Source organism: Telluria sp. RB2R28, assembly GCF_059685835.1.
Map to the genome: position 1 here is coordinate 115344 of NZ_JCASIK010000006.1, position 100991 is coordinate 216334.

General features: G+C 63.1%; 92 protein-coding genes, 2 tRNA genes and 1 pseudogene (1 of these 95 only partly in view). 45 read left to right on the forward strand and 50 right to left on the reverse strand.

Annotated features, from left to right (window positions below; all coding sequences use genetic code 11):
- On the forward strand, positions 1-686 hold the final stretch of the coding sequence (typA, locus tag AC56LV_RS20760) for a translational GTPase TypA (protein WP_499452502.1). 1147 nt of this gene lie to the left of the window's left edge; the window shows 686 of its 1833 coding nt (coding positions 1148-1833); the start codon falls outside the window, past its left edge; the stop codon is at positions 684-686.
- An 84-nt stretch (positions 687-770) separates the two neighbouring features.
- Here the strand turns inward: typA and AC56LV_RS20765 are convergent, their stop codons facing one another.
- The 14 genes from AC56LV_RS20765 to flgB are packed head-to-tail and all read right to left on the reverse strand — an operon-like array spanning position 771 to position 11319.
- The gene (locus AC56LV_RS20765) at positions 771-977 is read right to left on the reverse strand and encodes a hypothetical protein (RefSeq protein WP_499560350.1); all 207 of its coding nucleotides are present in this window, start codon (positions 975-977) and stop codon (positions 771-773) included.
- On the reverse strand, positions 947-1489 hold the full coding sequence (locus tag AC56LV_RS20770) for a glycosyltransferase (RefSeq protein WP_499560514.1): 543 nt from the start codon (positions 1487-1489) through the stop codon (positions 947-949). Before AC56LV_RS20770 ends, AC56LV_RS20765 begins: the two co-directional genes overlap by 31 nt.
- A gap of 18 nt (positions 1490-1507) precedes the next feature.
- Complete coding sequence (locus tag AC56LV_RS20775) at positions 1508-2545, reverse strand: hypothetical protein (protein ID WP_499560351.1); 1038 nt, start codon at positions 2543-2545, stop codon at positions 1508-1510.
- Entirely contained in the window at positions 2545-3456 is a 912-nt protein-coding gene (gene flgL / locus AC56LV_RS20780; RefSeq protein ID WP_499560353.1) for a flagellar hook-associated protein FlgL, read from the reverse strand. The genes AC56LV_RS20775 and flgL overlap by 1 nt, the downstream gene beginning before the upstream one ends.
- Positions 3457-3466: 10 nt before the next feature.
- Positions 3467-4867, reverse strand: a complete 1401-nt coding sequence (gene flgK, locus AC56LV_RS20785; RefSeq protein ID WP_499560355.1) for a flagellar hook-associated protein FlgK — start codon at positions 4865-4867, stop codon at positions 3467-3469.
- 58 nt (positions 4868-4925) lie between these two features.
- Positions 4926-5318 carry a rod-binding protein gene (locus tag AC56LV_RS20790; protein WP_499560357.1) on the reverse strand — a complete coding sequence of 131 codons (393 nt, stop codon included), beginning with the start codon at positions 5316-5318 and terminating at the stop codon, positions 4926-4928.
- Complete coding sequence (locus tag AC56LV_RS20795) at positions 5318-6427, reverse strand: flagellar basal body P-ring protein FlgI (protein ID WP_499560358.1); 1110 nt, start codon at positions 6425-6427, stop codon at positions 5318-5320. The genes AC56LV_RS20790 and AC56LV_RS20795 overlap by 1 nt, the downstream gene beginning before the upstream one ends.
- 8 nt (positions 6428-6435) lie before the next feature.
- A complete protein-coding gene (gene flgH, locus AC56LV_RS20800) occupies positions 6436-7095 on the reverse strand; it encodes a flagellar basal body L-ring protein FlgH (protein ID WP_499560360.1) in 660 nt (219 codons plus the stop codon).
- A complete protein-coding gene (gene flgG / locus AC56LV_RS20805; RefSeq protein ID WP_499560362.1) occupies positions 7095-7880 on the reverse strand; it encodes a flagellar basal-body rod protein FlgG in 786 nt (261 codons plus the stop codon). Before flgG ends, flgH begins: the two co-directional genes overlap by 1 nt.
- A gap of 33 nt (positions 7881-7913) precedes the next feature.
- Positions 7914-8639 (reverse strand): flagellar basal body rod protein FlgF, encoded by a 726-nt coding sequence (locus AC56LV_RS20810; RefSeq protein WP_499560364.1) that lies wholly within the window; start codon positions 8637-8639, stop codon positions 7914-7916.
- A gap of 15 nt (positions 8640-8654) precedes the next feature.
- Positions 8655-9836 carry a flagellar hook protein FlgE gene (locus tag AC56LV_RS20815; protein WP_499560366.1) on the reverse strand — a complete coding sequence of 394 codons (1182 nt, stop codon included), beginning with the start codon at positions 9834-9836 and terminating at the stop codon, positions 8655-8657.
- 10 nt (positions 9837-9846) lie between these two features.
- Positions 9847-10542, reverse strand: a complete 696-nt coding sequence (locus AC56LV_RS20820) for a flagellar hook capping FlgD N-terminal domain-containing protein (protein WP_499560368.1) — start codon at positions 10540-10542, stop codon at positions 9847-9849.
- 2 nt (positions 10543-10544) lie between these two features.
- On the reverse strand, positions 10545-10949 hold the full coding sequence (gene flgC / locus AC56LV_RS20825; protein WP_499560369.1) for a flagellar basal body rod protein FlgC: 405 nt from the start codon (positions 10947-10949) through the stop codon (positions 10545-10547).
- A 10-nt stretch (positions 10950-10959) separates the two neighbouring features.
- The gene (flgB, locus tag AC56LV_RS20830; RefSeq protein ID WP_499560371.1) at positions 10960-11319 is read right to left on the reverse strand and encodes a flagellar basal body rod protein FlgB; all 360 of its coding nucleotides are present in this window, start codon (positions 11317-11319) and stop codon (positions 10960-10962) included.
- A gap of 232 nt (positions 11320-11551) precedes the next feature.
- Here flgB and flgA point away from each other — a divergent pair, with 232 nt between their 5' ends.
- A complete protein-coding gene (gene flgA / locus AC56LV_RS20835) occupies positions 11552-12094 on the forward strand; it encodes a flagellar basal body P-ring formation chaperone FlgA (protein ID WP_499560372.1) in 543 nt (180 codons plus the stop codon).
- Between the two features lie 20 nt (positions 12095-12114).
- Here flgA and flgJ read toward each other — a convergent pair whose 3' ends face one another.
- Genes flgJ through fliE form a run of 17 tightly spaced genes read right to left on the reverse strand, consistent with a single transcriptional unit; the run spans position 12115 to position 25693 of the window.
- Positions 12115-12864 (reverse strand): flagellar assembly peptidoglycan hydrolase FlgJ, encoded by a 750-nt coding sequence (flgJ, locus tag AC56LV_RS20840; RefSeq protein ID WP_499560374.1) that lies wholly within the window; start codon positions 12862-12864, stop codon positions 12115-12117.
- Positions 12851-13279, reverse strand: coding sequence for a flagellar export chaperone FlgN (gene flgN / locus AC56LV_RS20845; RefSeq protein WP_499560376.1), 429 nt, complete (start codon positions 13277-13279; stop codon positions 12851-12853). The genes flgJ and flgN overlap by 14 nt, the downstream gene beginning before the upstream one ends.
- Position 13280: 1 nt before the next feature.
- A complete protein-coding gene (gene flgM, locus AC56LV_RS20850) occupies positions 13281-13553 on the reverse strand; it encodes a flagellar biosynthesis anti-sigma factor FlgM (protein ID WP_499560378.1) in 273 nt (90 codons plus the stop codon).
- Positions 13554-13582: 29 nt separating this feature from the next.
- Positions 13583-14533, reverse strand: coding sequence for a flagellar motor protein MotB (locus tag AC56LV_RS20855; RefSeq protein WP_499560380.1), 951 nt, complete (start codon positions 14531-14533; stop codon positions 13583-13585).
- Between the two features lie 3 nt (positions 14534-14536).
- On the reverse strand, positions 14537-15448 hold the full coding sequence (gene motA, locus AC56LV_RS20860) for a flagellar motor stator protein MotA (RefSeq protein WP_499560382.1): 912 nt from the start codon (positions 15446-15448) through the stop codon (positions 14537-14539).
- 40 nt (positions 15449-15488) lie between these two features.
- Positions 15489-16220: a FliA/WhiG family RNA polymerase sigma factor gene (locus AC56LV_RS20865; RefSeq protein ID WP_499560516.1), complete on the reverse strand. Its 732-nt coding sequence runs from the start codon at positions 16218-16220 to the stop codon at positions 15489-15491.
- 37 nt (positions 16221-16257) lie between these two features.
- Positions 16258-16716, reverse strand: coding sequence for a flagellar basal body-associated FliL family protein (locus AC56LV_RS20870; RefSeq protein WP_499560384.1), 459 nt, complete (start codon positions 16714-16716; stop codon positions 16258-16260).
- Positions 16717-16719: 3 nt separating this feature from the next.
- On the reverse strand, positions 16720-18000 hold the full coding sequence (locus AC56LV_RS20875) for a flagellar hook-length control protein FliK (protein ID WP_499560386.1): 1281 nt from the start codon (positions 17998-18000) through the stop codon (positions 16720-16722).
- Positions 17997-18314, reverse strand: coding sequence for a hypothetical protein (locus AC56LV_RS20880; RefSeq protein ID WP_499560388.1), 318 nt, complete (start codon positions 18312-18314; stop codon positions 17997-17999). The genes AC56LV_RS20875 and AC56LV_RS20880 overlap by 4 nt, the downstream gene beginning before the upstream one ends.
- Positions 18307-18696: a flagellar export chaperone FliS gene (gene fliS, locus AC56LV_RS20885; RefSeq protein WP_499560389.1), complete on the reverse strand. Its 390-nt coding sequence runs from the start codon at positions 18694-18696 to the stop codon at positions 18307-18309. Before fliS ends, AC56LV_RS20880 begins: the two co-directional genes overlap by 8 nt.
- A gap of 11 nt (positions 18697-18707) precedes the next feature.
- Positions 18708-20087, reverse strand: coding sequence for a flagellar filament capping protein FliD (gene fliD, locus AC56LV_RS20890; protein WP_499560391.1), 1380 nt, complete (start codon positions 20085-20087; stop codon positions 18708-18710).
- Between the two features lie 32 nt (positions 20088-20119).
- Positions 20120-20602 (reverse strand): flagellar FliJ family protein, encoded by a 483-nt coding sequence (locus AC56LV_RS20895; protein WP_499560393.1) that lies wholly within the window; start codon positions 20600-20602, stop codon positions 20120-20122.
- Between the two features lie 10 nt (positions 20603-20612).
- The gene (fliI, locus tag AC56LV_RS20900; RefSeq protein ID WP_499560395.1) at positions 20613-21929 is read right to left on the reverse strand and encodes a flagellar protein export ATPase FliI; all 1317 of its coding nucleotides are present in this window, start codon (positions 21927-21929) and stop codon (positions 20613-20615) included.
- Entirely contained in the window at positions 21926-22612 is a 687-nt protein-coding gene (gene fliH, locus AC56LV_RS20905) for a flagellar assembly protein FliH (protein ID WP_499560397.1), read from the reverse strand. The genes fliI and fliH overlap by 4 nt, the downstream gene beginning before the upstream one ends.
- A complete protein-coding gene (locus tag AC56LV_RS20910; RefSeq protein ID WP_499560399.1) occupies positions 22609-23631 on the reverse strand; it encodes a flagellar motor switch protein FliG in 1023 nt (340 codons plus the stop codon). The genes fliH and AC56LV_RS20910 overlap by 4 nt, the downstream gene beginning before the upstream one ends.
- Positions 23615-25303: a flagellar basal-body MS-ring/collar protein FliF gene (gene fliF, locus AC56LV_RS20915; RefSeq protein WP_499560401.1), complete on the reverse strand. Its 1689-nt coding sequence runs from the start codon at positions 25301-25303 to the stop codon at positions 23615-23617. The genes AC56LV_RS20910 and fliF overlap by 17 nt, the downstream gene beginning before the upstream one ends.
- Before the next feature lie 36 nt (positions 25304-25339).
- Positions 25340-25693: a flagellar hook-basal body complex protein FliE gene (gene fliE / locus AC56LV_RS20920; RefSeq protein ID WP_499560403.1), complete on the reverse strand. Its 354-nt coding sequence runs from the start codon at positions 25691-25693 to the stop codon at positions 25340-25342.
- A 322-nt stretch (positions 25694-26015) separates the two neighbouring features.
- Here fliE and AC56LV_RS20925 point away from each other — a divergent pair, with 322 nt between their 5' ends.
- From AC56LV_RS20925 to AC56LV_RS20955, 7 genes are read left to right on the forward strand one after another with little or no spacing between them, the layout of a single operon-like run.
- Complete coding sequence (locus tag AC56LV_RS20925; RefSeq protein WP_499560405.1) at positions 26016-26945, forward strand: FliM/FliN family flagellar motor switch protein; 930 nt, start codon at positions 26016-26018, stop codon at positions 26943-26945.
- Between the two features lie 5 nt (positions 26946-26950).
- The gene (locus AC56LV_RS20930) at positions 26951-27301 is read left to right on the forward strand and encodes a FliM/FliN family flagellar motor switch protein (RefSeq protein ID WP_499560407.1); all 351 of its coding nucleotides are present in this window, start codon (positions 26951-26953) and stop codon (positions 27299-27301) included.
- On the forward strand, positions 27298-28095 hold the full coding sequence (gene fliP, locus AC56LV_RS20935; RefSeq protein ID WP_499560409.1) for a flagellar type III secretion system pore protein FliP: 798 nt from the start codon (positions 27298-27300) through the stop codon (positions 28093-28095). Before AC56LV_RS20930 ends, fliP begins: the two co-directional genes overlap by 4 nt.
- A 30-nt stretch (positions 28096-28125) precedes the next feature.
- Positions 28126-28395, forward strand: a complete 270-nt coding sequence (gene fliQ, locus AC56LV_RS20940; protein WP_499560411.1) for a flagellar biosynthesis protein FliQ — start codon at positions 28126-28128, stop codon at positions 28393-28395.
- 16 nt (positions 28396-28411) lie between these two features.
- Positions 28412-29191 (forward strand): flagellar biosynthetic protein FliR, encoded by a 780-nt coding sequence (gene fliR, locus AC56LV_RS20945; protein WP_499560413.1) that lies wholly within the window; start codon positions 28412-28414, stop codon positions 29189-29191.
- Positions 29181-30317: a flagellar type III secretion system protein FlhB gene (gene flhB, locus AC56LV_RS20950; RefSeq protein ID WP_499560414.1), complete on the forward strand. Its 1137-nt coding sequence runs from the start codon at positions 29181-29183 to the stop codon at positions 30315-30317. Before fliR ends, flhB begins: the two co-directional genes overlap by 11 nt.
- A gap of 5 nt (positions 30318-30322) precedes the next feature.
- Positions 30323-32416: a flagellar biosynthesis protein FlhA gene (locus AC56LV_RS20955; RefSeq protein WP_499560416.1), complete on the forward strand. Its 2094-nt coding sequence runs from the start codon at positions 30323-30325 to the stop codon at positions 32414-32416.
- On the opposite strand, the gene AC56LV_RS20960 is transcribed toward AC56LV_RS20955, so the two are convergent.
- Both AC56LV_RS20960 and AC56LV_RS20965 read right to left on the reverse strand, forming a co-directional pair.
- Positions 32413-33276, reverse strand: coding sequence for a hypothetical protein (locus AC56LV_RS20960; RefSeq protein WP_499560418.1), 864 nt, complete (start codon positions 33274-33276; stop codon positions 32413-32415). The two genes, AC56LV_RS20955 and AC56LV_RS20960, sit on opposite strands and share 4 nt — an antisense overlap.
- Positions 33277-33362: 86 nt before the next feature.
- On the reverse strand, positions 33363-34235 hold the full coding sequence (locus AC56LV_RS20965; protein WP_499560420.1) for a flagellin N-terminal helical domain-containing protein: 873 nt from the start codon (positions 34233-34235) through the stop codon (positions 33363-33365).
- Between the two features lie 230 nt (positions 34236-34465).
- Here AC56LV_RS20965 and AC56LV_RS20970 point away from each other — a divergent pair, with 230 nt between their 5' ends.
- Entirely contained in the window at positions 34466-36748 is a 2283-nt protein-coding gene (locus tag AC56LV_RS20970) for a tetratricopeptide repeat protein (protein ID WP_499560421.1), read from the forward strand.
- A gap of 71 nt (positions 36749-36819) precedes the next feature.
- Here the strand turns inward: AC56LV_RS20970 and AC56LV_RS20975 are convergent, their stop codons facing one another.
- Positions 36820-37617 (reverse strand): FkbM family methyltransferase, encoded by a 798-nt coding sequence (locus AC56LV_RS20975; RefSeq protein ID WP_499560423.1) that lies wholly within the window; start codon positions 37615-37617, stop codon positions 36820-36822.
- Positions 37618-37857: 240 nt separating this feature from the next.
- Here AC56LV_RS20975 and AC56LV_RS20980 point away from each other — a divergent pair, with 240 nt between their 5' ends.
- Both AC56LV_RS20980 and AC56LV_RS20985 read left to right on the forward strand, forming a co-directional pair.
- The gene (locus AC56LV_RS20980) at positions 37858-38643 is read left to right on the forward strand and encodes a class I SAM-dependent methyltransferase (RefSeq protein ID WP_499560425.1); all 786 of its coding nucleotides are present in this window, start codon (positions 37858-37860) and stop codon (positions 38641-38643) included.
- 129 nt (positions 38644-38772) lie between these two features.
- Positions 38773-38900 (forward strand): annotated as a pseudogene (locus tag AC56LV_RS20985) (tRNA dihydrouridine(20/20a) synthase DusA); the annotation flags it as partial.
- Positions 38901-39021: 121 nt separating this feature from the next.
- Here the strand turns inward: AC56LV_RS20985 and AC56LV_RS20990 are convergent.
- Positions 39022-40647 (reverse strand): MFS transporter, encoded by a 1626-nt coding sequence (locus tag AC56LV_RS20990; RefSeq protein WP_499560427.1) that lies wholly within the window; start codon positions 40645-40647, stop codon positions 39022-39024.
- Positions 40648-40929: 282 nt separating this feature from the next.
- Between AC56LV_RS20990 and AC56LV_RS20995 the strand changes: the two genes are divergently transcribed.
- From AC56LV_RS20995 to AC56LV_RS21020, 6 genes are all read left to right on the forward strand, one after another.
- The gene (locus tag AC56LV_RS20995) at positions 40930-43134 is read left to right on the forward strand and encodes a TonB-dependent receptor (protein ID WP_499560429.1); all 2205 of its coding nucleotides are present in this window, start codon (positions 40930-40932) and stop codon (positions 43132-43134) included.
- A 190-nt stretch (positions 43135-43324) separates the two neighbouring features.
- Positions 43325-43552 (forward strand): hypothetical protein, encoded by a 228-nt coding sequence (locus AC56LV_RS21000; RefSeq protein ID WP_499560431.1) that lies wholly within the window; start codon positions 43325-43327, stop codon positions 43550-43552.
- Positions 43553-43735: 183 nt separating this feature from the next.
- The gene (gene dusA / locus AC56LV_RS21005; RefSeq protein WP_499560433.1) at positions 43736-44734 is read left to right on the forward strand and encodes a tRNA dihydrouridine(20/20a) synthase DusA; all 999 of its coding nucleotides are present in this window, start codon (positions 43736-43738) and stop codon (positions 44732-44734) included.
- A 356-nt stretch (positions 44735-45090) separates the two neighbouring features.
- Positions 45091-46893, forward strand: a complete 1803-nt coding sequence (locus AC56LV_RS21010) for a methyl-accepting chemotaxis protein (RefSeq protein ID WP_499560434.1) — start codon at positions 45091-45093, stop codon at positions 46891-46893.
- Positions 46894-46982: 89 nt separating this feature from the next.
- The gene (locus tag AC56LV_RS21015; RefSeq protein WP_183549598.1) at positions 46983-47327 is read left to right on the forward strand and encodes an energy transducer TonB; all 345 of its coding nucleotides are present in this window, start codon (positions 46983-46985) and stop codon (positions 47325-47327) included.
- A 234-nt stretch (positions 47328-47561) separates the two neighbouring features.
- The gene (locus tag AC56LV_RS21020) at positions 47562-47987 is read left to right on the forward strand and encodes a YXWGXW repeat-containing protein (protein WP_183549600.1); all 426 of its coding nucleotides are present in this window, start codon (positions 47562-47564) and stop codon (positions 47985-47987) included.
- 31 nt (positions 47988-48018) lie between these two features.
- Here the strand turns inward: AC56LV_RS21020 and AC56LV_RS21025 are convergent, their stop codons facing one another.
- Both AC56LV_RS21025 and AC56LV_RS21030 read right to left on the reverse strand, forming a co-directional pair.
- On the reverse strand, positions 48019-49599 hold the full coding sequence (locus tag AC56LV_RS21025) for a sensor domain-containing diguanylate cyclase (RefSeq protein ID WP_499560436.1): 1581 nt from the start codon (positions 49597-49599) through the stop codon (positions 48019-48021).
- A gap of 141 nt (positions 49600-49740) precedes the next feature.
- Entirely contained in the window at positions 49741-50409 is a 669-nt protein-coding gene (locus tag AC56LV_RS21030; RefSeq protein WP_499560438.1) for a pentapeptide repeat-containing protein, read from the reverse strand.
- On the opposite strand from AC56LV_RS21030, the gene AC56LV_RS21035 reads away from it, so the two are divergent.
- From AC56LV_RS21035 to AC56LV_RS21070, 8 genes are all read left to right on the forward strand, one after another.
- The gene (locus AC56LV_RS21035; protein WP_499560440.1) at positions 50400-50639 is read left to right on the forward strand and encodes a hypothetical protein; all 240 of its coding nucleotides are present in this window, start codon (positions 50400-50402) and stop codon (positions 50637-50639) included. The genes AC56LV_RS21030 and AC56LV_RS21035 overlap by 10 nt on opposite strands.
- 102 nt (positions 50640-50741) lie before the next feature.
- Positions 50742-52214 carry a hypothetical protein gene (locus tag AC56LV_RS21040; protein ID WP_499560442.1) on the forward strand — a complete coding sequence of 491 codons (1473 nt, stop codon included), beginning with the start codon at positions 50742-50744 and terminating at the stop codon, positions 52212-52214.
- Complete coding sequence (locus AC56LV_RS21045) at positions 52211-53689, forward strand: hypothetical protein (RefSeq protein WP_499560444.1); 1479 nt, start codon at positions 52211-52213, stop codon at positions 53687-53689. The genes AC56LV_RS21040 and AC56LV_RS21045 overlap by 4 nt, the downstream gene beginning before the upstream one ends.
- 40 nt (positions 53690-53729) lie before the next feature.
- Entirely contained in the window at positions 53730-54167 is a 438-nt protein-coding gene (locus AC56LV_RS21050) for a hypothetical protein (protein WP_499560446.1), read from the forward strand.
- Positions 54168-54192: 25 nt separating this feature from the next.
- Positions 54193-57921: a tubulin-like doman-containing protein gene (locus tag AC56LV_RS21055; protein WP_499560448.1), complete on the forward strand. Its 3729-nt coding sequence runs from the start codon at positions 54193-54195 to the stop codon at positions 57919-57921.
- A 199-nt stretch (positions 57922-58120) separates the two neighbouring features.
- The gene (locus AC56LV_RS21060; RefSeq protein ID WP_499560450.1) at positions 58121-59161 is read left to right on the forward strand and encodes a hypothetical protein; all 1041 of its coding nucleotides are present in this window, start codon (positions 58121-58123) and stop codon (positions 59159-59161) included.
- 35 nt (positions 59162-59196) lie between these two features.
- Complete coding sequence (locus tag AC56LV_RS21065) at positions 59197-59901, forward strand: hypothetical protein (RefSeq protein WP_499560452.1); 705 nt, start codon at positions 59197-59199, stop codon at positions 59899-59901.
- 725 nt (positions 59902-60626) lie between these two features.
- Entirely contained in the window at positions 60627-61895 is a 1269-nt protein-coding gene (locus tag AC56LV_RS21070) for a hypothetical protein (RefSeq protein WP_499560454.1), read from the forward strand.
- Between the two features lie 636 nt (positions 61896-62531).
- On the opposite strand, the gene AC56LV_RS21075 is transcribed toward AC56LV_RS21070, so the two are convergent.
- The 5 genes from AC56LV_RS21075 to AC56LV_RS21095 all read right to left on the reverse strand — a co-directional run bounded on the left by AC56LV_RS21075 (position 62532) and on the right by AC56LV_RS21095 (position 66563).
- On the reverse strand, positions 62532-62906 hold the full coding sequence (locus tag AC56LV_RS21075; RefSeq protein ID WP_499560456.1) for a hypothetical protein: 375 nt from the start codon (positions 62904-62906) through the stop codon (positions 62532-62534).
- Between the two features lie 433 nt (positions 62907-63339).
- Positions 63340-63415 (reverse strand) — tRNA-His (locus AC56LV_RS21080).
- A gap of 76 nt (positions 63416-63491) precedes the next feature.
- Complete coding sequence (gene murI, locus AC56LV_RS21085) at positions 63492-64367, reverse strand: glutamate racemase (protein ID WP_499560458.1); 876 nt, start codon at positions 64365-64367, stop codon at positions 63492-63494.
- A gap of 17 nt (positions 64368-64384) precedes the next feature.
- Entirely contained in the window at positions 64385-65920 is a 1536-nt protein-coding gene (locus AC56LV_RS21090) for a fumarate hydratase (protein WP_183549636.1), read from the reverse strand.
- Positions 65921-65954: 34 nt separating this feature from the next.
- On the reverse strand, positions 65955-66563 hold the full coding sequence (locus AC56LV_RS21095; protein WP_258836300.1) for a TIGR00645 family protein: 609 nt from the start codon (positions 66561-66563) through the stop codon (positions 65955-65957).
- 220 nt (positions 66564-66783) lie between these two features.
- Between AC56LV_RS21095 and acs the strand changes: the two genes are divergently transcribed.
- Positions 66784-68784 carry an acetate--CoA ligase gene (gene acs, locus AC56LV_RS21100; protein WP_499560460.1) on the forward strand — a complete coding sequence of 667 codons (2001 nt, stop codon included), beginning with the start codon at positions 66784-66786 and terminating at the stop codon, positions 68782-68784.
- Between the two features lie 156 nt (positions 68785-68940).
- Here acs and AC56LV_RS21105 read toward each other — a convergent pair whose 3' ends face one another.
- Positions 68941-71646: a polysaccharide deacetylase family protein gene (locus AC56LV_RS21105; protein ID WP_499560462.1), complete on the reverse strand. Its 2706-nt coding sequence runs from the start codon at positions 71644-71646 to the stop codon at positions 68941-68943.
- 169 nt (positions 71647-71815) lie between these two features.
- Here AC56LV_RS21105 and AC56LV_RS21110 point away from each other — a divergent pair.
- The 4 genes from AC56LV_RS21110 to AC56LV_RS21125 all read left to right on the forward strand — a co-directional run bounded on the left by AC56LV_RS21110 (position 71816) and on the right by AC56LV_RS21125 (position 74643).
- Positions 71816-71906, forward strand: a tRNA-Ser gene (locus tag AC56LV_RS21110).
- Between the two features lie 409 nt (positions 71907-72315).
- Entirely contained in the window at positions 72316-72777 is a 462-nt protein-coding gene (locus AC56LV_RS21115) for a glycoside hydrolase family protein (RefSeq protein ID WP_499560464.1), read from the forward strand.
- Positions 72778-72792: 15 nt separating this feature from the next.
- Positions 72793-73245 (forward strand): hypothetical protein, encoded by a 453-nt coding sequence (locus tag AC56LV_RS21120; RefSeq protein ID WP_499560465.1) that lies wholly within the window; start codon positions 72793-72795, stop codon positions 73243-73245.
- 249 nt (positions 73246-73494) lie between these two features.
- Entirely contained in the window at positions 73495-74643 is a 1149-nt protein-coding gene (locus AC56LV_RS21125) for an acyltransferase family protein (RefSeq protein WP_499560466.1), read from the forward strand.
- Between the two features lie 102 nt (positions 74644-74745).
- Here AC56LV_RS21125 and AC56LV_RS21130 read toward each other — a convergent pair whose 3' ends face one another.
- From AC56LV_RS21130 to AC56LV_RS21140, 3 genes are read right to left on the reverse strand one after another with little or no spacing between them, the layout of a single operon-like run.
- Positions 74746-75432 carry a dihydrofolate reductase family protein gene (locus tag AC56LV_RS21130; RefSeq protein WP_499560467.1) on the reverse strand — a complete coding sequence of 229 codons (687 nt, stop codon included), beginning with the start codon at positions 75430-75432 and terminating at the stop codon, positions 74746-74748.
- A gap of 49 nt (positions 75433-75481) precedes the next feature.
- On the reverse strand, positions 75482-76345 hold the full coding sequence (locus AC56LV_RS21135) for an oxidoreductase (RefSeq protein ID WP_499560469.1): 864 nt from the start codon (positions 76343-76345) through the stop codon (positions 75482-75484).
- A complete protein-coding gene (locus tag AC56LV_RS21140) occupies positions 76345-76521 on the reverse strand; it encodes a DUF3606 domain-containing protein (RefSeq protein WP_499560471.1) in 177 nt (58 codons plus the stop codon). The genes AC56LV_RS21135 and AC56LV_RS21140 overlap by 1 nt, the downstream gene beginning before the upstream one ends.
- Before the next feature lie 446 nt (positions 76522-76967).
- Between AC56LV_RS21140 and AC56LV_RS21145 the strand changes: the two genes are divergently transcribed.
- From AC56LV_RS21145 to AC56LV_RS21165, 5 genes are all read left to right on the forward strand, one after another.
- Complete coding sequence (locus tag AC56LV_RS21145) at positions 76968-77711, forward strand: PEPxxWA-CTERM sorting domain-containing protein (RefSeq protein ID WP_499560473.1); 744 nt, start codon at positions 76968-76970, stop codon at positions 77709-77711.
- A gap of 95 nt (positions 77712-77806) precedes the next feature.
- The gene (locus tag AC56LV_RS21150) at positions 77807-78637 is read left to right on the forward strand and encodes a sterol desaturase family protein (RefSeq protein ID WP_499560475.1); all 831 of its coding nucleotides are present in this window, start codon (positions 77807-77809) and stop codon (positions 78635-78637) included.
- Between the two features lie 94 nt (positions 78638-78731).
- Positions 78732-80291 (forward strand): TerC family protein, encoded by a 1560-nt coding sequence (locus AC56LV_RS21155; protein ID WP_499560477.1) that lies wholly within the window; start codon positions 78732-78734, stop codon positions 80289-80291.
- A gap of 38 nt (positions 80292-80329) precedes the next feature.
- Complete coding sequence (locus AC56LV_RS21160) at positions 80330-81643, forward strand: VWA domain-containing protein (RefSeq protein ID WP_499560479.1); 1314 nt, start codon at positions 80330-80332, stop codon at positions 81641-81643.
- Between the two features lie 150 nt (positions 81644-81793).
- Positions 81794-82588, forward strand: coding sequence for a fatty acid desaturase (locus AC56LV_RS21165; protein WP_499560481.1), 795 nt, complete (start codon positions 81794-81796; stop codon positions 82586-82588).
- Here AC56LV_RS21165 and AC56LV_RS21170 read toward each other — a convergent pair.
- From AC56LV_RS21170 to AC56LV_RS21180, 3 genes are all read right to left on the reverse strand, one after another.
- A complete protein-coding gene (locus AC56LV_RS21170; RefSeq protein WP_499560483.1) occupies positions 82524-84089 on the reverse strand; it encodes a PepSY domain-containing protein in 1566 nt (521 codons plus the stop codon). The two genes, AC56LV_RS21165 and AC56LV_RS21170, sit on opposite strands and share 65 nt — an antisense overlap.
- Positions 84090-84102: 13 nt before the next feature.
- Positions 84103-86250 carry a TonB-dependent receptor gene (locus AC56LV_RS21175; protein ID WP_499560485.1) on the reverse strand — a complete coding sequence of 716 codons (2148 nt, stop codon included), beginning with the start codon at positions 86248-86250 and terminating at the stop codon, positions 84103-84105.
- Positions 86251-86348: 98 nt separating this feature from the next.
- Entirely contained in the window at positions 86349-86750 is a 402-nt protein-coding gene (locus AC56LV_RS21180) for a DUF2946 domain-containing protein (protein WP_499560487.1), read from the reverse strand.
- Positions 86751-86897: 147 nt separating this feature from the next.
- Between AC56LV_RS21180 and waaF the strand changes: the two genes are divergently transcribed.
- Positions 86898-87920, forward strand: a complete 1023-nt coding sequence (waaF, locus tag AC56LV_RS21185) for a lipopolysaccharide heptosyltransferase II (RefSeq protein ID WP_499560489.1) — start codon at positions 86898-86900, stop codon at positions 87918-87920.
- Positions 87921-87954: 34 nt separating this feature from the next.
- Entirely contained in the window at positions 87955-88965 is a 1011-nt protein-coding gene (gene rfaD / locus AC56LV_RS21190; RefSeq protein WP_499560518.1) for an ADP-glyceromanno-heptose 6-epimerase, read from the forward strand.
- Between the two features lie 3 nt (positions 88966-88968).
- Here the strand turns inward: rfaD and AC56LV_RS21195 are convergent, their stop codons facing one another.
- Entirely contained in the window at positions 88969-91347 is a 2379-nt protein-coding gene (locus AC56LV_RS21195) for a DUF4214 domain-containing protein (RefSeq protein ID WP_499560491.1), read from the reverse strand.
- A 239-nt stretch (positions 91348-91586) separates the two neighbouring features.
- Here AC56LV_RS21195 and AC56LV_RS21200 point away from each other — a divergent pair, with 239 nt between their 5' ends.
- The 7 genes from AC56LV_RS21200 (at position 91587) to kdpE (ending at position 100538) form a co-directional block, all read left to right on the forward strand.
- Positions 91587-92375, forward strand: a complete 789-nt coding sequence (locus tag AC56LV_RS21200; RefSeq protein WP_499560493.1) for a TorF family putative porin — start codon at positions 91587-91589, stop codon at positions 92373-92375.
- 131 nt (positions 92376-92506) lie between these two features.
- Entirely contained in the window at positions 92507-92596 is a 90-nt protein-coding gene (locus tag AC56LV_RS21205) for a potassium-transporting ATPase subunit F (protein ID WP_183549701.1), read from the forward strand.
- Positions 92596-94395, forward strand: a complete 1800-nt coding sequence (kdpA, locus tag AC56LV_RS21210) for a potassium-transporting ATPase subunit KdpA (RefSeq protein ID WP_499560495.1) — start codon at positions 92596-92598, stop codon at positions 94393-94395. Before AC56LV_RS21205 ends, kdpA begins: the two co-directional genes overlap by 1 nt.
- A gap of 14 nt (positions 94396-94409) precedes the next feature.
- Entirely contained in the window at positions 94410-96509 is a 2100-nt protein-coding gene (gene kdpB / locus AC56LV_RS21215) for a potassium-transporting ATPase subunit KdpB (protein WP_499560497.1), read from the forward strand.
- A gap of 8 nt (positions 96510-96517) precedes the next feature.
- Positions 96518-97126: a potassium-transporting ATPase subunit KdpC gene (kdpC, locus tag AC56LV_RS21220; RefSeq protein WP_499560499.1), complete on the forward strand. Its 609-nt coding sequence runs from the start codon at positions 96518-96520 to the stop codon at positions 97124-97126.
- 3 nt (positions 97127-97129) lie between these two features.
- Entirely contained in the window at positions 97130-99853 is a 2724-nt protein-coding gene (locus AC56LV_RS21225; protein ID WP_499560501.1) for a DUF4118 domain-containing protein, read from the forward strand.
- Positions 99846-100538: a two-component system response regulator KdpE gene (kdpE, locus tag AC56LV_RS21230; protein WP_499560503.1), complete on the forward strand. Its 693-nt coding sequence runs from the start codon at positions 99846-99848 to the stop codon at positions 100536-100538. The genes AC56LV_RS21225 and kdpE overlap by 8 nt, the downstream gene beginning before the upstream one ends.
- The last annotated feature ends 453 nt before the right edge of the window (positions 100539-100991 follow it).

Genomic DNA, 100991 nt, shown 5'->3' on the forward strand with positions numbered 1-100991 from the left:
AGCTGGCTGTGTCGCGTCCACGCGTCGTCTTCAAGATGGTCGATGGCGTGCGCCATGAGCCGTTCGAGAGCCTGTCGGTCGACGTCGAAGAAGCCAACCAGGGCGGCGTGATGGAAGAACTGGGCCGCCGTCGTGGCGACCTGCAGAACATGGAATCGGATGGCAAGGGCCGCGTGCGTCTCGAGTACCTGATCCCGGCGCGTGGCCTGATCGGCTTCCAGGGTGAATTCATGACCCTGACCCGCGGCACCGGCCTGATGAGCCACGTGTTCCACGAGTACGCACCTGTCGACAACAGCAAGGGCGAAATGGCCGGCCGTCGCAACGGCGTGCTGATCTCGCAGGATGACGGCGCTGCCGTTGCCTACGCTATCTGGAAACTGCAGGACCGCGGCCGCATGTTCGTGTCGCACAACGATCCGGTGTACGAAGGCATGGTCATCGGCATCCACTCGCGCGACAACGACCTGGTCGTGAACCCGATCAAGGGCAAGCAGCTGACCAACGTGCGTTCGTCGGGTACCGACGAAGCAGTGCGCCTGGTGCCGCCAATTCAGATGTCGCTGGAATACGCGGTCGAATTCATCGAGGACGACGAACTGGTCGAGATCACCCCGAAGAGCATTCGTCTGCGCAAGCGCTACCTGAAAGAGCACGAGCGCAAGAAAGCCAACCGCGAAGGTTAAGTCCTTCGAATGTAAAAAACCCGCTGCCTGCAGCGGGTTTTTTTTTACGTCTGGTGCATCGCATCGGGCACGATGATCAGCGATTCAGGCTGTCGCGCAGCGCATCGAACCAGGGTTCGTGCGCGAAGGAATGGCCCACCACAGGCGGCGCAGCTTGGTGAGCAGCCCCAGCCGCTTGACACCCACCAGGTTGGCGCCATGCTGGCGGTACTGGATGGACGGCGTGTCGAGCATGACGACACGGCTCGAGGCGGCCGCCATCAGCGCCAGCCAGCCGTCGTGGTAGAACATTGTTTTGGGGGGGGCAGGGGTTGCACCAGGCCGATCAGGCGGCGCCGGAACGCGGCCGCGGCGCCGGTGACCACGTTGCGGCGACAATACACGCGAAACGCGTTGCCGCTGCGGATATCGCGTCGTTCCATTCTCGATATTTCGAGTTCGCCGAACAGCGTCGACCCGAGCTCGTGTCCGTTCGCGTCGACCAGAATTGCATCGGTGTGGGCCAGTTGCACGCTGTCGTCGGCCTCGAACACGCCGGCCAGCAGCGCGACCTTGTCCGGCATCCAGACGTCGTCCTGATCGGCCGGGAACACGATATCCGCGTCCACCAGGCGCATGGCCTGCTCGAAGTTGGCGCTCACGCCCAGCGGGGGATCGTTGCGTATCAGGGTGACGCGCACGGGCGCCTCGCTGGCCCAGGCTTCCAGATAGGCCCAGGTGCCGTCGGTGGAACAATCGTCGGACACGACGATGTGGGTGACGGCGCGGGTTTGCGCGAGGATGCTGTGCAGTTGCTGTGGCAGGTACCTGAGCCGGGTGTGTCAGCGCAACCCCAGCAGCGCCTGTACCCGTTCACGGCTCACGCCCACCAGGGCCGACGTGATGGCCAGCAGCGAAGCATAGTCATGGCTAGCAGCCGTTGCTGAAAAATCGCTGGCGATCGAGGCCAATTCGGCGCTCGGCATATCGGGCTGGGCAGTGTGCGCCATCGCTGTACTCAGCGCCAGCGATGCCGCATCCTGGGAGCGACGCACACGCGCCAGGGCCTGCACTACTTCACGCAGGCTTTGGCGCAGGGCGTCCGGATTACCGGATTCCCATTCTTGCGGCGCCAGTGAAGCCGGCAATGCCACCGTCTCGACCCGGCCGCGACCGGTCACGGCGATGGCGTCCTTAACGCCATCGAAGAGCGCTTCCGGGGTCGAAAACACCAGCTCGCGATTCTGGTCGAGGCTAACGCGCACCTTGACTGCGGCCAGCGTGCGGTCGAGGCGTCGGGCAATTTCTTCTTCGGTCATGCCCGGTTCGATACGGGTCGCCAGCTGTGGGCCGCCGGCGTTGCCAACCGAAAAGCCCAGGCTCTGATCGCCCCCCGCTTTGAGCGCGGCGATGTCTAGCCCGCGGATACGAAAGCGCTTCTGGGCACCGCGGTCGGCGTCGAAATCGAGCTGCGCATCGAGGCTGGCGCCGCCTTCTGTGCGGCGCGCGTCCAGTGTGTCCGCCAGTTGCATGGCGCGCGCTTCGAGTCCGCGCGAGGCGGCGGCGCGACCCGACAGGCGGGCGCTCAGATCCGACTTGAGCGCTTCGAGCTGGCTCGCCACGTTATTGAGATAGTCGAGCGCCTGCTGGGCGCGTGCAACCTCGCCCTGCAAGTGTTGATTCGGCTGGCTCGTGCTGCGCAGCGCCTTGGCAATGGGCAAGGCGCGCGCCACGCCATCGTTGTTGTCGCCCCCAGCGGCCTGCGTGCGCGTACTGGCCGGGGCGCTTCGCGCAACCGGGTTGGCACCGATCGCGGCGCTGCCGGCCCCGGCGGGCTGGTTAGGCGGACTGGCTGGTTTGAGCAGGGCGTCCATGGTCATCAGATTGCATTGAACAGCGAGAGGGTGCCGATCTTGGCATATGCCTTGTAGGTTGCCTGCAGCGCGCTGGAATAGCCGTTGAGTTCGGTAGCCGCCAGGCCCACGTCGAGCTGCCCGATGTCGGTGATCGCCATGCTGTTCGACAAGCTGATGTTGGCGTGGTTGTCGTCCAGCGTCTTGATGATGTTCTGGCGTCCGCCCAGGTTGGCGACCTTTCCGGAGATCAGCTCCTGGGCTGTGTCGAAGCCCTGCAGGTTGTCGCTGAGAACGGCGCGCACGGCCGGATCGTTGGCCGACACGCCCGGCGTCTTTAGGGTAGCGATGGTCTTGTCGAGCTGGTTGAGCAGGGCTTCGAGGCCGCCCAGGTTTTCGTTGGCGGGCTGGGTCAGCCCGTTGCCGACCACCACATTCTGCGCATTGCTATTGCCGACGTAGCTGTAGCGCGAACCGGCTGGCTTGGTCCCGTCGTAGGCCATCGGCGCGGTCTTGGTCAGCGTGCCTGAAAACAACTGGTTACCTTCCTGGTCGACCGTGTTGGCGGTGAAAAACAGGCTCTCGCGCAGCGACTCGAGCGGCGTGACCATCGCTTTCAGGTCGTCCGGCGCATTGCTGCCATCCGAAGCCCATACGAGCAGGTCGCGTCCCGGCTGCATCTCGGACACCATATTGCTCAGGTAGCCCTCGGACCGGGTCAGGCGCAACTGGAGCGAGCCGATATTGCTGCGGTATTGTTCGACGGTCGACTGCTCGCGGGCCAGGCGCGACAGGCGCACGCTGTCGACCGGGTCATCCGAGGGCAGCAGAATCCGTTTGTTGGTCGCCAACTGCTGCATGATGGAACTGACGCGCTCTTGGTTGACCTGGAGCGACTGGTTCATCGTGGATTGGTATTGGGACGTTGCGATACGCATGGTATGTTCCTTAAGCCATCATCGCCAGCGTGGCGTCGAACAGCGAGTTGGCAATCGAGATGACCTGCATATTGGCCTGGTACATGCGCTGGAATTCGACCAGCTTGACCGCTTCTTCGTCCTCGTTGACGCCGCTGGTCGATTGCCAGTCGTTGATCGACTGGATACGCACCGTTTCAGTGGTCCGCTGAGCAGCCTTGTTGAGCTTGCTGTCCACGGCCAGCTTGCCCAGCAGCTGGGTGTTGGCGTCGCCCAGCAGCACCGTGCCGATGCCCGGCAGCGTCACTGTCTGGCTCTTGAAGCCGGCCAGCAGTTGCAGGTTGCCAGTGTCGCCCGGCAAGCCGTCGCGCGAGAACGCCAGATCCTCGGCCTTGAAGCCGGCCACGGTCTTGAGCATGTCGGCGCCGCTGCCGGCTGTATAGACGAACACAGGCTTGCCCGATTCCCCTGGCTGGGTTGAGTCGGTGGGGTGCGGCTTGCCGGTATAGCCGGCTTGCAGCTGCGTGTTGACCCGCAAGGCGATTTCCTTGGCCAGCGCGTCGACATCGTTCTGCAAAGGCAGCAGGGTCGTGATCTCGAACTGGGTCAGGCCGCCCATCTGGCCCCCCATCTTGCTGGCGTCGAGGACGAAGGTCGAATTGGCGAAGGTGATGGAAAACCCCTGCGGCGAGCCGGTGGTGGCAGCCGCCTTGAGCGTGCCGCTCATGCTGCCGATGACCAGCGCCTGGCCGCTCTTGAGCGAGATATCGCGGCTACCGTCGGGATTGTCCGACACTTCCAGCGCCATTTTGGACGACAAGTCGTCGATGGCCAGGTCGCGCGCATCGATCAGGCTCGACGCCGATACCCCGCTGGCCCGGGTTTCGATGATCTGCTGGTTCAGGCGCGCGATGGTGCTGATATCGGCATTCGCGGAATCGACCAGCGCGCTGCGCTGCTGGCGCACCGAAGTCAGCTGCGAATTGAAGATATTGTTCAGGCCATTGAAGCGCTCGCCCATCAGGTTCGCTGCCGTCAGTACCTGCTGGCGCAACGGGCTCGAGCCGGGGTCGCCCGCCACCGCATTCACGGCGCGGAAGAACTCGTCGATGCCGGCCGACAGGCTTGCCGACGCATCGCCCATCACGCTTTCAAGCTGGGTCAGATAAGCCTGGGATTGCGAGTACATGCCCTGTTCGGACGCAGCGCGCCACATGGCCTGGCTTTTGTAGCCGTCCGAAAAGCGCAGCAGTGAGCTGACCTGCACGCCATTGCCGGCCGAGCGGCCGCTGGCATCGGGGCCCACTGCCGTGAAGAGCGCCGATTGCCGGGTATAACCCTTGGTTTGCAGATTGGCGACGTTCTGGCTGCTTGCCGACAGGGCAATCTGGGCGGCAAGGGCGCCGGAGAGGGCATTATTGATGATCGTCATGGTGCGGTTCGTCCTGGAGACTCGTTAACCAATAAAGGCGACCAATTATTGCCGTTTATTAAGTTTTAATCGAAAGTGGCTTGGCCGGTACGGGATGCAGGTCGTGGCGCTGCGCACTGGCGGTGGTCGGTGCAGGCACCAGTTGACGCAGGATGGCGTCGGCGATGCCGAAGGCGCGCTGGCCCGCCATCTTGCCGGCCACCAGGTCGTCGGCCATGTCCTGCATGTCCTGGTTCACGCGGTTGTTGAACACACTGTCTTCGCTGGCCATTTCCCGGGTCGAAGCGCGCATCGTGCGCAGCATGTGGCTGATGAAGAAACGCTCGAACTCGACAGCGGCCTGGGTCGCTTTCGCCACATAGGCGGGTTCGTTGCGCTCGCCGTCGGCGGCCGGCGCGACCGCGTCGTTGCCAGCGCCGAGGGGAATGGGGGCAAGGTCGCCGATTCGCATCAGATCACCACCAGTTCGCCTTCGATCGCGCCGGCCTGGTCGAGCGCCTGCAGGATCGCCATGATGTCGTCGGGCGACGCGCCCAGGCTGTTGACGGTATCGATGATGGTTTGCAGGCGCGCCCCTGGCGGCCAGCGGAACATCTGGCCCGACCCCTGGTCGACCGACAGTTTCGATTCGGGCGTTACCGCGGTCTGGCCGCGCGACAATGGTCCCGGCTGGCTTACGCGCGAGCTTTCCGAAATGATCACCTTGAGCGAACCGTGGGTGACGGCCGCTGCCTTGACGCGCAGGCCGTCGGCGATGACGACGGTGCCAGTGCGCGAATTGAACACGACGCGTGGCACCGCAATCCCGGCTTCGACCGACAGGGCATTGAGGCGCGCCATGAAAGCGACCCGCGCGGTCGGGTTTTCCGGCGCGATGACTTCGACGCTGGTACCGTCCTGCGTCGTGGCGATCGGCCCGAAGCGCTTGTTGATCGCCTCGACCACATTGGTGGCGGTCTCGAAATGCGGCTGGCGCAGGCGCAGCATGACTTGCGGGCGGGTGGCGAAATCGGTCTCGATCTCGCGCTCGATCTGGGCGCCATTGGGCACCCGACCGGCGGTCGGGGTATTGACCGTGACCGACGAGCCGCTGTTGCCGGTGGCGCTCAGGCCGCCAACCACCACATTGCCCTGGGCCAGGGCGTAGATTTCATTGTCCGCAGCGCGCAATTGCGTCAGCAGCAGGGTGCCGCCGCGCAGGCTCTTGGCATCGCCCAGCGAAGAGACAGTGACGTCGATGCTCTGGCCGCGCCGGTAGCCGGGCGGGAACGTGGCCGACACCATCACGGCCGCCACGTTCTTGTTCTTGGCGTCGGCGCCTTCCGGCAAGCGCACGCCGAATTGCTTGAGCATATTGACCACCGATTGGCTGGCGAACTTGACCTGGGTCGAGTCGCCGCTGCCGTTCAGGCCAACCACCAGGCCATAGCCGACCAGCGGATTGTCGCGTACGCCCTCGACGCTGACCAGGTTGCGCAGCGCTTGCGCCGCGTGGGCGGGCAGGGCGGCGCAGGCCAGCAAGGGGGCGAGCAGCAGGGGAGCAAGATAGCGCAGGTTCATGGCGGTCCTCAGAACGGCATCAGGGGGCTGTTGAAGAAGCGTGTCAGCCAGCCCGGCGAGTTGGCGTCGGCCAGCGCGCCGCGCGCGGAATAGGCAATGCGGGCATTTGCCACACGCAGCGACGACACGCGGTTGTCGGCATCGACGTCGGCGGCGCGCACGAACCCCTTGAGGCGCACGAATTCTTCGCCCTGGTTGAGCATCAGGTTCTTTTCGCCTGCCACGCGCAGCAGGCCGTTGGGCAGCACTTCCTGGACGATCACGGTCAGGGCGCCCGACAGGGCGTTTTGCTGGGTGCTGGTGGCGTCGCCCTGGAAGCCGCGCTCGGCGCTCAGGTCGATCGCGGCCTTGTCGTAGATCTTGCCCAGCGCGGCCAGCGGGGAGATGCCCACCGACGACGCCTTCGAGATGCTGGTCCCGGCGCGCTTGCTGGCCTGGGTCGTCTCTTGCAGGATCACGGTGACGGCGTCACCGACGCGGTAGGCGCGGCTGTCCGAGGTCAGAGAAACCGTATCGGCGGCAAACACGCCGCCCGAGACGCCGCCGCGCGCGATGCGCTGGGGCGGCATGATGTCGTCGTAGCCGGCGCTCGGTGCAGGCAGCGGCGTGGCGCAGCCGCCAAGCAGCACCAGGCCGAGCGCCAGCGCCAGGGCGGCCAGATTCGTCATCAGCGCGCCGCCTGTGCCAAGGTTTGCAGCATATTGTCGGCCGCCGAGAGCACCTTGGTGTTCATCTCGTAGGTGCGCTGGGCGGCGATCATGTCGACCATTTCTTCCACCACCTGCACATTCGAGCCTTCCAGCGCGCCCTGTTTGAGCTTGCCAAAGGCGGCGTCGCCCGGACGGCCCTCGTTCGGCGCGCCGCTGGCCGCGGTTTCCTGGAACAGGTTCTCGCCCAGGGCCAGCAGGCCGGCCGGATTGATGAAGCCGGTCAGGTTGAGCTGGCCGATTTCCTGCGGCGCCGGCTGGTTGGCGAAGGTCACCGAGACCACGCCGTTCTCGCCGATGGTAATGCCGGCCGCGTCTTGCGGAATCGTGATCTGCGGCACCACCGGCATGCCCTGGGCATTGGTCAGGGTACCGTTCGGGTCGACCTGCAACTGGCCGGCGCGGGTATAGGCCGGTTCACCATTCGGACGCAGCACCTGGAGGAAGCCGGCGCCCGAGATGGCCACATCGAGTGGCTGGCTGGTCGTTTGCAGGCTGCCATTGGTAAACGCCTTCTGGGTACCGACTACGCGTACGCCGTTGCCGAGCTGGACGCCATTGCTGACGGTATTGTCCGCGTTCTGGGCACCGGGTTGGGCGTTGACCTGGTAAAACAGGTCCTCGAAGACGACGCGGTCGCGCTTGAAGCCGACGGTGTTGACGTTGGCCAGGTTGTTGGCGATCGCCTGCAGCTTGGCATCCTGTGCCTGTACGCCGGTCTTGCTGATCCACATTGCTGGATTCATGGTTGCTCCCTATTGGTGGTGGCGGGGCGTAAATTACGCGCCGAGCAGCCGGTTACCCGACTCGTTCATGCTGTCGCTGGCCTTGAACATTTTCATCTGCAACTCGAAGCTGCGGTTCAGGCTCATCACGGCAACCATTTCTTCGACCGCAGAGACATTGCTGCCTTCGAGGGCGCGTCCGCGGACGCTGACATTCTGGTCAGCCGCCAGCGGCTGGCCGTCACGGGGCACGATCAGGCCGGCCTCGTTCTTGGTCAGTTGCGCAGCGTCAGCGCTGACCAGCCGCAGGCGGTCGATCGTCTGGCTCAGGGTGCCGCCTTCGGGAATCACCGAAATCGTGCCGTCCTTGGCGATGTCGACCGCGCTGTGTGGCGGCAGCACGATCGGGCCGCCTTCGCCCAGCAGCGGTCGGCCAGCCACCGACAGCGCGCCAGTGGCGTCGATGTCGATTGCGCCGGAGCGGGTATAGGCTTCGGCGCCATCGAACTGGACTGCCAGGTAGCCGTTGCCATTGACGGCCACGTCCAGCGCCCGGCCGGTGTCGCGCACCGCGCCGTCGCGGGTCGAGATGGCGTCGGCCTGGGTCAGCGACAGATGCCGGTCGTCATAGCCGTAGCCGGCCAGCGCCTGGGTCGAGGCCAGTTCGATATTCGCGCGAAAACCGGCGGTATCGGCATTGGCCAGGTTGTTGGCGCGCACCTGCTGCGCGCGCAAGGTGCGCTCGGCGCCGCTGACGGCGGTAAAGATCATCTTATCCATGGATGGCTTTCAGGATCACAGCGCCTGCATCAGTGACTGCATCATCTGGTTCTCGGCGGTGATCACTTTCGAGTTGGCCTGATAATTGCGCTGCGAGGTCATCAGGCCAACCAGTTCCAGGGTGATGTCGACGTTCGAGCCTTCCAGTGTCCCTTTGGCCAGTTTGCCAGCCAGGCCCACGCCCGGAGTGCTGTAGAGGGGCGCGCCCGAGCCGGCATTGGCGACCCAGGTCGTTTCGCTGGCTGGCGCCAGGCTGCCTTCGTCCGGGAAGGTGGCGATCGCCACCGTGCCCACGACCTGCTGCTGTTCATTGCTGTATTTCGCGACGATCGAGCCGTCCTCAGCCAGTTCCACGCCAACGAAGGTGCCTGAAGCATAGCCATCGGCGCGGTTGGTGGTGGTGGTGGCTTCACCGGCGAACTTGGAGGTGCCGGTGTAGTCGAACCGGACTGTCAGCGGCGCTGCGCCCGCCGCCGTGACGGTCAGCGCCGGACCGGTCGTGCTGCCAGCGTTGACCTTGCCACTGGTCTCGAAGTCCATCGCATGCGGTCCGGTCGTTGCAGCGCCATCGACGCTGTAATACACACTGACGGTGTCGGCATCGGTCTTGCGGAAGTATTGCGACACGGTGTGCTGGGAGCCGAGCGAATCATAGACGACCGATTGCTTGACCATATTGTAGGTATTGGCATTGGTCATGTCGAACGCTGCGGTCGGCGTCACCCAGTCGTTCGACATGTTGCCGGTGTAGCTGACCTTGGTGCTCGCCACGGCCGGAATCTGGCCGGTCGGGATGGCGATGTCGCCCATCGTGCCCAGCACCCCGCCCACGGTAGGGCCATAGCCCTGCACCCGATTGCCGGTGGCATCGACCAGGAAGCCGTCGGCGTTGCTTGAAAAGATGCCCACGCGCGAGTACGACACGACGCCCTGGGCGTCGCGGCTGGTGAAGAAGCCGCGACCCTGGATCGCTGCATCGAGGCCGCGCCCGGTGGTTTGCAGGCCGCCGTTCTGGCCAATGTTCTGGGTCAGCGACGACACTTGTACGCCGTTGGCCTGGTCGCCCGCATACACCGACGAGAAGTTGGCGCGGCTGCTCTTGAAGCCATAGGTGCCGGCATTGGCGATGTTGTTCGACAGCGTGGTGAGCTGCTCGTTGATGGCCTGAATGCCCGACAGGGCGATATTGAAGCTCATGGGGAATCCTTTAGTTGGTCAGCGCCGCAGTGGCGAGATTGCTGGTTTGATTCGGCTTGCCGTTGAAACCGGTGATCCAGCCTGGCTCGACGTCGCCGACGCCCGCCACCTGCATCATGATCCCGCCGGTAGCGGACAGGCGGACGCCGTCGAGCCGGCCATTGATCTCGACTGCCGGCTTGGTACCGTCCGAGGCTTCGGACGCGATACTGTATTTGCCTGGCGCCAGGCCAAGCTTGGCCGGGTTGATCGTGAAGGCCTGGCCGCCGGCCGCGTGCGGCGCCAGCTCGATGCGGGTCTGTTTGCCCGTCAGGTCGGTCAGCACCACATGGGTCAGGCTGCTGGCGCCGTCGAGTTGCACACTGCCGGCAATGCTGTTCTGGCCCAGCTGAACGCGGCTGGTCTCGACGGAGACGTCGCTGCCGACCTGGCCGCCCATGGCCAGCGCCTGCAGGCTTTGCAGCATGGTGGCGCTGGCGGCGGTGGTCTGGGTCATGTTTTCCAGCGCCTCAGTCTGCGACAGCTGGGACAGCTGGTTGACGAACGTGGCCGGATCGGACGGCGCGAGCGGATCCTGGTTGCGAATCTGCGCCACCAGCAGCTTGGTAAACATGTCCTTGTTGGCGCTGATCGGCGAGGCGGCCGGACTGACGCCCGTATTGCCCGCGTTGCTGTTGAACCCGAAGGAATTGGAGGTTGTCACCATGCTTAGCTTTCTCCCATGCGGATCAGGGACTGTTGCATCGATTTGATGCGACCCATCACTTCGACGTTGGTTTCAAAGGCGCGTGAGGCCGCCATCATGTCGGCCATCTCGGCCACTTCGTTCACGTTGGCGTAAAAGACCATGCCATCGGCGTCGGCCAGCGGATTGTCCGGCTCGTGCATGCGACGCAGCGGTTCGCTCGATTGCACCACGTCCAGCACCTGGACCTTGGCCACGCCATCGTTCTGGAGCACGGCGGCAAACACGGGCTTCCTGGCGCGATAGCCTTCGGCTTCGGTGGTTGACACGGCGTTGGCGTTGGCCAGGTTGCTGGCGATCGTGTTCATGCGCACGGTCTGCGCCGCCATGGCCGACCCAGCGATTTGGGAAATGTCCTTGAAACTCATCGAGCGCTCCTTATTGGCCGGTAATGGCTTTGTTCAAACCGCGCAACTTCATGTTAATGAAGGTCAGGCTCGTCTGGAAGTCGGAGGCGTTCTGCGAAAAGGCTGCCTGCTCGACGCCGATCTCGACGGTATTGCCGTCGGCGCTCGGGTGGAAGGGCACGCGGTACAGGGGACCATCGTTCGACAGCGTCGGTGCGCCATCCCCTTCATCCATCCGGTCCTGCATCACGGCGTTGAAATCGAGGTCGCGCGCGGTGTAGCCGGGCGTGCTTTCATTGGCGATATTGGCAGCCAGCACGCGTGTGCGCTCGGCGCGCACCATCAGCGCATCGGCGCTCACGCCCAGGGCATCCTTGAAATTAATCGACATGGGATTCTCCGGTGAACTGCAGTGGTATTGGTTAGAATGGGTCTTTTCGCCTGAACGGTATTGTCCAATGATTGCTTTCCAGAGGGCAACCTTAACCATTGTAACCTGTCTTTTGTGCGCCACAGCGTGGTCAGCGCAAACTGTTTCCGTTGAGATACAACAGGCGGCGCGAGAGCAGCTCGAAAGGCGTGCTGCCACGGCCGGATTGAGCGAACCCGAGTTTGAGCTGAGCGTGTCGAGCAGCCGCCCTGCGCCATCCTGCAAGGGGCCGGTGGACGTCGAGACACTGGATATGCGCCAGCCGGCCCGCATGCGCTTCGTGGCGCGCTGCCCGGATGGAGCCGGCTGGCGCCATGAATTCGTGGTGCGGGCGCGCATCTCGGCGCTGGTGGCCGTCAGCGCCACGGCAGTGCAGCCGAACCGTGCCCTGACCGCATCCGACGTCACACTCGAGCGGCGCGACATCAGCCAGATCAGCGATCCGATCGGAATGGTAGAGGATGCCATCGGCCAGTCGAGCCGGCGCAGTCTGCGCGCCGGTGAAGTACTACGCACTAGTCAGTTAAGCGCGCCCGTGGTGGTCAAGCGTGGCGATGCGGTGATGATGGTGGCGCGCCACGACGGCATCGAGGTCAGCATGTCGGGCGAAGCGCTCGACGCTGGCGCGCGTGGCGCCGTGGTGCGGGTCAAGAACCACACCAGCGGCCAGACGGTGCGCATGCGCGTGCTGGGCGCGGGCGCGGTCCAGCCGCTCGACATGCAGATGGGCGAGTAAGAGCCTGTCCCGGTCAGGCTTTACTGGCCATCATTCTGCAGGCTGCCCGCGATGCGCGTCAGCTTGGCGGCATAAGCGGGGTCGGTGGCGTAGCCGCCGCGCGCCAGACCGTCGGCGAAGGCCTGGGCATCGTTGCCCGTGTTCAGGGCGCCCCGGTAGCGCGGGTTTTCCAGCAGAACGCGGGCGTAGTCCTGAAATGCGCTGGCCGCGTCCGGATAGGCGCGAAAACGTTCACGTGTCTTGAGCGGCGCGCCATTGACATATTCGGTGGTGGTGGCATCGCCCGTGGCGCCCTGCCACTGGCTGCTGGCCTTGATTCCGAACAGGTTGTGACTGCTGGCGCCGCTTTCGGTGCGTAGCGGCCGCTGGCCCCAGCCAGATTCGAGAGCGGCGTGGGCCTGGACCAGTTCTGGCGCCACACCCAGGCGGACGGCAGCCTGGCGCGCCCAGGGCGCGATGCTGTCCAGGAATGCCTGCTGTTCGGGCGGCTTCTTGCTGCTGCCTGCCGAGCCCGGTGCGCCTTCCACTGCCTCGCCCTCGTTCATGATCAGACCGCTCGCCCGGGCGCGCAACAGTGCGCCTTCCGGATTGAGGCGGGTGGCGCTGCTGCTGTCCTGATCGCCATGCTGAATGTAGGCATTCACTTCGCCCTGCAGCTGCTTGAACATGCTGCCGAATCCATCGCCACCGCCTGTGGCCGCCGTCGGCGCCGTGGCGTTGGTGGCGGCAGTCGGGCTGGCCGGGCGGGTGCTGAAATCAACGTGGCGCATAGGTCTGTTCCTCTCCGTGCAGCACGCGCTGCATCACACTGTACTGGTCGGCCAGGAACTGGCCGTTGCGCAGGCTGCTTTGCTGGCAGGCGCGCACGGCCGATTCCAGCGCCTGCCAGGTGGCTTCGAACGCGCCGCGCGCGCCAGGGGCCAGGCTGGCAATGTACTGCGCCATTGTCGCCTGGGGGCCGAGCAGGGCGCGTACCAGTTGCAGACGCTGCTGGCGGCGCGCTTCCATTCCTTCGAGTAGCGGCAGCAGCTCGTCGGCCAGTGTACCCAGCACGGCGCTGCGGTGGCGCACGGCGGCGTCGAATTGCTCTTCGAGCAGGCGCCCGATGGTCGCGGCCTGGGCCAGGTCGAGCGCCACGCCGTCACTGAGCAGCGCGTTGGCCTGCTGGCGGGTGAGGGTGGCCATGCTAGCGTCCTCCGTGGAATTTCTGGATCAGGCCAGCCAGGCGGGCGGGATCGAAAGGCAGCTCGCCGCGCGTGAGGGCCGCTCGCAACTCGGCCACACGAGCCGCATCGAAGTCGGGCATGGCGCGCATGGCCTGGGTGGCTGGACTGAGCACCTCGGACTGCAGGGCAGCGGCGGGCGCGGCCGACGCCTCGCCCGGGAGCGGCGCCGCCACGCTCGGGGCGCCGGCAGTCACGCCGGCGCTGGCGCTGGAAGATGACGCGGAGATTTTCATACGCTGTCCTCGGGATTTGGTGTGAATCGTCATGGCGTGTCCGGCAGTTGGCCGCGCAGTTGTTCCAGATCCGCTTCGTCTGGCAGGCTGACCGTGGCGCCGCTGCCCAGTGGGGTCTTGGCCCCGGCGCCGGGCGCGCCGAACATGTTCGAGACAGCGCGCGACTGGGCGCTGGTCAGGATCAATAGTTCAATGCGGCGATTCATGCCGTCAAGCGGCGTTTTCGGATGGAGCGGGCCGCGATCGGCCATGCCGACCACCTGAAGCACGGTGGTGCTCTGCATGCCGCCGGTGAGCAGCTGGGCGCGCGCGCTCAGGGCGCGGTCGGTCGAGAGCGCCCAGTTTGAATAGCCGCCCTTGTCGGCGCCGGCATAGCGGCTCGAATCGGTGTGGCCGACGATCAGCATCTGGTTGCGCATGCGCGCGAACAGCGGCCCCATTTTTTGCAGCAGGCGTGCGAAGCGTCCGGTCGGCAGCGCACTGCCACGCATGAACATCCCCTGCTTGTCGGTATCGTGCAACATCACGCGCAGGCCATACGGCGTGACCACGGTCGCCAGGTTCGATGCCAGGCCCGCTTCCACCGACAGTTCGGTCAGGGCCTTGGACAGTGCCGAGAGGTCGGCCGGCGTTTCGTAGCCCACTTTCGGCGCGGCCGGGCTGCCCGGGTCGCCCGTGCCGCCGCGACCGGTATTCGGCACCGGGAAGCGCTCGATCATGCTGCCGCTGGGCTCGCTAGCAATGGCGGGCTTCTGGCCCTGGCCCTCGAGCATGCCGCTGTCGGTCGCCTCGCTGATGATGGCCTTGAGGTTCTGCTGTTCGCGCGAGGCGATCAGCCACAACACCAGGAACAGCGCCATCAGGGCCAGGCAGAAGTCGGCGAAGGCCACTTTCCAGGCGCCGCCGTGCTCGTCATGCTGGTGCTTGCCGCCCCCGCGCTTGACGATGGTCGATTCGTGCTTGTCGTTCGTCTTCGACACGTATTACCCCGTCATGCGGTCGTTGGCGCGACGCCGCTTGTTCTGCGATTCGTCTTCGCCACCCATGGCGTTGATCCACTGTTCGAGCTGGGCAAAGCTGGGCTTGGTATTGAGCTGGATCAGGCGCCGGCCGGCGTCGATCGCCAGCAGGGCGGGCTTGCCGGCCACGTGGGTGCACAGCACGACCTTGACGGTTTCCATGGTCGAAGCATCGGTGTTGACCGTCTGCTTCATCAGGTTGGCCAGCGGTTCGAGCACGCCGTAGCAGGCGAAAATGCCGATGAAGGTGCCGACCATGGCCGCACCGATCTTTTCGGCGATCTCGCCAGAATCGGCGCCGCCCGAGACCGAGTACATGGCCATCACGATGCCCAGCACCGCAGCGAGGATGCCGAAGCCCGGCATCGCCTCGGCGATCTTTTGCAGCGACTTGGCAGGCTGGGTCAGTTCTTCATGGATGGCCTCGAGCTCCTGCTCGAGCACCCCTTCGAGCTCGTGCGCGTTGATCTTGCCCATTGCCATCAGGCGGAAGTTGTCGACGATGAAGGCCAGCAGCTTGGTTTCATCCAGGATTGCCGGATAGCGCTGGAACAGGGGGCTTTCGGCGGGTGCCTCGACGTGCGCGTCAAGGGCCTTCAGGCCGCCGGCGGCAGTCTGCAGCAGCTCGTACATGAGGAGCAGCAACTGGCGCTGGAACTCCGAATCGTGCTTCTTGCGCGCCGCGACTTTCTTGAGCTGGTGGCCCAGTTCGGCCAGCACGTGCTTCGGATTGCCCAGCACCAGGGCGCCCAGGGCGGCGCCGCCGATGATCAACAGTTCGATCGGGTGGAAGATCGAGGTAAAGGTGCCGCCCATCAGGGTGAAGCCCCCGAAGACGGCGCCGAGCACGATGGCGATACCGAGTAATTGCTGCATGACGTAGTGCCTTTCTGGCGTTCTCTTGTATAAATTCGGTTCAGGCGCGCTGCAGCGCGGCTTTCATCTTCGTCAGCGCGCTCTTGTTGAGCTGGCAGACGCGGGCATCGGACAGGTCGAGCACGGCGGCAATTTCCTTGTAGCTCAGTTCGAACTCGTAGATCATCTGGATCACCCGCTGCTCCTTCTCATTGAGCGCCGTGAGCACCTGTTCCAGGCTGCGCCGTACGATGTATTGCTCCTCGGGCCCCGGCGTGTGGTTGGACTGCGCCACCGCATCCTGCAGCACTTCGTCAAAGCTGAGCATCTCCTCGGCGCTGTCGTCGAGCAGGTATTGCTGGTACTGCGCCGCGCTCAGGCCGAGTGCGCTGGCCGCTTCCTGTTCGTCCGGTTCGCGCCCGAGCTTGCGCGTGAGCGCGCGCAGCAAGTCGCGCTGGCGATGGCTGTCCTGGCGGATCGCGCGCGGGCGCCAGTCCTGGCGCCGCAGTTCGTCCAGGATGGCCCCGCGCACGCGCAGCGCCGCATAGCTCGAAAATCCGGTGTCGGGCTGGCCGTAGCGGCGCAGCGCTTCCAGCAGTCCCATCAGGCCGATCTGCTCCATGTCGTCGCGCCCCATCGCGCCCGATACCTGGCTGCCGAGCTGGCGCGCGATCCGCTTGACCAGCGGCGCAAAGGCCAGCAGGTGCCGCCCTTCCTCGAGCGAACTCATGCCTGCGCTGGCCGCCACTTCGCCATAGTCGGCGGCGGCGCCAGGGTCGACGTAATCGGTCATATAGGACACAGGATTTCCGGATCGAGGCGTGGCCGCTTCACTCGATGATCAGCTTGCCAACCATGACTTCGGAAAACGGCTTGGCATGGTTTTCCTTTTCATAGTTGGCGTTGAATACCTTGTTCAGGTCGGCCGCGTACTGGTCGACCGTCATGCCGGAGGCTTCTGCCAGCGTGCGTGCCGAGAGTGCAGAGACAGCGATGCTGCGCAGCAGCGGCAATTGTTCCTTGGTTTCCTTTTCTTCTTCCGGCGTGGTGGCCAGCACCAGGTCGACCGACAGGTAATGCGCGGCCTGCTCGTTCGGGGCGCGGCGCAGCATGACGATCACCTTGTCCAGCGTGACATACTTGGTCAGCTTTTTTTCGGGGACCGGTTTGGCGGCTGCGGCGCCGGGCGCGGTGGCCGCGGCCGGGTTCAGGTACCAGAAGGCCCCACCGGCTGCCGCGGCGGCCAGAAGGGCGACGGCGGCAAATGCAATGATCAGTTTGGCTTTCATGGTCTAGTCGCGTGAATACAGGGAAAACAGGGAACCGGCTTCGCCGGCATCGTTCAGGGCCAGGCCGGGGGTGCGCGCCTGTTCCTGCTCTTGTTGACGGCCGCGTCCCTGGGCATCGGCGCCGGGCTGGCCCGATGGCTGGTTGCCGGCCTGGGTGCTGGCCTGGGCCCGTGGCGCCTCAGTCACGTTCACCGAGACATTGCTGTACTGGCGACCGGCCAGGTCGTTGCGCAAGCTGTCGCTGACGGTATTCAACTGGCGCAGCACCTCGGTATTCGTGGCGGCGATGTGCACTTCCAGGTTGCCGCCACTGTGGCGGACCGAGATGTCGATGCGGCCCAGCATCGGTGGATCAAGGCGGATCGTGGCCTGCTCGGCGTTGCGCCCGATCTGCAGCTGGAGCCGCTCGCCCAGCGCTTCGTGCAGGCTCTGGCGCCAGGCGCTTGGTGGACCGGTCAGGGTCAGGCTGTCGGCGCCGCGCGCCGGCGCTGGCTGGATGGCAGTGCCGGCGATCACGCTGGCGGCACTCGCGGGCGCTGCCTCGATGCGTTCGCTGCGCGCGGACTCTGCGCCCGCGCTGGCAGCCGGCGTGCCGGCCAGGGCAGTGGCCGACGCGCTGTGCGCTGCGCCCGCTGCGGTGTCCGGCAGCGCCGGGGTGGCAAGGACGCGCGCCGTCGGCGCAGGGCTCGCTGCAGCATCCGCCAGCGCAGGGGATGCGCCAACGGCACGCGACTCGGTCAGCGCAGTCAGCACCGTCGATGCCGGCGAGGCGATTCCCGCCCCGGCAGCGGCCACTGCGGCCGGCATGCCAACGGGCGTGCCGGCCGTCGTGCCAGTGCCATCGTTGGCGGCATCCGTTTTGGTCCCCGCCATCGCCATCATCATGGCCGGCATTGCAGCAGGCGAGATCGGCAATGCCATTGCCATCGCCATGGTTGTAAAGCGCGTATCGAAGACGGCGCTCTGGTCGGCGCCGACGGCGAGTCCGGCCGGATCGTCCTGATCCTCCTGATCGGTCGGCTGCGCTGGTGCCACGCTATCGACAGGAGCGCCTTCGGCAGCTGGAACGCTGACGAATTCGGGCAGGGGAGCGTCGGCAGCGATCCATTGCTGGAACGGCATGGCCTGGGGCACGGATGCGAGCTCGGCCGAGGGCAGCACGCCGCTGCCGTCAGGAGCGACGCCGGCAGTCGGCGCGTCTGCCGCGCCGCTGGCGGCACGCGGACTGGCGGTGGCATGCATGGCGTTGTTCATGCCGTTGTTCATCGAGATCGACAGATTCATCTTGGGGTATCACCAGGTTCGGGTTCGCCCGCGAGGGCATAGGCCATCCAGCCTTCTTTGTTGTCACGCATGTCAGCAAGCCGGGCCGCGAGGCCGGCTGCAGCTTCACTACTTTCCCTGACGGCGCCGTCATGGGCTGTGCGCAGCTGCGCGAGGGCGACGCGTTCGTCTGCGCTCCACGGCCCGCGCGCTGCCAGTGCCTGGACTTGCGGACCGAGCTCGCGCACCGCGCGTTCGAGCAGGTCCCAGTCGCGGCGCGTGCTGGCATCCTGCAGGCGCGCCGTCAACTGCGCGAGGCCAGTGCTTCTATCCATTGCGTTCCTGCACGCCTTTCCAGCCCTGGCGGATGGTGTTCAGGACACCCGTAACCTCATCCACCATGACGGGGTCGAGCTTGATGCCGGCGCCATGGAGGTGGCTGGCGCAAAAGTCATAGATGCGCGCAAGGTTGACGACCGTTTCGCCGCCGCTCTCGAAGTCGAGTGAACTCGACAGGCCGTTGATAATCTCGATGCATTTGTCGATGCTGGCCGCTTTCTGTTCGTAGCGCCGCGCCACGATGTGGGCGCGGGCGCGCGCCAGCTCGTCGAGCAGGCCGTCGGTGAGCAGCAGCACCAGTTCGACCGGCGAGGCGCGCGAGGTCTGGGCATCGAGGTTGACGGCGTGATAGTCGCCGTAGGCTTCTTGGTAGGACATGGCGGCTTTCGTCAGTTTTTGTCGTTGCTGAAGAGGGCGTCGAACAGCGATACGTTCTGGTTCATCACCCCCTGCATGCTCTGCAGTTGCGTGAACTGGCGCAGGTAGCGGCTGTAGGCGGCATCGTACTGCTGGTCAATATCGACCTGGCGGCTGGCCATTTGCGTTTGCTGATTGCTGGTTTGTTCCTGGCGCTGCTTGATCTGGCCATCCACACCATTGCTCCAGCTTTTCAGATACTTGTCGAGCGCGCCGGCAATGCCGGTCGGGGCAGTCGATGAGCTGCTGCCAATGAGCGTGTCCAGCCCGGTCGGATTGCGTGCCAGCTGGCTCAGCAGCCGGCTGGAATTGAGTTCCAGCGTCCCGCTGCGGGTCGCGATGATACCGAACGATGCCAGCGAATCCCCACCTGCTGGACGCAGCAGGGCTCCCAGGCGCTCGTTGAGCGAACGGATCCCGCTGTCGCTTGCGAACGCGCCGGCTGCCACGCCCTTGGACGGGTCTCCTGAGCTGGTGAGCTTGCTGAGGACGGCCTTGAGCTTGTTGAAGGCTTCGACGAAGGCCTGTACGTTGTCGGTGGTGGCCTTGTTGTCGGCCCCGACGGTCAGCGTGACCGGGGCCGCGCCGCTGGCCTGGGCCTTGGTGAAGGTCATCTTGACGCCATCGACGGCGGTGAAGGTATTGCTGGCCTGATTGATGACGGTGCCATTTTCGGCGCCGACATGGATTTCTGCATTCTGCGCTTTCACCAGATCACTGGCATTCGCCTCGAGGAATTTCGTGGCGAGCGCTGCCCCGTCTGCACCGCCCAGACCGCTGGTATTGACCCGGATCTTCGATGCCGTCCCGGTGTCCCTGGCCGTGAGCACGAGTTCGGCGGTACCGCCAGTGGTGATGATCGAGGCCGTGACCTTGCCGTCATTGCCGCTGGCGCCATTGATGGCTGCTGCCAGTTCGCGTGGCGTCAGGCTGCGCGCCGTGGTGCCGAGATTGACGTCGAAGGCGGCCACGCCGCCCATCTCGATCGTCAGCTTGCCGCTCACCGCTGCGGTATCGCCCAGGCTCCGATAGGCAACCTGGCCGGCGGTAGCAAGTTGCTTGACGAAGAAGGAATAGCTCCCGCTTGCAGCGGTGCTTGCGGCAACGGCCGTGCCGATTGTGGCGTCGCCAAACGTTGCCGCCTGCGCAAATACGGTTTTGTTCAGACCGGTGAGGGAGGACAGGCTGCCTTGAAACGATGTCATTGCTAAATTGAGCTCGCTCAATCCTTGTTCGGCAGCAGTGGCCGCAGCGATCTGCTGGGTCAGTATCTGCTGACGCGCGCCCACGTAGGCCTCGGCCAGCGCAGTTGAGGTCGGAATCGGGTCGTAGGTTGGTGCGGTAATCGCCATGAGTCAGTCCTTGTCTAGTTTGCGTACGTCGTTCATGTTGCGGTCATGCCGCCCGTTTGACCGGCCATCCACGCCTGGGTGGCGAGTTCGTCTTCGCCTTTCCTGATAGCGCGTTGTTTATCGCTGGCCTGCGCATCCTGCTCGCGCACCAGCACCTTGCCCAGCAGTTCGCGTCGCACCCAGGCTTCTTTCAGGCGTGCCTGGGAGACGGCCATATTCGCATCGTGCAGCGACAGGTCGACGCGGTGGCTGTCGGCCAGTGCCATCACGCCCTGCTTGTAGGCGCCGCAGTTCAGTGCCAGGGCCAGCGAGAGCGCTGGCCTGGCTGAACTGCCGTTGCGCGCGTTGCCCGAGGCGCCACTGCCTTCGGTCAGGGCGGTGAGGCGGTCCAGGTTGTTCTGGTAGCGCGCCCGGGTCGCCTGCTGGCTCGACAAATCGGACTGCAGCCGGTCGACGTGGGTCGACTTCAGTTGCACCAGGGTGCCCAGGCTGCGGATCGTGGACTGTCGTTTCATGTCAGGTTCCTCATGCCATCATCGCTTTCAGGGCCTCGACGCAGCCGCCCAGCGGCGCCTCTTCGCGCGTGCCCTGGCACAGGAAGGCTTCGATCCGGGGTTGTAACTGGACCGCGCGGTCGGTTTCCGGATCGGCGCCCGGCACATACGCGCCCAGCGGGATCAGGTCGCGCACCCGCGCGTGGCGCGCCATGGTCGCCTTCAGGCGGCGGCCGGCCAGCGAGTGCTCCTGGTCAACGACCTGGGCCATGCAGCGCGAAATCGACTGCGCGACATCGATCGCCGGATAGTGACCGCGCTCGGCCAGTTCGCGCGTGAGCACGATGTGGCCGTCGAGGATCGCGCGCGCGGCATCGACCACCGGATCCTGCTGGTCGTCGCCTTCGGCCAGCACGGTGTAGATCGCGCTCATGCTGCCTTGCGCGTGTTCGCCATTGCCGGCCGATTCGACCAGCTGCGGCATGTTCGAGAAGACCGACGGCGGGTAGCCCCGTGTGGCCGGCGGCTCGCCCAGCGACAGCGCCACTTCGCGCAGCGCCATCGCGTAGCGGGTGAGCGAGTCGCACAGCAGCAGCACGTGCTGGCCGCGGTCGCGAAAATGCGCCGCCACCGCGTGGCACAGCTCGGTCGCCATGACCCGCATCAGCGGGCTTTCGTCGGCAGGGGCCACCACCAGCACCGCGCGTTTCAGGCCCTCGGGACCCAGCGAGCGTTCGACGAATTCACGCACTTCGCGGTTACGTTCGCCAATCAGGCCGACCACGATCACATCGGCCACGGTCTGGCGCGTGATCAGGCCGAGCAGCACCGACTTGCCGACCCCGGAGCCGGCCATCAGGCCGACGCGCTGGCCCTTGCCGATGGTGAGCATGGCATTGATGGCGCGCACGCCAACGTCGAGCGGCTCCTCGACCGGGGTCTTCTTGAGCGGATTGACGCGCGGCGGCGTCGTCGCCAGCGGCTGGTCGCCGCCCAGGCGGCCAAGTCCATCGATCGGCTCGCCCAGGCCGTTGACCATGCGCCCCATCCAGCTGGGGCCGATCATCAGCTCGCTCTTGTCGGGGGCCGGCAGCACGCGCGCGCCGGTCGACAGCCCCGAGGCTTTCTTGAATGGCATCAGATACGACACCTTTTCGCGGAAACCGACCACCTGCGCATCGAGCCACTCGCCATCGACCGTTTCGATACGGCAGCGCTGGCCGGTATGCAGACGGCAGCCGACCGACTCGAGCAGCAGGCCCTGGGCGCCGACCAGACGCCCGGTGGGCGTGGCCACCGGCACGGCGCCGATGTCGACTGCGCGCAGGGAATCGGCCAGGGCTTTCATGACGCGGCGTCCTCACCCATGAGCTGGCCATGGACCTGTTCCATGACCGCGGCCAGGCGGCCCTGGCAGCCGGCGTCGACTTCGTTGTCGCCCGAGCGCACGCGGCATTCGCCGGCTTCGAGCGCCGGATCCGGCAGCAGGGTCCATTTCTTGGCCCGCTTCGGATCCAGTTCGAGCACCCGGCGCAGCTCCTCCGGATTCATGAACACCTCGACCTGGTCGCGCGACGGCGGCATCACGGCCAGCGCTTCCTCGACCAGCGACAACAACTGCACGGGTTGCAGGGCCAGTTCGGCGCGGATGACCTGGCGCGCGATCTTGCCCACCAGCTCGACGACCTCGGTGCGCTGGGCCGCGCGCAGGTCGGTCTTGAGCTTCTTGAGATTCTTGAGCATCGCGTCGATTGGCTTGGCCAGTTGTTCGAACTGATCCAGTGCCATGGCGCGGCCTTCTTCAACACCGCGCTGCAATCCTTCGCTCTGGCCCAGTGGGAAACCTTCGGCCCGGCCCTGGTCCAGGCCGACCTCGTAGCCTTCGCGCTGTCCCTGACGGTAGCCGTCGGCCAGCGCACTTTGCCATTCCTCGGCCGTGTCGGCGCTGGCCCCGGTGCTGGCAGATCCGGGCAGGCGCGCCGTGCTGAACTGGTGCAGCGGCGGGAAGTGGAAGGGCCGGAATGGCTTCATTCTGCCGTCGCCTCGGCAAACAGCTGGATGTCGATCTCGCCGGCGTCGGCCAGTTCCTTGACGGTCGCCATGATTTCGCGGCGGGTCTGGACGATGCGCGACATTGGTACCGGGCCCGAGCGGCGCATCAGGTCTTCGAAGCTCTGCGCCTGGCGACGCGGCATGGCGGCCAGGATGACGTCGCGCAGTGCCGGCTCGGCGCCCTTGAGGGCGATCGCCCACTGTTCCAGCGGTACATCGTCGAGCAGGCGCGCGATGACCTGTTCGGTCTGGCGCGACAGGATGAAGAAGTCGTACATCGACATCTCGATCTGCGTGACCACGTCCGGATCGTGGGCGCGCAGCAGTTCGACCATGCCGGCGCGGTTGTCCTGCAGGCGGTTGAGGATGTCGGCCACCTGGCGCACACCTTCGACGTTGGCGCTCTGGGTGTCGAGCGCCGCCAGGCAACGGCTGACCAGCTCTTCGAGCTCGTGCAGCACGTCGCGGTTGATCTCATCCAGGCGCGCAATATTGAGCAGCACCAGTTCGCGACCTTCGGCCGGCAGTGCCTCGAGGATCTGCGAGGCCAGCGCCGGCGGCAAAAATGCCAGGAACACGGCCTGCATCTGCACGTGTTCGCTCGAGATGAATTCGGCCAGCCACTTGGGCGAGGCGTATTGCAGACGCGCCATCTTGGGACGAATCGCATCGCCATAAATCGTGTTAAGCACGCTGTTGGCGATATCACTGCCCAGAGCCAGATCGAGCGAGCGCTTCAGATAGCTGCGCGATGCGCCGTGCAGGCCGCTTTGCTGGCGGTAGTCGTCGAAGAACGTCTGCAGTGCCGACTTGACGGCATCGACCTTGATCCCGCTCATGCGCGACATCACCTGGGTCAGTTCCATCAATTCGTCGCGCTCCAGGCAGCGCAGCACGGCCGCCGCCTGTTCTTCGCCGATCGACAGCAAGACGATCGCTGCCTGCTCGACAGGGCTCAGGACGCCTTCGGCGCCATCATCGTTATTCAGCTCGTCCATGTTTCTTCTGTACCCATTGTTTGACGACTTCGGCGACCCGCTCAGGTTCCTTGGCGGCCAGCACTCTCAGATGGTCGACCATGACGTCGACGGGCGAACCGGACGGCGGCAGATCGTAGTTTTCAAGCAAAGGCACCACCGCATTTGGTCCGCCAGCCGACATCGGTTCAGGCGCGCCCAGTGCAGTGACTCCACCCGGCAGGGCAGCGCTGGCGCTGCCTGCTGCGCCCGGCAATGCCGGCACGCCGGGCGCCAGTGGCGCTGGCGGCGCAAGGCGGGTCGTGGCCGCGCGCAGCAGCGGACGGGCCAACAAGAAGTAGGCCAGGACCGCGCCCAGCGCCCATAGCGCGTAGCTGGTCATGTCGACGACGTTGTCGCGCTCCTGCCACCATTGCTCGGCCTCAGGGGCGGCCGGGAACTTCATACCGGACACGGCAAGTACATCGCCGCGCGCGGCGTCGATGCCCAGGCCGCCGACCAGGATCTTCTCGATATTGGCCAGTTCGGCCGGCGTCCAGGCTTTCGCATTGGCGGCGCTGGCATTGTTGAGCACCACGGCCACCGACAGTTTCTTCAGGCGTCCGCGCTCGCGCTTGATCTGGGTGATCGCGCGGTCGTAGGCATACTGGCGGGTGGTGGCGTTCTTGCGCGCGCTGCCGTCGTCGTTGGCCGCGCCAGGCGCCGCGGCGCCTGCCTCGGCCGGTGGGGCGACGGCAGGAGGACGGTTCGACAGCGTGCCGGGCACGCCCATTGCCATGCGGCTGCGCTCCATCTCTTCGCGCATCGCTTCGCTTGTCACTTTCGGGGCTTCGCCGTATTTTTCCTGGGTTTCTTCAATGCGGTCATTGTCGACAGCGGCAGTGACGCTGACCTTGTAGTTGTTCACGCCCAGAATCGGCGCGAGCAGGTCGTTGACGTTGCCACGCACGTCGTCGGCGTAGCGTTTGGATGCGCCGTCGCCCTGGGCCGAGCCGTCAAAGCCGCCCTCGAGATCGACCCGCGACGACAGGAAATTGCCGGCCTGGTCGACCAGCGAGACGCGTTGCGGCTTCAGGCCAGCGACACTGCCCGAGATCAGGTTGACGATGGCGGCTACCTGCTCGTTGGTCAGTTGACGGCCGGGCTTGACCGTCACCGCCACCGAAGCCGAATTGCCATCGCTGTTGCCGGTGACGAAAGAGCTGGTCTTGGCGATCGCCAGGTGCACCCGGGCCGACGCGATGGCGTCCATGGTCAGGATGCTCTGCGCCAGCTCGCCTTCCAGGCCACGCCTGAAGCGCACGTCCTGCACGAATTGCGACACGCCCAGCGGATCGCTCCTGTCCATCAGTTCCAGGCCGGCCGGCAGCTGGGCCGTCACGCCCTTGGCCGCGAGCAGCATGCGTACCTTGCCCAGGCTGGCTGCCGGTACCAGCACCTGACCGCTGTCAGGGTGCACGCGGTACGGAATCTGCTCGGCTTCCAGCACAGTCATCATGTCGCCGGCAGCGACCTTTTCGCGCGCGCCGAATACGGGCTTGTAGCTGGATTGGTCTTGCCACATATACATCATGATGGCGGCAGTGAGCGCAACGGCCAGGCCGAGCATCAGTGGCAAATTGTTGCGCAGCGCCGGTGGCAGCGCCGGCATGGCCAGCTTGCCGCCGAAGGCGGACTTGAGAGATGAAATCACGGAGACGTCGCTTATCTAGGGATCAGGCCGCAGGAATCAGACCGGGAGCTTGATGAGCTCGTCGACTGCCGTCATCACCTTGTTGCGCACTTGCATCAACATCGAAAAGGACAGGCTGGCTTCCTGGCTCGCAAGCATTGCGCCGACCAGGTCGTCGCTCTTGCCAGTTTCGACGGCAGCCACGCGTGCGCCCGCAGCCTGATCCTGTGCATCGACACCTGCGATGGCATTCTTCATGGCCTGAGTGAACGAAAACGCGGTGTCGGCACCTGCGCCTTGCGCACCCAGTTCGGCAAACGACGCAGCCGCAGGCGCAACCGCCATGCGGTTTGCGTCGTTGGTCAGTTGGGCCATGTCGGCCCGGATCAGGCCAGCGAGTTCAGTTGCCATCGTGTTTTCCATTAAAGATGTTGTGTGATCGCGACAAAATTACTGTTTTCGTCGATGAAAAGCGTGATTCGGTACTGATTTTATTGAATTTAAATCAACAAATGATCGTTTCATTCCACGGCCTTTATCTATTCTCCTGTGCATTTCACCTCTGAGAGGCCAGGAAACCGTATGGTTGCTGCGATGCGACAGATTAATCTTACCGTAGGGCAAGTGGGAAATCAAAGGAGAATGTCAAACTTTTGGCAGCACAGTTGACTGTATAATTGTTGCTGGCTGGAATGAAAGAACCGCATCCACCATGGACTTTTAATTAACAATCATGCCGATTAATCAACTCGACCGTTCGCGCGACTTCCAGGTACTCGATCCCTGCCTGCTGGGACGTCCGGTGCACCTGCTGCCGGGCTTTGCTGTGCGCCTGGCCGACGCATTGGGCCGCGCCATGGCGTCGCCCGAAGGGCGCCGTTACTGGGGTGCATATCGACTGGAAAGTCTCGCATTTGCACCGGCCCCCGAGGGTCCGGCGCTGCGTTGGCTCGGTGTCAGCGGTGCGTATGGGCAGGCTGCCATTGCGTTCGAGCGCGGTCTGCTTCTGGGACTACTCGAAGGACGTTATGCCCGGCGCACGCCAGCGACGGCTTCTGCTGCAGTGCAGCGTGATCCGCTCGGCGAACGCGTGACCTCGACCGAAGAGCGTCTCGCTGCAACCTTGGTCCAGCAGGTCGCCTCCCTGCTCGATGGGAAGGTTGCCGAGGGACTCGGCACCGGCCGTGTTGATATTGCGCCACAGACTGCGCCCAGACACGCCGCCAGTACGGGCGCGGTGGTTGTGCCGACGAGCGCTCCCGGCAAGTCTGGCTGGGTCATCCGCGCTGTCCTGCGCGAACAATATGGCAGGCGCGATTCTGACGAGCCGGGCCTGGCCGCTCCTGAAGGGCAGTTGTGGATCAGTCTCGACCATGGTCTGATGTCGCAGGTGCTGCAAGGATTGATGGCCGAGCGCAATGCAGCGCGCGCTCCGCGCATGTCGCGCGAGTCACTCGCCTCGCATCTTTCAGTCAAGCTCGAAGGCCGCCTGGTGAGCAAGGAAGTCACTCTGGCGACACTGTTCGATCTGAAGGTCGGGGATGTCATACCGGTCTCGGTCGGCCGCGCCGATGTGCTGCTGGACGACTCGCGCTTGTTTACGGCCGCTGTTGCCGAACACAAGGGCAAACTGTGTTTAACCTCATTTGAAGACGCCGAATAATGGACATGAACCTCAACGAGCAACTGGCTGACGACGTGATCATTGATGATCTGGATGGTGTCGAGCAGGCCATCGCCGCGCCCGGCCGCAAGCCAGGGCGCCAACTGCCGCAGATGATGCGCCGCATCCCGGTTACCCTGACGCTCGAAGTCGGCTCCACCCGCATTTCCCTGCAGGAACTGATGGATATTCAGCCGTCGTCGGTGTTGCCGCTCGATTCGCTTGCCGGCGAGCCGCTGGTGATCAAGGTCAATGGCACGCCCATCGGTCGCGCCGAGGTCGTTGTCGCTGGCGAGCAGTACGGCCTGAAGGTGATCGATCTCGATGGTTTGAACCTGGATCTGCTGGCACCATGACTGGGGCCACCTGCAGTGCCTGGCGCGCAGCCGGGGCACGCCGCGCCGGTGTGCGTGCGCTGCCCGTCGGGTTGTTGTTGCTGGGCCTGGCACTGCCGGCGGTCGCCCAGAACCAGGACTTGCTGGCCGGGGTGATCCCGGGCGCCAACGCTACCAGTTCCGGAATGAGCGTCAAGTCGCAGATCCTGGTCATCATGACGCTGCTCGGGCTGCTGCCCGTGATGATCATGATGATGACGTGTTTCACCCGCTTCGTGATCGTGCTCTCGTTGCTGCGCCAGGCGCTCGGCCTGCAGCAGGGCTTGCCTACCCGGATCATCACCGGCATTGCCCTGATCCTGACTGTCCTGGTGATGCGCCCGGTCGGCGAGCAAGTCTGGAAGGACGCCTTTCTTCCGTATGACCAGGACAAGATCGGCCTGGAGCAGGCGCTGCGCATCGCCGAGGTGCCCGTTGCGCGCTTCATGCTGGCCCAGACCAGCAAGACCTCGCTGGCCCAGGTCGCGCGCCTGGCCGGCGAGTCGATCGAGCAGCCCCCGCAGCAGCATAGCTTCCCGGTCAAGCTGGCCGCCTTCGTGCTGTCCGAACTGAAAACGGCGTTCCAGATCGGCGCGATGCTGTTCATCCCGTTCCTGATCATCGACCTGGTGGTGGCTTCGGTACTCATGGCGATGGGCATGATGATGCTCTCGCCGCTGGTCATTTCGCTGCCGTTCAAGCTGCTGCTGTTCGTGCTGGTGGACGGCTGGACGCTCACGGTGAGCACCCTGGTGGGCAGCATCCATGCGTACTAGCGACACTGCGCAACGCCGCGCGAGGCTGGCATGACGCCCGATATCGCCGTCGACCTGGTCGTCGAAGCCCTGCAGATCGTGATGATCATGGTGATCGTGCTGGTGGTCCCGGGCCTGCTGATGGGCCTCGTGGTGGCGCTGTTCCAGGCCGCCACCCAGATCAACGAGCAGACCCTGAGCTTCCTGCCGCGCCTGCTGGTGACCCTGGTGGCGGTGATCGTGGCGGGCCACTGGATGACCTCCAAGCTGATGGATTACTGCATCTCGGTGTTCCAGCGCGCTGCCACCCTCGTGGGCTAGGGCAGGGGCGGCGCCGATGGAGCTCGTTGGTTTCCTGCTGCCACTGATCGGCGCCTTGTGGTGGCCGTTCTGCCGCATCATGGCGATGATGGTGACCGCCCCGGTGTTCGGCGACGGCGCCATTGCGATGCCGGTGCGCGCGCTGCTCGCGCTGGTGCTGTCGTTCCTGATGCTGCCGCTGACCACCCGCGGCGTCATGCCCGATCCATTTTCGCTGGCCGGGGTGATTGCCATGTTCGAACAAGCCGTGATCGGTGCCGTGCTCGGTCTTGCCCTCCAGTTTGCGATGGCCGCCGTCACCCTGCTCGGTTTTTTGGCATCGAGCCAGATCGGCTTTTCGATGGCCCAGATGAACGACCCTGTCAACGGCCAGGCGTCGGACGTGATCTCGGGCCTGATGTCGCTGGTGGCGATGCTCGTGTTCTTTGCCATCGACGCCCACCTGGTGCTGGTGGCGGTGCTGGGCCAGAGCTTTCATGCCTGGCCGGTCGGCGCCGGCGTGCAGCCGATGTTGCTCGAAGCGGTGGCGCTCAATGTGGGCTGGGTGTTTTCCGCGGCAATCCTGCTGGCGCTGCCGATCGTGTTCTCGACCGTGGTGGTGCAGATGGGCTTTGGCTTCCTGAACCGCGTGGCGCCCAGCCTGAACCTGTTTTCGCTGGGCTTTTCGCTGGTGACCATCTTCGGCCTGCTGATGCTGATCCAGCTGGTGCGCTTCATTCCCGAGCACTACATTGCCATGACCAACCAGGTGCTCGAAATGCTGGGCGAACAAATGAGGATGGCCCGTGGCGGATAACAGCAGCGGCGACAAGACCGAAAAGCCCTCGGCCCAGAAGCTCAAGAAGGCCCGCCAGGAAGGGCAGGTGGTGCGCTCGCGCGACCTGGCCACCGCTATCGGCATCCTGGTCGGCCTGAAAGTGTTTACCTTCATGGCGCCCGGCTACCTGGAAGACCTGCGCCACCTGTTCCAGCTGGTGTACGTGCCGCTGGGTGAGGCGGGCGACCTGGAAAACGCGTTGTCGGTGGTATTGACGGCCGCCTTGCTGCTGTTCGTGAAGATGGTCATACCGCTGGCGCTGGTGCCACTGGCAATCATCGTGGCTGGCGCGGTGCCGGGCGGCTTCATCGCCAGCAGCAAGAACCTTGCGCCCAAGTTCAGCCGTTTCAGCCCGATCACCAATCTGGGCAACCTGTTCGGCCAGAAGCACTGGGTCGGCTTTCTGACCTCGACCGCCAAGGCGGTCGTGCTGGGCGTGGCGCTGTGGTTCGCCATCACTGGCGCCATGAAGGCCTATGTCGAGCTGCAGCAGATGGCGCTGCCCGAGGCGCTGGCCGCCGGCAGCGCCCTGGCAATGGACGGCTTGATGGCGCTGGTGGCGGTGTTCGTGGTGTTCGCCCTGATCGATGTCCCGGTGCAGCACTTCATGTTCATGCGCAACCAGCGTATGAGCAAGCACGACATCAAGGAAGAACACAAGAGCAGCGAAGGCCGGCCCGAGATCAAGCAGCGCATCCGCCAGTTGCAGCAGCAGCTGGCGCGGCGCAGCGTGCGCGGTACCGTGCCCACCGCCGACGTCGTGATCGTCAATCCCGAACACTACGCGGTGGCGCTCAAGTACGATGCCGGGCGCGCCGAGGCGCCGTTCGTGGTGGCCAAGGGTGTCGACGAGATGGCGCTCTACATCCGCCAGGTGGCGCGCGAGAACGCGGTCGAGACCCTGGTGTTGCCGCCGCTGGCGCGCGCCATCTACAACACCAGCCAGGTGCAGCAGCAGATCCCGGCCCAGTTGTACCAGGCGGTGTCGCAGGTCCTGAATTATGTTTTACAACTGAATGCGTTCCGTTCGGGAAAGCGCCAGGCGCCCCCACGGTTCCCCAACGAGATGGATGTGCCATCTCATCTGAGTGAGGCCAAAGCATGAACTTCATGAATTCCTTCAACGGCGTGATGGCGGAGCTGCGAAGGCACAAGTTCGCCGCGCCGATCTTCCTGATTGCGCTGCTGGGCATGATCATCCTGCCGCTGCCGCCGATCCTGCTCGACGTGCTCTTCACGTTCAACATCGTGCTCGCGCTGATCGTGATCCTGGTGGCGGTGACGGCGCGCCGGCCGCTCGACTTCTCGGTGTTCCCGACCGTGATCCTGGGCACCACCCTGATGCGCCTGGCGCTGAACGTGGCCTCGACCCGCGTCGTGCTGCTGCATGGCCACGAAGGCACGCATGCCGCTGGCCAGGTGATCGAATCGTTCGGCAACGTGGTCATCGGCGGCAATTTCGTGGTTGGCCTGGTGGTGTTCGTGATCCTGATGATCATTAACTTCATCGTCGTCACCAAGGGCGCCGAGCGCATCTCGGAAGTCTCGGCCCGCTTCACGCTCGACGCCTTGCCGGGCAAGCAGATGGCGATCGACGCCGACCTCAACGCCGGCCTGGTCAACCAGGAGCAGGCCACCATCCGGCGCAAGGACGTGGCCGCCGAAGCCGATTTCTATGGCGCCATGGACGGCGCCTCGAAGTTCGTGCGCGGCGACGCCGTCGCCTCGATCCTCATCCTGATCATCAACCTGATCGGCGGTATCGCGATCGGTTCGCTGATGCACGATCTGCCGGTGGCCGAATCGTTCCGTGTGTATGCGCTTCTCACCATCGGCGACGGCCTGGTGGGCCAGATCCCGGCCCTGCTGCTTTCGGCGGCAGCGGCGATCCTGGTCACCCGCATCGGCGAATCGGGCGACCTCGAGCAGCAGGTCGGCAGCCAGTTGCTGGCCCAGCCGGGCGTGCTGTACTCGGCTGCCGGGGTGATGCTGATCATGGCCGTCGTGCCGGGCATGCCGTGGTGGTTCTTCGCTACCGCTGCGGGCGTGCTGGCCTATGTCGGCTGGAATATGTCGAAACGCGTGCTGGCGCCCGACGTCGCCGGGGTGGCCAAGATCGAGGCGGCGCTGCGCGACGAGCGCATCCCCGATCTCGATTGGCAGGCGCTGCCGGTCGTGCAGGCGGTGACGGTGGCGGTCGGCTACAAGCTGGTCGGCATGATCGACCGCGCCCAGGGCGAGCCGCTGCAAAAACGCGTCAAGGGCGTGCGCCAGAGCCTGTCTGAGCAGATGGGCATGCTGTTGCCGGCGATTGCCGTGCGCGACGACCTGGCGCTGCGCCCGACCCAGTATTCGATCAGCCTGTCGGGCACGGTGGTGGCCGAGGCCGAGGTGATGCCCGACCATCTGCTGGCGATCCCGTCGCCCAATGTGTATGGCGAGCTCGATGGCATACCCGGCCTGGAGCCGGCGTATGGCATGGCCATCACCTGGATCACGCCCGACCAGAAGGCGCATGCGCTGGGCCTTGGTTACCAGGTGATCGAGGTGCCCAGTGCGATCGCCACCCACGTCTCGAAGGTGGTGCGCGAGTACCTGCACGAACTGTTTCGCCATGAAGACGTGCCCGCCATCCTGGAGCGCCTGACCGCGCTCTCGCCCAAGCTGGCCGCCGCGCTCGACAAGGCACTGACCCATACCCAGCTGCTGCGTGTGTTCCGCGTGCTGCTGGCCGAAGGGGTCTCGCTCAAGGACATCGTGGTGATCGCCACGACCTTGCTCGACAGTTCGGAGACGACCAAGGACCCGATCCTGCTGGCGGCCGAAGTGCGCTGCGCGCTGCGGCGCCAGATCGTCTCGACCCTGTTCGGCAAGAAGAAGGACATGCCGGCCTTTAATTTGTCGGCCGAGCTCGAGAACATGCTGCTGGGTTCGCTGAACCAGGCGCGCCAGGCCGGCGGTGGCAAGGTCGCGCTCGACAATTATCCGATCGACCCGCAACTGCTGTCACAACTGCAGATCAATATGCCGGTGGCGCGCGAGCAGATGAAGGGGCAGCACACGCCGCCGCTGCTGCTGGTGCTGCCACAGGTTCGCCCGCTGCTGGCGCGCTATGCGCGCCTGTTTGCGCCGGGATTGCACGTGCTGTCGTATAACGAGATTCCAGAGAACCGCGATGTGTCGATCGTTGGGACGGTGGGCTAGTTCTCGGGTTCGGCCGGCCCGCCCTGGGCCGGCAGCAGCAGCGCCAGTTCGGCCACTGTCCGGAACACGGCTGGCGTGAGCGCCTGTGCGGCTGCTTCGGCATTGGCCAGCATGGCGTGCGAGCGGCCTTCCGGCAGCTTGGCGCGGTATTGCCAGCGCAGCACGTTCACGCCAGCGCGTCCCAGCGCCTGTTCCAGGACCGGCTGCAGCCAGCGCAGCCGCGTCAGTGCGCGGCTGTCGGCCGCGCAGATGGTCAGCGCCACGCCCTGCGTCATCGGTTCCACCTGGATCACCACCACGCTGCCATCAGCCAGTATCAGCTCGAGGCGAAGGGCGGCGCGCGGTCGGCGCCGGCGTCCGGGCGTTTCTTCGGCATCCTCGGCCAGCACCGCGAGGTGCTGGGCTGCGTGCGAGCCGGCATGCACCGTGAAGCGCCAGGCATCCGGATGGAACAGGTGTGGTTCGGGTGCGCGCGCCACTTGGCCCTGCTGGGCTGCCGCCAACAAAGCCGGCGACAGGTGGCCGCCGCTGTCGGCCAGCGCGCGGCTGGTCAGCGCGCTGCCGTGGTTGCGCACCTGGGCGCGCCAGCTGCGTGCCAGGCTGGCGCCATCCTGCTGCGGATAGGCCATTTGGCGCGCCATCAAGACCTGGTCCGGACGCATGGCCGCGCCTTCGGCGCCGGTCTCCGGCGCCGGCTGGCCTGCTGCACCGGCAGTGCTCGATAGCGTCTGTGAAAACGGCAACGGCGGCCCATCGCCGCTGCCGGTGAGCAGGGCGGCAGGCGAGGCCGCGATGACCGGCGTCACATGCAGGGTGGGCGCGCTTGGCGCAGGCAGGGGAGGAATGGCGACGCTGGTCATGATGGACCTGTATCAGAATGAAAAAAGGCCAGCCGTTTGGCTGGCCTTTGGGCAATGCCCGGGTGCGGTACCCGGGCGCTAGGCCATTATTGCAGCAGCGACATGACCATCGACGACATGCTGTTCGACTGCTTCAGCATGGCGGTACCAGCTTGCATCAGCATCTGGTTCGACGTCATGCTTGCGCTTTCGGTCGCGAAGTCGACGTCCATGATACGGCCGGTTGCGGCCTTGGTGTTGCTGGAGATGTTGGCCAGGTTGTTGTACACGTGATCCAGGCGGTTTGCGGTCGCGCCCATGCTCGAACGCACCGAGCTGACTTTATCGATTGCGTCCGACAGCAGGTTGATGCTGGCGTTGGCCGACGCGGTCAGTTCGGTGCCGGCAGTTGCCGTGCTGGCAGTTTGGCCTGCATAGGTCGAGGCCGAACCGAGCGAGGCGAACACAGTACCGGCTGTGCCCATTTCGGTCGCCAGGTTCAGTTGCATCGTTTCCGACGTGTCCGAACCGATCTGGAACGTCATCGCCGATGCCACGGTGCCGGCCTTGAGCAGTGCCTGGCCACCGAACTTGGTGTTGGTCATGATGTTCTGGATTTCTTTGCCCAGGTTGTCGTACTCACCCTGCATTGCTGCCTTGTCTTTGGTGGTCGACGACGTGTCGGCTGCCTGGGTGGCCAGGTCTTTCATGCGGACCAGCATGTTGGTGACTTCGTCCAGTGCGCCTTCGGCGGTTTGCAGCATCGACGTGCTGTTCTGGGTATTGCGCATGGCGACCGACATGCCGCTGGTTTGCGCTTTCAGGCGGGTCGCGATCTGCAGGCCCGCAGCGTCGTCCATTGCCGAGTTGATGCGGAAACCGGTCGACAGACGGGTCATGGAAGTCGACAGCGAGTTCTGGGTGCGGCCCAAAGCATTTTGTGCTGCGAGTGCTGCGTTGTTGGTGTGAAGGCTCAGCATGGTAACGCTCCTGGTAGGGTTGAATTCGGTTGAAATGCGCTTCCGGCGCGCTCTCACAGGTACAAGGCGACCACTTCTGCAAGTTAATTAAGTTCCGTAAGGAAATTTTTATTTTGTTTGAGGAGGCGGCGCCCAGATGCCGTCCTCTCCCTGTCCAAAAAGCACAACATCGTTCGCAAGCCTCAGTGGGATGTACCGCAATTGTCATACGGAAACTTAACGAGCCGTATATGATGGATGCTGCGGGCGCCATCACCACGTATTCCATCCATTACAGCAAGGTATTTCCCATGACAAGTATGTCAACCGAGCCAGCTGGCATCTCCATACACGATCTCAACGAACAGGCCCATGCGCTGTTTTTAGGCGGGGTCGCGCTTCACCGAGAGAACTTGCTCGAGCAGGCGATGCAAGCCTACGAAAAAGTGCTGCGCATGGTACCCGGTCATGTGGGTGCCTTGCATCACGTCGGCATTATTGCCATTGAGACGGGTAGTTACGAAGGGGGTGCCGGCTTTCTGCGCTCGGCACTGGCAATCAATGCCGAGATCGGCGCGATTCACGTCGACCTCGGCAATGCATATAAGCAATTAGGTCAATTTGATCTGGCGCTTGCCTCCTATGACCGGGCGCTGGCACTGGACGGCGCCAGCGCGGACCTGCACTACAGCCGTGGCAACGCCTTGCAGGCGCTGCGGCGTTTCGAAGAAGCGTTGCACGAGTATGAGCAGGCGCTGGCCATGAATCCGCACGATACGCAAGCGCTGAATAATCGGGGCGTCGTACTGAGGGAATTGGGGCGATTCGAGCAGGCGCTTGCCAGTTATGATCGCGTACTGATGTTGACGCCACATTGCCTGGATGCGCTCAATAACCGGGGTAATGTGCTCAAAGAGCTGCGTCGGTTCGATGAGGCACTGGCGAGCTTCAATGCAGCGCTGTTCGTCGACCCTGCCTCGCCCGATTCCTGGTTCAATCGCGGGGTGACCGAGCATGCGCGCGGTGACCATGACGATGCCCTGGCCAGCTATGGCCGCGCCATCGATATTGACGCGAACTTTGCCCAGGCTTACCACAATCGCTCAACCGTACTGCATCATCTCAAGCGCTACGATGACGCGCTTGCCGACTGCCAACAGGCGATCAAGCTCAAGCCAGACTACCAGGAAGCCTACAAGAGCTGCGCAGCAGTACTGCGGGCCCTCAAGCACTTCGACACCGCGCTGGGCTGTGCCGACATGGCAGTGCGTTTGCTCGAAGACGATGCCCATGCGCATGATGTACGCGGGACCATCCTGAAAGACGTGAAACGCCTGGAAGACGCGCTGGCGGCGCACGAACGCGCCATCGAGCTCGAACCGCGCATGGTCAGTGCGTACCAGAATCTCGCGAACGTCTTGCGCGACCAGAAGCGTTTCGCCGAGGCCGAAGCGACCTACACCAGGGCCATCGAGCTCGATAATGAGCGTCCAGAAAGCTACCTCAATCGCGGTACCGTCTATGCCGGCTATGGTGATTATGCGCGTGCGCTGGCAGACTACGATGCCGCACTCGCGCTTGATCCGCGCATGGCTGGCGCCTATTGGAATCGCAGCCTGCTGCACCTCGAGCACGGTAATTTCCGGCAGGGCTGGATCGATCATGAGTGGCGCTGGAAGACACCACACTTCGAGAATTCTGCAGACAGTCGCAATTTCATGCAGCCGCAGTGGCGAGGCCAGGCGTTGAACGGGAAGGCGATCTTGCTGAGTTCAGAGCAGGGATTCGGCGACACGATCCAGTGCAGCCGATTCGCGACGCTGTTGGCGGCGCGTGGTGCGACTGTCATCATGGAAGTGCAGCGTGGGCTGGTGGAGGTGTTAAGCTCGATCGAAGGCGTGAGCGCGGTGGTGGCGCGGGGCGATCAGCTTCCGAGGTTCGACTACTGGTGTCCAATGATGAGCGTGCCAATGGCGCTTGCAATGGAGCTCGACGACATTCCCGCACCAGCCCATTATTTGCGGCCGGATGCAGGCCGGATGCAAGCATGGGCGCAGCGCCTGGGTGTGCAAACGCAGCCGCGGGTTGGCCTGGTCTGGAGCGGAAATCCCACGCATGGCAACGATGTGAGTCGAAGTATCGTGTTCGGTGAATTCATGCGCATGCTACCCGTTGGACCCGAATACATATCGTTGATGAAAGACGTGCGTGATGGCGACCTCGCAGCGCTTGGTGAGCGTGGCGATGTCACCCTGATCAATGAGCACTTGCACGATTTCAGTGACACTGCCGCGCTGTGCGAGCTCATGGACGTAGTGGTATCGGTCGATACCAGCGTTGCCCACCTGGCGGCCGCGCTGGGGCGGCCTACCTGGATTTTGCTGCCGGCCATCCCCGACTGGCGCTGGCTGCGCGATCGCCGCGACAGCCCCTGGTATCCTCGCGTCACCCTATACCGTCAGCGGGTACTGGACGACTGGAGCGAAGTGCGCGAAGAAGTGCACACTAACCTGCAATCGCTGGCCCGGGGATAGGGCCTGGCATCAGGCCTGTTGCAGGGCGAGGGTTCGGGCCAGGTAGCAGAACCCTGGCCCTGTCATGAGGCTCAGCCGACGCTGATTTCCTTGCACACAGGGTCAGAGTCGTGGATCGCCAGCATATTGATGCCGAGCGGGAAGATTGTGTAGCCATGGGCAGTCAGGAACGCGCTGATGTCAGCCTCGTTGGACTTGATCTTCTCGATCATCAACTGGGGTTTCAGGCGCGCGATGGTGTCTTGTGCGCCTTGTAATGCTTCCATTTCCATTCCCTCGATATCGATCTTGATAAAGTCGAGGCGGGGCAACCCGTAGCTGTCGATACACCGCATCTCGGTCAGCTGGGTTTTCTCTTCCGAGTAATCGATGTGCTGGCCAATGAATTCATTGTGCACGCTCTTTTTTATTTCCAGACTGCCGAAGCTGGAAGGTGAAAAGTAGTTGGGTACGGGCACCCTGATCGTTCCATTCACGGCACCAACTGCAGCCCATACTGCCCGTGCGTTGAAGCAGTTGTTCATCGTCACGTTTCCGGCGAGTGCGTAAAACACCCGTTCCTGCGCTTCGAAGGCGATGACTTCGCCCCATCCATACATTGCACGCGCCCACTCGATCGTATGCACGCCAATATTGGCGCCACAATCAATCGCCACCACGCCATCGCCAAAATTCTTCCGGCGCGAGGCAAGCAATTGCAGCGCGGTGTCAACTTCTTCATGGTCAAACGATGACGTTTCGAGAAGCTGGTATCCGACGCCATAGGCGCCGCCAGGTACAGCGCGGTAATCGTGGCGATTGACCAGCAAACTACCATGATTGGTTGAGACCAGCGTGAATGCAGTGGGGCGCGAAACGGAATTTTTCATTGAGCTAATCTTGGTTGATTAAAAGGCATTCTTATACAAAAATAAATAGCAATAAGCTAAATTTATCTAAGGATATAAAAAATTCCTCATGGTATTTTTGATGATCAGGTGTTGAAAGTCAAGGTGTGTGCAGTTCGGCTTCATGCCGAAAGGTTTTCTTCCTGGAAATATATGGCGTGGTGTAGTGTAGCGGGGTAGCATCATCACGCTCAATCATACTTTGCAACTACCGGAACTTTCATGGATATCGTCCCCCCAAGTCAACAGACAACCAGCATCGAATGCGCTTGTCCAATATGTGAGAAGACCGCATTAATATACGACGTGGTTGATCTTAACAAGAGCTGCAGTGAGTCTTGGGGAGCACATCTTTCACTGACCGGGATACCGATTTACTATCACCGTTGCATCAGTTGTGGATTCACTTTTGCTGCAGAGTTCCAGCACTGGCCCAGCGAGCGATTCTTGTCGCAGATATACAACGACGACTACATCAACGTCGATCCGGATTACGTCAGCAAGCGACCCCTCTCGAATGCGGATTTTGTTGGCACACTGTTTAACGACCAGAGAAGTGTCATAAGTCACCTCGATTATGGTGGAGGTAATGGTTTGCTGAGCGCCAAGCTCGGCGAGCTCGGCTGGGACTCGAGGACGTATGACCCGTTCCCGAGTAACGATCTGGCGCTCTCGTCGCTGGGAAAATTCAACCTGATTACTGCTTTCGAAGTGTTCGAGCATGTGCCGGACGTGCGCGACTTGATGTCGAACCTGACCAGTCTGATGGATGACGAGTGCGTAGTCATTTTTTCTACGCTGCTTTCTGATGACCATATTCAGGCAAAAGGTCGTCTGAACTGGTGGTATGCATCGCCACGAAACGGGCATATCAGCTTGTTCTCCAAAAAAAGTCTGGTCGAGCTGGCAACTCTTCACGGCCTTGAATTCGGCAGTTTCAACACAGGTTTGCACTGTTTCTTCAACCGCTTGCCCGGGTGGGCAGCCAAATTGATGGGTCAGCAATAGCGTGTCAATGCGCGGCAACGACGGCTCCTTCGGACAGGAAGAAGGCCGTCGTGACAAACCCTGGGCAGCACGCGCATGCCACGGCTCTTACCTGGCCGTATCAAGACGCTCGACATCGGCGCCCCGATCATCGCCGACGCCAGCTGTATCACGATCATCGTGCATGCGCGCAATGCGATCCTGAAAAGCCTGTCTCCGAAAGAAACCGTGTGATCCCGCCGCTGCGTTACGTCGCTGCGTACGAGCGCAAGCTCGACCTGAAACAAGTCGCTGGTGGGATGCCACGTGCCTCTTGATCCTGCAAGATTAACACCAGCAATTCGATACAAAAAAACGTGGCCCCGGCAGCGCTGCGTGAAACCAGTTACATCCATCGATTCATGACCGCGCAACCAGGCGCCGCGTCACCACCGGCCCATCGGGCCCCAGATGAAACGCCAATTTGCGCTCGCGCAGCGCTGCGTCGCCCGCTGTCGCCCGGTCAAACCGGCGCAGGTGCTCGGTCCAGGACGGATCGATGATCTGCTCGGTGAACAGCCCCGGATCGCTCACGTCGCGCAGCAAGGTCCAGCTCAGCGCGCCCTGGCGAAGGCGTGCGCGCCGGCTCAGTTCCATCAGCGCCATGAACGCTTCCTTGCGGACCGGGTCGATCCGGTATTCGACCGTCAGCACGAGGCGTCCGCCATCCTGCAGCGGCGAGTGGGAAGGGGCCAGGGCTTTCAATGCCGACGACGGCGTCATGTCCTCGAGCAGCTCGCGGTCCTGGATCAAACGCAGCACGAGTGCCATCACGAGCACGCTGCTGCCCGCCGCATAAAGCAAACTGTGCTGCACGCTGTCGAGGGTAGCCACCTGGCCCCAGACCGCCGCACCCGTCGCGCTCGCGCCCATGAGGGCCATCTGATAGATCGACATGCCGCGCGCCCGTACCCAGTCGGGCAGGGCCATCTGCATCGACACGCTCAGGGAATTGGCCGACACGATGAAGGCCATTCCAGACAGCCACATTGCGCACGAAGTCAGTACCACGTTGGTGCTGATTGCCGCCACCACGATCGTCGCTGCTGACAGCACCGTGCTGCCCATGACGAGCGTATCGCGGCTGAACGCCTGGCGCATGCGCGGCAGGAATACTACCGCGCTGATGGCGCCGCCGCCCATGCATGCCAGCAGCAGCGTGAACACGGCCGCCCCGCCGCCGCCCTGCGCACGCGCTACCAGTGGTAACAGCGCCATCAGGGCAGTGGAGTGGAAAAACGATGCCGCTACCCGCGCCAGCACGGCCTTCACACGGGTCGAATGCCGGGCAAACTGCATGCCGACGCGCATGGCCCCGCCGATGCGCTCGCGGCCCAACGGACTCGGGACGTGCGTGCGACGCCAGCGCATGATCACGAACCCTGAAATGACCGACAGCACCGCATTGAGCACGAACACCCAGGCGCTGCCCATGCTCGCAATGATGGCGCCGGCCGCCAGTGGCCCGGCGATGCGCGAGGCGTTCATCGCCACGCCATTGAGCGCCAGCGCCGCCGGCAGCTGCGTGCGCGGCACGAGTTCAGGCACGATGGCCGAAAACACGGGCCAGCGCATTGCCAGGCCGATGCCATTGGCGAAGGTCAGCGCCAGCAGCACCGATGGCGTGATCGCGTCGGCCAGGATCACCGCGCACAGGATGGTGGCCACGAACGCGACCCAGAACTGCGTGATGATGAAATAGCGGCGTCGGTCGAGGATATCGGCCAGCGCGCCGCTGGGCAAGCCGAGCAGGAACACAGGCAGCATCGACGCCGTCTGCACCAGTGCAACCCAGATTGGCGCAGTCGTCAGCGACGTCATCATCCAGGCGGCGGCGACGTCATTCATCCACATGCAGGTGTTGGCAATGAGCCAGGTCAGCCATAGCATGCGAAACACCGGCGCGCGCATCGGCCCGAAGGCTGATGGCGGTGGGGCGGCGTCGTTCGCCGACGGCGCCGATAACGTGGGCGGGGCCATCACCATGCAGGAAGGCCGAGCGCGAACAATGCGGATGGCCGGATCGGTGTGCAGCGTGTCATGAGAAAGGCGAATGCGTGGCAACAATTGCCATTGTAGTCGTGGCCGGGCAGAGCGCGGCGCGCCGACTGGTGGCCAGCCAGCGACCAACCAACAACCAACCAACCGTCACCTCAGTGTCAGATCGTGCAGGCGAGTACGGATTTGACCCAAATAGATGAGAATGGTGATGATAACCATTCTCATTCAGTGTTAAAATTCTCCTTTTCAGTCTTCAAATTTTTTCATATGACCCTCGAACGTAGCTGCGCACCATTCGGCGCCACACTCCCTGCGCAATCGGAATTGACGCGCCGCATCAAGAGCGCCCTCGGCGTCGTCGCAGCAGCGCCGATTCTCCTGTTCCCGCTCGCCGCACAGGCGCAGGACGGCACCAGCGCCCCGGTCGAGCAGGTCGTCATCACCGGTGCGAAGATGCAAGCCGATCCTGCCTACGCAGGCGGCCAGATCGGGCGCAGTGGCGGCCTGGGCGTGCTGGGTGAGGCGGACATCATGAAGACGCCGTTCTCCACCACCAACTACACATCGCAGATCCTCGAAGACCAGCAGGTGCGCACGCTGGCCGACGTGGTCGTCAACGAAGCCTCGGTGCGCGTGATGACCTCGACCGGTGGCTTCAGTGAAGACTTCCAGATCCGCGGCTTCAATGTCACCAGCGGCGACGTCGGCATGAACGGCTTGTACGGCCTGTCGTCTTCGAACCGGATGCCAGCCGCCATCATGGAGCGCGTCGAAGTGCTCAAGGGCCCGGGCACGCTGATGTACGGCATCAGCCCGAACGGCAGCGTCGGCGGCAATATCAATATCGTCACCAAGCGCGCCGGCGACCAGCCGCTGACGCGCGTGACGGCCACGTATGAAAGCCAGGCGCTGTTTGGTACCCATGTCGACGTCGGCCGCCGCTTTGGCGACAACGGCGCCTGGGGCGTGCGCGTCAATGGCGTGATCCGCAGCGGCGACACCAATATCGACGACGGCAAGCAGGACTTCGGCCTGGCCGCAATCGCACTCGATTACCGCTCGCCGAAACTGCGCTGGACCCTGGACAGCTACGGCCAGCAAGAAAAGACCGACAACTTCCGCGCGCAGAACAGCTTCCGGCCCGACATTGCGTCGATCCCGGCGCCGCCGTCGGGCCACCGCGCCGTGTACCGCGGCGCCGACCTCGAGTTTCGCGATGCGACGATCGCCTCGCGCCTCGAATACGACGTGTCGAAGCAATTGATGGTCTACGCGACGGCCGGCTACCACTACGGCGCCAGCGAGCAGGATTTCCCCACAGCGCGCGCACTGAACGCGGTCGACGCTGCCGGCAACTTCCGCCTGACCAACGCCTGGTACGACGCCTATGCGCGCAGCAAGACCGGCGAAGTCGGCGCCCGCCTGAGCCTGGACACGGCCGGCATCAAGCACTTCATCACCGCCTCGGTCTCGCGTTTGGACAGCGAAGCGGGCAGCTTCTACCTGTCGGCCGCGCCAAGCTCGTCGCAGCTCTCGAGCATCTACAACCCGGTCGCGATCACGCCGATGACGGGCAACCGCCTGGCGCCGACCAAGACCTCGGAAACCGAACTGTCGAGCGTCTCGCTGACCGACACGCTGACGTTCCTGGACGGGCGCGTGCTGTTTACCGGCGGCTTGCGCAAGCAAAAGGTATCGCTCGACAACCTGGCGTCGAGCGGCGCGGTGACGGGTTCGTACAGCGAAAGCGCCGTGTCGCCGCTGGCTGGTCTGGTCGTCATGCCGATGGAAAACGTGTCGCTATATGCCAACTTCACGTCGGGCCTGAGCCGCGGCAGCGTTGCCCCGCCTACGGCCGCGAACGCCGGTGAAGTCTTCGCCCCGTTCAAGTCCAAGCAATATGAAGTGGGCACGAAAGTCGATACCGGCCGCGTACTGCTCGGCGCCGCCGTGTTCCAGATCGACCGTCCGAACGCCATCACCGACCCGCTGACGACGGTCTACAGCCTGGACGGCACGCAACGCAACCGCGGCCTGGAACTGTCGGCGGTCGGCGAAGCCGCACCGGGCCTGCGCCTGATGACGAGCGCCACGTTCTACAACGCCAAGCAGCAGCGCACCGCCGGCGGCATCAACGAAGGCAAGAAAGCCACGGGCGTGCCGAAGAACGCGTTCAACGCCGGTGTCGACTGGGACTTGCCATGGATTAGCGGCCTGAGCCTCAATGCCCGCGCGATCCACACTGCCGAGCTGGCGCAGAATGTCACCAATACCGTGTATATCTCGTCGTGGACGCGCTTCGATCTCGGCGCGCGCTATCGCACCGAGCTGATGGGCAAGCCGGTCGTACTGCGTGCCAGTGTCGAGAATGCAGGCAACAAGCGCTACTGGCTGTCGAGCAGCACGCTGGCGACCGTCGGCACGGCCGCGGCGCCGCGCACGGTGCTGTTGTCGGCGCAGGTCGACTTCTAAGTAGTACTACGTTGGCTGCCGGGACCTGCCTGCATGGCGAATGCAGGCAGGTCCGAGCTTTTTGGGCAGCATCGATGTGAAGCACGAGATTCGTAACAAAAATCTGTTCCAGGCGTTGTTTTGCGGTAACTGAATCGCGTGTATTCTGTTGCTCTAGGGTATAGTTCTTCCCATATTCTGCGAACATGTGATGAAACTTATAACCTTTGAAATCAGTGATCGTTCCCTTGCGATCACTACAGTGAAAAAAGCTGGAGAGCAATGGGACTGTGTGATATCGGCGTCCAGCCATGCCGGTGACGGCGCGATGTCAGCAATCGTGCAGCAACAGATCAAGTTCGACGGCGCCTATTGCGCCGATATGGTGTTGGAGAAGGCGGTGGATTTCAGTGGGGCTTTCTTGCAGTTGATGATGTAGGGTTGTTGGCGCCGGTCTGCTCCCGTCCAACAGGTGGCCGGATGCGATAGAATGCGCGGTTCGATTGTCGCCGTATTTCGCTCGGCAGACGAACTTCTTCTTTCTTCCTGATCGAGGCCATCCCCAATTCGCGGCAACGAGCGTTGTGCATCGCGGGGCAGGCGCATACAAGCATACATCGCAATGACAGCAACTAACTATGGCGGGCGGCGCCTGAGCGTCGCCCCGATGATGGACTGGACCGACCGCCACTGCCGCGTCTTCCACCGTCAGATCACCCGCCACACCTGGCTCTACACCGAGATGGTCAACACCGGCGCGCTGGTCTATGGCGACGCCGAGCGTCACCTGCGCTTCGACGACATCGAGCATCCCATCGCGCTGCAACTGGGCGGCAGCGATCCGGCCGATCTGGCCAAGAGTGCGAAGCTCGGCGAGCAGTGGGGCTACGACGAGATCAACCTGAACTGCGGTTGCCCCTCCGAGCGCGTGCAGAAGGGCGCGTTCGGCGCCTGCCTGATGAACGAGCCGCAGCTGGTGGCTGACTGCGTCAAGTCGATGCGCGACGCTGTCTCGATCGACGTCACCGTCAAGCACCGCATCGGCATCGATCACAATGAAGAATACGGCTTCGTGCGCGACTTCATCGGCACGGTCGCCGATGCCGGTTGCAACACGTTCATCGTGCACGCCCGCAATGCGATCCTGAAAGGCCTGTCGCCAAAGGAAAACCGCGAGATCCCGCCACTGCGCTACGCGGTGGCCTATGAACTCAAGCGCGAGTTTCCCGATCTGGAAATCATCATCAACGGCGGCATCAAGAGCGACGACGAGATCGCGCTGCACCTGCAACACGTCGATGGCGTCATGCTCGGGCGCGAGGCTTATCACAACCCGTGGACGATGGCTGACTGGGACGCACGTTTCTACGATGCCCCCGGCGCACCGCGCACGCGCATTGACGTGCTCGAAGCGATGATCCCGTACATCGAAGCGCAGCTGCGCCAGTACGGCCCGCTGGGCTTGAAACTGAACAGCATCACGCGCCACATGCTGGGCCTGATGCAGGGCTTGCCGGGCGCACGCGCCTTCCGCCAGACGCTATCGGACTCCAAACAGCTGGCACTGGGCGATGCACGCCTGTTGCTGGCTGCCGCCGCCCGGATGCCTGCAACCGCGTAAGCACACCTCACTGACAAAAAGCGTGCCTCGGCACGCTTTTTTTTCGTCTGTCGACAAAGCGAGACATTTCCATACCGAAACTATCTTGAGGCTTCAAATTTGCTTGCCGAAGGGCAACGTCAGTTCCATAATGTTTCTCTGTTCCAATTCTTGAGCCACATCAACCCTGTTGTTGTGATGAAACAATTCATTGGAGAAAGAGATTTTCTCGTTCGGCGAGGAAATCTTCATTTATCCTTTAGGAAATAGCTGAAAACTATAAGAAACATAGATTTCACTTGCGCATCGTACGGCGTATCGCGGGACGCGATCTCTACCGGACGAGTTTCGATCAATAAGTTACAGGGAAAACACGAATGAATTTGAACAACATGAAGGTCGGCACCCGTCTGGCCCTCGGTTTCGCACTGGTTCTGGTACTGCTGGTCGCAGTCGCGGTAGTTGGCATCCTGCGCATGGCGCAGATCCAGGATCGCCTCGATCACGTGGTGAGCGTCAGTAATGTATCGACCGGGCTCGTGGTCGAAATGCGCAACAACGTCAGCGATCGCCTCGCTTCGCTGCGCGTGCTGACCCTGATGACCGACCCGGCCGACATGGAACCGGAAATCGTCAAATTCAAGGAACAAACCGCCAAGTACGATGCGGCCCAGGCCAAGCTGGCTGCGCTGTTCGCAACGTATGCCAATGCCCAGGAAAAAACGCTGTTGAACCAGATCAAGGAACACGAAGCAACCGCGATGCCGGCCATCGCCCGTGCGACCGAACTGTATCTGGCTGCAAACGCGATGGACGCCACCCGCGTGATGATCCGCGAAGTGCGTCCCGTGCAGCGCAAGTGGACCGACGCCCTGAACGCGCTGTCGGCCCTCGAAGACAAACAGAATGCCCAGAGCAAGGCCGATGCCGAAACGGCGTTTGCCAATGCCCGTAACTTCATGCTGATCCTGCTGGTGCTGGCAGTCGTCATCGGTATCGTCGCTGCCGTGGTCATTACCCGCAGCCTGCTCAAGCAGCTTGGCGGCGAGCCGGCCTACACGGCGAAGATCGCTGGCAGCATCGCCCATGGCGACCTGTCGATCGTCATCGACACGAAGGCGTCGGATCGCGGCAGCCTGCTGGTCGAGATGAAAGAAATGCGCAACAGCCTGGTTGGTATCGTCGAGCAAGTGCGTCGCGGTACGGAAACCATCGGCACCGCCTCGCGTGAAATCGCCGCCGGCAATATCGATCTGTCGTCGAGGACCGAACTGCAGGCAAGCTCGCTGGAAAAGACCGCTTCGGCGATGGAAGAGTTGACCGCAACCGTGAAACAGAATGCCGACAGTGCCCGCGAAGCCAATGCGCTGGCGGCAACCGCGTCGGACGTGGCCCGCAAGGGCGGCGATGTGGTGTCGCAAGTGGTCGGCACGATGGGCGAGATCAATACGTCGGCCAACAAGATCTCGGACATCATCGGCGTCATCGACGGCATCGCCTTCCAGACCAACATCCTGGCGCTGAATGCGGCAGTCGAAGCGGCACGTGCCGGTGAACAGGGCCGTGGCTTTGCGGTTGTGGCATCCGAAGTGCGCAATCTGGCGCAACGTTCGGCAGCGGCAGCAAAAGAAATCAAGACGCTGATCGGCGACTCGGTCGAGAAGGTCGAGCGCGGCAGCAAGCTGGTCGGCCAGGCCGGCGTGACGATGGACGAAGTGGTCTCGAGCGTCAAGCGCGTGACCGACATCATGAGCGAAATCGCCAACGCCAGCGCCGAGCAGAGCGCCGGCATCGCCCAGGTCAACACGTCGATCATCGAGATGGACAGCATGACGCAACAAAATGCTGCGCTGGTGGAACAAGCCGCCGCAGCTGCACAGAGTCTGCAGGACCAGGCAGGCGAGCTGGCCCGCGTGGTCAGCATCTTCAAGCTGGAAGAGGGTGAAGAGCACCACGTTCCAGCCCAGGCGCAAGCCAAGGCCCCGGCAGCAGCGCCGGCCGTGACCACCACTGCGGTGGTGGCGCGTCCGGTCGTCAAGCGCCCGGCGCCACCGGCACTGAAGAAGCCGGCTGCAGCATCGGCAGCACCGAAAAAAGCGGACGAGGCAGTTGCAGCGCCGAAGCCGAAGAAAGCCGCCGTCAGCGCCACCGCCAGCGCCGACGAGTGGGAAGAGTTCTGATTTTTTAAGTAGTCGACCAGCGCCGGCCCGCCGTGCGGCGCACACCCAGACCATTGCCGTTCAATTCAAAAACCTTAAGTGGGGAAACCATGAAAAACCTGTCCGCCAAACTGTTCGTTGCACTGACCCTGACCGCCGCTGCCGGCGCGAGCTTCGCCGCTGAAACCTCGGCCCAGTTCGATCCAAAGAAATGCAGCATCGAGTACCCGAAGGCGTCGCTGATGAATGAAGAGCAGGGCACGACCACCGCGTCGTTCCTGGTCACCGCGGACGGCACCGTGACGGAATCGAAGATCGACAAGTCGAGCGGCTTCAAGAACCTGGACCGCGCGCTGGTCAAGGGCCTGACCTCGTGCAAGTTCAAGCCGGGCACAAAGGACGGCGCACCGGCACAGACCTGGACCAAGATCGACTACGCGTTCAAGCTGGACTGATCCACGCTCGCTGTACGCTCTCGTTCACGCAGCCGGCACCATGTGCCGGCTGCGTCGTTTTATCCCTCCGCAGCACCGCCTCCCGCGTCATTTCCCCTCCGCACCAAACAATGTTGGTTGTTACAAGATTGTTGCCATATGTTACTGCTGTAATCACTTGGTTCAATCCCGCTTTTTAACGGATGCGCCCGGTATATTGAAGTCATACAAACAGCAACCGAAACGGAGCACACCATGAAAACCTTCCTCTCAACCGCCACCGCTGCTGCTGCCGCGCTCCTGATCGGCACCTCGGCTTTCGCACCGGTGCAAGCCCAGCCGCATCATCAGCGCGCCGACGTCATCATCATCAAGAAGGCGCCACCAGCGCTGCGCCGCGAAGCCGTGCCGAACGCGCGCCGTGGTTTCGACTGGGTGCCGGGTTACTGGAACTGGAACGGTCGTCGCCACGACTGGGTGGGCGGCCATTGGGAAAAGGTTCGCCCGGGCTACGCCTATCAGCGCGCAGAATGGCGTCAGGATCGCAATGGCTGGCACCTCGACCGTGGCGGCTGGCGTCAGGAAGTGCGCGGCCGTGACAACGGTCCACGCGGCGACCGCGATCGTGACGGTGTCCCGAACCGCCACGACAATCGCCCGAACAATCCGAACCGTTATTAATGAAGCAGGCAGCGGCGCCGCAGGGCACGATTCAAGAGGCCGTGCCGTCGCCGCTGCAGACCTGGTTACGGCCTGACAGCTTGGCCTGATAGAGCAGGGCGTCGGCACGTTCGACCAGGCTACTGGCGGCAATGGCCACGTCTTCTCCGGTCGTGCTGGTCACCGTCGACGTGTACACGCCAGCGCTGATCGTCACGATGCCGGCGTCATTGCCGGCATGCGAAATCTGCAGCGCCATCACGGCGCAGCGGATACGTTCGGCAACCATCCTGGCCCCGGCCGGATCGGTATCCGGCAGCAGCGCCACAAATTCCTCACCACCATAGCGCGCCGCCAGATCGGCCGGGCGCACCAGGCTGTCCCGCAGCGCCGCCGCCACCTGGCGCAGGCAGGCGTCGCCGGCCACGTGGCCATAGGTATCGTTGAAGCGCTTGAAGTAATCGACGTCGATCAGCACGATCGACAGCGGCAGCCCGCTACGCGCAGCACGCGCATTTTCCAGCGTCATGACTGCTTCAAAACGGCGCCGGTTGGCAATGCCGGTCAGGCCATCGTGGTCGGCCAGCACGGTCAATGCCCGGTTATGTTCCTGCAATTGCTCGCGTGCCTGCAGCAGTTCGTTTTGCAGGTGGTCGCGAATCATGATCTGGCGCACCAGCCGCCAGCCAAAGGCCAGCAGCAGCACAATGGCGACGAACGTGATCGTCGCCTGAGTCAGCACCGACTGCAGCCATTTCTCGAGGATCTCCTCTTTCGATTGCGCGGTCGCGACAATCAATGGATAGGTGTCGAGGTGGCGGTAACTGTAGAGTCGCTCGATGCTGTCGATCTTCGAGCGTCGCATGCCGGAGCCGACCGGCCCCTGGCTCAGGTACATCTGCTGGATCGGGCCGTTGCTCACATTGGTGCCAATCAACGACTCGCTGTGCGGCAGGCGGTAGACCATCGTGCCATCGTCGAGCGTGAGCATGACCACGCCGGCGCGGCCGACGTCGAAGCTTTCGTACAGCGTCGAAAAATAGGCGATGCGGATGGTGCCGAGCGCCACACCGGCAAAGCTGCCATCGGGATGATCGAGCCGGCGCGACACTGGCAACACCCAGTCGCCAGTCGACCGGCTGCGCACCGGTTTGCCGACATGCACGCCGCGATCCCGGTGTGTCAGGTGATATTGAAAGTACTCGCGATCGGTATTGTTGTGTGCCAGCGCACGGTCTTGCGACGTCATCAACCAGCGGCCGTCGGCACCGAACACGAACAGCGCATGCAGCTCGTCAACCTGCGACACCATATTCTTCAGATGCAGCTGCAACCGGGCACGTTCAGCGCCGCGGTCGGTCCCATCGGTTTCCACGCGCTCGACCACGCCGGCGAGGACGGTATCGACGACGCGTACTGCGCTCTCGCCCTGCGCCGCGAGCGCATGCGACATATTGGCAGTGGCCACGGCCACTTCGGCCAGACGTTCCTGGCGCGCGCGCCAACTGTCTGAAATCTGGATCGCTAGTAGTAACAGGCAGAGTGCCACGACGAACAGCACGGCATTGCGCACGGCGGGACGCTTTTCAGCGGTCAGGCGGGAGATTTCGGGAGCGGCACTGGTGTTTGGCATCGTGGGGGATGGCGAGCCGCTACAAACGCCCACGGTCGTCAGCTGCAGGGACTCTGATTACTTGTAGAAAACCGACGAATTGTCGCACAGCGCCGCCGCTGCACCCGCATTGTCGCCGCCCTGTTACAACTGCGGCGTAGCTCAGGCCACGCGCAATCCCAGCTCGCTGATGAGTTCAGCTGCCTGGCGCGGCGTGATCCAGGCGCCCTGGAACAGTTTGACGTCCGCCAGCGTCAAGCCCGACAGATCCGCTTCGCGCAGGTCGGCGTTGTCGAAGCGCGCCTGTTTCAAGCTGGCGTTGCGCAGGCTGCCGCCTTCGAACACGGTATCGCGAAAGTCGCAGGCGGCCAGGTCGGCATCCGAAAAATCGAGCCCTTTCAATGTCGATTTGCGAAACGACATGCGGCGCAGGTCGGCGCCGATCAGCAGGCATTCTTCGAAGGTCAAACCCAGGTGCGCCGCTTCTTCGAAATTCGCACCGGTCAGCTTGCAGCCCTTGAAGGTGAGGGAGGCAAGGCGCGCGCGGCGCCAGCTGCTGTTGTTCAGGTCGCAGCTCTGGAACTGCGCATCGGTCAGGTCGGCCGCCTCGAAATCGGCTTGCCGGCCGCGGCAGCGCTGCCAGGTCGTCTGCGCCAGTTTGGCGGCGTAGAACGAGGCTTCGGCGATGCTGCAATTGATGAAACTGCTGCCGCGCAGGTCGAGCCGCGACAGATCGGCATCGTCCAGCATGCAATCCATAAAGGTAATGCTGCCGCTGGCAAGTGCCGCAGCGATGTCGTCGCGGCTTGGGGAATCGGTAAATGTATGCATTAATTTGTGTTGAAAATAGCGCGCACCAAAGCGGCGACCTGGTGTCAAGTTTTCGGGTTACGCTCATGGCGGCCAACAGCATGATGGCGGCAGTTTACCTGAATTTGCCGGCGCCCAATTCGTGCCTGATTTCATCGGAAATTGCACGCAATTTACAGGCGGCGCAGGATGTTGTGCGCAGAGCGGGAAAGGCAAACGCAGGGTTTCCACTTGGACAAAAAAAAAGGTAAGATAGTGTCGCTCCCTTTATGTTTTTGATAAGTGCTTATTATTGGTTAAGCTTATCGAAAATAGTTGAAGGGTAATCGTGTTTGAGAAATTCGGAATACAAGATGGATCATAAGAAAACGGCTGATTGGGAACTCGCTTCCGGCAGCTGGACGGTGGCAACCAACGATGGCGAGATTCGCCTCAATCGCACGGTGATGGGTAATGCCATCGCCCCCTCATTGGGTTCCGCAGATATTGCCGCCATCATGAACATGCGCCGTGCGCACGGTGCGTCAACGCTGTATCCCCCCGATTTCAATTTCTCGCCCATCGACGGCGCGCAACTGGCGCCTAATCCCCCGAGCGGCGCCAGCTGGATCGCGCCGAGCGGCGCATCGGCCATCACGGACGCCGGGATGCCGGAAGCCGTCGGCCTCAAGCGCACGCGCCACAGCCTGCCGGTCGATCGCCTGCGCCGGCACGACGCCGATAGCATGGCCGACATGGAGTTGCCGCTGCCGCCGCCCGGCGAGTACGAATTCTTCTCGGGCACGTTCGGCACCGTCGGCGCTGTGTTGCTGGCGCTCGATACGGGCAAGGGCACGCTGTTCGGCTGGCTGCCGGCATCGAAAAAATGGCAGCCGCTGCTGGGCACCGGCACGCGCCTTCTGTCCGAATCCAATTTGCCCGTCCATGCCTGGCGCGCCGAGATGGCCGCCTCATTCAACAGCCGCCTGTATATCCCCACCGAACATGGCCTGGCGATGCTGGTGCCCGATTTCGCGGCGCTGCAGTTCCGGATCGATTACGTCGGCAATGCCCCGGTCGTGGGCGCACCGGTGGCGTTCGATCACCAGGTCTGGGCGCCGATCCAGCATGAAGACGGCGTGGTGCAGTTCGTGTTCGCCGATGCCCATGGCGTGGCCGGTCCGCCACTGCGCGTCGATGGCCGTTGGGCACTGGGCGAGATGGGCGCGCCGTGCGCCTATGGCCGGCTCGCCGTGTGGCCCTGTGCCGCAGGGCAGTTGCGCTTGCAGAAAATGACCGACGGCAGTGTGGCGGCCACGTTCCTGGCCTGGCCAGACGGCATCACGCCGCATTTCGAATTTGGCAGCGCCCACATGGCGCGCTCGGGTTCACTGTGGCAGTTGTGCTTCGACAGCCGCCTCGACAGTTATGTGTACGTGCGCCTTGGCGTGAACGAGCACGAACAGGTCGCCGCGCTCAATCCGCGCATCGGCTCTGGCACCATCAATTACCGCTTTGCCACCAAGCTGAAAACCGATCCGTGGATCGAGCCGGAACATGGCGACGATGGCGCGGCCAACACGGTCGTCGTGCCGCTGCTCGAACTGGGCGAGCGCAGCGCCGTGCTGGCCCTGCGCATCGACAGCACGGCCGGCCTGGGCACCTTGCTCAATTCGGCTGAACGCATGCGCGCCCAACTGGTCTACGATGATGAGAACAACGACATCGTATTCCACACCATCGCGGTCAGCAAACCATGGGAACTGCGCCTCTTCCTGCACAACGGTTATTTGTGGGCCTACCACCCCGGCATGCAGCGCATCCTCGGCTGGGACGTCCAGCAATGATGCCGCGCGCGTGGTGTGCGGCGCTCGCGAGCGTCGTCCTGGGTCTGTGTGCGGTGCCGGCGCAGGCCATCCAGCAAGCATTTCTGGTGCAGAACTCCGGCTGGATGGAGCCGTTCTACGCCGATCCGCAATCGCAGTTCAAGCCGCTGATCGCCGCCGTGGCCAATGCCGCCGCGCGTCCGGGCGACAAGGTCATGGTGCTCGCGTTCAGCCAGTCCAGCGGCAGCAATGTCTCGCCGCAATTGCTGGGGCAGGGCGATGGCGCCGCCCGGGTGGCCGGCTGGCTGGCGCCGCTCGCGCCTGCGCGCAAGAGCGCCAGCGCACTGGCCGACACGGATTTTCGCGAAGCGGTGACCAAAACCATCGGTGAGACGTTCAAGTCGCGCCCCGGCATCATCTGGATTTTCACCAACAACAAGAATAGCCCCGGCAACGATCCCGCCACGGCGGCGCGCAACCTGGAGTTCTACCGGCTATTGCACCTGGAGCCATCCATCACGCGCACCGTGGTGTTCCCGCTGCGCATGCCGGTGCAGGGCAAGTTCTTTGCCGCAAAAGGTTTGATGGTCTACGGGCTGGCCTACGGCAAGGAAGCCGGCGACGAGCTGGGCCGCATGGTGGCGGAAGGCCGGCTTGCCAACATCCTGACGAAGCCGCCGGCGCGCCTGAAACCGGTGGACCAGGACGGCGTGCGCATCGTGCCGCAGGCCGTGCTGAATACCCCGAACATGACGGCCTCGATGGGCACCGACAAGCGCACCGTCGTGCTCGACGTGGATGCCGACAAACTCATCCCGCAAGTGCGCCTGAAGGCGTCGTTGCAGAACCTGTTCTATCCCTACCTGATCGCGCAGGCCACAGTCGATGGGCAACTGCGCACGCGCGCGGGCACGACGCCGCTCATGGTGACACCGACAGCTGTAAGAAATCTCGCGCCGGGCGCCAGCCAGTCGATCGAGGTGAGCTTCAAGCTGCCGCTCGAAGAAGTGCCGTCGGCGTGGTCGAGCCAGGCCATTGCGGCGATGGGCAAGCAAGTGATCATGCCGATGTCGGTGAGCCTGGGCCTGAGAAATCAGCGGCTGGCCTTGCCGGCATCGTTCAAGACCGAAATGCAGGAGCTGTTCCCGGGCGATCCGCTGTCGGACATGTTCGTGCCGCCCGACAGCGTGAAATCGTCGACGGCGCAGGTGCCGCTGATCGTGCGCGTGCAATATCCATTGACGCCGGTGCTGGTGATCGTCGGCGGCGTGCTGGCGTTGCTGCTGGCGCTGGCTGCGCTCGCGTTTCTGGCGATGAAAACCACACGCTATCCGATCATGGTCAACGGCGTGCGCCGCAACGTGCTGCTCAAGCCGTTCAAGTCGCTGGCGATCAAGGCCGACGACGGCGCCGCAGTTGGCGAAATCCGGCGCGGGCTTGGCCGCCCGAGCGTGGTCCAGGTCGAGCCGGGCCAGACGTTGACGATCGCGTCGTAATCCATTCAAGTAGTCTTTATCCCATTCAGGAGAACGTGGCATGACGCAGCAAGCAAAAGATAACGCAGGCTTTGCCCTGCCGGCACCGGTCGAAGGCGGGCAGGCGCCAGCAGCGGCGGCGACCCCGGCGACCCCGGCAACGGGAACGCCCGAGACGGTCGAATCGCTGCCGGTGACCACCGACGTCGACACGTCGTCGCGCGACGCGCTGATCGGTGGCGGCGTGCTGCTGGTGCTGTTCATTGCGTTCTTCTTTGCCAAAAATGCCTACGCCAACACGCTGGTGGCAAAACGTATTCAACCGGGCAAGGCGAATGCGGCTGGCTGGTGGCTGTTCATCTTTTTGGCCAGCCTGTCGACCGGCGTCGTGCTGGCGGCAATCAATGCACCGAAGTTCATGGCGCCCCTGATCATCGGACCGCTGACGCTGATCGGCCTGATTGCGCTGGTGCTGATGCTGCTGTCTTCCCGCAAATAAGTACCCAGACCAGGAACTACGCGACATGGCAGATAATCTGAACCAAACGATCGGCGCCGGCACCGGCGAACGCAAGCAGGAGCAGAGCATCGACCTGCGCCCGACGCTGTTCATCGGCATCGGCGGCACCGGCATGGAAGTGCTGATGCGCGTACGCCGCCGCATCCTCAACACGCTGTGGGGCGGCAACGGGGCGCGCACCCGCGTCGACAGCCTGGCCGAATTTCCGGTCGCGCAGTTCATCCAGTTCGACCTCGACACGGGCGCCGTCATCGACAGCGGCCGCGCCCAGGCCGAAGACCTGCAATTTGACCAGGTCAAGTTCACCGACGAAGAGAAAATCGTCGAAGCGTTCGACATGGACAAGTACAGCCGTGACGACGACGCGCTCGAGAAATACCCGCACATCAAGGAATGGCTGTCACTGACGCCGAAGAAGATCCGCGAGCTGGGTATCGACCCGTCGAAGGGTGCGGGCCAGATCCGCGCCGTCTCGCGCCTGTACCTGTTCGACAAGTACACCAAGATCCGCGACAAGATCCGCCTGAAGCTCAAGACGCTCAAGGCCGGCCTGTCGCACGAGCAGCAACTGGCGCGCCTCGGCCTGCGCATGGAAACCGAGAAGTTCCGCATCGTTATCGTGGGCTCGGTGGCCGGCGGCACCGGTTCCGGCGCCTTCCTCGACATGGGTCTGCTGGCGCGCTGGCTGGCCAAGTCCGAGGTGGGCAATGCCGACGTCGAACTGATGCTGTTCTTGCCGACCGGTTACGCGGGCGCCAACAAGGAGCGCACCGAAGCGAACGGCTACGCCGCGCTGATGGAACTCGAATCGGCCATGCTCGGCAACAAGGGCTACGTGGGCCGCTGGGATGCCTACGACCAGCCGGAATTGCCGCGCGAACCGTACAGCGAAGTCTATCTGATCGACTCGGGCAACCTTGCCCAGCAGCACACGAACGACGTCAAGGATGTCTACCACATGGTGGCCGACACGCTGTTCGAAGATTTTGCGTCAGGCGACTTCGCGCGCCGCAAGCGCTCGGTGGCCGTGAACCAGGCACAGCACAAGAATTTCCTGCACGACGCCCTCGTGCCGAAGAACCGCTTTGCCGACATGCGCCTGTCGTACTCGAAGCGCTTCTCGTCGTTTGGCCAGGCCGTGCTCGACACGCGCCAGGAAGCGCGGCGCGAAGAGCGCGCGCACCGCTGGGCCGGCGCGATGCTCAAGGCCTTCTTTGGCGTGGGCGGCGCCGACACCGGCGTGAACCGCGCCACCGACAAGCAGCGCGACGAATTCATGGCGGCCCAGATGGCGCTGCGCGCCGCGCCGTTCAGCGATTTCCCGACGTTCTCCGACCGTAACGTCGAGCTGAAACGCTCGAGCGGCGAGTTCCTCGATTACGCGCTTGTCGATGACCTGCTGCAGGACAAGCACGGCCTGCTGCTGGCCGGCGTCGAGCAGCGCGTCAATGCGCGCATCGACAGCATCCGTACCGGGTTCGATCGTGCCGAGTGGCCCACGCAGGTGCGCGAAACCGTCCAGCAGCTCGAGCGCGACTCGGTGCGCGACCAGGATTCCACCGCCGACACGACCGAAGACCGCGTCGTGAAGCGCCGCCGCGAAGTGCTCGAGCGCATCAAGCACGCGATCCGCGACCAGCTCTACGCCTACCTCGACAACAAGGATTTCGGCGGCCTCGAATACGTGCTGTCGCTGGTCGAGCAGATCAAGGACCGGTTAGAGGCTCCCGGCACCGGCCTGATCAGTGCGTTGAAACTCAACAGCGAGCGTTACCGCGAAATCAAGGAAGCGGTGCGCACCCGCGAATACGAACGTCTGCTGGCCAACCTCGAACAGACCCGGGGCGGCTTCTTCAGCAGCAATAACGAAAAGCAGGCAGTCACGGTGCTGGACCACCTGCGCACCGAAATCGCCAACGCGCTCAAGTTCCACCTGCGCGCCAAGGCGGCCGACGAAGCGGCGATCCTGATGGCCGACCTGTCCGCATGGCTGGGCAAGAAGAACGGCGTCGATGCGCAGGGCCGCGCCATCTGGAACGGCCTGGTCGGCGAATTGCAGGCCGGCCGCGAAGCCGTGCTGGCCATGCTGGGGCAGCTGCAGCACGCCAACGCCATCATCCAGCAAGACCTGAACAAGGACCACGCCACCTTGATCACGGTGCCGGTGGCCGAGCGCAACGTACCGATGCCGGGCGCGCTGCAACTGCGCGAATGGGCCGACGAAGCGTTCAAGGACCTGGGCGGCTCGAAGGTGCTGTTCCCGATGCTGGGCGACGCCGCCCAGCGCAGCGAGATCATCAACAAAGTAAAACGCATGGCCGAGCGGCAGTTGACGCTGGCCGGTGCGGGCGACGCGGACAACGTCGACCACGATCCGTTGATCGAGGCCCTGGAACAGATGAACCCGGCCGAACGGATGGACCGCTTCCGCAAACTCCTGGCCTGCGCGATGCCGTGGATCGATGCGAACCTGTCGGGCGACTTCACCGTGAAGGCCGACCAGTTCAAGTGCTTCGTAGGCGTGGCCAATGCCGACCGTTTTAAACGCCTGTTCGGCGCCGAACTCAATACCTGCGTGCCGACCCAGGCCAATATCACCGCGGCGCAGTTGTCCATTGTCGAGACCGGCGTGCCGGGCCGCGCCGTCTGCTACTGCGAACTGTCCGGCATCCCGATGACGGTGCTGCGCGGCATGGAAGGGTGGCGCACCAGCTACCGCAAGGAAGCCGAAAAGAACCCGACCCACACGCATATCGACTCGACCCAGTTCAGCCATCCGATGGCGCCGACGACCGACGAGATCAACCGCCTGGCCGAAGACTTCAAGCAGTACCTGCAGGCGATCATGCTGGGCATCCTGACCCGCTCGACGCAGCGCGTGATCCCGCGCGGGCAGTACCAGTTTGCCGTCGCGCGCGGTGACGTGCGCCGCATCGGCAACGAACGCGCCATCCGCCAGAACGGCTTGCCAGCCACCTACCGCGACGCCATCGTCGAGCGGGTGCAGGAACGCCTGGCTGAACTCGACGCGAGCCAGACGGTTGCCCTGGCAGCGCTGGCCAGCTATTACGAGACGGCCGTCTACACGCCGAAACTGGTGGAAGACGCGACCGGCGCGCAGGATGATCGCAAGGGCTTTGCCAGCGCGATTGCCGGGGAAGCCAAACGCGAGCTGGCCGAAAAGGCCCGCCGCAAGGGCATGAGCCAGCGCGACATCGACCGCGCCGATGAGCAATTGCTCGAAGTGCTGACGGAGTGGGCGAGCGTTGTGCCGGATTCGGATGAAGACGCGTATGACTGGGAAGTGCGCGAGCCGGGCGAGGATGGTCATCTGCGCCTGAAATACGTGATCAAGCCGGACGCGTTCAACGCTGGCAAGTTAGACGCGTTGCTGGCGCCGCAAGCTACTGCGCCTGTTGCTACGTTCCCGGCTGGCGCGCCGGGCATGCCTGGCATGCCGCCGCCGCTGGGCGCGACGCCACCGCCACTGGGCATGCCGCCACCGCTCGTCGAGCATCAGTATCATCTGGGCATTGGTGGGCAGCAGTTCGGCCCGTACACCGCGCAGCAGATCGTGCAGATGGTGCAGGCGGGGCAGGTTGTGGTCGCTGGCACGAAGGTATGGCGTGCGGGTCTTGCGGCCTGGGGTGAGCTGGGGCAGTTGCCGGAATTGACCATGCTGTTTGCAGCGCCGGCATCGGCATCGCCGCCGCCGTTGCCACCGATGCTGTGAGGACGAGACTTTGAAACAGTGTTCTGGCTGCAGTGCGACGCTGCAGGGTGAGGTGGCGTTTTGTCCATTCTGTGGTGAAGGGGTGGATGGGGCGGTGCGAAAGGTGGGGCAGGTTGCTGCTCCGGTTGCGGCATCGAATGCCGCTCCGGTTGCTGCGGTACCAGCGCCGCCGAGTGTGCCTGTGCCTGCGGCGCCTGTCGTGACACCGCAACCAGTTGCGGCGCCGACGGCAAGCGTCCCGCCGGCTGCTGCCGTGCCGCCATCTGCACCCGCAACACCTTCCCGACCTGCAGCCGATGGCGCGCCGATACCGCCCGCAACGCGCAAAGGCGGGAAGGGCAAGTGGATCGCCGGCGGGATCGCACTGCTGCTGGTCGTGCTCTACAACGTGGGCTCCAATGACAAGCCGGTGATCGAGGAAAATGCCTGTGAATCGGCCTTCGACCTGGGCACCCAGGCGGTTACCTCGGGCGACCTTGCCGCCGCGCGCACCCAGGCGCTGCGGGCCAGCGCCGAATGCGGCGACAAGGAACGCGCCAAGGTCAACACCTTGCAACGTGCGATTGCGGCAGCGGAAAAGACCGACAACGCCTGCCAGCGCAATTTCCGTGCAATCGACGGCTTGCTGCAGGACAGCCGGCCCGGTCGCGCGCGCGCAGGACTGAACGAATTGACGGCGGCGTGTTCAAATAAGCCGGAGGCCGAAGCCTTGCGCACCCGGCTGGAGGCGACCCAGGAAGCCATCAAGGGAGCGCTGGCTGACGTGCGCAGTGCGCTCGATGCACGTGATCAGGCGCAAGCCAGGGCCGCACTGGCCAAACTGACTGGCCTGAACCGCGATGAACCTAGCCTGAACCAGCTGAAATGGGAGGTCGACGCGCTGGATGCCGCCGCTACGGCTGCAGCCCAACCGGCGCCGCCTGCCGAGGTCTTCATGCCAGGCGCCGCGCCGGTCCAGCGTGCGCCAAGCCAGGTGCAGGAGCCGGTGGCGCCGCGGGCGCCGACTGCGCCGACTGCGCCAGGTACACAAGACGCGGGCGCAGCGCAGCGCACGTCGATGGCGACGATGTTCTTGCGCGATGCCGAACAGGCGCTGTTGCAGCGAAAATTTGATGCCGCCAAAACCTATGTAGAAAGCGCACGCCGGGCCGACCCGAACAATCCGCAGCTCGACAGCATGATGCAGCAGATCCGCGACCGCGAACGCCAGATGCTGCAAGAAGAAACCACCATCAGATAAAACAGTCTCATCAGGGAAAATACATGAAAACGCCAATGAAAAAGATCGTTGTCCTGACGTTGCTGACGAGCCTGGTATCCGGCTGCGCCACGACGGGCCAGAGCGGCATGTCGCAAACGCAGTACCCGCAAGGCGGCGTCGCCGCCGAGCAGGACCCGTGCGCCGTCGGCTCATCGGCACTGATGGGCGCCGCAGCCGGCGCACTGCTGGGCGCCCTGATGGATGGCAAACGCGGCGCAGCACGCGGCGCCGCTGCCGGCGGCATCGTGGCCGCACTCGGCTGCGTGGCGATCAACTCGCAATCGCGCCAGACCCGCACCGCCGCCCAGGTCGACAACGACTTCATCCGCACCCGCGGCCGCCTGCCAGCCGAGCCGCAAGTGGTGTCGTACCAGCCACGCCTGAACGCCAGCACGGTACAGCGTGGCAAGCCGGTGGTGGTCAACTCAACCGTTGAACTGGTGAACGGTGCGACGACCCCCGTCATGCAAGTGCGCGAAGAGCTAGTGGTATTCGACCAGGATGGGAAGCAATTCAAATCAGGTTCGAAGGCGCTCACCAACAACTCGGGCGGGCGCTTTGAGAACTCGTTTGAAATCACGCTGCCAAAGGATGCGTCGCAGGGACGCTATGCGCTGCGGACCAATTTGTACGTCAATGGCAAGCTGTCTGCGTCGCGGGATATGAATACGCAGCTAGTGTGGAATGGGGTGGAGCAGATTATGGTTGCCAACCGTTGACTTAAGCCAAAGCCGCAAGCCAGCGAAGCGAAAGGCAGGTCTAACATTCGGACACGAGCTTAGGTTTTCATAGCGCCGAAGTCTGAAAATTTTTTTTATAAACTAATGTAGTTGCTGAAATAAAATTAAAGCGGGATAAATTCATGGCATGTGTCCAAATTTTAAGCCTGATCCCCGTTGTCCTAAACAAATAGCCCAGTCTCGCAGACTGGGCTATTTGCTTTAATTCTGTGGGTCAGGCTAAAGCTGGAAAAAGCCAAAGTCAGGGTTGAAATTTGGACACAAGCTCATGTTTAAAGAGCATCGAAGATTGAAGGCATTTGCTAAGCGAAAAAATTCGATGCGTGTAGTAAGAATTGCGTCGCGAATTTAAAGTAAGTGTCTTAATATCAGTCTCCAGCTTTTCGATCTTGTGCTCGAGACACAGCATTTGCTTGGGGGAAAACGCAAAAAATCCATTCCTAGAAGTGAGCTTTTTATTTGCGTTCTTTAAAACTGATGTGGCTCAAATTCACGACAACAGAAATAAAATTCAGACGTAAAACGCTATTTCTTCTTTATGATCGATATCTTCGGATTTTTTTCCAAAGCTGATCCTCAAACTATTATGCAATCATGCGGATTTCACGAAAGACGTTGGAAAATCGATACTTCCGATACTTCCGATACCTCATACGTACTTGTTCTACAGTAGTCAAACTACTCCGGTGAAAAATCAGGAATCCATGAAAAAGATCGCAAACAACCCGTCAGTACAAGGAATTCGAGATTCGGTCAAGAGTCTAAATATGCTGAAAACAGTGTTTAACTGCGTTCCTTTCGGCGCCTATATTTTCCCCGAATGGCACAAGGCGTTTGAATCAATGGAAGGCTTGGCGGAGCGAGTGAAGATCCTTGAGGTCCCTGACCGATTCAACGAAGCGTTCTCTAAGCGTGGGTGGATTGCTTATGAATCTATGAATTTAAAATCAATGGTTCAGGCTATAGAGATTGCTGAAGAAGAAGGCTATCCTGCGGCGGAAGAGTTCTTGGCGAACACATACGATGATAACGTGCTTAAATTCGGGATCATGCGTTGTAACGGTCAGAGTGATTTCCGAAAGCGTGTGCGGCTACTAGAATTGGCCGCATCTGACTACTTGGCGGGACGCTACCATGCGTGCGTGCCGCTTCTTCTGGCACTAATCGATGGTCTGGCCAATGATGTCTCAAAGCACATCGGATTCTTTGCTGAAGGCGCAAAATTAACAGCTTGGGACAGTATCGCAGCCCACGAAACTGGATTGAAAACGCTCGCGAAAATCATGGGGCTGCCACGTAAAAAAACAAACGAGGACGAAATTTCGATTCCTTTTCGAAATGGCATCCTTCATGGACGTGAGCTCGCTTTTGATAATAGAGTAGTGGCCGCGAAATGTTGGGGCACCTTGTTTGCATTGAGAGATTGGGCTACCGCGTTGGCGAACAGTAAGATCGAGCCGCAAGCAAAAGCTGAAACTAAATGGAGCGATATTATTAGGCAGATATCGAAAACACAACAACTGACGCGTGCTCTAGAGGCTTGGCGGCCTCGCAGTGAGAGTGAACTTACTCATATCCCCTCAGATGGGCCGCCAAACTTTTTGCCCGAAGGAACGCCTGAACAAGTAGTAGCGAGCTTCCTCGATAATTGGGTTCATCGTCGTTATGCTCCGATGGCAGCAGCTCTGGTCGATCTCCTGAACCGGCCGATAGGAAAAAGGGCCGGTCGTGTAAAACAGGAATTTGGTAAAAAACATCTGTCAAGCTATCGAATTATCTCAGTAGTGGATAAGTCGGCTGCTATGTCTAACGTTCTCGTCGAGCTGCAAACTGGAGAAAAGGCGCCGGGCGAGTTAATTACCTTGAATCTCAGCGTTCAGTTTTCCGATGTCAGCAATGAGCTTGCAGTTTGGAAGCATGATCCAGGGACTTGGAAAATTCTTCAGAACGGGTTCCGGGGGGCGACCAGCTGATCGTGAAATACGTCGTCGCTCATTATTCTATGTGCTTAGCGCGGCGCTCTTTCCCGTCGATGATAGTGCCGGTGCGTCGTCCCCGAATTCACGTGCGCGGCGAAGTCTTAGCCGTCCCCTGTCCGATTCCTGAGCTTTGTCGTGATCGCCGCCGGCCGGACGTCGAACAGCGCGAGCTACTTTGGATGCTCAGTCAGCTTTTAGCCATCGTAAGGGGCTAGCTGGTGCCGGGTTTGTGTGCCGCTCTGTACTCAGCTTCCCACTCCCGCTTCGCGACCAGTGCTACCGCCACCTCCTGATTGAGCGACGCAATCAAGCCGAACATCGCATCCGTCCACACCACCCCGTATAAGCTCTTGGAGTGGGGTGCACTCTTTGCATGCGCGAACAGATATAGCTGGCTTGCTCGGATCAAAACGCAAAAAGCCCAGTCAGATGACTAGGCTTTTTATTTGTATTCTTTAGGATGGCTTTGGGGGACCACTGGCCATAGCAAAGTAACTGCTTGCGCGGGGCATCATGGCAGTTGCTCCAACAGTCTGTGTGATTGACTGTGTTTCAAAAGCAATCCGGTTGCAATGCCGCTTCTGGTCCATATCACTGGTGACGAGGACCCTATCGCTAAACGTGTCCGGGCTAGCCCCAGACAAAGGCAACGTGTTCCTTGTCTCTATCGTCAATGACGAAAGCTCGGACGTACATTCGAAAATCTTCAGCGACATACACTTCGGTGCGAAAAGTCTTGAGTGCCGAGGCGTCAACGTGATGTCGCTGAAGGTGTTCCGCTAATCCAGCCCGGTAAGCTTCTATACATTTGTGTACCCGTGGCGGGAGGTCGCGCGTAGCTTCGCCACCGGCAGGAATCCAGTTGATGATGACCTTCTCGCCGCTTCGCGCTCTGGCCAGCCTGTACACGTCCTCAAAGACGAAAGCATCGTCTACGTAGTTTATTCCGCTCATGAAGGAGTGCGACCAGTTATGCGCCATCGCGCGGATAAGTTTGTACTTCATCTACTTGTGCTCCTCGTGTGCGCCAATGCCCGCCGTTGGCGGTTCCTCCGTGCTTGTTCCAAGCGAGCACCTTGCCGGTGTCAACTACCTGTCGACCTTCCAGCACACCGAATTCTACGCCTGGGATAAGCGCTCAATAGCGCTACGTGAGGTTCGTCAATCAAAACAGCGTCCGCGCATGCGGACGCTCCTAGAGCTCAATGTTGAGGACGTGTCCGAATGTCAGACCTGACACCGGTTTTTGGACCCGGGCTTAACATAACAGCAATAACCGAGGAAATTTGCTGAGCAAAGAAATTCGATGCCGTGCAGAGAGCAGGACTACAGGCTCAATGTTGAGGACGTGTCCGAATGTCAGACCTGACACCGGCTTTTGTTCGGATCAGAACGCAAAAAGCCCAGTCCGAAGACTGGGCTTTTTACTTGCATTCTGTGGGGTGGCTGATGGGGCTCGAACCCACGACAACAGGAATCACAATCCTGGACTCTACCAACTGAGCTACAGCCACCACTGAACTACTACATCTGTCTCGTTGTTTCCGCGACAGAACAAGATTATATAAACTTTAGCCCGCGCTTGCAAATTTAATTGCATGTCGAAGCAGAGGGCGCTTGCGGCTCGGCAATGTCGACCGCGTACACGGGCGGATCGATCCCCAGCAGGCTGCGAAACGCTGCCGTCAGCGCGGCCGCACTGGCCGTCGTATAGCCCGTCAGACCAGCTGGCAGCGCATCCAAACCAGCAGCCCGCGCCAACCCCCCAGCCACCAGCAAGCGCGCCAGCTGCCGCGCCACAGCATTCCCCGTATCCACCAGCGCTACATCACCATGTCCAGAGCTAACCAGCAGCCGCTCGATCGCCCCACGCACCAGCGGATAGTGCGTGCAGCCCAGCACCAGCGTATCGGCTTCCTGCGCCAACAGTGGTGCAATGAAGTGGTCCAGCGTGGCCATCATGGCGCTAGAGTCCAGCTCACCCAGTTCGATCTGGTCCACCAGGCCCACACATGGCTGCAGCAAAAAATCCACGCCGGTCTCACGATGGATCTGGTCGCGCAACAGCAAAAACTTTGCGCCTTGCAGCGTGCGCGCCGTCGCCAGCACGCCCACCTTGCCACTGCGGGTGAGTGCAGCGGCCGGCTTCAACCCCGGCTCCACCCCCACGACCGGCATCCCCGGATGCGTCTCACGCAGCACGCGCACGGCCGCCACGGTGGCTGTATTGCACGCCACGACAATCGCCTTCGCACCTTGCCCAATAAGGAAATCAGCAATCGCCAGCACGCGCGCAATGACCAGCGCCTCGGGCTTGTCGCCATACGGCGCATAGCCGGAATCGGCGACATACAACAGGTGTTCATGCGGCAGCTGCGCCTGGATGTGGCGCAGCACCGAGAGACCGCCGACGCCCGAGTCGAAAATGCCGACCGGGGCGTCGTGGGAAAGCGTGGTGGAAACCATGCTGAAGGGGAGAGGTGTTATGCGACGTTGATCGGCACGCCGCGCAGCGATTCGATCTTGGCTGACCATTCCTTCGGGCCGGTCGTGTGGACCGACGTGCCGGTCGAATCCACGGCGACGGTCACTGGCATGTCGGTCACGTCGAACTCGTAGATCGCTTCCATGCCCAGGTCCGCAAAGCCGACCACGGTGGCCGACTTGATCGCTTTCGAGACCAGGTACGCTGAGCCGCCGACCGCCATCAGGTACGCCGACTGATGCTTCTTGATCGACTCGATTGCGGCCGGGCCGCGCTCGGCCTTGCCGATCATCGAGATCAGACCGGTCTGCTCGAGCATCATGTCGGTGAACTTGTCCATGCGCGTGGCGGTCGTCGGGCCAGCCGGGCCGACCACTTCGTCGCCGACCGGGTCGACCGGGCCAACGTAATAGATCACGCGGTTGGTGAAGTCCACTGGCAGCGATTCGCCCTTGGCCAGCATGTCCTGGATGCGCTTGTGCGCAGCGTCGCGGCCCGTCAGCATTTTGCCGTTGAGCAGCAGCGTCTGGCCCGGCTGCCACGAAGCGACTTCTTCTTTGGTCAGCGTGTTGAGGTCGACGCGCTTGGATTTCTGCGTGTCCGGCGTCCAGTTCACATCAGGCCAGCTCGACAGCGCAGGCGGTTCGATGTAGACCGGGCCCGAGCCGTCGAGCACGAAGTGTGCGTGGCGCGTGGCGGCGCAGTTCGGGATCATCGCCACCGGCTTCGAGGCCGCGTGCGTCGGATACATATTGATCTTCACGTCCAGGACGGTCGTCAGGCCGCCCAGGCCCTGCGCGCCGATGCCCAGTGCGTTGATCTTGTCGCACAGCTCGATGCGCAGCTCTTCGAGCTTGTTGTTCGGGCCGCGCTGGCGCAGCTCGTACATGTCGATGTCTTCCATCAGCGACTCTTTGGCCATCAGCATCGCCTTTTCGGCGGTGCCGCCGATACCGATGCCGAGCATGCCCGGCGGGCACCAGCCCGCGCCCATCAGCGGCACGGTTTTCAGCACCCAGTCGACCAGCGAGTCGGACGGGTTGAGCATGACGAACTTGGTTTTATTTTCCGAACCGCCGCCCTTGGCCGCGACTTTCACGTCGACGGTTTCGCCCTCGACCAGCTCCATGTGGACCACGGCCGGGGTGTTGTCCTTGGTGTTCTTGCGCTCGAAATGCGGGTCCGCGACGATCGAGGCGCGCAGCTTGTTGTCGGCGAAGTTGTAGGCGCGGCGCACGCCTTCATTGACGGCGTCCGTGACGGTGCCCGTGAAACCCTCGAAGCGCACGCCCATGCCGATTTTCAGGAACACGTTGACGATGCCGGTGTCCTGGCAGATCGGGCGCTTGCCCTCGGCGCACATGCGCGAATTGGTCAGGATCTGGGCGATCGCATCCTTGGCGGCCGGGCTTTGCTCGGCCTCGTAGGCGCGCGCCAGGTGCTGGATGTAATCCGCAGGGTGGTAGTAGCTGATGTACTGCAGTGCTGCCGCGACCGATTCGATCAGGTCGTCTTGGGTAATCACGGTTGCCATGTTCGCTCTTTCAGGGGTACCAGGAATGTTTGTTTTAAGCGTGCTTGTCGTTGTGCGTGCTCATCACGATGCGGTCGGTGTAGGCAATCGCCATGGCCGAGAGCAGGAACGCGAAGTGGATCAGGGTCTGGAAGAACAGCGTCTTCACATCGTATGACGACGCGTTGATGAAAGTCTTGAGCAAATGAATCGACGAAATGCCGATGATCGCCATCGCCAGCTTGGTCTTCAGGACCGACGCGTTCACGTGCGACAACCACTCTGGCTGGTCCGGGTGACCATCCAGATGCATGCGCGACACGAACGTCTCGTAACCCCCGATGATCACCATGATCAACAGGTTCGAGATCATCACCACATCGATCAGGCCGAGCACGACCAGCATGATGATGGTTTCATTGAGCCGGGTAGGGCGAGTAGCGCCCGGAACGCTGACGGCATCGATGATGTGTTTGAGCGAATCGGCGTTGCCCATGGCAGCGCCGATCAGGTCGACGAGTTCGACCCAGAAATGAAAGACGTAGACGCACTGGGCCAGGATCAGGCCCAGATAGAGCGGCAGTTGCAGCCAGCGGCTCGAGAAAATCAGCGAATTGAGGGGCGACAGCTTGCGAAAAGGCTGGTTCGGGGGCAGAGACGACATCGGGATGGAACTCCAGGAAATGCGAGAAAATTCAGCACGGCATTTTACACCGGCGCTGGCGTTACGGTGTCGTCGGCAGAGCACTTGCCCGCTTTGCAACGGACGGCGTTAGAATGAATCGGGCGGCGCCAGCCAGTCGCCGGGGGGCGATGTGTAAGGGCTCAGTAAGCGAGCGCCCCTATGGTATCGGCATAACCCACTAACTAGAATGGAGACTGATATGTCCGACAACGAGACAACGCAGGAGCAATCCCAGGGCCTGCAAGAGCACCGCGTGTTCCAGCCGCCGCACGAATTTGCCGCCAACGCCACGGTCAGCGGCATGGCCGCCTACGATAAGCTGTGCGCCGAAGCCGCCAGCGACTACGAAGGTTTCTGGGCGCGCCTGGCGCGCGAGAACCTCGACTGGCACAAGCCATTCACCAGCACCCTCGACGAGTCCGACGCGCCGTTCTACAAATGGTTCGGCGACGGCCAGCTCAATGCGTCGTATAACTGCCTCGACCGCAACCTTGAAAACGGCAACGCCGACAAGACCGCGATCATCTTCGAGGCCGACGACGGCGCCGTCAACCGCGTGACCTACCGCGAGCTCTACGCCCGTGTCTGCAAATTCGCCAATGCGCTCAAGTCGCGCGGCATCAAGAAGGGTGACCGCGTCATCATCTACATGTCGATGTCGGTCGAAGGCATCAGCGCGATGCAGGCCTGCGCCCGCATCGGCGCGACACACTCGGTGGTGTTTGGCGGCTTCTCCGCCAAGTCGCTGCAGGAGCGCATCATCGACGCCGGCGCGGTCGCGGTCATCACGGCCGACGAGCAGCAGCGCGGCGGCAAATCGCTGCCCCTCAAAGCCATCGTCGATGAAGCCCTGGGCATGGGCGGCTGCAATACGGTCAAGGACGTCATCGTCTACAAGCGCACCGGCGGCAACGTCGCCTTCCAGGAAGGCCGCGACCTGTGGCTGCACGAGCTGGTCGAAGGCCAGTCGGCCGACTGCGAGCCGGAATGGGTCGACGCCGAGCACCCGCTGTTCATCCTCTACACGTCCGGCTCGACCGGCACCCCGAAAGGCGTGCAACACTCGACCGGCGGCTACCTGCTGTGGGCCGCGCTGACCATGAAGTGGACGTTCGACCTGAAGCCGGACGACGTCTTCTGGTGCACCGCCGACATCGGCTGGATCACCGGCCACACCTACATCGCCTATGGCCCGCTGGCCGTCGGCGGCACGCAGGTCGTGTTCGAGGGCGTGCCTACTTTCCCGAACGCCAGCCGCTTCTGGAAAACGATCGAAAAGCACAAGGTCAGCATCTTCTACACGGCGCCAACGGCGATCCGCTCGCTGATCAAGGCGTCGGACGTGGACGAAAAGGTCCATCCGAAGAATTCGGACCTGTCGAGCCTGCGCCTCTTGGGTTCGGTCGGCGAGCCGATCAACCCGGAAGCCTGGATGTGGTACTACAAGAACGTCGGCGGCGAACGCTGCCCGATCGTCGACACCTTCTGGCAGACCGAAACGGGCGGCCACATGATCACGCCGCTGCCAGGCGCAACGCCGATGGTGCCGGGTTCGTGCACGCTGCCACTGCCGGGCATCATGGCTGCGATTGTCGATGAAGCCGGCGCCGACGTGCCGAACGGGCAGGGCGGCATCCTGGTCGTCAAGCGCCCATGGCCGTCGATGATCCGTACCATCTGGAATAACCCGGACCGGTTCCGCACCAGTTACTTCCCGGACGAGCTGGGCGGCAAATACTACCTGGCGGGCGATGGTGCGATCCGCAACAAGGACACCGGCAACTTCACGATCACGGGCCGTATCGACGACGTGCTGAACGTGTCGGGTCACCGCATGGGCACGATGGAAATCGAATCGGCGCTGGTGGCCAATTCGCTGGTGGCCGAAGCGGCGGTGGTGGGGCGGCCGGACGACACGACGGGCGAATCGATCTGCGCCTTCGTCGTGCTCAAGGGCGCGCGGCCAACGGGCGAAGAAGCCAAGAAAATCGCCAATGAACTGCGTGCGTGGGTGGGCAAGGAGATCGGTCCGATCGCCAAGCCAAAGGAAATCCGCTTCGGCGACAACCTGCCGAAAACCCGCTCGGGCAAGATCATGCGCCGCCTGCTGCGCGTGCTGGCCAAGGGCGAGAACATCACGCAGGATGTCTCGACGCTCGAGAATCCAGCGATTCTGGAGCAGTTGAAAGAATCGGCGTAATTACTCCACTGGCGCCGGCCTCCGGGCCGGCAGAAAAATGCCCGTCTTCGCACTGCGAACACGGGCATTTTTTATCAACTGCGCCCTTCGAACATGCTGCACTGTTGGCGCATCGCGTAGGGTGGATGGCTCCGCCATCCACGCGTCCAACCGCCATCACAACTTCTGCAACTGCTCCTTCGCATACGCCGCACCCGCACCGGTCGGCGCCAATTCGAGATACGTCGTGAACGCCGCCCTGGCTTTCTGCGGCTGCTTCGACCTCACATACGCATCACCCAGATTGCGATACGCAATCGCCCGCGACGGATCGATCTTCACCGTATTTTCAAACCAGCGCGCCGCCTCGACAAAACGATCCTGCTTGTAAAACACAAAGCCCAGGTTATTGGCCGCCAGCGCAAAGTCAGGCCGCAGCTTGAGCGCCTCGGTAAACTGCGCCTCGGCCTGCGCATACTGCTTCTCCCGATACAGCTGCAACCCCAGATCATTGGCCCGCTGCGCTTGCTGCCGGCTTGACACCGGCACCGCCGCCGGCGCCTTGAGCCGCGTCTCGCCGCCCTGCAGATCCTTGACCACGACGGTGCCCGTTGCCTTCGACGCCTGCGCATCGAGCCGCGTATTGAGCGCAATCGCATCGTTCGACAACTGCGCCGTGCCGGCCGTGAGGAACTCGGTTTCTTCGGGAAGCTCGAACACGAAGTCGCCGCCTTCAGAGCCCGGCAAGCTACCAAAGGCCGGCGTCTGCTGCGACACGCTCGACACGGCCGGCGCCACATACGCCGCCAGCTCGGTGGCCGTGATCAGGCCATCGCCATTCAGGTCACCCTTGCCGCCCAGGCCCTGCATCAGGGTCCAGGTAAAGACCGAATGCCCATTTGGCCCGCCATCGGCCACCAACTGGTCGGTGCCGCCGGCAGTCAGCATCTGCCGGCCCAGGCGGCGCGCGTTATCGCGCAAGAACGACGCATTGGCCGCGCCGCGCGTCAGGCCAAGGCCGCTATAGCAGGCATCCATCACGAACAGCGCGTGCTTGGCGGGCAGGCTCTCGGCGATGTTCTGGATTTCGGTCATCGGAATCGCATCGGTGGCCAGGTTGTTCGGGTCGGCATCGAACGGCACGATGTAGCCGAGATCGCGCCCCGAACTGAGTTTGCGCGTGGCGCCGTGCCCCGCGAAGAACACGAATACGCGGTCGTTCGGCTGCAAGCCGCCATGGGCCAGGCGATCATGGAACGCAGCCAGGATGCCCTGGCGGGTGGCCTGCTCATTCTTCAACGTGATCACGCGTTCCTGCGCGAAGCCGAACTTCTGCACCAGCAGCCGCTCGACGCCCTCGGCATCGCGCACCGCATATTCCAGGTGTGGCCACTTCGGATAATTGTCGATGCCCACCAGGATCGCCCACGAATTGGCGTAGCCAGTGGCCGCGGCGCGTGGTGCCGGCGCGGGCGCTGCCTTGCTGTCGACCTTGAACGTCGCGCCATCCCAGCCGGCAAATTGATACCCCTCGGCTGCCAGGCGTTCGAGAATCATCGGCAGCGCCTTGACGGTACGCTCGTGGATATCGTGAAACAGGATGATGCCGCGGCCTTCCTTGTCGACGGTGCGCAGCACGCGGTCGGCGATCGACGACGGCACCGGGTCGGCCCAGTCGAGCGAGTCGATATTCCACATCATCGATGTGAGCTGCGCATCGGCCAGCAATTGCATGCCCTCGCGATTGCGCGCGCCATACGGAAAGCGAAACAGCGACGAGCGCTGCGGATCGACGGCCTTGAGCAGCGTATCGGTATCGAGGATTTCGGACTTGAGCTTCGCGCCCGTCTGCTTCGACAACTGCGCATGCGTGAGGCTGTGATTGGCCAGCACGTAGCCGGCGTCCTTGAGCTTGCGGCTCACCTGGGCATTGGCGCTCAATTTGGCTGCACCCTGCGCATCGAGCGCGCCCAGGTTGCGCCCGACGTTGAAGAAGATCGCCGGCGCGTTGTACTGCTTGAGGATCGCGGCGATTTCTTCGCTGTAGCGGCGGTGCGGGCCGTCGTCAAAGGTAAGCAGCACGGTCTTTTTAGGGAGCGATTTGCCGAAGATCTCGGCGCCTTCGCGCCCGGCCTGCGCTGGCGCACCCGGTTCTAGAGCAGCAGGTTCCGGTTCGGGCGTAGCGGGGTAGGGCAGCACGACGCCATATTCCTTCAGGATGCGTTCGCGCGTGTAGCGCTTTTTCAGGTAGGCGATGTAGCTGTCCCACTTCTCGCGTTTCAGCTCGATCGCGCGGGTGTCGTAGCGCCCGAAGATGGCGCGGATCTCCTTCTCGTAATTGCGCTCGATCTCGGCCAGCGCGTCGAGGTCTTCCGAGATCCGCTTGTGCAGCTTGATCGCAGCGAGCGACGAATCGCTGGCGACCTGCGCCTGCAGGCTGCGCAGGGTTTCGCGAAATGCCAGCCGGTCCGCATCGTACAGGCCGTCGCCCGACTCGATATAGTCGAGCAGGGTGCTGATGGCATCGAAGCGACGTGGGTTGTTCGACGCGATCAGGGTGGCCAGGGCAGTCTCCACGCGGCCGATGCGTTCCTGGTTTTCGTGGAACAGCTGCTGGCCGATGCGGTTTGCCTGGGCACGCTCGGCGGCGGGCAAGGTTGCCTCGTCGTGGGTCAGCACGATGATCTTGCGGTAGGCGTCGAGCATGGCGCGCAGCTCGGTTGCGATGGCGCTGGCGTCTTGCGTGCTGGTGTTGGTGGCGGTTGCGGGGGCAGGCTTTGTTTCCGGCGTCCCGCTCGGGGTGCGGTTCACGAGCCAGGAGCCGGCGCCGGCGCCAGCAGCAGCCACGGCGAAGATGATGAGATAAAGTGATGTGCGTTTCACGACGTATCCGTTGCGGGTAGCGTGCCGGATGGGCAGGCCAGCCGGGAACGATACCATTCGCGGGTGGTTGGGGGGAAGGGCCTCGCCTGACCGTTGTCAGGTCGGTCTTGTACTACCAGGAATTGTTGTTATAATGAGCGGCTTCGTGGAAAGCTCACGTCGACCATCAGGAGAGATGGATGAGTGGTTTAAGTCGCACGCCTGGAAAGCGTGTGTAGGTTCATAGCCTACCGGGGGTTCGAATCCCCCTCTCTCCGCCAAAAACACTAAAAAGCCCCTATGAAGGGGCTTTTTCAATTCTGCCTACCCCCATCTCTACCAACACAAACCGCTGCAAGCCGGGGTCAGGTCTGACATTCGGACACGGCCTGAACTGTAGTGCGGCATATTTGCCCTTAAGGCAGAGCTTGTGTCCGAATGTCAGACCTGACCCTGGCTATGCTGGCTATGTGACCCTGGCTATGTGACCGGACTGCGTCTGTCATCTGCGATTATTCGAATGCTTAAGATGAGGCTGCCTGTCAGGTCGCAACAAACACGTGACGTGCTCGGTCTAGATTGACAATCTTGACCCACTGACCAAGGCAAGCCAATGATAAAACATGCACAAGTAACCGCCACGCCTTCTGTAAATGCCGGGATGAAAATGAGTTCTGAAGCGCGGGCCGAATGCGTCGGTTGGAACGGGATGTATTCAAATACTACGACGATATGGGCACTGGAAAGGGAAACTGTACATGGGGCCCCGGCATCCTTGCCCACAGAGGCCCTTGTAGCAAAGAGGAACTGGCGAGGCCGGTCAGCGCAGCTGCCGTCGAGGCTGAGTTCGCCCGCCGGGTCGTGGAAGCGGAAGCCGGCGTTATACGCATGGTGCGCGTGCAGAAGCTGCCGCAAGACCAGTTCGATGCGCTGGTTAGTCTGACCTATAACGCGGGTGTCCACGGGTCACGCAACGTGTACACACTGGTAGACACTGGCCGTTTAGCTGAAACTGCTCGTCAAATTCGCACGATGACATCAGCACGTGTGAACGGCAAAAGTGTGGTGGCGCGAGGCCTGAATACGCGCCGAGCGGAAGAGAGTGCGCCGTTTGACGCAGCTGCCAAATCCGCCGCGCTGGCAAAAAAATAAACAAAGGAGCCGATCATGTCGTTTTTATCCATCGTTGGAAGATTGGTCGTCATGACTACCCTGTTGGCATTGGTCGCCCTCACAGCGCATGCCAAGAATCCAGAAAAGGACGCCGACATTCTTGGGACATGGACGCTGATTAAAGTCCTGGATTCGGCTGACATCGCCTCGCTGACTGATCAGCAAGCTGCGGCACTGGTCGGCAAGGTCATGGTTGTCCGGCGTGACAGTGTCATGTTCGATGGACAGCCTTGCCGTGCGCCAGAATTGACGCGCCGCCGCCACGATGCAGCCAAGTACGTCCGTGAAGGCTATCACGCTCGAGTCGGCGGTCTCGGTTTGCCGGACATCGTCACGGTAGTAGACCTGGACTGTACTGAAGCGTTTTTAAAAGAGAGAGAAAAGATCGTCGTGTTTTGGCAAGGTTACTTCTATGACGCAGTGAGCCAAACGCAGGCAAAGCGCTGACGTTCACGGCCTGCATAAGCTTTAGAGGCTCGCACCTGCTGATTTGAGTCGGCCTGGCGCACAACGCGTCCGCATTTTCCGGCATACCTTCGCGCGAGGCTGTGCCGAGATGGTGTTCCCCCGGCAAAAAAGCGATCAACTGAAGGTCAGCGCAGGCTCGAGGTTCGCGCAAGATGGGGTGCAGGTCGAGGCGGGCGATCGCATCACGCCACCATATATAATTGCAAAGTAGCCAACTTTGCCAATTGTATGAATATTTCTAATCCTGTCTTCGCTGTCGCTTTAACGCTGTTGGCATTCCTGGCGATCAAAATCACGTTTGTATTTGAAGGCAAGAGTCCTCCACCGATGCGGTTTGGCACGATCAATGGTTTGCGTGGCTATCTCGCACTCTTCGTGATGTTGCACCATGCGTGCATGTGGTTCGTATTAGTCCACACAGGAAAATGGGATGTGCCTCGGCCAAATCTATATGGACCTCTTGGTCAGGCGAGCGTTCTAATGTTTTTCATGATCACGAGTTTCTTATTTTATGACAAGCTACTGAATGCGCGGGACCGCAGATTTGACTGGAAAGCATTTTTCATCGGCCGTTTTTTCCGTATTGCGCCGCTCTATTACGTGGTCCTGGTATTTGTTTTTCTAACCGTTGCCTACCTGTCAGACTGGCGCGTCGTCGACAGTCTGCAAGAGATTTCACTCGCCGTCGCAAAGTGGTTGTTGTTCACCATTCCTACCGCCGCGCCGCTCAACGGCCACACCGATTCCTGGATCATCATGGCTGGCGTGACATGGTCGCTCCGCTACGAGTGGTGTTTCTATCTTGCGCTGCCGTTGATTTCGCTAGCTGTGAGGCAACGTCCAGGTTGGCTCTTGCTGCTGGTCTCGTTCGCAGCGTTGATCATCGGTTGGCGGATCGGATTAAATATTCGATTTGCAGCCGTATTTGTAGGCGGCATCTTGGCCGCGTATCTGGTGCGTGATCCGAGATTTACCCGATTTTGTGAGAAAAAGGTGGCATCAGTATTGGTGCTAATTTGTTTTGCTGCAGCGCTTCAATTTGAAAATCTGCTGCAGATTGCGCCGTGCATCGCGCTGATCGCTGCCTTTTGCGTGATTGCCGGCGGTGCCGATATGTTCGGCCTGTTCTCGTTACCGACGTCTCACAGGCTCGGCGAACTCGCTTACGGCATCTATTTAATTCACGGCATCGTGCTGTTTGTGGCGATCAATTTCGTTGTCGGCAAAGATGTGGCGGCTGATATGTCGGTGTCGATGTACTGGATGTTCATTGCGGTGCTGGCGCTGGTCACTCTCGCCCTGTCTGGCATGGCATATCACTACGTCGAGAAGCCAGGGATCGCTCTGGGCAAGCGACTTGGCAAGCGAAGCACATGATCCCTGGCCGACCCTGATAGTCTCAGGCCTTCGATTCATTCAGACAGACCGTGGATCGAACACTGGCGCGCGTTGATCATTGATCTCCGCGCGCCGAACGCATCACGACCGCTTGTAACGCAGCCACACTCCGCCACCGTCCTGAACCTCTGCCGAATCGAGCTTCAGGTAACTCGGCTGCTTCCAGGCCTCTTCGCCAATTTCAAACGACGCAGGATGATGGCCACGCCCGTCGATCAGCGGCAGTATCAGCACGCTGACTTCATCAACCAGGCCAGCATTGACGAACGAGCCGCTGACGTGCGGGCCGCCTTCGACGATCAGTCGCTTCGTGCCCAGCTCATCGGCCAGGGTCTGTACGACCTGCGCCAGATCGATATCGGTTTTGCCTGCGAAAAAATACGACACCTCGATCGACTGCAAATAGGCCAGGTAGTCGTCCGACACGGCTTCCGTCAACACCGCAACGACGTGGGAGCCGAGCGCCTCATTGCTCTTCCAGGCAACCTTGCCGTGACCATCGATCGCAATGGCGTAGGTCTTCGCGTCACGCTTGGCGAAGTAGGGCGTGCGTGGGATCGGCTCCTTCGCCAATCCTTTCGGATAACCTTCGCCATGCGCGATTTCTTCCATGGTGGTGCGTCCGCAAATCCAGCCATCAAAGTCAAACGTCGCGGCGAGCTTTTCGTATAGCTCGCCCGCAGCGTTCTTGAATGGCCGATCCCAGCCATCGGTCAGTGCGTGGCCGTCGATGGACGACATCATGTGGCAAATAACATAGGGTTTCATTAAATTCTCCAGAACGAGACATCAACAAATTGCTCGTCAATTAAAAGGGTCATGCCTCGTCATCAAAGTCGGCAGACAAGCTCAGATCACGTTGCATCGAGATGTCGCGAACGCGTTGCTCCAGGCGCTCAACAACCGCATTGAAGCCCCAGGCGCCGAGCACGAGATGCCGTGGCGCGTCGGCGCCATTCGCGATCGTGACCATGGCCTGCGCGGCCCTGACCGGGTCACCGGCCTGCGCGCCGCTGGTTTCTTTGGTTCCAGCCAGGCGTTTTCCCGCCGTGTCGGCGTAGTCGGCGATCCCGCTCGTTGTCTGGCGCAAGGAACGGCCCGCCCAGTCCGTGCGAAATGGCCCAGGCTCGACGCAGGTGACGCCAATTCCCAGCGGAAGCACTTCGGCGCGCAGCGCGTCCGACCATCCCTCGACCGCATGCTTGGATGCGGCGTAGTAGCCGGACCCCGGATAACCCATGAGGCCAGCGACCGAGGTGATGTTGAGGATATTGCCCTTGCGCTGCTCGCGCATCAGGGGAAGTACCGCCCGCGTCATGGCAAACAGGCCGAAGACGTTCGTATCGAACTGCGCACGAATTTCCGCTTCCTCACCTTCTTCAACGGTGCTCTGGTAGCCGTAGCCCGCGTTGTTGACCAGGACATCGATGCGGCCGAATTGGTCGCGCGTCGCAGCAACGGCTGCATCGATGTCGGCAGGACGCGTGACATCCAGAGACAGCGCGAGTACGCGTTCCGGTGCGCTGCGTTCGATGTCTGCGATGGCATGTTTGTCGCGCGCGGTGACGACCACGCGCCAACCGCGCTGAACGATCAGTTCAGCCAGAGCCCGGCCCAGGCCAGTTGAACAGCCGGTGATGAACCAGACCGGCGTGTTGTCCTGCTCCGGAAAGCCCTGCATCACTTGTTCAAGTGCTCGCGCACCTTGGCTGCACTGTGGCCCACCTGGCCAACCACGCGCTCCAGATCTTCCTTGCTGATGCCCAGGGCTTCGGTCCAATAGCGGACCTCATGGGCCTCGGTGAGACTGATGAGGTTGCGGTCCGGGTTGCCTTTGTTCGAAAGATTATCTGACATGGGTTATCTCCTCAAAACTGCAGGATGCGCGGCCAGAGAGTACTGAGTCAGTGCGCGATTTCACGAACCGCTTAACAACTTCATCGCGACATGACGTTGTCTCGTGCGGATAAGCAACGTCAAAGACAGCCAGGGCATGCCTGCCATCCGGCGGCGTATTGCTGGCTGTCTGTTGTTTTCGCTGCATGCTGTTCGTCCAATGTTTTATGCAATTCGTCCAGCGTGGGTGTCCTGTCACTGCCGTTTGCCCGGTGCTTTGCTAAAGTTTATAAAAGACAACAAAATTGCAATATAAATATTGATCTTGCGCATTAAGAACCTGCTAGAATATTTACAGGCAATAAAAGTTAATCATCATCCACAGAAGTTGCATTGTCTGGCGCCTGCCGATCCCAGGAAAATGCCGCTATCTGTCACCAATGTCGATATTCCACGGAGTCCGTCCCATGCGCATCAAGTCAGTCCTGCTGTTCCTATCCGCCTTCATCACGTTCAGTGCGGGGATCGCCCACGGCAGCCCGATTCTGGTCAAGAACGGCGACTTCGAGTTGACCTCCAAAGGCGGCAACAAGAAGGTCAACGGTACGCATCTTGAATCCGACCGCACGACGCTGACCGGCTGGACCAGCAGCGAAAACGGGGGCAAGGGCGGCGGATATAACTTTGTATTGGATGGCTCGATCGCGAACACCCCTCGATCGGCGCTGTGGCTCGAAGGGAAGGGCAATGGCTACACTGCATCGCCAACCGGCGGCAATTTCTTTGCATCGGATTCGCAATACCATCCGGGCATGCTGTCTCAGCTGATCAGTGGCCTGACGATCGGCACCAGCTACCTGCTGACGTTTGATTACGCGCTGGCGCAGCAGGTCGGTTTCTATGGCGCCAACTACGACAATTTCTGGGAAGTGGGCTTCGGTAATGCCACGGCCAGCACCGCGCCTTTGACCATTGCCGACAATGCATTCAGTGGATGGAAAACGGCCACCATGGCGTTCACCGCGACCAACGCCAGCGAAATGCTGTCGTTCCTGGCGCGGGGCACCGCACCGGGCGCTCCACCATTCATGCTGCTGGATAATGTCGCGCTGAATGCAGAAGTGCCGGAGCCGGCAACGTGGATGCTCATGATCGGTGGCCTGGGCCTGCTAGCCTTCAACGCACGCCGCCGCCGCAACGCACGGGTGTGATTTTGCAGCCCCGGTAGCCTCAAGCTTGCCCACAAAGGCGCTTCCCGCTACCGGCTTGCTGTTGGTTGTTCCTCATTTCGCACGCTGCATTCGCCATGAACGTTTCTCCCGCCGAATTTGCCGCCACCGCACTGCGCCTGTGCGTCTGGCTGATCCTGCTCACGGCCCTGTTCGTGCCACTGGAGCGCTGGTTCGGCGTGCGCCACGACGGCCCGAACGGCGAGTTGCGCCACAACCTTGCGTATTACTTCCTGAGCAGCCTGGTGCCCATCGTGCTGCTCAGCGCGCCGATGGCGCTGCTGGCTGCGCTGGCCGCCTGGGTGGTGCCGGATGCGTTGATCACCGCCATCGCCGGCTTGCCGCTCGCCGTGCGCATGGTGCTGGCCTTCGTGATCGCCGAGACCGGTTTCTACTGGGGCCACCGGCTGAGCCACGAGCTGCCGTGGCTGTGGCGCTTCCACGCGCTGCACCACAGCACCGAACGCATGCATTTTCTGGCCAATACGCGCAGCCATCCCGTCGACATGGTCATCACGCGCCTGTTCGGCATCGTGCCGCTGTATCTGCTGGGGCTGGCCAGCCCGACCGCGGCCGGCAGCGCCGCCCCCGCTGCACTGATCGTGCTGGGCACGTTATGGGGCTTCTTCATCCACGCCAACCTGCGGTGGCGCTTCGGCCCGCTCGAATGGTTCGTCACGACACCGGCCTTTCATCACTGGCACCATAGCCGGCACGAACACATCAACCGTAACTACGCGTCCACGCTGCCGTTCCTGGACCGCCTGTTCGGCAGCCACTACCTGCCGCGCCACTGGCCGGCCGAAGTGGGGACGGACACGCCGCTCGCGCCCACTTTGAGCCGCCAGTTGATCGAGCCGCTGCTGCCGGCACCGACGGCCAGACCGGCAGCCGAACGGCTGTTTTGAAGGGCGACGCCAATACAACGGCGGCCCCCCGGATCTGGTTGATTGACGGCGTGATCGCGTACAATGACGGGCCAATCACTACCAAACACACCTAATGGAATGGCTTTTTGACCCAAATATCTGGGTCGGCTTGTTCACCCTTGTCGTGCTCGAGATCGTCCTTGGCATCGACAACCTGATCTTCATCGCCATCCTGGCGGACAAACTTCCCCCGCACCAGCGTGACAAAGCCCGCCTTGTCGGCCTGTCGCTCGCCATGATCATGCGTCTTGGCCTGCTGACCGTCATCGCCTGGCTGGTCAAACTCACCGCGCCCCTGATTGCCCTCGGTCCGCTGACGTTCTCCGGGCGCGACCTGATTTTGCTGGTGGGCGGCTTCTTTCTGCTGGCCAAGGCCACGATGGAGCTGCACGAGCGTGTCGAAGGCAAGCTGCACGTTGCCACCGGCAAGCGTGCCTACGCGAGCTTCGCGGCCGTCGTCGCGCAGATCATCGTGCTCGACGCCGTGTTCTCGCTCGACGCCGTGATCACCGCCGTCGGCATGGTCGATGAGCTGGGCGTCATGATGGCCGCCGTCGTGATCTCGATGGGCGTCATGCTGTTTGCGTCCAAACCGCTCACGCGCTTCGTCAACGCGCATCCGACCGTCGTCGTGCTGTGCCTGAGCTTCCTCTTGATGATCGGCCTGTCGCTGATCGCCGAAGGCCTGGGCTTCCATATTCCGAAGGGCTACCTGTACGCCGCGATCGGCTTCTCGGTGGTCATCGAATTGCTGAATCAGCTGGCGCGCCGTAACTTCGTCAAGCAGGATGCACACATCCCGCTGCGCGATCGGACGGCCGATGCGGTGCTGCGCCTGTTGGGCAGCACGCGCGGGATCGAGCCGGGCGACGAGCCGGACCCGGTGACGAGCAAGCAGCAGAAGCAAAAGCCCGACGAGCCGACGTTCGAGCTCGAAGAGCGCAATATGGTCAGCGGGGTCCTGAGCCTCTCGCAGCGCTCGGTGCGCTCGATCATGACCAACCGCTCGGACATCTCGTGGATCAATATCGAGGACGATGCCGACACGATCCGCGCCCAGCTCCTGGCCACGCCGCACGGCTTCTTCCCGGTCTGCCGGGGCGAGCTTGATGAAGTCATCGGCGTCGCACGCGCCAAGGATCTGATTGCCGACCTGACGCTGTCGGGCGCGATCGATGCGAACCATATCCGCGTGCCGATCATCGTGCCCGACGCCAGCGGCGTGCTCAAGGTGATGGACCGCCTCAAGCGCTCGCACGGCCAGCTGGTTCTCATCGCCGACGAATACGGCACCTTGCAGGGCCTGGTCACGCCAATTGACATCCTCGAAGCCATCGCCGGCGAATTCCCGGACGAAGACGAGCAGCCCGTGGTGCAGGACCTGGGCGGCGGGCGCTGGCGCGTGGATGGCACGGCCGACCTGCACTACCTGGAACAGGTGCTCGAGGTGGATGCGCTGGTGGGCGACACCGACGACTACACGTCGCTGGCCGGCCTGATGCTCGAGCGCTTCGGCACCTTGCCGCTGGTGGGCGACGGCATCGAAATCGAAGGCTTGCGCATGGAAGTCGAAGAGGTGCTGGAACGGCGTATCGCGTCGGTGCTCGTCACGCGCATCGCCGATCCGCTTTGACGACAAGTTGAACGACCGTTTTTGACAGGGACACGATCATGCAAGCACTCTCCCGGGGCCAGCGCCTGCCCCTGTCCACCGTGGCGCCAGACGGCGTCCTGCAGGCGGGCGTATCGGCTCAGGGACTGGCGCTCGACGTCGCGTGCTTCGCGCTAAGCGCCGCCGGCAAGCTGGCGGACGAACGCTACATGACGTTCTTCAACCAGCCCGCGACGCCGTGCGGCGGCGTGGCGCTGGGCGCGGTCGGCCAGGATGCTGCGGGCTTTGGCATGCAGCTTGCGCGGCTGCCGGCCTGGGTCGAGCGGGTGAGCATCGTCGCCAGCACCGAGGGCGCAGCGACGATGGCGCAACTGCAGACCGGTTACCTGCGCCTGGTTGGCCCGCAAGGCGAGTTCGCGCGCTTCACGTTCAGCGGCAGTGACTTCGCTGGCGAGCGCGCCGTCATGCTGGGCGAGCTGTATCGCAAGGATGGCGGCTGGCGCTTCATGGCAGTGGGGCAGGGCTTCAACGGCGGCCTGGATGCACTGGTGCGCCACTTCGGCGGCGCGGTGGCCGAGGAGGCGTCCCCGGCGCCTTCAGCACCATCGGTCGACCTCGAAAAGCGCGTGGCCCAGGCCGCGCCGCAGCTGGTCAATCTGGTCAAGTCGGCCGCCGTGTCGCTCGAAAAAGCGGGGCTGGCGCAGCATCGCGCCAAGGTTTGCCTGGTGCTCGACATCTCCGGTTCGATGAGTGCGTTGTACAGCAAGGGCCTGGTCCAGAAATTCGCCGAGCGCATCCTGGCGCTGGGCTGCCGCTTCGATGACGATGGCGAGATCGACGTGTTCCTGTTTGGCCGCAACGTCCACCAGGGCGAGGCGATGGGCCTGGCGAACTGGTCGAACTACATCAAGGGCATCATCGCGCGGCACCCGCTCGAAGGCGATACCCGCTACGGCGCTGCGATCGAGGCCGTGCGCCGCCACTACTTTCCGGATGCGCGCGGTGGCGAGCGCCGTGCCGTCGCCACGGCCGCCGTGCCCGTATACGTGATGTTCGTTACCGACGGCTCGACGTCGGACAAGCCGCTGACCGAACGCCAGCTGCGCTGGGCCAGCCGCGAGCCGATCTTCTGGCAGTTCATGGGCATCGGCAAAGGGCGCAAGTCCAAAGCGAAAGCGCTGGCCAGCTTTGCCGACTCGGATTTCCCGTTCCTCGAAAAACTCGACGAGCTCGATGGCCGCCTCGTCGACAACGCCGATTTCTTCTCGGTGGCCTCGCCCGACGAGCATCCCGACGCCGCGCTGTACGACCTGTTGATGAACGAATACCCGCAATGGGTGAAGCAGGTCAGGGCGCTCGGAATGATCGGCTGACGCGCGGTAGAAGGGGTCGCATTTGTGATGCAAACAGGCCCTGAAATACCGCTCTTCTCAGCACTTAGAAACCAGTGGACGCACGTTACTCTTGTCGCATCGTCAGGACGTCATTACGTCCACAGACCGTGTACAACAGGGAGAAACAACGTGTTCGAAGGATTCATCCAGCTCACCCCAACGGGCGTCGCGCTCACCATGGCCGCGTCGTACATCATGACCGTGTTTGCCAGCGAACTGTATCTGCACCGTTCGCGCAGCCACCGCGCGATCACGTTCCACCCGCTGCTGTGCCAGCTGTTCCGCCTGTGGATCTGGCTGACGACCTACGGCGTGACCGCCAAGGCCTGGGTGGCGGTGCACCGCAAGCATCACGCCAAGTGCGACACGGTCGACGACCCGCACAGCCCGCACATCCACGGCCTCTGGACCATCCTGACCAAGGGCACGCTGCTGTACCGGAAGGCCGCCCGCAACGCTGACCTGATCAAGGCCTACGGCGTGGGCATCAAGGAAGACTGGATGGACGCGCACCTGTACACGAAGCACCGCTTCCGCGGCGCGTTCCTGTTCCTGGCGCTCGAGATGCTGGCGTTCGGCGTGACCAACGGTTTCCTGATCTGGCTGTTCCAGTTTTCGATCCTGCCATTCTGGGCCTCGGGCTTCATCAACGGGATCTTCCACGTGGTGGGCTACCGTAACTTCCAGACCAAGGAAGGGTCGCGTAACTTCTTCCCGATCGGGATCATCTTCGGCGGCGCCGAACTGCACAACAACCACCATGCCAACCCGGCGTCGGCCAAGCTGTCGATGAAGTGGTGGGAGTTCGATGCGGGCTGGCTCGTCATCCGCATCCTCTCGTTCGTGCGCCTCGTGACCATCAACCATGTCGACCGGCTGCCGGCACCGGATGCGGCGCAGGCGCGGCGGCACGCGGCGGGTTGACGCCTGCCGGGCGCAGCTTCTTGCCAAGCCGGCGCCACCCGATCACCACGCCCGTCACGCTGAGCAGCAAACCACCGAGGCTCAGCACGACCAGCACGATGTCCCACAACGGCCGCCGTTCCAGCAGCGGCAGCCAGTCCCACGAATGCAGCATCGCGAACAGCCAGCGGCTGGCGCGCTTGCCATTGTCGATGTGGCCCAGAACCGCGCCGGTGCGCGGGTCGAGATGCACCCAGGTCGCGTGCGGATCGTCGAACACGATGCGCAGTACGGGTAGCGGCTTGTCCGCGCCACCCATCATCGTGTGCGCATCGCGGGCGTAGTAATACAGGTCGTACTCACTCAGTTGCCCGACCCGCGCGACGGGTGCGTCGACCAGGTGCGCGGCGGCAGCCTGCAGCGCCGCCGCGTCGAGCGTCAGTGGCTGCGCGGCGTGGCTGTCCAGCACCTGCGGCGCGCCGCCCGCACGGTAGGCCAGCACGCGATTCTGGCCCAGCACGCGCACCCAGCGCAGTTCGCGCACGGCGCCGGTGCTGGCGGCCAGCAGCGCCGGCGGCGCAGCGTCACGGTCCGTCAGCGTCAACGACCCGCCCTGCAGCGCCTCCATGCGCAGCTTCGGCGCGCCCGTGTCAAAGATATGCCACGGGTTCATCGACATCAGGCCGCTGAAGATCCACGCGATCGTCACCAGCGCAAACAGCAGCCCCGTCACGTGGTGCCAGCGCATCATCGCGCCCGGATACGGCGTGCGCGCGCCGCTGCGGTACGGCGCGCGAAAGCGCCAGCGCAGGATGCCGGCCACGGTGCCCGACAGGGCGGCCACGATGCCGGCGATGGCCAGGTAATTGACGATATTGGTCCAGTAAGGCTGGAACAGGTTGCCGCGAAACGGATACAGCCAGTGGATCCAGGCGCCGGCGTAATTCCACAGCTGTTCGCTGCGCGTTGCATCGCGCACGACTTCGCCGGTTTTCCCGGACACGTACAGCAGCGTGCGATCGGCATCCATCACCTCGACCCGGTGCAAAGGGCGCTGCGCATCGAGTCCGCGCGAATGGGTGAAGGCGTCTTCGTCGATCACGTCCTGGTAATGCACGTTCACGCCGGGGCCGGCCCAGGCAGCAGCGCTGGCCAGCGCATCGGCCGCGTTCACCGTGTCCACACGCGCGCCGCTGATGGCGTCGATGACGATGGCGCCGCGCTTGCCGCTGTTAATTGGCGTCGCCACATACACGGCGCGTCCGCCACTGGACGCCGCCAGGCGCAACCCGTCCAGCGGCTTGGAGACGCCGGCCTTGGCCAGCGCCACGTTAGGTGCCAGCAGCGGCGCCTTTTGCGACAGCGCCGGCAGATGCGCCAACCGTTCAGCGTCGGTCAGCTTCGGGTAGCCGACATACATCATGACGATGCCCGATGCGAACCACATCGCAAACAGCACGCAGCCGCCGATGCCCAGCCAGCGGTGGGTCAGAAACAGCCAGCGCTTGAGTTGTGCCTTCATGCCGGACTCCCCGTCAGAATGCCACGCGCAGCGACACGTCCGCCGTGCGCGCCGCGCCCAGGTACGCCATCGTGCTGTTCACGTTGGCGGCGTAGATCCGGTCGGTCAGATTGCGCACGCGCCCGACCAGCGTGACGTCGTGGTTGATCTGGTAGGCCAGGCCCAGGTCGACGAATGTGTAGGCCGGCCAGTACAGCGTGTTGGCGGCGTCCGCATACACCTTGCCGACCCGGCGCACGCCGACGTTCGTCTGCAGCGCCGGCGTGATGGCGTACGACAACCACAGATTGGCCACGGTCGCTGGCGTGTTGACCGGCGTCTTTCCGGCCAGTGACACGTTGCCCTGGCGGTAGTTCTGGTATTCGGCGTCCACGTAGGTGAGGTTGCCCTGCAGGCCCAGACGGCGCGTCGGCTGCAGGCCGACAGCCAGTTCGACGCCTTGCGACGTCTGCTCGCCAACGAGCAGGGTCAGGGCGCTGTTGTTCGGGTCCTGCGTTGCGATGTTCTTGCGTGTGATGTGGTACGCGGCCAGCGTCGCCGTCCCCTTGCCATCCCAGAATCCCAGCTTGCTGCCCACCTCAAACTGGCGCCCGGTGGTCAGCTCGCTGTTGTTGCGCACGTCCGCGAACGAGGCGGTCGACAGCACGCCGGACGGCGGGTCGGCCGCCGTCGCGTATTGCGCATACAGGTTCATGGCGGGCGTGACGTCCCACACCAGGCCAAGGCGGCCGGTCGTGGGCGTGTAGCTGCGCGCGAAGCTGGCCGGGCTGGCGCTGGTCACCTCGCGGCGGTTGGTCAGATCGAGTTCGATGCGCTCGTGGCGCAGCGCGGTGACCAGGTTCACGTTCGGCACCAGCGCCGTGCGGTTCTCGATATACAGGGCCGTCGTCGTAACCTTGTTGTCGCGGTCCGGCCGGAAGCCCGGGCTCATGCCCGGCACAGCAAAGAACTGTTCGGTGACGAAGTCGTACGGGTCGACCGTGCTGACCGTGACGGGCAGGCTGTTCGGAAAGCGCGTCTGCTTGTTGACGCTGACGTCCAGGCCAAAGGCCCAGTCGCTGCGGCGCGCGCCGATGCGGCTCTTGTACATGCCGTCAAGGCGATCTCCTACCATGCGCTGATCGTGGCGCTGGAGCAGGGCGGCCGAGCGGATCACGGCTGTGTTGGACGGGTTGAAGCGGTAGGTCTCGACGTTGCGGTAGTCGCGCAGCGCATCGTAGAGATACAGCGTGTTCGTGAGCTGCAGCGCGTCGCTCACCTGCCACTTGCCGATCGAGCGCAGCCAGTGCACGCGCTGGTCGTAGACACCGTCGGCGCTGTTGTAGTTCTTGAAGCGCGTGGCTTCGAGAATGCGCGCCTTTCCGGCGATCGGGTTGGCCAGCGGCGTACCCCAGTACGGGCGGTCCACGTCTTCCTGCTGGAATTCATAGGCCAGCGTGTGCGTCACGCCGCGCCCGAATTGCGACAGCAGGGATGCGGCCAGCTGGGTCGAGCGGCTGTCGACACCGTCGATCGGGCTGCCGGTGTCGCGGTGGTTGATGTCGATGCGCGCGTACTGGCCATCGCTCAGTTGGCGGTTCAGGCCGGCCGACGCTTCTTTCAACCCATGCCCGCCAAGCCGCACCTGGGCCTGAGACAATTCGCGCGCCCCGGCCAGTTTGGTAATGTAGTTGATCGAGCCGCCGACCGCGCCCGAGCCAAACAGGAAGCTCGATGGCCCGCCGATGGCTTCGACCCGGTCGATGATCCAGCTGTCGACGGGGCGCGCGGCGATCGCGTACTGAACGTTGATGCCGTTGAACAGCTGGCTGATCGAGCCGCTGCCGAAGCCCCGGTAGCTCACGCCGATATTGCCCGGCGCATTGTGGGCAGTCACGCCGGGGATCGCGCGCAGGATTTCCTGCGTGTCCTGGGCGCCGCGTACGTCGATCAGTGCGCGGTCGACAACGGTGACGGTGGCCGGGGTTTCGCGTGCGCTCAGGCCAAGGCGGCTGGCGGTATCAAGGGGCGTGTCGAGGTTCAGAAGGCTGCCGGCGCGCGGTGCGTCGGCCGTGATTTCGACGGTGGGGATGGCCTGGGCATACGCCTGCCAGGGTGTGACGAAGGTAAAACCCAGGGCGAGCGCGATCGTGCGCGGCCCGGCGTGAAGACATGGGGTCATTGCATTTCCTGTGCGCGCGACGAACGGCGATGGCGTGCCGCGCATGGTCCGCCGGTGCTGCATGGGGATGCAGCGCCGGAATTAAGGATGAGGACGGATCAGGAAAGGGCGGCAGGCGGCCCGCGCGATTGCGCAGGCGTCCAGGCAAATTGCGGGCGTGGCGCGTGGTAGAACAGGGGCGGGTACGGGTCGCGCTCCAGGCTGACCACCAGTAGCGCGCCGGCGTACGGCGGCGGTGCGATGGCGGCATGCTGGTGCGAGCAGCACAGGTCACAGTGCGACATGTCGGGCACCGGTGGCGCCGTCGTCTGGCCCGCGTCGTCCACGACCAGGACGTGGCGGGTGCCAGTGGCGCTGCAAATCTCGGACAGATAGGCATTGGCTGGCTGCGCGGTGGCCAGGGCCATTGCATGCGACAGCACGGGCGTGAACAGGCCGAACAGGAACGCCACGAGGACGGTCCAGCCATACAGCGCGCGGGTTGTGCGAAGCCTGTGCATATGAAAATTATAGTCGGGGCAGCGCGCCGCGGCGCACGGGTGGTCAATTTGTCCATCTTGCCAGGTCAAGGGCGACTGGGGCACGAGCAATACGGCGTGCGATTGATATAATCGCGGTCTACCATCCCGCTACCCACGACCAACACGATGCCGCGCACCCTTGTCATTTCCCCGAACTGGATCGGCGACGCCGTCATGGCCCAGCCCTTGCTGCGCCGGCTCCGGGAGCGCCATCCCGATCGCCCGATCGATGTCGTGGCGCCCACCTGGGTCGCCCCGGTCTGGCGCGCGATGCGCGAAGTCGACACGGTGCTCGAGTCGCCATTCAAGCATGGCGCGCTGCAGTGGAAAGAGCGCAAGGCATTTGCGAAGATGCTGGGCGCGCGCGGCTACGCCGACTCGTACGTCTTGCCCAACACGCTCAAGTTTGCGCTGATTCCGTGGCTGGCCGGCATCCCGCGCCGCGTGGGCTACAAGGGCGAGATGCGCTATGGCCTGGTCAATGTCATGCACCACGACGACAAGACCGCGCCGCGTCCGATGGCCCAGTTTTACCAGGCCTTGGCCGACACGCCGGTGCGCGACCTGGCGCGGCCCGAACGCCTGCCCGAACCGGTGATGGCGGTGGCGCCCGAGGAAGCGCAGGCCGCGCTCGCGCGCCTGCAACTGCCGGGCGGTGCGCACGTCGTGTTTGCGCCGGGCGCCGAATTCGGCCCGGCCAAGCGCTGGCCATCCACGTATTTTGCCGAGCTGGCGCAGACCATCCTGGCCCATCGCCCGGATGTGCAGATACTGCTGCTCGGCTCACCGAAAGACCGCGCCGTTTGCGACGAGATCACGGCGATTGCGCCGCAGGCGCACAACCTGGCCGGTTCGACCTCGCTGGCCGAAGCCATCGCGCTGATCTCGCGCGCCGCTGCCGTGGTCACGAACGACTCGGGCCTGATGCACATCGGCGCGGCGCTGGGGCGGCCCGTGGTGGCCATCTATGGCCCGACCGATCCGCGCCACACGCCGCCGCTGTCGCAACTGGCGCAGATCCTGTGGCTGCACATCGAATGCTCGCCGTGCCAGCAGCGCGAATGCCCGCTGGGCCACCAGAACTGCATGAAGCAGATCCTGCCGCAGGCAGTCTGGCAGCCCTTGCAATCCATGCTTGCCGCCGCGTGATGCGGGCAAGCCAAACGATCTAACAGAGGACCCCATCATGATTCTGGTTACCGGCGCCGCAGGTTTTATTGGCGCGAACCTCGTGCATGCGCTGTCAGCGCGCCAGCCGTTCAGCGTGTTCGCTGTCGACAATATGTCGCGGCCCGAAAAATTCCATAACATCGTCGACGCCGAAATCGCGGACTACGCCGACAAGGAAGACTTCCTGGTGCGCCTGAAGGCCGGTGAATTCGACAACAAGTTCACGGCCGTGCTGCACCAGGGCGCGTGCTCGAACACGATGGAGACCGATGGCCGCTACATGATGAAGAATAACTACGACTACACGGTCGCGTTGTTCGAATTCTGCCAGCGCCAGGACATTCCGTTCATCTACGCGTCGTCGGCCGCCGTGTATGGCGCCGGCACGGTGTTTCGCGAAGAGCGGCCACTCGAGCGGCCACTGAACGTGTATGGCTACTCGAAATTCCTGTTCGACCAGTACCTGCGCCGCTACTGGGCCACCAAGGGCAAGGATGCGGGCAGCCAGGTCGTCGGCCTGCGCTACTTCAATGTCTACGGGCCGCTCGAAGGGCACAAGGGCACGATGGCGTCGGTGCCGTTCCACCAGTACCACCAGTTCCTGAAGGACGGCAAGGTACGGCTGTTCGGCGCCAACGATGGTTACGAAGCCGGCGCGCAGATGCGCGACTTCGTCTATATCGACGACGTCGTCAAGGTCAACCTGTTCTTCCTGGACCATCCCGAACAGCGCGGCATCTTCAACCTGGGCACCGGCCGCGCGCAGCCGTTCAACGACCTGGCGGTGGCCACCGCCAACGCATTGGCCAACGAAGGCAAGCCGGCCTTGAGTCTGCAGGAGATTGTCGATCAGGGCCTGCTCGAGTACCTGCCGTTCCCGGACAAATTGAAGGGCAAGTACCAGAGCTTCACGCAGGCCGACATCTCGGCGCTGCGCGCGGCCGGCTACAACGAACCGTTCACCGACGCGGCCACTGGCGTGGCCAAGTACATGGACTGGCTGCGCGCACAGCCGGTGCGCTGATGGTCAGGGGCGGGTGTACTGCATGCCCAGTGCGGTTTCACCTGCCACCTGCGCCTTGTTTTCCGGGCTTTCGCTGAATCCGATCAGCAAACGTTCGATCGGCAGGCCGTTGTTCAACTGCTGCAACCAATACGCCGCACCGACCTCGTCCGGTGCCCGATGCAGCACATTGCGGTACATGGCGGTGACAAGCTGTGTTGGCGTTGGCGCCGCCCCATACAGGCCGGCGAACTCGCCGGATTGCGCGAATTCGCGGCCCATGTTGTCAAGTGACAAGCCGCCATCCATTGCGCGAATCCAGAACCCAAGCCCCCGGTCGTCCGGCTGGCGATTGAAGGCAGCGCGGTACAGCCGGTAGGTCTTGCCGGCGCTGCCTTCGATGTCGAAGGCCAGCGTCACATCGGTAAATTCCAGACGATACGGGTCGCGCAAGGTCTGCGTGCCGTCCCGGCCGGTGCTATCAAGGATGGTCAGGACATTGTCGCTGCGCGTGAGCGTGTAGGCCGAACGTGGCCCGCTGAGCGTGGCGCCGCTGACGGTCACGAACGCCGGTGCGCCGGGATCCGAATCGTACAGGTGCGCCAGTTCCACGCGCGGGATCAGCAGATAGGCGCCCGGCGTGGCGTGACTGAGCGTGAAGGCCCCATCCGCGCTGCGGTAATCGCCCGCGTTACCCGGCGTCAGCGCATCAAGCCCTTCAACGTCGACGGCACTCACGTGCCATCCCGTGTCCGGTCCGATGAAGGCAAAATCCGTGGCATCCATGACCAGTCGCAGCCGGATGATCTGTCCGCGATAGGCGCTCAGTGCGACCCGCAGCGTGCCGGTCAGCGGCGCCATCGAGTCTGTGCCAGACTCGCTGTAGGCATCTTTCCAGCTCGCGCCGTCGTCGCCGGAGACCTGCACCCGGAATCGCTGTTTGTTTGTCGCCGGGTGCATGGTACGGCTGACCAGCACCCGTGCGCTGTCGCTTGCGACGAACAAGGGCTTGCCGAGCGTGGCGCTTTGCAGACCCCAGTCGTTTTCGCCGACATGAAAGCGCAGCGCGCCAGCCGCGATGATGTCGTGGTGCCCGGCGTTCGCGCCCGTCCAGTGGGCCGTATCGAGTGGTGCCCGGGTGGTCCCGGTGGCGGCGCGCAGCATGGCTGTCACGCTGTAGCCGGTGGCGCCGGGCAGTGCCGCGATGCGTACCTGGTACGGCGTGTCTGACCGCGTGTCTGCTGGTGCGGTGACCACGGGCTGCAACCGGTTCGTGCTGGCGACGGCCGGATCGATGACCGTGACGTCGTAGTCGAAGCTGCGCGCCCGGTTCGCGATCACGACATTGGTGATGCTGACGCGATAGCGCACGTCGTTTGCCGGCTGCGCATGGTGGCCTGCCGGGTCGATGTCCGCCATTTTCCAGACAAGGGTGTTTTCGCCAACTCCGTCTTTCACCGGTTCGAGCGTGACGTTGACCGGTGCACCGTCGCGCGTGACGCTCACGATGGCCTGTGTGAAGTCGGCGTCGGGATACGACAGCGACCAGCGTTCGTACACGGTTGCGTAGGGCACGTAGCCCTTCGCCGGCCATGCAACGAAATCGTCGCGTACGGCCGACCTGGCGCCGAAATAATCGGTATCGGTCACCCACAGCGCATTCGCTGCCCACAGCTTCCTGCCATCGATTTCACCTGCAGGCACGTCGCCGGTGCCCATCGTGCGTGTGTTGGGATGGAAGATCCAGCGCCGGTGTCCGACAGGTCCATTGTCGCTGCCAGGATCCTGGATATAGCCGTCGATGACTTCGGGGCCCATCGTGCCGAGCGCCAGATTCGAGGATATCGCTGCATCGGCGCCTTCCTGCGTGTAGAACTTCCAGGTCGGTGGCGGCGTATGCGACAGCTGGCCGGCCGCACTCATGATGAGCGCCGCGTGCTGTGCCTTGGCGCTGTTCTGTTCCGATAGCCGGACGGCAGCCGGGAGGCCAGCCATCGCCCGATACCAGTTCACTCGTTGTATGACGGCTGCCCTGAACGCGGGAGTCGTCGTGCCCGGCGCGCCAGCCGCATGGTTGCCGGTCCAGCCGATCGGCGGCGTCGGCTCGCGGTGGATGCGATTGTAGAACAGGCGCACTGCCTCGCGGTCGCTCGTATCAATCGTGAATGGCGTGCCATCGACAACCAGCGCGGACTCCTTGCGCTGGTAATCCACGCCCGGTGCGAAGCCTTGCGCGGCCCGTGCCGCCTCGTTGGTGACGGGCGTACCAAGCTGTATTGCAGCGCGCGGGGAGGCCATGGACGCCGCGCTGCCTGTCTGCAGCACTGGCGCGTCGGATTGACCTCCGCAGCCAGCCAGCGACAAGAGCAGCAGGACAGCAACACCACGTGAACGACTGAACATAATTATTGCCTAATGGAAAATTGCAATAATTATGCCGTAGGGAAACAGGTGTGTATAGCAAAGAAGGCTTTGTTTGCGGGGATATGCGCCCGGCATGAACAGCAGCGGCGTATACATCTTGTTTACAACTGGTGGCAGCTTTTATATCCGGTTTTTATGCCTGAATCGCTAACCTGCTCGTGTTCCATGCGGCGCTATCTTGCGCCGTATGGGTTCCAACACAACCACGAGCAGAAACCATGAATGCATCGATCCAAGCGCGCCGCGCCGGCCTGGTGGCAGTCGCCATCTTCGCCATCAGCGGCGCCGCGCACGCCCAGACCACCGGCGCCGTCGAGGTGGCAGAACCCGCCGCTTCCGCATCACCCGTCACCTTCAACGCCGCCATCACGTCGGACTACCGCTACCGTGGTATTTCGCAGACGCGTCTGCAACCGGCGCTGCAGGGCGGCCTTGACTACGTCCACGCCGCTGGCTGGTACGTCGGCACCTGGGCGTCGACTGTCAAGTTCGCAAAGGACGCCGGGGGCGACGGCGACGTCGAGATCGACCTGTACGCGGGCAAGCGCGGCGAGATGACGCCGGGTTTGACGTATGACGTCGGCGTGCTGCGCTACCTGTATCCGGACAATGGCCTGGGCCAGGTCGCAGGCTTCGTCAATGCCAACACCACTGAGGTGTATGCACAACTGGGCTACGGCCCGGCCTACATCAAGTATTCGCACGCCACCACCAACCTGTTCGGCTTCGTCGACAGCGAAGGCAGCGGCTACCTCGACATCGGCGCCAATCTCGACGCGGGAAATGGCGTCACGGTGCTGCTGCACGCCGGCCGCCAGCGTGTGGACAACAACCCCGCAGCCGATTACACCGACTGGAAGATCGGCGCCTCGCGCAGCTTCACGCTGGCCACGGTCGCCGTCGCGTATGTCGGTACCAACGCCAGCAAGAGCGCCTACGCCTCGCCAAGAAACGGCAAGTTCACGGGCCGCGACGCGCTGCAGCTGACACTCAGCCGCACCTTCTGAACCCAACCACCAGAATAACAACCACGCTGAAAGCGAACGTCCATGGATCTCATCTATATCGGCGCGCTCCTCGTCTTCGTCCGCCTGACTTGCCTCCTGGTGAGCGGTTGCGGACTCCTCGGAGGCAAGCAATGAATCTCTCCTACGCAATCGGCGGCCTGGCTGCCTGCGCGCTCCTCGTCTATCTCCTAATCGCCCTGTTCAAACCGGAGGACATGTGATGGCCACCACTGAACTGATGACGCAGTTCCTGCCGCTGCTCGCGCTGTTTCTGGTCGTGCTGCTGGCACTGGCCTGGCCGCTGGGTGCACTGCTGGCGCGCATCGGCGCCGCCGACATCAAGCCAGGCGCCGTGCCCGGCCTGGGCTGGGTCGGCGGCATCGAGCGCGCGCTGCTTCGCGCTGCGGGTCCCGCCGCCGCCAGCGCCCAGACCTGGAAAGCCTATGCGCTGGCGCTGATCGCCTTCAATGCGGTGGGCGTGGTGTTTGTCTACGGCTTGCAGCGCCTGCAGGGCTGGCTCCCGCTCAATCCCGAAGGCATGGCAGGTGTCAGCCCCGATTCGAGCTTCAACACTGCCGTCAGCTTCGTCGCCAACACCAACTGGCAAGGCTACAGCGGCGAGCAGACGATGAGCATCCTGACCCAGATGGTCGGCCTGGCCGGCCAGAACTTCTTTTCGGCCGCCACCGGCATCGCCGTCGCATTCGCGCTGATCCGCGGCTTTGCCGCGCGATCGGCCGGCGCGATCGGCAATTTCTGGGTCGACGTCACGCGCTCGACGCTGTACGTGCTGCTGCCGCTGTCCGTGATCCTGGCCGTATTTCTGGCGGGGCAGGGCGTGGTACAGAGCATGGGGCCGCACGTCGAAGCGCAGGTAATCGAGCCGGTCGCGTACACGCAGCCGGCCAGCGATGGCCAGGCAGCGATCGAGACGCGTGCCGACACGCAGGTCATTCCGATGGGCCCCGTCGCGTCGCAGGAAGCCATCAAGATGCTGGGCACGAACGGCGGTGGCTACTTCAACGCCAACTCGGCGCACCCGTTTGAAAACCCGACCGCGCTGTCGAACTTCGCGCAGATGGTGGCCATCTTCCTGATTCCGGCCGCACTGTGCTTCGCGTTCGGCCGCATGGTGGGCGACACCCGCCAGGGCTGGGCCGTGCTGGGCACGATGACGCTGATCTTCGTGATCGCGGCCATCGGGGCCTTCGCCGCCGAGCAGCAAGCCAATCCGCTGCTCACGCCATTGGGCATCGACCAGGCGGCAAGCAGCCTGCAGTCGGGCGGCAATATGGAAGGCAAGGAAACCCGCTTCGGCATCGCCGCATCGAGCCTGTTTGCCGTCGTGACCACGGCCGCCTCGTGTGGCGCGGTCAACGCCATGCACGATTCGTTCACGCCGCTGGGCGGCATGGTGCCGATGGTGATGATGCAGTTCGGTGAAGTGATCTTCGGCGGTGTCGGCTCGGGCCTGTACGGCATGCTGGTGTTCGCGATCCTGACGGTGTTCATCGCCGGCCTGATGATCGGCCGCACGCCGGAATACCTGGGCAAGAAGATCGGCGCGTTCGAAATGAAGATGGTCGCCGTCGTCATTCTGGTGACGCCTTGCCTGGTCTTGCTGGGCACTGCGCTGGCCGTGACCACCGGTCTTGGCGCGGCCGGCGTGGCCAATCCGGGCGCGCACGGCTTCTCCGAAATCCTGTACGCGCTGACGTCCGCCGCGAACAACAATGGCAGCGCGTTTGCGGGCTTGTCGGCCAATACGCCGTTCTATAACACGCTGCTGGCCGTGGCGATGTGGTTCGGCCGCTTCGCCGTGATCGTGCCGGTGCTGGCGATTGCCGGCTCGCTGGCCGGGCGTCAGCGCCTGCCCGCCACGCCCGGTACCTTGCCCACCCATGGCCTGATGTTCGTCGCCATGCTGGCCGCGATCGTCGTGCTGGTCGGTGTCCTCAACTACGTCCCGGCGCTGGCGCTGGGTCCCGTGGTCGAACACCTGCAATTGTTCGGAGAATGACAATGGATCAATCAATGATCAACCCAACTGAAGCAACCCCGGTCCAGGCGCCCCGTAAATCGCTGAACCTGTTCGACGGGGCGCTGGTGTGGCCGGCGATGCTCGACGCATGCAAGAAGCTGCATCCACGCACGCAACTGCGCAGCCCCGTGATGTTCGTCGTCTACGTCGGCAGCATCATCACCACGCTGCTGTGGTTCCAGGCGCTGGCCGGGCACGGCGAAACAAGCGCCGGCTTCATCCTGGCCACCGCCGTCTGGCTCTGGTTCACGGTGCTGTTCGCGAACTTTGCCGAAGCGCTGGCAGAAGGGCGCAGCAAGGCGCAGGCGGCATCGTTGCGCAATCTGCGCCAGACCGTGACGGCCAAGAAGCTCGAGGCGCCCAAGCATGGCGAGCCATGGCAGGCCTGCCCGTCGGGCGATCTGCGCAAGGGCATGTTCTTCCTGGTCGAAGCGGGAGACGTGATTCCCGTAGACGGCGAAGTGGTCGATGGCGTGGCCTCAGTCGACGAAAGCGCCATCACCGGCGAATCGGCGCCTGTGATCCGCGAGTCGGGCGGCGACTTCGGCTCGGTCACCGGCGGCACCCGCGTGCTGTCGGACTGGCTGGTGGTGCAGGTGAGCGCCAATCCCGGCGAAACGTTCCTCGACCGGATGATCGGCATGGTCGAAGGCGCGTCGCGCAAGAAGACCCCGAACGAGGTCGCGCTGACCATCCTGCTGGTCGCACTGACGATCGTGTTCCTGGTCGTGACCGTAACGCTGCTGCCGTTCTCGCTGTTTGCGGTGCAGGCGTCCGGCAGCGGTTCGCCGGTGACGCTCACTGCGCTGGTGGCGCTGCTGGTGTGCCTGATCCCGACGACGATTGGCGGCCTGCTGTCGGCAATCGGCGTGGCCGGCATGAGCCGCATGTTGCAGGCCAACGTGATTGCGACGTCGGGCCGCGCGGTGGAAGCCGCTGGCGATGTCGACGTGCTCCTGCTCGACAAGACGGGCACCATCACGTTCGGTAACCGCCAGGCCGCCGCGTTCCTGCCGGCGCCCGGCGTGACCGAAGAAGAACTGGCCGACGTGGCGCAACTGGCCTCGCTGGCCGACGAAACGCCGGAAGGCCGCAGCATCGTGGTGCTGGCCAAGAACCGCTTCAATCTGCGCGAACGGGCGATGGAATCGCTCGGCGCGGTGTTCGTGCCGTTCACGGCGCAGACACGCATGAGTGGTGTGGACCTGGGCGAGCGGCAGTTGCGCAAGGGCGCCGCCTCGGCGCTGCGGCGTCATATGGAGTCGCTCGGCGCGGTCTGGCCCGGCGACGTGGAGCGCAGCGTCGACGAAGCGTCGCGCCGTGGCAGCACGCCGCTGGTGGTGGCCGATGGCAGCCGCGTGATGGGCGTGGTCGAACTCAAGGACGTCGTCAAGGGCGGCATCCGCGAGCGCTTCGCCGAACTGCGCCGCATGGGCGTCAAGACCGTGATGGTCACCGGCGACAACAAGCTCACGGCGGCAGCGATTGCGGCCGAAGCCGGAGTCGACGACTTCATCGCCGAAGCGACGCCGGAAGAAAAGCTGGCGCTGATCCGCACCTATCAGAGCGAAGGCAAGCTGGTGGCGATGACGGGCGACGGCACCAACGATGCGCCGGCGCTGGCCCAGGCCGACGTCGCCGTGGCGATGAACTCGGGCACGCAGGCAGCCAAGGAGGCCGGCAATATGGTCGACCTGGATTCGAATCCGACCAAGCTGCTGGAGATCGTCGAAATCGGCAAGCAGATGCTGATGACGCGCGGCGCGCTGACGACGTTCTCGATCTCGAACGACATCGCCAAGTATTTCGCGATCGTGCCGGCGATGTTCGTCGCCACCTATCCCGAGCTGAAGGCACTGGACGTGATGGGGCTGACCAGCCCATCGTCGGCCATCATGTCGGCGGTGATTTTCAATGCCCTGATCATCGTGGTCCTGATTCCGCTGGCGCTGCGCGGCGTGCGTTATCGCGCCATCGGCGCGGCGGCCCTGCTGCGCCGGAACATGCTGATCTACGGCCTTGGCGGTCTGCTGCTGCCATTCGCCGGCATCAAGCTGATCGACATGGCGCTCACTGCGCTCAATCTGACCTAGGAGTTTTCATGCAATCGATTCTTCGCCCCGCACTCGTGCTGTTCGCGGTGCTCACCTTGATCTGCGGCGTGCTCTATCCACTGGCCGTGACCGGGATCGCCCAGGCGGCGTTCCCCGTCCAGGCCAATGGCAGCCTGGTGGAACGGGATGGCAAAACGGTCGGCTCGGCGCTGATCGGCCAGTCGTTCACTGCGCCGGGCTACTTCTGGGGCCGGCCATCGGCCACCGGTCCGATGGCCAATAACGGCGGCGGCTCCGGCGGCTCGAACCAGGGCCCGCTCAACCCGGCCCTGCAGGAAGCGGTCAAGGGCCGCGTCGCTGCGCTGCGCGCAATCGACCCGTCCAATACGGCGCCGGTGCCGGTCGACCTGGTGACGGCGTCGGCCAGCGGTCTGGATCCCGAGATCAGCGTGGCGGGCGCGCAGTACCAGGCAGCGCGGGTGGCGCGTGCGCGCGCGATGCCGGTCGAACGGGTCGGCGCGCTGATCGAACGGCACACCGAGCTGCCTCTGCCTGGGCTGCCAGGTGCGCCGCGCGTGAACGTGCTGGCGCTGAACCTGGCGCTGGACCAGGCTGTCGGCGTGGCCAGCGGCGCTGAAAGCGGGCATACTCGTTAGACCATGCCCCACGACGACCAGCGACCCGACCCCGACGCACTGCTTGCGCAACTGCGCGAGCAGGACCGGCGCGCCGCGCGTGGCCGCCTGCGCATCTATTTCGGCGCTTCGGCCGGCGTGGGTAAGACCTACGCCATGCTGCAAGAGGCGCGCAAGCTGCAGCGCGATGGCGCCGCGCCGCTGGTAGGCGTCATCGAAACCCACGGGCGCACCGAGACGGCGCGCCTGCTCGACGGGCTAGAACTGCTGCCACGCCGGCGCATCGACTACCGCGGCAAGACGCTCGACGAATTCGATCTCGATGCCGCGCTGGTGCGTGCACCCGGCGTGATCCTGGTCGATGAACTGGCGCATTCGAACGCGCCCGGTTCGCGCCATCCCAAGCGCTGGCAGGACGTCGAAGAATTGCTGGCGGCGGGCATCGACGTGCTCACCACCGTCAACGTGCAGCACCTGGAAAGCCTGAACGATGTGGTGGGGGGCATCGCCGGCATCCGCGTGGCCGAGACGGTGCCCGATCGCGTGTTCGACAGCGCCGACGAAATCGTGATGGTCGACCTGACGGCCGATGCGCTGCTGGCGCGCCTGAAAGAGGGCAAGGTGTATCAGCCGCAGCAGGCCGAGCGCGCCGCCGGTAATTTCTTCAAAAAGGGCAACCTGATCGCGCTGCGCGAACTGGCGCTGCGCCGCACGGCCGACCGTGTCGAAGGCGACGTGCGTGCCTGGCGCGAAGCGCAATCGATCGACGCGATCTGGAAGACCGGCGCTGGCCTCTTGGTGTGTCTCGGACCGGGAACGCACGCCGAGCACGTCGTGCGCAGCAGTGCGCACATGGCCTCGCAACTGGGTACGGGCTGGCACGCGGTGTATGTCGAGACGGCGCGCCTGGGCAAGCTGCCCGAGGCTGCGCGAGCGCGCATCATGGACACGCTCAAGCTCGCGCACAGCCTGGGCGCCACCACGGCCGTGCTGTCGGGTGAAGACATCGCGGCCAGCACGCTCGATTACGCGCGCGACCATAACCTGTCGCGCATCGCGCTGGGCCGGGATGGATCGCGCTTGCCGTGGCGCCGGCGTACTGCGCGCCGGCTTGCGCGGCTTGCGCCGGGTGTGGACCTGATCGAGATCGGGCAGCCGGCGGTGCCGCCTGCTGCGGTAAGCGGCGCGGTGGCAGCCGTGGTTGCGGCTACGCCGCCGCGCCAGTCGTTGACGCCGCACGCGTGGGCTGCGGGCGCGAGCCTGCTCACGGCGCTGGTGGCGACGCCGCTGCGGCCGTGGCTCGATCTGGCCAATATCGTCATGCTGTTCCTGCTGGTGGTGCTGCTCGTGGCCATGCGCTTCGGGCGCGCGCCATCGGTCACCGCCACCTGCGTCGGCGTGGCCAGCTTCGATTTCTTCTTCGTGCCGCCGCGTTTCGATTTCGCGGTGAGCGACGTGCAATACCTGATTACGTTCGCCGTGATGCTGGCCGTGGGCCTGATTACCGGACACCTGACGGCCGGCCTGCGTTTCCAGGCGCGTGTGGCGGCCCAGCGAGAGCGGCGCGTGCGCGCGCTGTACGAATTCGCGCGCGAGTTGTCAGGTGCGCTGGCGGCGTCGCAGGTGTTCGAATCCAGCCGCGCCGTGATCCAGAATGCGTTCGGCGCGCGCGCCACGCTGCTGGTGCCCGATGCCGACGGGCGGCTCGGCATGCCGCCGGCGGATGATGGCGCTGTGGCCAGTCAGGTGTCCGGCAACGTCGACCTGGGCATCGCCCAGTGGGCGTATGACCACGCGCAGCCGGCCGGCCTGGGCACGGACACGCTGCCGGCATGCCCGTTGTTCTATCTGCCGCTGGTGGCGCCGATGCGCACGCGCGGCGTGCTGGCGATCGAGCCGGAAGGCGGGCGCTGGGTCTTGATTCCCGAGCAGCGGCGCCAGCTCGACGCTCTGGCGGCGCTGGCCGCGATCGCGCTCGAGCGCGTGCATTACGTCGAAGTGGCGCAGGCCGCATTGGTGAACATGGAATCGGAGCGGCTGCGCAATTCGCTGCTGGCGGCGCTGTCGCACGATCTGCGCACGCCGCTCACGGCGCTGGTGGGCTTGTCTGAATCGCTGCTGCGCGGCGAGCCGGCGCTGCCGGCCAACGCGCTGGCACTGGCGCAGGCGCTGCACGATGAAGCGGTGCGCATGGGGACCCTGGTAGCGAACCTGCTGGACATGGCGCGCATCGAAAGCGGCGAAGTGCGGTTCAACCTGGAATGGCAGGCGCTCGAAGAAGTCATCGGCAGCGCACTGCGCGCCTGCGGCGCGGCGCTGCGCCAGCACACGGTGACGGTGCACCTGCCGCCCGATATGCCATTGGTGCGGTTCGATGCCGTACTGATCGAACGCGTGCTGTGCAACCTCGTTGAAAATGCCGCAAAATACACGCCGCCCGGCTCGCACATCGAGATCGCCGCCATGGCGCGCGGGACCTGGATCGACGTCACAGTGAGCGACGATGGTCCGGGCCTGCGCGCCGGCAGCGAAGAAGCGATCTTCGAAAAATTCACGCGCGGCGAGCGCGAATCGGCGCTGCCCGGCGTGGGCCTGGGCCTGGCGATCTGCCGCGCGATCATCGGTGCACACGGCGGCATGATCCGCGCCTGCACATCAACCCTGGGCGGCGCCGGCTTCGTGTTCTCGCTGCCGGCCGGCAGCCCCCCTGAACTGGACTTGCTGTCGATGGAGACAAACGATGCTTGACGCGCCTTGCGCACTGCTGGTCGAGGACGAGCCGCAGATCCGCCGTTTCGTGCGCGCCGCACTCGAACAGGAAGGCTGGCAGGTGCACGAATCGGTGAGCATGGCGCGCGGCCTGATCGACGCCGGCACGCGCCGCCCCGACCTGATCGTGCTCGACCTCGGCCTGCCGGACGGCGACGGCATCGACTTCATCCATGATGTGCGCAAATGGTCGGCGGTGCCGATCATCGTGCTGTCGGCGCGCGTGGCCGAGGGCGAGAAAATCCGCGCGCTCGACGCCGGCGCCGACGACTACCTGACGAAGCCCTTCGGCACCGGCGAACTCCTTGCCCGCGTACGCGCCACGCTGCGCCGCCAGCGCCAACCCGCCGCCGGCGGCGACAGCAAAACGCACTTCAGCGACGTCTCAGTGGACCTGCAAGACCGGGTGGTCACGCGAAACGGCGAACACGTCCACCTGACCCCCACCGAATACCGTCTGCTCGCCGTCCTGGTCAGCAACGCCGGCCGCGTAATGACGGCCCCGCAACTGCTGCGCGCCGTCTGGGGCCCCGGCCACGCCGAAAGCGGCCACTACCTGCGCATCTACATGGGCCACCTGCGCCACAAACTCGAACCCGACCCCGCCCAACCCCGCCACCTCCTCACCGAAACCGGCGTCGGCTACCGCCTCTGGCTCAGCTAACAAAATCCCCCAATCAATATTAAATAAATTAGGGTCAGAGTAGAATTAAAAAGCAATTTTCAAAGTTGCCAGTTAATTCGACTCTGACCCTAATTAATTTGCAACGCTTTTCCCAAAATCTAAATTAGGGTCAGAGTCGAATTGTTTGACAACATTCGGTAATTGCCCAACAAATCTACTCCGACCCTAATCGATTCTGCCTTTTTACCTGTATTTTTCTTGCGCTATCGAATTCTGTGGCAGAAAGAAAGATCCTCTAATCATTTAAATGGGCCATGAATTCGATTTAATGAATCTAGGAATCAAAATATCGAAAAGTGGCGATCAATTGCTCAATAATTCGACTCTGAGGTATCCCGGGTTTCGTGGACATCCGTAATAGGAGACAATAGTCACCATGGATAAAACGACAAAACCCTCGCCCAAGCGGACTATTCACACCAGCGAATTCAA

Bases quoted from the DNA above. Each gene is read 5' to 3' on its own strand.
- AC56LV_RS20775 (WP_499560351.1), bottom strand. From the start codon at position 2,545: ATGACCATGGACGCCCTGCTCAAACCAGCCAGTCCGCCTAACCAGCCC.
- AC56LV_RS21180 (WP_499560487.1), bottom strand. From the start codon at position 86,750: ATGCACAGGCTTCGCACAACCCGCGCGCTGTATGGCTGGACCGTCCTC.
- AC56LV_RS20880 (WP_499560388.1), bottom strand. From the start codon at position 18,314: ATGGATAGAAGCACTGGCCTCGCGCAGTTGACGGCGCGCCTGCAGGAT.
- AC56LV_RS20910 (WP_499560399.1), bottom strand. From the start codon at position 23,631: ATGGACGAGCTGAATAACGATGATGGCGCCGAAGGCGTCCTGAGCCCT.
- AC56LV_RS21140 (WP_499560471.1), bottom strand. From the start codon at position 76,521: ATGTCAGATAATCTTTCGAACAAAGGCAACCCGGACCGCAACCTCATC.
- flgG (WP_499560362.1), bottom strand. From the start codon at position 7,880: ATGAATCCAGCAATGTGGATCAGCAAGACCGGCGTACAGGCACAGGAT.
- AC56LV_RS20965 (WP_499560420.1), bottom strand. From the start codon at position 34,235: ATGCTGAGCCTTCACACCAACAACGCAGCACTCGCAGCACAAAATGCT.
- flgL (WP_499560353.1), bottom strand. From the start codon at position 3,456: ATGCGTATCGCAACGTCCCAATACCAATCCACGATGAACCAGTCGCTC.
- AC56LV_RS20970 (WP_499560421.1), top strand. From the start codon at position 34,466: ATGATGGATGCTGCGGGCGCCATCACCACGTATTCCATCCATTACAGC.
- AC56LV_RS20980 (WP_499560425.1), top strand. From the start codon at position 37,858: ATGGATATCGTCCCCCCAAGTCAACAGACAACCAGCATCGAATGCGCT.
- AC56LV_RS21070 (WP_499560454.1), top strand. From the start codon at position 60,627: ATGAAAAAGATCGCAAACAACCCGTCAGTACAAGGAATTCGAGATTCG.
- fliS (WP_499560389.1), bottom strand. From the start codon at position 18,696: ATGTCCTACCAAGAAGCCTACGGCGACTATCACGCCGTCAACCTCGAT.
- AC56LV_RS20895 (WP_499560393.1), bottom strand. From the start codon at position 20,602: ATGAAACGACAGTCCACGATCCGCAGCCTGGGCACCCTGGTGCAACTG.
- flgJ (WP_499560374.1), bottom strand. From the start codon at position 12,864: ATGCGCCACGTTGATTTCAGCACCCGCCCGGCCAGCCCGACTGCCGCC.
- murI (WP_499560458.1), bottom strand. From the start codon at position 64,367: ATGGTTTCCACCACGCTTTCCCACGACGCCCCGGTCGGCATTTTCGAC.
- AC56LV_RS21050 (WP_499560446.1), top strand. From the start codon at position 53,730: ATGACGCAGCAAGCAAAAGATAACGCAGGCTTTGCCCTGCCGGCACCG.
- flgB (WP_499560371.1), bottom strand. From the start codon at position 11,319: ATGTCGATTAATTTCAAGGATGCCCTGGGCGTGAGCGCCGATGCGCTG.
- kdpA (WP_499560495.1), top strand. From the start codon at position 92,596: ATGGCCACCACTGAACTGATGACGCAGTTCCTGCCGCTGCTCGCGCTG.
- AC56LV_RS21170 (WP_499560483.1), bottom strand. From the start codon at position 84,089: ATGAAGGCACAACTCAAGCGCTGGCTGTTTCTGACCCACCGCTGGCTG.
- AC56LV_RS20870 (WP_499560384.1), bottom strand. From the start codon at position 16,716: ATGAAAGCCAAACTGATCATTGCATTTGCCGCCGTCGCCCTTCTGGCC.
- AC56LV_RS21200 (WP_499560493.1), top strand. From the start codon at position 91,587: ATGAATGCATCGATCCAAGCGCGCCGCGCCGGCCTGGTGGCAGTCGCC.
- AC56LV_RS20995 (WP_499560429.1), top strand. From the start codon at position 40,930: ATGACCCTCGAACGTAGCTGCGCACCATTCGGCGCCACACTCCCTGCG.
- AC56LV_RS21015 (WP_183549598.1), top strand. From the start codon at position 46,983: ATGAAAAACCTGTCCGCCAAACTGTTCGTTGCACTGACCCTGACCGCC.
- fliP (WP_499560409.1), top strand. From the start codon at position 27,298: ATGACTGGGGCCACCTGCAGTGCCTGGCGCGCAGCCGGGGCACGCCGC.
- AC56LV_RS21035 (WP_499560440.1), top strand. From the start codon at position 50,400: ATGTATGCATTAATTTGTGTTGAAAATAGCGCGCACCAAAGCGGCGAC.
- AC56LV_RS20810 (WP_499560364.1), bottom strand. From the start codon at position 8,639: ATGGATAAGATGATCTTTACCGCCGTCAGCGGCGCCGAGCGCACCTTG.
- flgM (WP_499560378.1), bottom strand. From the start codon at position 13,553: ATGAAAATCTCCGCGTCATCTTCCAGCGCCAGCGCCGGCGTGACTGCC.
- AC56LV_RS21030 (WP_499560438.1), bottom strand. From the start codon at position 50,409: ATGCATACATTTACCGATTCCCCAAGCCGCGACGACATCGCTGCGGCA.
- AC56LV_RS21010 (WP_499560434.1), top strand. From the start codon at position 45,091: ATGAATTTGAACAACATGAAGGTCGGCACCCGTCTGGCCCTCGGTTTC.
- AC56LV_RS20820 (WP_499560368.1), bottom strand. From the start codon at position 10,542: ATGGTGACAACCTCCAATTCCTTCGGGTTCAACAGCAACGCGGGCAAT.
- AC56LV_RS20865 (WP_499560516.1), bottom strand. From the start codon at position 16,220: ATGACCGATTACGTCGACCCTGGCGCCGCCGCCGACTATGGCGAAGTG.
- waaF (WP_499560489.1), top strand. From the start codon at position 86,898: ATGCCGCGCACCCTTGTCATTTCCCCGAACTGGATCGGCGACGCCGTC.
- AC56LV_RS20975 (WP_499560423.1), bottom strand. From the start codon at position 37,617: ATGAAAAATTCCGTTTCGCGCCCCACTGCATTCACGCTGGTCTCAACC.
- fliI (WP_499560395.1), bottom strand. From the start codon at position 21,929: ATGAAAGCCCTGGCCGATTCCCTGCGCGCAGTCGACATCGGCGCCGTG.
- dusA (WP_499560433.1), top strand. From the start codon at position 43,736: ATGACAGCAACTAACTATGGCGGGCGGCGCCTGAGCGTCGCCCCGATG.
- fliR (WP_499560413.1), top strand. From the start codon at position 28,412: ATGGAGCTCGTTGGTTTCCTGCTGCCACTGATCGGCGCCTTGTGGTGG.
- flgC (WP_499560369.1), bottom strand. From the start codon at position 10,949: ATGAGTTTCAAGGACATTTCCCAAATCGCTGGGTCGGCCATGGCGGCG.
- AC56LV_RS20875 (WP_499560386.1), bottom strand. From the start codon at position 18,000: ATGAATCTGTCGATCTCGATGAACAACGGCATGAACAACGCCATGCAT.
- AC56LV_RS21145 (WP_499560473.1), top strand. From the start codon at position 76,968: ATGCGCATCAAGTCAGTCCTGCTGTTCCTATCCGCCTTCATCACGTTC.
- AC56LV_RS21120 (WP_499560465.1), top strand. From the start codon at position 72,793: ATGTCGTTTTTATCCATCGTTGGAAGATTGGTCGTCATGACTACCCTG.
- AC56LV_RS21000 (WP_499560431.1), top strand. From the start codon at position 43,325: ATGAAACTTATAACCTTTGAAATCAGTGATCGTTCCCTTGCGATCACT.
- AC56LV_RS20815 (WP_499560366.1), bottom strand. From the start codon at position 9,836: ATGAGCTTCAATATCGCCCTGTCGGGCATTCAGGCCATCAACGAGCAG.
- flgK (WP_499560355.1), bottom strand. From the start codon at position 4,867: ATGACGATCATCAATAATGCCCTCTCCGGCGCCCTTGCCGCCCAGATT.
- AC56LV_RS21055 (WP_499560448.1), top strand. From the start codon at position 54,193: ATGGCAGATAATCTGAACCAAACGATCGGCGCCGGCACCGGCGAACGC.
- AC56LV_RS21155 (WP_499560477.1), top strand. From the start codon at position 78,732: ATGGAATGGCTTTTTGACCCAAATATCTGGGTCGGCTTGTTCACCCTT.
- AC56LV_RS21115 (WP_499560464.1), top strand. From the start codon at position 72,316: ATGCGTCGGTTGGAACGGGATGTATTCAAATACTACGACGATATGGGC.
- AC56LV_RS21095 (WP_258836300.1), bottom strand. From the start codon at position 66,563: ATGTCGTCTCTGCCCCCGAACCAGCCTTTTCGCAAGCTGTCGCCCCTC.
- flgH (WP_499560360.1), bottom strand. From the start codon at position 7,095: ATGACGAATCTGGCCGCCCTGGCGCTGGCGCTCGGCCTGGTGCTGCTT.
- kdpB (WP_499560497.1), top strand. From the start codon at position 94,410: ATGATCAACCCAACTGAAGCAACCCCGGTCCAGGCGCCCCGTAAATCG.
- AC56LV_RS21025 (WP_499560436.1), bottom strand. From the start codon at position 49,599: ATGCCAAACACCAGTGCCGCTCCCGAAATCTCCCGCCTGACCGCTGAA.
- AC56LV_RS21175 (WP_499560485.1), bottom strand. From the start codon at position 86,250: ATGACCCCATGTCTTCACGCCGGGCCGCGCACGATCGCGCTCGCCCTG.
- AC56LV_RS21225 (WP_499560501.1), top strand. From the start codon at position 97,130: ATGCCCCACGACGACCAGCGACCCGACCCCGACGCACTGCTTGCGCAA.
- AC56LV_RS21040 (WP_499560442.1), top strand. From the start codon at position 50,742: ATGGATCATAAGAAAACGGCTGATTGGGAACTCGCTTCCGGCAGCTGG.
- AC56LV_RS20960 (WP_499560418.1), bottom strand. From the start codon at position 33,276: ATGACCAGCGTCGCCATTCCTCCCCTGCCTGCGCCAAGCGCGCCCACC.
- AC56LV_RS21090 (WP_183549636.1), bottom strand. From the start codon at position 65,920: ATGGCAACCGTGATTACCCAAGACGACCTGATCGAATCGGTCGCGGCA.
- AC56LV_RS21125 (WP_499560466.1), top strand. From the start codon at position 73,495: ATGAATATTTCTAATCCTGTCTTCGCTGTCGCTTTAACGCTGTTGGCA.
- flgN (WP_499560376.1), bottom strand. From the start codon at position 13,279: ATGGCCACCCTCACCCGCCAGCAGGCCAACGCGCTGCTCAGTGACGGC.
- kdpE (WP_499560503.1), top strand. From the start codon at position 99,846: ATGCTTGACGCGCCTTGCGCACTGCTGGTCGAGGACGAGCCGCAGATC.
- AC56LV_RS20765 (WP_499560350.1), bottom strand. From the start codon at position 977: ATGTTCTACCACGACGGCTGGCTGGCGCTGATGGCGGCCGCCTCGAGC.
- AC56LV_RS21205 (WP_183549701.1), top strand. From the start codon at position 92,507: ATGAATCTCTCCTACGCAATCGGCGGCCTGGCTGCCTGCGCGCTCCTC.
- AC56LV_RS21020 (WP_183549600.1), top strand. From the start codon at position 47,562: ATGAAAACCTTCCTCTCAACCGCCACCGCTGCTGCTGCCGCGCTCCTG.
- AC56LV_RS21075 (WP_499560456.1), bottom strand. From the start codon at position 62,906: ATGAAGTACAAACTTATCCGCGCGATGGCGCATAACTGGTCGCACTCC.
- fliD (WP_499560391.1), bottom strand. From the start codon at position 20,087: ATGGCGATTACCGCACCAACCTACGACCCGATTCCGACCTCAACTGCG.
- kdpC (WP_499560499.1), top strand. From the start codon at position 96,518: ATGCAATCGATTCTTCGCCCCGCACTCGTGCTGTTCGCGGTGCTCACC.
- AC56LV_RS21150 (WP_499560475.1), top strand. From the start codon at position 77,807: ATGAACGTTTCTCCCGCCGAATTTGCCGCCACCGCACTGCGCCTGTGC.
- AC56LV_RS21045 (WP_499560444.1), top strand. From the start codon at position 52,211: ATGATGCCGCGCGCGTGGTGTGCGGCGCTCGCGAGCGTCGTCCTGGGT.
- AC56LV_RS21065 (WP_499560452.1), top strand. From the start codon at position 59,197: ATGAAAAAGATCGTTGTCCTGACGTTGCTGACGAGCCTGGTATCCGGC.
- AC56LV_RS21130 (WP_499560467.1), bottom strand. From the start codon at position 75,432: ATGAAACCCTATGTTATTTGCCACATGATGTCGTCCATCGACGGCCAC.
- fliQ (WP_499560411.1), top strand. From the start codon at position 28,126: ATGACGCCCGATATCGCCGTCGACCTGGTCGTCGAAGCCCTGCAGATC.
- AC56LV_RS21195 (WP_499560491.1), bottom strand. From the start codon at position 91,347: ATGTTCAGTCGTTCACGTGGTGTTGCTGTCCTGCTGCTCTTGTCGCTG.
- fliH (WP_499560397.1), bottom strand. From the start codon at position 22,612: ATGAAGCCATTCCGGCCCTTCCACTTCCCGCCGCTGCACCAGTTCAGC.
- fliE (WP_499560403.1), bottom strand. From the start codon at position 25,693: ATGGCAACTGAACTCGCTGGCCTGATCCGGGCCGACATGGCCCAACTG.
- AC56LV_RS21160 (WP_499560479.1), top strand. From the start codon at position 80,330: ATGCAAGCACTCTCCCGGGGCCAGCGCCTGCCCCTGTCCACCGTGGCG.
- motA (WP_499560382.1), bottom strand. From the start codon at position 15,448: ATGCAGCAATTACTCGGTATCGCCATCGTGCTCGGCGCCGTCTTCGGG.
- AC56LV_RS20790 (WP_499560357.1), bottom strand. From the start codon at position 5,318: ATGCGAATCGGCGACCTTGCCCCCATTCCCCTCGGCGCTGGCAACGAC.
- AC56LV_RS20955 (WP_499560416.1), top strand. From the start codon at position 30,323: ATGAATTCCTTCAACGGCGTGATGGCGGAGCTGCGAAGGCACAAGTTC.
- acs (WP_499560460.1), top strand. From the start codon at position 66,784: ATGTCCGACAACGAGACAACGCAGGAGCAATCCCAGGGCCTGCAAGAG.
- AC56LV_RS20930 (WP_499560407.1), top strand. From the start codon at position 26,951: ATGAACCTCAACGAGCAACTGGCTGACGACGTGATCATTGATGATCTG.
- AC56LV_RS20925 (WP_499560405.1), top strand. From the start codon at position 26,016: ATGCCGATTAATCAACTCGACCGTTCGCGCGACTTCCAGGTACTCGAT.
- AC56LV_RS20795 (WP_499560358.1), bottom strand. From the start codon at position 6,427: ATGAACCTGCGCTATCTTGCTCCCCTGCTGCTCGCCCCCTTGCTGGCC.
- AC56LV_RS21135 (WP_499560469.1), bottom strand. From the start codon at position 76,345: ATGCAGGGCTTTCCGGAGCAGGACAACACGCCGGTCTGGTTCATCACC.
- AC56LV_RS20990 (WP_499560427.1), bottom strand. From the start codon at position 40,647: ATGGTGATGGCCCCGCCCACGTTATCGGCGCCGTCGGCGAACGACGCC.